Annotated in this window: 90 protein-coding genes, 2 pseudogenes and 2 riboswitches (1 of these 94 cut by a window edge); of the genes and pseudogenes, 55 read left to right on the top strand and 37 right to left on the bottom strand. The window is 70.7% G+C overall.

All coding sequences use genetic code 11. The features are described from left to right. The first annotated feature begins 172 nt into the window (after window positions 1-172). Window positions 173-403, top strand: a complete 231-nt coding sequence (locus ACFP2T_RS34415; protein WP_377429236.1) for a hypothetical protein — start codon at window positions 173-175, stop codon at window positions 401-403. Between the two features lie 25 nt (window positions 404-428). On the opposite strand, the gene ACFP2T_RS34410 is transcribed toward ACFP2T_RS34415, so the two are convergent. Next, a complete protein-coding gene (locus ACFP2T_RS34410; RefSeq protein WP_377429235.1) occupies window positions 429-1,088 on the bottom strand; it encodes a nucleotidyl transferase AbiEii/AbiGii toxin family protein in 660 nt (219 codons plus the stop codon). Next, window positions 1,085-1,459 carry a hypothetical protein gene (locus tag ACFP2T_RS34405; protein ID WP_377429233.1) on the bottom strand — a complete coding sequence of 125 codons (375 nt, stop codon included), beginning with the start codon at window positions 1,457-1,459 and terminating at the stop codon, window positions 1,085-1,087. Before ACFP2T_RS34405 ends, ACFP2T_RS34410 begins: the two co-directional genes overlap by 4 nt. A gap of 294 nt (window positions 1,460-1,753) precedes the next feature. Here ACFP2T_RS34405 and ACFP2T_RS34400 point away from each other — a divergent pair, with 294 nt between their 5' ends. After that, window positions 1,754-2,572, top strand: coding sequence for a hypothetical protein (locus ACFP2T_RS34400; RefSeq protein WP_377429231.1), 819 nt, complete (start codon window positions 1,754-1,756; stop codon window positions 2,570-2,572). Between the two features lie 109 nt (window positions 2,573-2,681). Here the strand turns inward: ACFP2T_RS34400 and ACFP2T_RS34395 are convergent, their stop codons facing one another. Together ACFP2T_RS34395 and ACFP2T_RS34390 are read right to left on the bottom strand one after the other, a co-directional pair. Continuing rightward, a complete protein-coding gene (locus ACFP2T_RS34395; RefSeq protein ID WP_377429229.1) occupies window positions 2,682-3,656 on the bottom strand; it encodes a magnesium transporter CorA family protein in 975 nt (324 codons plus the stop codon). Then, window positions 3,653-3,898 carry a hypothetical protein gene (locus tag ACFP2T_RS34390; protein WP_377429227.1) on the bottom strand — a complete coding sequence of 82 codons (246 nt, stop codon included), beginning with the start codon at window positions 3,896-3,898 and terminating at the stop codon, window positions 3,653-3,655. The genes ACFP2T_RS34395 and ACFP2T_RS34390 overlap by 4 nt, the downstream gene beginning before the upstream one ends. Before the next feature lie 261 nt (window positions 3,899-4,159). Here ACFP2T_RS34390 and fdh point away from each other — a divergent pair, with 261 nt between their 5' ends. From fdh to ACFP2T_RS34355, 7 genes are all read left to right on the top strand, one after another. Further along, entirely contained in the window at window positions 4,160-7,453 is a 3,294-nt protein-coding gene (gene fdh / locus ACFP2T_RS34385; RefSeq protein ID WP_377429226.1) for a formate dehydrogenase, read from the top strand. A 2-nt stretch (window positions 7,454-7,455) separates the two neighbouring features. Next, complete coding sequence (locus tag ACFP2T_RS34380) at window positions 7,456-8,502, top strand: 4Fe-4S dicluster domain-containing protein (protein WP_377429224.1); 1,047 nt, start codon at window positions 7,456-7,458, stop codon at window positions 8,500-8,502. Between the two features lie 151 nt (window positions 8,503-8,653). Then, complete coding sequence (nrfD, locus tag ACFP2T_RS34375) at window positions 8,654-9,751, top strand: NrfD/PsrC family molybdoenzyme membrane anchor subunit (RefSeq protein WP_377429222.1); 1,098 nt, start codon at window positions 8,654-8,656, stop codon at window positions 9,749-9,751. 45 nt (window positions 9,752-9,796) lie between these two features. Continuing rightward, a complete protein-coding gene (locus tag ACFP2T_RS34370; RefSeq protein ID WP_377429220.1) occupies window positions 9,797-11,086 on the top strand; it encodes an L-lactate MFS transporter in 1,290 nt (429 codons plus the stop codon). Window positions 11,087-11,619: 533 nt separating this feature from the next. Continuing rightward, a complete protein-coding gene (mmsA, locus tag ACFP2T_RS34365) occupies window positions 11,620-13,167 on the top strand; it encodes a multiple monosaccharide ABC transporter ATP-binding protein (RefSeq protein WP_377429218.1) in 1,548 nt (515 codons plus the stop codon). Further along, window positions 13,164-14,462: a multiple monosaccharide ABC transporter permease gene (mmsB, locus tag ACFP2T_RS34360; protein ID WP_377429217.1), complete on the top strand. Its 1,299-nt coding sequence runs from the start codon at window positions 13,164-13,166 to the stop codon at window positions 14,460-14,462. Before mmsA ends, mmsB begins: the two co-directional genes overlap by 4 nt. Before the next feature lie 65 nt (window positions 14,463-14,527). Beyond that, the gene (locus ACFP2T_RS34355; RefSeq protein ID WP_377429215.1) at window positions 14,528-15,628 is read left to right on the top strand and encodes a substrate-binding domain-containing protein; all 1,101 of its coding nucleotides are present in this window, start codon (window positions 14,528-14,530) and stop codon (window positions 15,626-15,628) included. Window positions 15,629-15,699: 71 nt separating this feature from the next. Here ACFP2T_RS34355 and selD read toward each other — a convergent pair whose 3' ends face one another. Further along, window positions 15,700-16,719, bottom strand: a complete 1,020-nt coding sequence (selD, locus tag ACFP2T_RS34350; protein ID WP_377429213.1) for a selenide, water dikinase SelD — start codon at window positions 16,717-16,719, stop codon at window positions 15,700-15,702. Window positions 16,720-16,876: 157 nt separating this feature from the next. Here selD and selA point away from each other — a divergent pair, with 157 nt between their 5' ends. After that, a complete protein-coding gene (selA, locus tag ACFP2T_RS34345) occupies window positions 16,877-18,214 on the top strand; it encodes an L-seryl-tRNA(Sec) selenium transferase (protein ID WP_377429259.1) in 1,338 nt (445 codons plus the stop codon). Between the two features lie 3 nt (window positions 18,215-18,217). Continuing rightward, a complete protein-coding gene (gene selB / locus ACFP2T_RS34340) occupies window positions 18,218-19,990 on the top strand; it encodes a selenocysteine-specific translation elongation factor (protein WP_377429211.1) in 1,773 nt (590 codons plus the stop codon). A gap of 570 nt (window positions 19,991-20,560) precedes the next feature. Here selB and ACFP2T_RS34335 read toward each other — a convergent pair. Further along, window positions 20,561-21,427, bottom strand: a complete 867-nt coding sequence (locus tag ACFP2T_RS34335) for an NPCBM/NEW2 domain-containing protein (RefSeq protein WP_377429209.1) — start codon at window positions 21,425-21,427, stop codon at window positions 20,561-20,563. Window positions 21,428-21,764: 337 nt separating this feature from the next. Here ACFP2T_RS34335 and ACFP2T_RS34330 point away from each other — a divergent pair. The 6 genes and pseudogenes from ACFP2T_RS34330 to ACFP2T_RS34305 all read left to right on the top strand — a co-directional run. Beyond that, window positions 21,765-22,108, top strand: a pseudogene (locus tag ACFP2T_RS34330) (P-loop NTPase family protein); the annotation flags it as partial. Window positions 22,109-22,455: 347 nt separating this feature from the next. Continuing rightward, window positions 22,456-22,764: a hypothetical protein gene (locus tag ACFP2T_RS34325; protein ID WP_377429207.1), complete on the top strand. Its 309-nt coding sequence runs from the start codon at window positions 22,456-22,458 to the stop codon at window positions 22,762-22,764. A 104-nt stretch (window positions 22,765-22,868) separates the two neighbouring features. Beyond that, window positions 22,869-25,082, top strand: a complete 2,214-nt coding sequence (gene katG / locus ACFP2T_RS34320; RefSeq protein WP_377429205.1) for a catalase/peroxidase HPI — start codon at window positions 22,869-22,871, stop codon at window positions 25,080-25,082. 181 nt (window positions 25,083-25,263) lie between these two features. Continuing rightward, the gene (locus ACFP2T_RS34315; protein ID WP_377429203.1) at window positions 25,264-27,123 is read left to right on the top strand and encodes a tetratricopeptide repeat protein; all 1,860 of its coding nucleotides are present in this window, start codon (window positions 25,264-25,266) and stop codon (window positions 27,121-27,123) included. Further along, window positions 27,123-28,607 (top strand): sigma-70 family RNA polymerase sigma factor, encoded by a 1,485-nt coding sequence (locus ACFP2T_RS34310; RefSeq protein ID WP_377429257.1) that lies wholly within the window; start codon window positions 27,123-27,125, stop codon window positions 28,605-28,607. The genes ACFP2T_RS34315 and ACFP2T_RS34310 overlap by 1 nt, the downstream gene beginning before the upstream one ends. Before the next feature lie 146 nt (window positions 28,608-28,753). After that, on the top strand, window positions 28,754-29,533 hold the full coding sequence (locus ACFP2T_RS34305; RefSeq protein ID WP_377429201.1) for an SDR family NAD(P)-dependent oxidoreductase: 780 nt from the start codon (window positions 28,754-28,756) through the stop codon (window positions 29,531-29,533). Between the two features lie 235 nt (window positions 29,534-29,768). On the opposite strand, the gene ACFP2T_RS34300 is transcribed toward ACFP2T_RS34305, so the two are convergent. Together ACFP2T_RS34300 and ACFP2T_RS34295 are read right to left on the bottom strand one after the other, a co-directional pair. Continuing rightward, window positions 29,769-32,039: an ATP-binding cassette domain-containing protein gene (locus ACFP2T_RS34300; protein WP_377429199.1), complete on the bottom strand. Its 2,271-nt coding sequence runs from the start codon at window positions 32,037-32,039 to the stop codon at window positions 29,769-29,771. 72 nt (window positions 32,040-32,111) lie between these two features. Further along, the gene (locus tag ACFP2T_RS34295; RefSeq protein ID WP_377429197.1) at window positions 32,112-32,540 is read right to left on the bottom strand and encodes a hypothetical protein; all 429 of its coding nucleotides are present in this window, start codon (window positions 32,538-32,540) and stop codon (window positions 32,112-32,114) included. Window positions 32,541-32,624: 84 nt separating this feature from the next. Here ACFP2T_RS34295 and ACFP2T_RS34290 point away from each other — a divergent pair, with 84 nt between their 5' ends. Together ACFP2T_RS34290 and ACFP2T_RS34285 are read left to right on the top strand one after the other, a co-directional pair. Beyond that, window positions 32,625-32,828, top strand: a complete 204-nt coding sequence (locus ACFP2T_RS34290) for a hypothetical protein (protein WP_192769804.1) — start codon at window positions 32,625-32,627, stop codon at window positions 32,826-32,828. An 80-nt stretch (window positions 32,829-32,908) separates the two neighbouring features. Next, window positions 32,909-34,243, top strand: coding sequence for an exo-beta-N-acetylmuramidase NamZ family protein (locus tag ACFP2T_RS34285; RefSeq protein WP_377429195.1), 1,335 nt, complete (start codon window positions 32,909-32,911; stop codon window positions 34,241-34,243). 10 nt (window positions 34,244-34,253) lie between these two features. On the opposite strand, the gene ACFP2T_RS34280 is transcribed toward ACFP2T_RS34285, so the two are convergent. Continuing rightward, complete coding sequence (locus ACFP2T_RS34280; protein ID WP_377429193.1) at window positions 34,254-35,384, bottom strand: SRPBCC domain-containing protein; 1,131 nt, start codon at window positions 35,382-35,384, stop codon at window positions 34,254-34,256. A 278-nt stretch (window positions 35,385-35,662) separates the two neighbouring features. On the opposite strand from ACFP2T_RS34280, the gene ACFP2T_RS34275 reads away from it, so the two are divergent. Beyond that, entirely contained in the window at window positions 35,663-36,937 is a 1,275-nt protein-coding gene (locus tag ACFP2T_RS34275) for a hemolysin family protein (protein WP_377429191.1), read from the top strand. Between the two features lie 176 nt (window positions 36,938-37,113). Beyond that, window positions 37,114-37,293, top strand: a complete 180-nt coding sequence (locus ACFP2T_RS34270; protein WP_377429189.1) for a hypothetical protein — start codon at window positions 37,114-37,116, stop codon at window positions 37,291-37,293. 17 nt (window positions 37,294-37,310) lie between these two features. Here ACFP2T_RS34270 and ACFP2T_RS34265 read toward each other — a convergent pair whose 3' ends face one another. Beyond that, window positions 37,311-37,964, bottom strand: a complete 654-nt coding sequence (locus tag ACFP2T_RS34265; protein ID WP_377429187.1) for a DNA glycosylase family protein — start codon at window positions 37,962-37,964, stop codon at window positions 37,311-37,313. Between the two features lie 211 nt (window positions 37,965-38,175). Here ACFP2T_RS34265 and ACFP2T_RS34260 point away from each other — a divergent pair, with 211 nt between their 5' ends. Next, window positions 38,176-38,409 (top strand): hypothetical protein, encoded by a 234-nt coding sequence (locus ACFP2T_RS34260; RefSeq protein ID WP_377429185.1) that lies wholly within the window; start codon window positions 38,176-38,178, stop codon window positions 38,407-38,409. 26 nt (window positions 38,410-38,435) lie between these two features. On the opposite strand, the gene ACFP2T_RS34255 is transcribed toward ACFP2T_RS34260, so the two are convergent. Both ACFP2T_RS34255 and ACFP2T_RS34250 read right to left on the bottom strand, forming a co-directional pair. Then, window positions 38,436-38,993 carry a hypothetical protein gene (locus ACFP2T_RS34255; RefSeq protein WP_377429183.1) on the bottom strand — a complete coding sequence of 186 codons (558 nt, stop codon included), beginning with the start codon at window positions 38,991-38,993 and terminating at the stop codon, window positions 38,436-38,438. Then, window positions 38,990-39,199: a phosphatidylethanolamine-binding protein gene (locus ACFP2T_RS34250; protein WP_377429181.1), complete on the bottom strand. Its 210-nt coding sequence runs from the start codon at window positions 39,197-39,199 to the stop codon at window positions 38,990-38,992. The genes ACFP2T_RS34255 and ACFP2T_RS34250 overlap by 4 nt, the downstream gene beginning before the upstream one ends. Window positions 39,200-39,467: 268 nt before the next feature. On the opposite strand from ACFP2T_RS34250, the gene ACFP2T_RS34245 reads away from it, so the two are divergent. Then, entirely contained in the window at window positions 39,468-40,694 is a 1,227-nt protein-coding gene (locus ACFP2T_RS34245; protein WP_377429179.1) for an XdhC family protein, read from the top strand. Window positions 40,695-40,737: 43 nt separating this feature from the next. Here ACFP2T_RS34245 and ACFP2T_RS34240 read toward each other — a convergent pair whose 3' ends face one another. Both ACFP2T_RS34240 and ACFP2T_RS34235 read right to left on the bottom strand, forming a co-directional pair. Further along, the gene (locus ACFP2T_RS34240; protein WP_377429177.1) at window positions 40,738-41,376 is read right to left on the bottom strand and encodes a hypothetical protein; all 639 of its coding nucleotides are present in this window, start codon (window positions 41,374-41,376) and stop codon (window positions 40,738-40,740) included. Beyond that, complete coding sequence (locus ACFP2T_RS34235) at window positions 41,373-42,779, bottom strand: selenium-binding family protein (RefSeq protein WP_377429175.1); 1,407 nt, start codon at window positions 42,777-42,779, stop codon at window positions 41,373-41,375. The genes ACFP2T_RS34240 and ACFP2T_RS34235 overlap by 4 nt, the downstream gene beginning before the upstream one ends. Before the next feature lie 192 nt (window positions 42,780-42,971). Here ACFP2T_RS34235 and ACFP2T_RS34230 point away from each other — a divergent pair, with 192 nt between their 5' ends. Both ACFP2T_RS34230 and ACFP2T_RS34225 read left to right on the top strand, forming a co-directional pair. Further along, window positions 42,972-44,090: a golvesin C-terminal-like domain-containing protein gene (locus ACFP2T_RS34230; protein WP_377429173.1), complete on the top strand. Its 1,119-nt coding sequence runs from the start codon at window positions 42,972-42,974 to the stop codon at window positions 44,088-44,090. Window positions 44,091-44,228: 138 nt separating this feature from the next. Beyond that, window positions 44,229-44,621: a DUF2267 domain-containing protein gene (locus ACFP2T_RS34225; RefSeq protein ID WP_377429171.1), complete on the top strand. Its 393-nt coding sequence runs from the start codon at window positions 44,229-44,231 to the stop codon at window positions 44,619-44,621. Window positions 44,622-44,638: 17 nt separating this feature from the next. Here the strand turns inward: ACFP2T_RS34225 and ACFP2T_RS34220 are convergent, their stop codons facing one another. After that, window positions 44,639-44,812, bottom strand: a complete 174-nt coding sequence (locus ACFP2T_RS34220) for a hypothetical protein (protein WP_377429169.1) — start codon at window positions 44,810-44,812, stop codon at window positions 44,639-44,641. A gap of 290 nt (window positions 44,813-45,102) precedes the next feature. On the opposite strand from ACFP2T_RS34220, the gene ACFP2T_RS34215 reads away from it, so the two are divergent. The 13 genes from ACFP2T_RS34215 to ACFP2T_RS34155 all read left to right on the top strand — a co-directional run bounded on the left by ACFP2T_RS34215 (window position 45,103) and on the right by ACFP2T_RS34155 (window position 54,934). After that, window positions 45,103-45,753, top strand: coding sequence for a CDP-alcohol phosphatidyltransferase family protein (locus tag ACFP2T_RS34215; RefSeq protein WP_377429167.1), 651 nt, complete (start codon window positions 45,103-45,105; stop codon window positions 45,751-45,753). Beyond that, a complete protein-coding gene (locus tag ACFP2T_RS34210; RefSeq protein WP_377429165.1) occupies window positions 45,750-46,658 on the top strand; it encodes a DUF881 domain-containing protein in 909 nt (302 codons plus the stop codon). Before ACFP2T_RS34215 ends, ACFP2T_RS34210 begins: the two co-directional genes overlap by 4 nt. Further along, complete coding sequence (locus ACFP2T_RS34205; protein WP_196202618.1) at window positions 46,655-46,987, top strand: small basic family protein; 333 nt, start codon at window positions 46,655-46,657, stop codon at window positions 46,985-46,987. The genes ACFP2T_RS34210 and ACFP2T_RS34205 overlap by 4 nt, the downstream gene beginning before the upstream one ends. Window positions 46,988-46,997: 10 nt before the next feature. After that, window positions 46,998-48,047, top strand: a complete 1,050-nt coding sequence (locus ACFP2T_RS34200) for a DUF881 domain-containing protein (protein ID WP_377429163.1) — start codon at window positions 46,998-47,000, stop codon at window positions 48,045-48,047. A gap of 68 nt (window positions 48,048-48,115) precedes the next feature. Further along, window positions 48,116-48,496, top strand: coding sequence for a glycine cleavage system protein GcvH (gcvH, locus tag ACFP2T_RS34195; RefSeq protein WP_377429161.1), 381 nt, complete (start codon window positions 48,116-48,118; stop codon window positions 48,494-48,496). A gap of 214 nt (window positions 48,497-48,710) precedes the next feature. Further along, window positions 48,711-49,163, top strand: coding sequence for an oxoglutarate dehydrogenase inhibitor Odhl (gene odhI / locus ACFP2T_RS34190; RefSeq protein WP_377429159.1), 453 nt, complete (start codon window positions 48,711-48,713; stop codon window positions 49,161-49,163). After that, window positions 49,160-49,933 (top strand): transcriptional regulator FtsR, encoded by a 774-nt coding sequence (gene ftsR / locus ACFP2T_RS34185; RefSeq protein WP_377429157.1) that lies wholly within the window; start codon window positions 49,160-49,162, stop codon window positions 49,931-49,933. Before odhI ends, ftsR begins: the two co-directional genes overlap by 4 nt. A gap of 295 nt (window positions 49,934-50,228) precedes the next feature. Beyond that, the gene (locus ACFP2T_RS34180; RefSeq protein ID WP_196202622.1) at window positions 50,229-50,693 is read left to right on the top strand and encodes a bifunctional nuclease family protein; all 465 of its coding nucleotides are present in this window, start codon (window positions 50,229-50,231) and stop codon (window positions 50,691-50,693) included. Between the two features lie 202 nt (window positions 50,694-50,895). Then, the gene (locus tag ACFP2T_RS34175) at window positions 50,896-51,537 is read left to right on the top strand and encodes a MerR family transcriptional regulator (protein ID WP_377429155.1); all 642 of its coding nucleotides are present in this window, start codon (window positions 50,896-50,898) and stop codon (window positions 51,535-51,537) included. Between the two features lie 193 nt (window positions 51,538-51,730). Next, window positions 51,731-52,351 carry a SanA/YdcF family protein gene (locus tag ACFP2T_RS34170; protein ID WP_377429153.1) on the top strand — a complete coding sequence of 207 codons (621 nt, stop codon included), beginning with the start codon at window positions 51,731-51,733 and terminating at the stop codon, window positions 52,349-52,351. A gap of 251 nt (window positions 52,352-52,602) precedes the next feature. Beyond that, a complete protein-coding gene (locus ACFP2T_RS34165; protein WP_377429151.1) occupies window positions 52,603-53,052 on the top strand; it encodes a group I truncated hemoglobin in 450 nt (149 codons plus the stop codon). A gap of 2 nt (window positions 53,053-53,054) precedes the next feature. Continuing rightward, complete coding sequence (locus ACFP2T_RS34160; protein WP_377429149.1) at window positions 53,055-54,230, top strand: globin domain-containing protein; 1,176 nt, start codon at window positions 53,055-53,057, stop codon at window positions 54,228-54,230. Further along, window positions 54,227-54,934 carry a DivIVA domain-containing protein gene (locus tag ACFP2T_RS34155; protein WP_377429147.1) on the top strand — a complete coding sequence of 236 codons (708 nt, stop codon included), beginning with the start codon at window positions 54,227-54,229 and terminating at the stop codon, window positions 54,932-54,934. The genes ACFP2T_RS34160 and ACFP2T_RS34155 overlap by 4 nt, the downstream gene beginning before the upstream one ends. A gap of 86 nt (window positions 54,935-55,020) precedes the next feature. Here the strand turns inward: ACFP2T_RS34155 and mgrA are convergent, their stop codons facing one another. Beyond that, window positions 55,021-56,016: an L-glyceraldehyde 3-phosphate reductase gene (mgrA, locus tag ACFP2T_RS34150; protein WP_377429146.1), complete on the bottom strand. Its 996-nt coding sequence runs from the start codon at window positions 56,014-56,016 to the stop codon at window positions 55,021-55,023. Window positions 56,017-56,269: 253 nt separating this feature from the next. On the opposite strand from mgrA, the gene ACFP2T_RS34145 reads away from it, so the two are divergent. Continuing rightward, window positions 56,270-56,908, top strand: coding sequence for a carbonic anhydrase (locus ACFP2T_RS34145; RefSeq protein WP_377429144.1), 639 nt, complete (start codon window positions 56,270-56,272; stop codon window positions 56,906-56,908). 9 nt (window positions 56,909-56,917) lie between these two features. Here ACFP2T_RS34145 and ACFP2T_RS34140 read toward each other — a convergent pair whose 3' ends face one another. Further along, window positions 56,918-58,300, bottom strand: a complete 1,383-nt coding sequence (locus ACFP2T_RS34140; RefSeq protein ID WP_377429143.1) for a caspase family protein — start codon at window positions 58,298-58,300, stop codon at window positions 56,918-56,920. Window positions 58,301-58,388: 88 nt separating this feature from the next. Here ACFP2T_RS34140 and ACFP2T_RS34135 point away from each other — a divergent pair, with 88 nt between their 5' ends. Together ACFP2T_RS34135 and ACFP2T_RS34130 are read left to right on the top strand one after the other, a co-directional pair. Beyond that, on the top strand, window positions 58,389-58,754 hold the full coding sequence (locus tag ACFP2T_RS34135) for an effector-associated constant component EACC1 (RefSeq protein WP_377429141.1): 366 nt from the start codon (window positions 58,389-58,391) through the stop codon (window positions 58,752-58,754). Window positions 58,755-58,779: 25 nt separating this feature from the next. Beyond that, window positions 58,780-59,955 carry a hypothetical protein gene (locus ACFP2T_RS34130; RefSeq protein WP_377429139.1) on the top strand — a complete coding sequence of 392 codons (1,176 nt, stop codon included), beginning with the start codon at window positions 58,780-58,782 and terminating at the stop codon, window positions 59,953-59,955. Between the two features lie 38 nt (window positions 59,956-59,993). On the opposite strand, the gene ACFP2T_RS34125 is transcribed toward ACFP2T_RS34130, so the two are convergent. From ACFP2T_RS34125 to ACFP2T_RS34105, 5 genes are read right to left on the bottom strand one after another with little or no spacing between them, the layout of a single operon-like run. Continuing rightward, window positions 59,994-60,962, bottom strand: coding sequence for an ABC transporter ATP-binding protein (locus ACFP2T_RS34125; RefSeq protein ID WP_377429137.1), 969 nt, complete (start codon window positions 60,960-60,962; stop codon window positions 59,994-59,996). Further along, a complete protein-coding gene (locus tag ACFP2T_RS34120) occupies window positions 60,931-62,088 on the bottom strand; it encodes an ABC transporter ATP-binding protein (RefSeq protein ID WP_377429136.1) in 1,158 nt (385 codons plus the stop codon). Before ACFP2T_RS34120 ends, ACFP2T_RS34125 begins: the two co-directional genes overlap by 32 nt. Beyond that, window positions 62,085-63,017: an ABC transporter permease gene (locus ACFP2T_RS34115; protein ID WP_377429134.1), complete on the bottom strand. Its 933-nt coding sequence runs from the start codon at window positions 63,015-63,017 to the stop codon at window positions 62,085-62,087. Before ACFP2T_RS34115 ends, ACFP2T_RS34120 begins: the two co-directional genes overlap by 4 nt. Window position 63,018: 1 nt before the next feature. Beyond that, entirely contained in the window at window positions 63,019-64,002 is a 984-nt protein-coding gene (locus ACFP2T_RS34110) for an ABC transporter permease (RefSeq protein ID WP_377429132.1), read from the bottom strand. 7 nt (window positions 64,003-64,009) lie between these two features. Beyond that, window positions 64,010-65,686, bottom strand: a complete 1,677-nt coding sequence (locus tag ACFP2T_RS34105) for an ABC transporter substrate-binding protein (protein WP_377429130.1) — start codon at window positions 65,684-65,686, stop codon at window positions 64,010-64,012. Between the two features lie 331 nt (window positions 65,687-66,017). Continuing rightward, window positions 66,018-66,117: riboswitch (glycine riboswitch) on the top strand. An 80-nt stretch (window positions 66,118-66,197) separates the two neighbouring features. On the opposite strand from ACFP2T_RS34105, the gene gcvP reads away from it, so the two are divergent. Continuing rightward, window positions 66,198-69,089, top strand: coding sequence for an aminomethyl-transferring glycine dehydrogenase (gene gcvP / locus ACFP2T_RS34100; protein ID WP_377429128.1), 2,892 nt, complete (start codon window positions 66,198-66,200; stop codon window positions 69,087-69,089). 60 nt (window positions 69,090-69,149) lie between these two features. On the opposite strand, the gene ACFP2T_RS34095 is transcribed toward gcvP, so the two are convergent. Continuing rightward, window positions 69,150-69,350: a DUF5999 family protein gene (locus ACFP2T_RS34095; protein WP_192769774.1), complete on the bottom strand. Its 201-nt coding sequence runs from the start codon at window positions 69,348-69,350 to the stop codon at window positions 69,150-69,152. A 123-nt stretch (window positions 69,351-69,473) separates the two neighbouring features. Here ACFP2T_RS34095 and ACFP2T_RS34090 point away from each other — a divergent pair, with 123 nt between their 5' ends. Next, window positions 69,474-70,682, top strand: a complete 1,209-nt coding sequence (locus ACFP2T_RS34090; RefSeq protein WP_377429125.1) for a chorismate-binding protein — start codon at window positions 69,474-69,476, stop codon at window positions 70,680-70,682. A gap of 56 nt (window positions 70,683-70,738) precedes the next feature. Here the strand turns inward: ACFP2T_RS34090 and ACFP2T_RS34085 are convergent, their stop codons facing one another. Then, a complete protein-coding gene (locus tag ACFP2T_RS34085; protein WP_377429123.1) occupies window positions 70,739-71,980 on the bottom strand; it encodes a hypothetical protein in 1,242 nt (413 codons plus the stop codon). Window positions 71,981-72,076: 96 nt separating this feature from the next. Beyond that, window positions 72,077-74,992 (bottom strand): DEAD/DEAH box helicase, encoded by a 2,916-nt coding sequence (locus ACFP2T_RS34080; RefSeq protein ID WP_377429121.1) that lies wholly within the window; start codon window positions 74,990-74,992, stop codon window positions 72,077-72,079. A 156-nt stretch (window positions 74,993-75,148) separates the two neighbouring features. On the opposite strand from ACFP2T_RS34080, the gene ACFP2T_RS34075 reads away from it, so the two are divergent. The 4 genes from ACFP2T_RS34075 (at window position 75,149) to ACFP2T_RS34060 (ending at window position 80,305) form a co-directional block, all read left to right on the top strand. Then, window positions 75,149-75,943 (top strand): TetR/AcrR family transcriptional regulator, encoded by a 795-nt coding sequence (locus tag ACFP2T_RS34075; RefSeq protein ID WP_377429255.1) that lies wholly within the window; start codon window positions 75,149-75,151, stop codon window positions 75,941-75,943. A 46-nt stretch (window positions 75,944-75,989) separates the two neighbouring features. Next, on the top strand, window positions 75,990-76,493 hold the full coding sequence (gene def, locus ACFP2T_RS34070) for a peptide deformylase (RefSeq protein ID WP_377429119.1): 504 nt from the start codon (window positions 75,990-75,992) through the stop codon (window positions 76,491-76,493). Window positions 76,494-76,681: 188 nt separating this feature from the next. Further along, window positions 76,682-77,461 (top strand): endonuclease/exonuclease/phosphatase family protein, encoded by a 780-nt coding sequence (locus tag ACFP2T_RS34065; protein WP_377429117.1) that lies wholly within the window; start codon window positions 76,682-76,684, stop codon window positions 77,459-77,461. Between the two features lie 132 nt (window positions 77,462-77,593). Then, window positions 77,594-80,305, top strand: coding sequence for an Hsp70 family protein (locus ACFP2T_RS34060; protein WP_377429115.1), 2,712 nt, complete (start codon window positions 77,594-77,596; stop codon window positions 80,303-80,305). A 62-nt stretch (window positions 80,306-80,367) separates the two neighbouring features. On the opposite strand, the gene ACFP2T_RS34055 is transcribed toward ACFP2T_RS34060, so the two are convergent. Next, complete coding sequence (locus tag ACFP2T_RS34055; protein ID WP_377429113.1) at window positions 80,368-80,907, bottom strand: DUF1062 domain-containing protein; 540 nt, start codon at window positions 80,905-80,907, stop codon at window positions 80,368-80,370. Between the two features lie 303 nt (window positions 80,908-81,210). After that, window positions 81,211-81,843, bottom strand: coding sequence for a class I SAM-dependent methyltransferase (locus tag ACFP2T_RS34050; protein WP_377429253.1), 633 nt, complete (start codon window positions 81,841-81,843; stop codon window positions 81,211-81,213). Window positions 81,844-81,943: 100 nt separating this feature from the next. Here ACFP2T_RS34050 and ACFP2T_RS34045 point away from each other — a divergent pair, with 100 nt between their 5' ends. Then, window positions 81,944-82,540: a helix-turn-helix domain-containing protein gene (locus tag ACFP2T_RS34045; RefSeq protein WP_377429111.1), complete on the top strand. Its 597-nt coding sequence runs from the start codon at window positions 81,944-81,946 to the stop codon at window positions 82,538-82,540. Between the two features lie 17 nt (window positions 82,541-82,557). Here the strand turns inward: ACFP2T_RS34045 and ACFP2T_RS34040 are convergent, their stop codons facing one another. From ACFP2T_RS34040 to ACFP2T_RS34025, 4 genes and pseudogenes are all read right to left on the bottom strand, one after another. Further along, window positions 82,558-83,283 (bottom strand): TIGR03089 family protein, encoded by a 726-nt coding sequence (locus ACFP2T_RS34040; protein WP_377429109.1) that lies wholly within the window; start codon window positions 83,281-83,283, stop codon window positions 82,558-82,560. 120 nt (window positions 83,284-83,403) lie between these two features. Further along, window positions 83,404-84,387, bottom strand: a pseudogene (locus tag ACFP2T_RS34035) (tyrosine-type recombinase/integrase); the annotation flags it as partial. A gap of 461 nt (window positions 84,388-84,848) precedes the next feature. Then, the gene (locus ACFP2T_RS34030; RefSeq protein WP_377429107.1) at window positions 84,849-85,259 is read right to left on the bottom strand and encodes a VOC family protein; all 411 of its coding nucleotides are present in this window, start codon (window positions 85,257-85,259) and stop codon (window positions 84,849-84,851) included. Window positions 85,260-85,264: 5 nt separating this feature from the next. Next, window positions 85,265-85,714: a helix-turn-helix transcriptional regulator gene (locus ACFP2T_RS34025; protein WP_377429105.1), complete on the bottom strand. Its 450-nt coding sequence runs from the start codon at window positions 85,712-85,714 to the stop codon at window positions 85,265-85,267. Between the two features lie 163 nt (window positions 85,715-85,877). Between ACFP2T_RS34025 and ACFP2T_RS34020 the strand changes: the two genes are divergently transcribed. Together ACFP2T_RS34020 and ACFP2T_RS34015 are read left to right on the top strand one after the other, a co-directional pair. Next, complete coding sequence (locus ACFP2T_RS34020; protein WP_377429103.1) at window positions 85,878-86,264, top strand: VOC family protein; 387 nt, start codon at window positions 85,878-85,880, stop codon at window positions 86,262-86,264. A 27-nt stretch (window positions 86,265-86,291) separates the two neighbouring features. After that, complete coding sequence (locus tag ACFP2T_RS34015) at window positions 86,292-86,855, top strand: PadR family transcriptional regulator (RefSeq protein ID WP_377429101.1); 564 nt, start codon at window positions 86,292-86,294, stop codon at window positions 86,853-86,855. 49 nt (window positions 86,856-86,904) lie between these two features. On the opposite strand, the gene ACFP2T_RS34010 is transcribed toward ACFP2T_RS34015, so the two are convergent. After that, entirely contained in the window at window positions 86,905-87,630 is a 726-nt protein-coding gene (locus ACFP2T_RS34010) for an SDR family oxidoreductase (protein WP_377429251.1), read from the bottom strand. A 264-nt stretch (window positions 87,631-87,894) separates the two neighbouring features. Here ACFP2T_RS34010 and ACFP2T_RS34005 point away from each other — a divergent pair, with 264 nt between their 5' ends. From ACFP2T_RS34005 to ACFP2T_RS33990, 4 genes are all read left to right on the top strand, one after another. Beyond that, window positions 87,895-88,611, top strand: coding sequence for a hypothetical protein (locus ACFP2T_RS34005; protein WP_377429099.1), 717 nt, complete (start codon window positions 87,895-87,897; stop codon window positions 88,609-88,611). 96 nt (window positions 88,612-88,707) lie between these two features. Then, a riboswitch (ZMP/ZTP riboswitch) is annotated at window positions 88,708-88,798 on the top strand. Between the two features lie 18 nt (window positions 88,799-88,816). Beyond that, a complete protein-coding gene (locus ACFP2T_RS34000) occupies window positions 88,817-90,271 on the top strand; it encodes a glycine hydroxymethyltransferase (protein ID WP_377429249.1) in 1,455 nt (484 codons plus the stop codon). Between the two features lie 228 nt (window positions 90,272-90,499). Next, on the top strand, window positions 90,500-91,024 hold the full coding sequence (locus tag ACFP2T_RS33995; protein ID WP_377429097.1) for a SigE family RNA polymerase sigma factor: 525 nt from the start codon (window positions 90,500-90,502) through the stop codon (window positions 91,022-91,024). Continuing rightward, window positions 91,021-92,328, top strand: coding sequence for a hypothetical protein (locus tag ACFP2T_RS33990; protein WP_377429095.1), 1,308 nt, complete (start codon window positions 91,021-91,023; stop codon window positions 92,326-92,328). The genes ACFP2T_RS33995 and ACFP2T_RS33990 overlap by 4 nt, the downstream gene beginning before the upstream one ends. A 140-nt stretch (window positions 92,329-92,468) precedes the next feature. Here ACFP2T_RS33990 and ACFP2T_RS33985 read toward each other — a convergent pair whose 3' ends face one another. The 3 genes from ACFP2T_RS33985 to ACFP2T_RS33975 all read right to left on the bottom strand — a co-directional run bounded on the left by ACFP2T_RS33985 (window position 92,469) and on the right by ACFP2T_RS33975 (window position 96,077). Further along, window positions 92,469-93,338: a siderophore-interacting protein gene (locus tag ACFP2T_RS33985; protein WP_377429093.1), complete on the bottom strand. Its 870-nt coding sequence runs from the start codon at window positions 93,336-93,338 to the stop codon at window positions 92,469-92,471. 181 nt (window positions 93,339-93,519) lie between these two features. Beyond that, the gene (gene cydB / locus ACFP2T_RS33980; protein ID WP_377429091.1) at window positions 93,520-94,515 is read right to left on the bottom strand and encodes a cytochrome d ubiquinol oxidase subunit II; all 996 of its coding nucleotides are present in this window, start codon (window positions 94,513-94,515) and stop codon (window positions 93,520-93,522) included. Between the two features lie 74 nt (window positions 94,516-94,589). Beyond that, window positions 94,590-96,077: a cytochrome ubiquinol oxidase subunit I gene (locus ACFP2T_RS33975; RefSeq protein WP_377429089.1), complete on the bottom strand. Its 1,488-nt coding sequence runs from the start codon at window positions 96,075-96,077 to the stop codon at window positions 94,590-94,592. A 168-nt stretch (window positions 96,078-96,245) separates the two neighbouring features. Between ACFP2T_RS33975 and ACFP2T_RS33970 the strand changes: the two genes are divergently transcribed. Further along, window positions 96,246-97,046 carry a lysophospholipid acyltransferase family protein gene (locus ACFP2T_RS33970; protein ID WP_377429087.1) on the top strand — a complete coding sequence of 267 codons (801 nt, stop codon included), beginning with the start codon at window positions 96,246-96,248 and terminating at the stop codon, window positions 97,044-97,046. 71 nt (window positions 97,047-97,117) lie between these two features. Here the strand turns inward: ACFP2T_RS33970 and ACFP2T_RS33965 are convergent, their stop codons facing one another. Both ACFP2T_RS33965 and ACFP2T_RS33960 read right to left on the bottom strand, forming a co-directional pair. Next, a complete protein-coding gene (locus tag ACFP2T_RS33965; RefSeq protein ID WP_377429086.1) occupies window positions 97,118-99,517 on the bottom strand; it encodes a poly(A) polymerase in 2,400 nt (799 codons plus the stop codon). A gap of 7 nt (window positions 99,518-99,524) precedes the next feature. Further along, window positions 99,525-99,807 carry the 3' end of an RNA ligase family protein gene (locus ACFP2T_RS33960; RefSeq protein ID WP_377429084.1) on the bottom strand. 1,787 nt of this gene lie beyond the right edge of the window, so only the last 283 of its 2,070 coding nucleotides appear in the window; its start codon lies off the right edge, out of view; it ends in the stop codon at window positions 99,525-99,527.

Genomic DNA, 99,807 nt, shown 5'->3' with positions numbered 1-99,807 from the left:
CGTACGCGAAGTGGGAGAACCAGGCCGCTGACCTGGTCGCCAACGCCTGGAACAACAGCTAAGACTGGAACAACAGCTAAGAAAAGAAGAACGTGCGACATCCGCTGGCCGGGTTCCCTCACCGGGATCCCGGCCAGCGGCGTGTCTGGACAAGGGTTGCGACACTGCCGAGATGGCAGATGATCCCACCTTCACCATCGCCCTACGCGGCTACGACATGAACGAGGTACGCGCGTTGCTGCGTCAGGGCGAGGCGGCCCTCGCCTCGGACAGTCCCGCCGAACGGGCGGCCGCCGCGGAGGCGCTCCGCCGTCCGACCATCACCGTGCGCCTTCGCGGTTACGACCGGACGCAGGTGGAAAACACTCTCGGCCTCCTGGTCGACCGGTTGGCACCCCGCTGAGCTGTGCTCCGGGTGGCGGCGGTCGTCAGCGGGGCCAGTCGGCGAGCTTGGCGCGGATCTGTCGTACCTGTTCGAGGTCGCGGCCGTACCGGGCGAACCGCTGGTCCGGTAGCCGGTCGAGGTACCGGCCCGCGGCGGTGACGTCCTCGGGCTCGATCGCCGGGTCGTACTCGGACGCGAGTCGGAGCAGGTCGTCGACGGAGTACCGGTCGAGTGCGGCGGCGACGTCGATGTAGTCCCGTACCTCGCGCCGGGTGACCAGGGCCGCGGTCTTGCTGGCCACCAGGTCCTGGACGTGCATGACCGGTCCGAGGTCCATCACGACCGGGCTCCGGTGCCGGTCCAGCCGGCCCAGGCTGAGCCGGAGCCGCCGGCCGCCCCGACTCACCAGGAAGTCCTTCATATCCAACTCGAAGCCGCTGAACAGCCCGGCGAGGTCGCTCGACGGGTCCTCGTCGGTGACGGTGAAGCCGGCCGCCTCCAGCGTGACCCGAACCTCCGCCTCCGCGCTGGCCGCCGCGCCGTCGACGTCGGCGAACAGGTCGACGTCCTCGGTGGGCCGGGACACCAGTCCGTGTGCCGCCCAGGCCACCCCGCCACCGAGTACGAATCCGTGCTTGTCGGCCACGGAGAGCGCGACCCGGGCGACCTGGCGGTAGAAGTCGTCGAGATGGGTGGTGCTCATGCCGCCCGACGGTCGCCTGACTGGTCGCCGTACTCGGTGATCAGGGACGGGTGCCGTCGCTCCCACGCCGCCCGTACGCCCCGGGGCAGGTTCAGCATCGACCAGACCCGACGGAGGATCCCGGCGTTGACGAACCGGCGCAGATCCTCCGAGCGGGTGGTCTCGCGCAGCACGTTCTCGTACATCCAGAGCAGCTGGTCCGGATCGTCGAGGTCGAAGGAGCGGTCGGGCCCCCACATCAGTCGCAGTGGCAGGGTCACTGTCCCGTGCGTCGGACCGACGAGTTCGGCGACGGTCGGGGTCACCACGGCAGGACGGCCCGGGCGGGCCAGGTTGGCCACGCCGGTTCCGGCCGCGGCGGCGTACTGCATGGGGTCAGGGTAGCCCCAACCCGGCGGGTGCGGATGATCCGTACCCGATTTCGATGGTCTGTCCGGACCTGTCGGCGGTCCGAACCGTCCCGGCGGGGGCCGCGACCGTGCCGGTGGCAGGGACCGTCGCCGGCCGGGCAAATCCGGAATGCCGGACCTGCTCCACCGGTTGTGTCTGTCGGTACGCCCGCGAGCTCAGCCCCCTGGACCGCGGGCGTACCGCTATGCGCCAGGTCGGCGAGAGACCCAGGGCATCGCAGTGCCTCCCCGGAATCCCAGATCGAAAGGGCAACCATGAATCCGATCTTCGGACGATGGCTCCCCGCCATCGCGGAGACCGCTGTCACACGATGGCTTCCCGCCATCGCAGCACATCCGGCCGTACGCCGGCTTCCCGCCGTCGCGGAAACCCCGGTCGCTCGTCGCACCGCACTGGCCGTCGCGGGACTCACCTGTGCGGCCGCGTGTTCGGCCGTCGCCGGACCTGCCGGCACGGTGGCCGCCGGAGGCGGCGACCAGGGTGCCCAGCCAGCCGCATACAGCCAGACGGTGCGGACCGACGAACCGCAGGACGGCTCGGCCCAGGACCAGTCGGCCCAGGACAAGCCGGCGGACGACGGGAAGTCCGACGACGGGAAGTCCGACGACGGAAACTCGGACGACAAGCCGTCCCGGGACAAGTTGGTCCCGCACGGCGTCCAGGGTTACCAGTCGCGGATCGACCTGGACGACGACCAGCGGGACAACGCCAGGGAGATCGTCCGGACGGCCCGGAAGCTGGACATGGGCCAGCGCGGCGCCGTGATCGGCGTGGCGACCGCCCTCCAGGAGTCGAAGCTGCGCAACCTCGGCCACCTGGGCGACTGGAACGACCACGACTCACTGGGCCTGTTCCAGCAGCGTCCGTCGTCGGGCTGGGGATCGCCGGATCAGATCACCGACCGCGACTACTCGGCCAGGGCGTTCTTCGACGGGCTGAAGCGGATCGACAACTGGCGTGACCTGCCGCTGACCGACGCCGCGCAGGCGGTGCAGGTGTCGGCGTACCCGTTCGCGTACGCCCAGTGGGAGGACCAGGCCGCGGACATCGTCCAGGACGTCTGGTCCCGGTAACCCGATAACCCGGTAACCCGACAACTCGATGACCCGTGCCGTGCTGCCGGGAGGCTGGCCACCCGCCGGTCTTCCCGGCAGTGGCGTCTCCGGCGTGAGCCGGCGAGCCTCAGATCCAGGTCTTCTTCCGGAACACCAGATACAGCGAGATCGCCAACCCGAACGTCACGACCAGCGAGATGATGAACTCCGCCGGGGTGTGCCGCCACGGGAACGCGAGATTCTGTCCGAAGAATCCGGTCACGGCCGTCGGGACGGCGATGATCGCGGCCCAGCCGGTGACCTTCTTGACGATCAGGTTGAGCTGGTTGTTCTGCAACATCAGGTTCGTTTCGAGCATGGTCGTGTTGAGATCGCGCAACGAGTCGCTCCACTCGATGACCCGCAGCACATGGTCGTACAGGTCCTGGTAGTAGGGCAGCATCTCGGGATCGACGGTGTGCATCGTCGGGCGCATCAGGGAGTTGACCACCTCCCGCATCGGCAGCGTGACCTGGCGAAGCCGGACAAGGTTGCGCCGGGCGGTGAAGATGCGTCGCTGAACCTCGTCGCGGTTCGTCGCGCCGCCCTTGAACATCACCCCCTGCACCTGCTCCAGCGTCGAGTCGAGCTGCTGTACGGCCGTGAAGTGCCCGTCGATCAGTGTGTCGAGCAGGCCGTAGAGCAGGAAGGCGACGCCATGCGGAGCGAGTTCGGCGCTCTCGTCCCAACGGGCCAGGACCTCGCGGATGTCGAACCGGTCGTTGTAACGCACCGTGACGAGTGCGCGGGGCTTGACGAACGCCGACACCTCGACGTCGGTCAGTCCGCCGGCCGCGTCCAGCCGCACCATGTACGTGTTCAGGAAGAGGTGGGTGTCGTACCGGTCGAGCTTGGCCCGCTGGGCCTGCTGGACGATGTCCTCCAGCGCAAGTTCGTGCATGCCGAGTTCCTCGGCGAGCAGTCTCAGGTCGTCCTCACTCGGTTGACAGATGTCCAGCCAGACGACCACGCGATCGTCCTCCGCCAGCCGTTCCTTGACCTCGTTGGCCGGGAAGTCCTGCGCGACCAGGCTGCCGTCGCGGTACATCCGGCTGCTGCTCACCGGGTACCCGCCCGGGTGCCGCCGACGGCCGGACCGCGACCGTACGATTCCCGGCCCGGGTCGGCCTCGGCCACGCCTGGCTCGGCCACCCCGGGCCGGACATCGTCGTCGGCCGTGATCACGTCGTCGGTCGCGATCGCCCACCAGCCGGTGCGGTCGTCCTCGCCGAGGAGGACCGGCAGCGACACGTCGGCCTCGTCGAGGCAGGGCAGGATGACGTCCACCGGAGTGCGGTCGGCCATGCGGCGTCATTGCCATTGAGACGAGGCTTAAACCGCCCGGCTGACGCTGGCGTAATCGGACACCACCGGCGAAGCCGCGGGTACGCGTCGGTCCGCGCGACGGGCGGCGGGCGAGGTGGTCGGCGGAGACCGGGTTCGGAAGATCTACCGGCGGCCCGCCCGTGAGCGCCGCCCGATTTCGGCGGTCCCATGCGGGGCCTGGCCAGCTGATCTACTCTCGGGTGGTCGGCTCACCGGCCGTGTTGTCAGGAGGTGCCGGGAATGGGAGTCCGCACCTGGATTGAGGGTTGGCCCGTATATCGGCAGCTCACCGGTACCGACCCGCTCGGCCGGGGAGCGGCGGCGAAGTCCGCCCGGTCCGACGCGCTCACCCCGCGTACCGACACCGCCGAGTCGATGGCCCGGTCGGTCTGCCCGTACTGCGCCGTCGGTTGCGGACAGCGGGTCTACGTCTCCGACGGCCGGGTGACCCAGATCGAGGGTGATCCGGACAGCCCGATCTCCCGCGGCCGGCTCTGTCCGAAGGGAGCGGCCAGCAAGACCCTGGTCACCAGCGAACTGCGCCAGCAGCGGGTGCTCTACCGCCGCCCGTACGGGACGGACTGGGAAGAGCTGGACCTGCCCACGGCGATGGACATGATCGCCGACCGGGTCCTCGCCGCCCGCGACGCGACCTGGGAGGACGTCGACGACGAGGGGCGTCCGCTGCACCGCACCCTGGGCATCGCCAGCCTGGGCGGGGCCACCCTGGACAACGAGGAGAACTACCTCATCAAGAAGTTGTTCACCGCGATGGGGGCGCTCCAGATCGAGAACCAGGCCCGGATTTGACACTCCGCCACCGTCCCCGGTCTGGGGACCAGCTTCGGTCGCGGTGGCGCGACGGCGTTCCAGCAGGATCTGATCAACAGTGACTGCGTCATCATCCAGGGCTCGAACATGGCCGAGGCCCACCCCGTCGGCTTCCAGTGGGTGATGGAGGCCAAGCGGCGGGGAGCCAGGGTCTACCACGTCGACCCGAGGTTTACCCGCACCAGCGCGCTGGCCGACACCTACCTGCCGATCCGGGCCGGTAGCGACATCGCGTTCCTCGGCGGCATCGTGCGGTACATCCTGGAGAACGAGCTGGACTTCCGGGAGTACGTCGTCGCCTACACCAACGCGGCGACCATCGTCAGTGAGGACTACCGCGACACCGAGGATCTCGACGGGCTCTTCTCGGGTTTCAATCCCGAGACGACCAGCTACGAGCAGACCAGTTGGCAGTACGCGGGGAACGAGGGCGACGGGGCGAACGACACCGCCACCGAGCGGGACAGCGCGGCGGGGCTGCGGCACGAGTCGCACGGCGCGCCGGTCACCGGCCACGTGCAGCGGGACGAGACGCTGCAACACCCGCGCTGTGTCTACCAGATTCTCAAGCGGCACTACGCCCGCTACACCCCGGAGATGGTCGAGCGGGTCTGCGGCATCCCGAAGGAGCGGCTCGAGGAGGTGGCCCGGGCCTGGGCCGCGAACTCCGGGCGGGACCGGACCACCATGCTGGTCTACTCGGTCGGCTGGACCCAGCACACCGTCGGGGTGCAGTACATCCGCACCGGGGCGATCATCCAGCTCCTGCTCGGCAACATGGGCCGCCCCGGCGGTGGAGTACTGGCCCTGCGCGGGCACGCCAGCATCCAGGGCTCGACCGACATCCCGACGCTGTTCAACCTGCTGCCCGGCTATCTGCCGATGCCGCAGCACGCGCAGCATCCGACCTTCGACAAGTGGGTCACCAGCATCCAGCACCCCGGCCAGAAGGGCTTCTGGGACAACGCCCGCGCGTACGCGGTGAACCTGCTCAAGGCGTACTGGGGCGCCGCTGCCACTGCCGACAACGACTTCTGCTACGACTACCTGCCCCGGATGACCGGCGACCACGGCACCTACCAGCAGGTGTTCAACATGATCGACGGCAAGATCAAGGGGTACTTCCTGCTCGGCCAGAACCCGGCGGTCGGCTCGGCGCACGGCCGCGCCCAGCGGCTGGGCATGGCCAACCTGGACTGGCTGGTGGTCCGGGACCTTTTCATGATCGAGAGCGCCACCTTCTGGAAGAACAGCCGGGAGGTGGAGACCGGCGAGATCGCGCCGGAACGCTGCCGTACCGAGGTCTTCTTCCTGCCGGCCGCCTCGCACGTGGAGAAGGAGGGCACCTTCACCCAGACCCAGCGCCTGTTGCAGTGGCGGGAGAAGGCCGTCGACGCCCCCGGCGACAGCCGCTCGGAGCTGTGGTTCTTCTACCACCTCGGCCGGATCATCCGGGAGAAGCTGACCGGCTCCACCCTGCCGCGCGACCGGGCCCTGCTCGACCTGGCCTGGGACTACCCCACGCACGGTCCGCACGCCGAGCCGAGCGCCACCGCCGTGCTTCAGGAGATCAACGGGTACGAGGTGGCTACCGGCCGCCCACTTGCCACGTTCACCGAGATGAAGGACGACGGCAGCACCTCCGGCGGCTGCTGGATCTACACCGGGGTCTTCGCCGACGGCGTCAACCAGGCTGCCCGGCGCAAGCCGGGCCGGGAGCAGAGCTGGGTGGCCCCGGAATGGGGCTGGGCCTGGCCGGCCAACCGGCGGCTGCTCTACAACCGGGCCTCGGCCGACCCCGAGGGCCGACCGTGGAGCGAGCGGAAACGGTACGTCTGGTGGGACGCCGAGCAGGGCCAGTGGACCGGACACGACGTACCCGACTTCGAGAAGACGAAGCCGCCGTCCTACCGGCCCGGCGAGGACGACGTCGGCGTCGCCGGGATCAGCGGCGACGATCCGTTCATCATGCAGGGCGACGGTAAGGGCTGGCTCTTCGCGCCGGTGGGGGTGCTCGACGGGCCGATGCCCACGCACTACGAACCGGCCGAGTCGCCGGTCCGCAACCCGCTCTACGGTCAGCAGGCCAATCCGACCCGGAAGGTCTACGAGCGGCCGGACAACCCGACCAACCCGAGCCCGCCGGAACAGCACGCGGACGTCTTCCCGTACGTCTTCACGGTCAGTCGGCTGACCGAGCACCACACCGCGGGCGCGATGAGCCGGACGGTGAAGTACCTGGCCGAACTGCAACCGGAGATGTTCGTGGAGGTCTCGCCCGAGCTGGCCGTCGAGCGGGGACTGACCCATCTGGGCTGGGCGCACCTGGTCACCAGCCGGGGAGTGATCGAGGCCCGGGTGCTGGTGACCGACCGGCTGACTCCGCTGCGGGTGGAGGGCCGGGTGATCCACCAGGTGTGGCTGCCGTACCACTTCGGTGCCGAGGGGCTGGTCCGGGGCGAGTCGGCCAACGACCTCTTCGGCGCCACGCTCGACCCCAACGTACTGATCCAGGAGAGCAAGGTCGGCACCTGCGACATCCGGGCCGGGCGGCGTCCGACCGGACCGGCCCTGCTCGACTATCTCGCCGACTACCGCCGCCGGGCCGGGCTGGACGGCCACTATCCATCGGTCGTCACCGCCCGGACCGACGACGGCTCGCCCGGCGGTGGCACCGACGACGGTACGGAGCGGGAGGCCTGAGCATGGTCGAGACGAACTCCCCGGGCGCCTCCGTGAACCCCGCCGAGCGGGCGGGCCATCTGGACCCGCCACCCCGGATGGGCTTCTTCACCGACACCAGCGTCTGCATCGGCTGCAAGGCCTGCGAGGTGGCCTGCAAGGAGTGGAACCTGGTGCCGGAGAGCGGGTTGGACCTGCTCGGCATGTCGTACGACAACACCGGGGCGCTGACCGCCAACTCGTGGCGGCACGTCGCCTTCGTCGAACAGCCCCGGCCGGTCGGCTGGCAGGCGTCGCCGCCGATGCTCGATACCCCGACCGGTCCGCCGATCAGTCCGGCCACCGCCGAGGCGGGCGCCGAAACCACCACCGATGTCGGCACCCGGCCCGGCCTGCCGCCGGCTCCGGACCCCGCCCCGGCTGGCCGGATGGCGGACGGGACGCAGTTCCTCGGCATGCCCGGCACCGAGTTGCCGGGCCGGGGCGACCGGGGCGAGCGGACCGATCTGCGCTGGCTGATGATGTCGGACGTCTGCAAGCACTGCACCCACGCCGCTTGCCTGGACGTCTGCCCGACCGGTTCGCTGTTCCGGACCGAGTTCGGCACCGTGGTGGTGCAGGAGGACATCTGCAACGGCTGCGGCTACTGCATACCCGCCTGCCCGTACGGGGTGATCGACCAGCGCAAGGACGACGGCCGGGCCTGGAAGTGCACGCTGTGTTACGACCGGATCGGGGCGGGCCGGACCCCGGCCTGCGCCCAGGCGTGTCCCACCGAGTCGATCCAGTACGGCGAGGTCGACGAGTTGCGGGCCCGGGCCAGGGCCCGGGTCGAGCGGCTGCACGTCGACGGTGTCCCCGAGGCGCGCCTCTACGGCCACGACCCCGGTGACGGCGTCGGCGGCGACGGCGCGTTCTTCCTGCTGCTCGACGAGCCGGAGGTGTACGGGCTGCCGCCGGACCCGGTGGTGACCACCCGGGACCTGCCCCGGATGTGGCGCCGGGCCGGACTGGCCGCGCTCACCATGGCGGCGGCCACGGTCGCCGCGTTCGTCGGTCGGCCATCGTGACCCGAGCGGAGCGGGGGCACCGGTCGGCGCGGCGTGTCGGGTCGTGGGGGCGACGAGCGGGGCGAGGAGCGGGCATGACCAGGTGGAGCGAGGGCACCGGGCGGCTCGGTGTGTCGGGTCGTGGCGACGACGAGCGGACCGAGGAGACGGCATGAGCGGCCTGGGCCGGGGAGGTTCCGGCGGACCACTGGGCGAGTACTTCCGGGAGTTCCGGGCCAACCCCGATCAGCCGAACGGTGGTGGGCGGCGTCGGGGGTCCGGGCGGGGCAACGGACCCGGGCCGGGAGTCGTCGGCGGGGAGCCCACGGCCGTGCCGCCGGCCGAGTTCGCCTCCTACTACGGCCGGCCGGTGGTGAAGGCACCGGTGTGGCGGCACGACATTCCGGCGTACCTGTTCACCGGAGGGCTCGCCGCCGGCACGGCGTTGCTGGCCGCCGGCGCCGATCTCACCGGCCGCCCGGCACTGCGCCGGGCGGGCCGACTCGGTGCGCTCGCCGCGGTCGGGGCCAGCACCTACTTCCTGGTCAACGACCTCGGCCGTCCGGCCCGGTTCCACCACATGCTGCGGGTGTTCAAGCCGACCTCGCCGATGTCGATGGGCACCTGGATCCTGGCCGCGTTCGGGCCGGCGGCCGGACTGGCGGCGGTGAGCGAGATCGCTCCGGCGCTACCCCGGAACGGCGGGCTCGGCGTGGCCCGTCGGCTGCTGCCGCCGGTCGGACGCGTCGCCGGCCTCGCCTCGGCGGTCGCGGCGCCGGCCCTGGCCACGTACACCGGGGTACTGCTCGCCGACACCGCGATGCCGGCCTGGCACGACGCGTACCCGGATCTGCCGTTCGTCTTCGCGGGCAGCGCGCTGGTCGCCGGGGCGGGGGCCGGGTTGGTCGCCGTCCCGACCGCGCAGGCCGGCCCGGCGGTCCGGCTCGCCGTGGCCGGTGCCGTGATCGAGAAGCTCGCCGAGCGTCGGATCGCCCGGATGGGGTTGACCGGCGAGCCGTACCGGGTCGGCCGGTCCGCCCGGTTGGTCCAGGCCGGGCAGCTGCTGCTCGCGGCCGGTACGGCCGGGGCGCTGCTCGGCCGGCGCAGCCGGGCGCTGTCCGCGCTCTCCGGAGCGGCCCTGTTGGCGTCCTCGGTGCTGACCCGGTTCGGGGTCTTCTCCGCCGGGGTGGCGTCCGCCAGGGACCCGAAGTACACGGTGCTGCCGCAGCGGGAGCGGCGGGAGAAACGGGGGGCCGGCGTCGGCCCGTAATCGCGGGCGGGCGCCGATCCATGAGCCGAGACGGGGGTCACGCTCATGGCAGGAGCAGGCAGGATCGGTCAGGGGGAGCGGAGACCGACCGCGGGCCGGTGGGGCCTGGTGGTGGCCGCCGTGCTGGTGCAGTTGGCCCTGGGCGCGGTGTACGCGTGGAGCGTCTTCAACAAGCCGCTCCAGGAGGCGTTCGGCTGGAGCAAGGCCGAGGCGGTGCTGCCGTTCGAGGTGGCGATCGGCACGATCTTCATCGGCAGCCTGATCGGGGGCCGGGTGCAGGACCGTCGCGGTCCCCGACCCGTCGCGCTCGGCGGCGGGGTGCTGTACGCGGTGGGCAACATCCTCGCCTCGCTGGTCTCCGACGGCGACCAGCTCTGGCTGCTGGTGCTCACCTACGGGGTACTCGGCGGGATCGGGCTCGGGGCGGCGTACATCACTCCGATCGCCATGCTCACCAAGTGGTTTCCGGATCGCCGTGGGTTGATCACGGGTATCGCGGTGGCCGGCTTCGGCTTCGGCGCCGTGATCACCGCCCCGGTGGCGAAGACCCTGCTGAACAACACCACCGACAAGCCCGACGTCTTCCTGCCGCTGGGCCTGGCGTACCTGGTCGCGGTGCTGCTCGGGGCGTCGTTCTTCCGTAATCCGCCGCCGGGGTACCAGGTGCCCGGTTTCGTTCCGGTGACCACCGGGCGGGCCCCGGCCGGGACCCGGGTCTACACCCTCGCCGAGGCGCTGCGGACCCCGCAGTGGTACCTGCTCACCGGGATCCTGGCGCTCAACGTCACCTGCGGGATCGCCTTCATCTCCCAGGCCGCCGATGCCGCCCAGGCGATCGCCGGGGTGAGTTCGGCCACTGCCGCGAGCCTGGTCGCCGTGCTCGGGTTGTTCAACGGCGCCGGGCGGCTCTGCTGGGCCTGGCTCTCCGACCAGACCGGCCGGATGGTGGCCTTCGGCGGGATGCTCGCGTTGCAGGCGGTCTGCTTCTTCATCCTGCCGCACGCGGCCGGGTTCGCCCTGTTCGCCGTCCTCGCCGCGTTGATCTACCTGGCCTACGGCGGCGGCTTCGGCACGATGCCGGCGACCGCGGCCGACTATTTCGGCACCCCGCACGCCGGTGCGGTCTACGGCGCGATGATCGTGGCGTGGAGCATCGGGGGCGTGGTCGGGCCGCTGCTGACCGCGACGTTGTTCGAGGCCAGCGGAAATTCGTACACCCTGCCGTTTACGGTACTCGCGGTGATCGCCCTGGTGGCGTTGGTGCTGCCGCCGATCACCCGGATGCCTTCGCGGCCCGGTACGCCACGGCCGGACGACGAGGTGACCGGCCCCTGACCGGCGGAGCGCCGCCGGGCGTCGGTGCCCCGTTCCGGGGCGGAACGGGGCCGCCGGACCGCCCGGTCAATCGCCGCCCGAGGGGCCGGGATAGCCTGTGACCTGCCGCTCGGCCGGCGACGGGGTGGGGAAGTGGCGGCCCGGAGCGGGGAAGCGGCATCCGGGGCAAGTCAGGGGGATCTGTCGCGCTACGGTGCGTTCCGCCTGAACGCTCTCTTTCTCGCCCGGACCTGGCGTGCGATGTCCACACCGCCCCGGCCCGCCGTACGGGCTAGCCCGTTCCGCGGCAGTATGTCAAGAGTCGGTCACGAAATCTTGCGAAACTTCCTCGTATTACAATAAGTTCCTCCAGGCAACAAACGCATGTCACCTGGTGACGACAGCCCGGAGGCAACAATGATGTTGATGACGCGGCGCGGCCGACCGAGGCCGGACGCGCATGGTTCCCTCTGGCGCCCCGACGACGGGCGGATGGCGGCTGCTGCCGCTCCGACCGGCTACGCCGTACGCGCCCGGACCGGGGAGCGTCGGCGATGAGCGACGCTCCGGTCATTCTGGAGATGCGCTCGATCACCAAGGAGTTTCCCGGGGTCAAGGCGCTCTCCGACGTCAACCTGGTGGTTCGCCGTGGGGAGATCCACGCGATCTGCGGCGAGAACGGGGCCGGGAAGTCGACCCTGATGAAGGTGCTCAGCGGGGTGTACCCGCACGGCACCTACTCCGGCGACATCGTCTACCAGGGTGCCGAGTCCCGGTTCTCCGACATCCGGGCCAGCGAGCAGGCCGGCATCGTGATCATCCACCAGGAACTCGCGCTGGTGCCCGGAATGTCCATCACCGAGAACATCTTCCTGGGCAACGAGCCACGCCGGCACGGCGCGATCGACTGGAAGGCCGCCAACCGGCAGGCGCTGGAGTTGATGGCCCGGGTCGGCCTGCGGGAGGACCCGGACACGCTGATCAAGGACATCGGCGTGGGCAAGCAGCAGCTCGTCGAGATCGCGAAGGCCTTCGCGAAGCACGTCAAGCTGCTCATTCTCGACGAGCCCACCGCCGCGCTGAACGAGGCCGACTCCCAGCACCTGCTGGACCTGCTCCGCGGGTTCAAGGAGCGGGGCATCACCTCGATCATGATTTCGCACAAGCTCAACGAGATCGCCCAGGTCGCCGACGCGATCACCATCCTGCGCGACGGCCACACCATCGAGACCCTCGACGTCAAGGCGCAGGGGGTCGACGAGGACCGCATCGTCCGCGGCATGGTCGGCCGGGAGCTGCACAGCCGGTTCCCCGACCACACGCCGAAGATCGGCGAGGTCTTCTTCGAGGTCCGCAACTGGACCGTCCGGCACCCGATCTCGGCCGACCGCATGGTGGTCAAGGGCTCGAACTTCACGGTGCGCCGTGGGGAGATCGTCGGATTCGCCGGGCTGATGGGAGCCGGCCGTACCGAGTTGGCGATGAGTGTCTTCGGCCGGTCGTACGGCGTCTACCAGTCCGGGCAGATCTTCAAGGACGGCCGGGAGATCGTGCTGAAGTCCGTGTCGGACGCCATCGACAACGGACTGGCGTACGTCAGCGAGGACCGCAAGTCGCTCGGGCTGAACCTGCTCGACGACATCAAGACCTCGGTGGTGGCCGCCAAGCTGTCGAAGGTGGCGACCCACGGCGTGGTCGACCAGGTCCGCGAGTACCGGGCGGCCGAGCAGTACCGGACCAGCCTGCGGGTCAAGGCGCCCACGGTCGACGAGGGGGTCACCAAGCTCTCGGGTGGCAACCAGCAGAAGGTCGTGCTGGCGAAGTGGATGTTCACCGATCCGGACCTGCTGATCCTCGACGAACCCACTCGGGGCATCGACGTGGGCGCCAAGTACGAGATCTACAACATCATCCAGCAGCTCGCCGACCAGGGTAAGGGCGTCATCGTGATCTCCTCGGAACTGCCCGAGCTGATCGGCCTGTGCGACCGCATCTACACGGTGTTCGAGGGAACCATCACCGGCAACATCGACCGGCGGGACGCCGACCCGGAACTCCTCATGAAGCAGATGACCTCAGCGAAGAAGGCGCAGACGCCGTGAGCAAGATCAAGGACCTCCAGAAGTCCCTGTTCGCGGGGACGACATCCAACGCCCGACAGTTCGGGATGATCTTCACGCTGGTGGCGATCGTCCTGCTGTTCCAGATCCTCACCAACGGCCTGACGCTCAACTCGAGCAACCTCATCTCGCTGGTGAGTCAGTACTCCTACATCCTCATCCTGGCGATCGGGATGCTGATGGTGATCGTCGCCGGTCACATCGACCTCTCGGTCGGCTCGATCGCCGCGTTCGTCGGCATCGTGGTCGCCCGGGTCATGCAGGACTGGAACGTGCCGTGGTTCGTGGCGATCCTGATCGGCCTCGGCGTCGGCGCCCTGATCGGCGCCTGGCAGGGCTTCTGGGTGGCGTACGTCGGCGTGCCGGCGTTCATCGTGACCCTGGCCGGGATGATGCTGTTCCGGGGCGGCAACCAGTACATCGGCAGCGCCGACACGATCCCGGTACCCGACGGGTTCAAGGTCATCGGCGCCGGCTTCCTGCCGGAGGTCGGACCGGACACCGGGTACAACAACCTCACCCTGCTGCTCGGCCTCCTGGTCTGCGTGGCCGTGGTGGTCCGGGAGTGGAAGGCCCGGAAGACCCGGCGCGAGATGGACGCCGAGGTGGCGCCGATGTGGATCTCGCTGATCCGGGTGGCCGTTCCGATCGCGGTGGTGCTGTACGCGACCCTGCGGTTCGCCGGCGGCCGGGTCGGTACCAGCTTCCCGATCTCCGGCATCATCCTCGGCGTACTCGTCGTGATCTACGCCTTCGTCACCCGCAACACCGCCGGCGGCCGGCACATCTACGCCGTCGGTGGCAACGCCCGGGCGGCGGAACTCTCCGGCGTCAAGCTCAAGCGGGTCAACTTCCTCGTGATCATGAATATGTCGGTCCTGGCGGCCCTGGCCGGCATGATCTTCGTCGCCCGTTCCGCCGCCTCCGGGCCGCAGGACGGACTCGGCTGGGAACTGGACGCCATCGCCGCGGTCTTCATCGGTGGCGCGGCCGTCTCCGGCGGCCTCGGCACGGTCAGCGGCTCCATCGTCGGTGGCCTGGTGATGGCCGTGCTCAACAACGGCCTCCAGTTGATGGGCGTCGGCTCGGACCGGGTGCAGATCATCAAGGGCCTGGTCCTGCTGCTGGCCGTCGCGTTCGACGTCTACAACAAGAACCGGGGGCGCTTCTCGATCATCGGATCGGTGAGCCGCCCGTTCCGCCGGGAGGCACCCGCCGAACCGGCGTCCACAGTCGCGTCGGGCCAGGAGCCCGCCAAGACTCCGGTGGCCGGCTGACGGCCACCGCCGACGGGGCGGAAAACCTCCGCCCCGCCTCACCTCCAAGAAGGGCACGTGCACAAATGCGCAAATATCTCGCCAGGGGTGTGGCGGTCGGCGCCATCGCCCTGTTGGCACTGACGGCCTGCTCCGAGCGATCCGACGGTGACGGGGCCGGCTCGACCGGGTCCGAGAAGGGCTTCGCCGCGAACTCGCTGATCGGCGTGGCGCTGCCGGCCAAGACCTCCGAGAACTGGGTCCTCGCCGGTGACCTCTTCACCAACGGGCTCAAGGAGGCCGGCTTCCAGTCCGACGTCCAGTACGCCGGCGCCACCAGCACGGTCGCCGACCAGCAGGCCCAGATCTCGGCCATGGTCACCAAGGGCGCCAAGGTCATCGTCATCGGCGCGACCGACGCCGCGCAGTTGACCACCCAGGTCGAGGCCGCCAAGAAGGAGGGCGCGTACGTCATCGCGTACGACCGCCTGATCAAGAACACCAAGGACCTCGACTACTACGTCGCGTACGACAACTTCAAGGTCGGCCAGCTCCAGGGCCAGGCGCTGCTGGAGGGCATGAAGGCGAAGAAGCCGAACGGCCCGTACAACATCGAGCTGTTCTCCGGTTCGTCGGACGACAACAACTCGGCGGTCTTCTTCGACGGCGCGATGGACGTGCTGAAGCCGGAGATCGACAAGGGCACCGTGGTGGTCGGCTCGGGCCAGAAGGACATCAAGCAGACCGCCACCGACGGCTGGAAGGCCGAGAACGCCCAGCGGCGGATGGACTCCCTGCTGACCTCGACCTACAGCAGCAAGACGCTGGACGGGGTGCTCTCGCCCAACGACACGCTGGCCCGCGCCATCATCACCTCGGTGAAGGGTGCCGGCAAGCCGGTCCCGGTCGTGACCGGGCAGGACTCCGAGGTCGAGTCGGTCAAGTCGATCGTCGCCGGTGAGCAGTACTCGACGATCAACAAGGACACCCGGAACCTGGTCAAGGAGACCATCGGGATGGTCAAGGACCTGCAGGCCGGTAACGACCCCAAGGTCAACGACACCGAGTCCTACAACAACGGGGTGAAGGTCGTCCCGTCGTACCTGCTGGAGCCGGTCATCGTGACCAAGGCGAACGTCGTCGAGGCGTACGCCAACGACCCGAAGCTGGCCCCGCTCACCAAGTAGCAGCGGTCAGGTCGGCGTCGCGCCGTACCAATCGGGCCCCCGGGATCGGACGATCCCGGGGGCCCCACGCGTTATCGGCCGCCGGTCACCACGAGGGTCACCCCGGCATCGCGGGCCGGCAGCAGCTCGCCGATCACCGGATGGCCGGGCAGCTCACCGGTGATCAGCAGGCCACCGGAGGTCTGCGCGTCGGCGAGCAGCAGCAGATCGTCCTCGGACACCCCGGAGACCTCGGCGTGGGGACGGACCCAGTCAAGGTTCCGCCGGGTCCCGCCGCTGACGAAACCCGCGGCCAGCGCCTCCCGGGCACCGTCCAGATACGGTACGGCCGCCGCGTCGACCCGGGCGGTCAGCCCGGACGCCCGGGCCAGCTTGTGCAGGTGGCCGAGCAGCCCGAAGCCGGTCACGTCGGTCGCACACCGCACCCCGGCCGCCACCGCGGCGATGGACGCCTCCCGATTCAGCTCGGTCATCGCCGCCACCGCCTGCGGAAACGTCTCACCGGTCTGCTTGTGCCGGCTGTTGAGCACCCCGATGCCCAGTGGTTTGGTCAGGGTCAGCGGCAGCCCTGCCCCACCGGCGTCGTTGCGCATCAGCCGCTCCGGGTCGGCGATCCCGGTGACCGCCATGCCGTACTTCGGCTCCGGGTCGTCCACGCTGTGCCCGCCCGCCACGTGACAGGCCGCCTCCCGGGCCACGTCCAGGCCGCCACGCAGCACCTCGGCGGCCAGCGTCAGCGGCAGCACCTCCCGGGGCCAGGAGAGCAGGTTCACCGCGACCACCGGGGTGCCGCCCATCGCGTACACGTCGGAGAGCGCGTTGGCGGCGGCGATGCGCCCCCAGTCGTACGGGTCGTCGACGACGGGGGTGAAGAAGTCGGCGGTCGCCACCACCGCCGTACCCGACTCCAACCGGACCACCGCCGCGTCGTCGCCGTCGTCGAGCCCGACGAGCAGTTCGCCGGGGCCGGCCGGCGCGGAGGTGCCGACCAGGCCAGCCACCACCTGCTCCAGTTCGCCGGGCGGGATCTTGCACGCGCAGCCGCCTCCGTGCGCGTACTGGGTGAGTCGGTACCGTTCCGTGGTCGTCACCGAACCACCATCGCACCTCCGGACGTCCGATCGCAGCCGTCGAATGTCGCCCCTTCGCTGTGCACATGATCACAAGGGCGGGAGGCGGGACTTCCCGGTACGACTGGAGATCGGGTGTGGTTAAGTGCCGGTGAAAGGGTTCAGGAACGGGGTGGAGATGAACGGGGCGGTCGACCCTCGGCGGCGCGTGCCACGCACCGACGCGCTGCTCGCCGACCCCCGGCTGGCCGCCGCCGAGGCCACCCTCGGGCGGGCCCGGCTCAAGGCCGTGGTGGGCAGCGCCCAGGACCGGGCCAGGCGGGGCGAGATCCCACCCGAGGACGTCCTCGCCGTCGCCCTGGCGGCGCTGCCGGAGACCGCCGCCGGCCTACGCCCGGTGCTCAACGCCACCGGAGTGGTGTTGCACACGAACCTCGGGCGCGCGCCACTGTCCGGTGCGGCGATCAGCGCGGTGGTGGCGGCGGCCGGGCACACCGACGTCGAACTCGACCTCCGGACCGGGCGGCGGGCCCGACGCGGCCGGACCGCGATGGCCGCACTCGCCGAGGCGGTGCCGGCGGCCGGGGCGGTGCACGTGGTCAACAACGGCGCCGCCGCCCTCGCCCTCGCCGCGACCGCGATCACCGCTGGTGGGACCGGTGCCGGTGGCGGCCGAGAGATCGTGGTCAGCCGGGGCGAACTGGTCGAGATCGGTGACGGATTCCGGCTGCCGGACCTGTTGGCCAGCACCGGCGCCCGGCTCCGCGAGGTCGGCACCACCAACCGCAGCACCCTCGCCGACTACGCGGCGGCGATCGGCCCGGAGACCGCCTTCGTACTCAAGGTGCACCCGTCCAACTTCGTCGTCCGGGGCTTCACCGCCGCCGTACCGGTCGAGGAACTGGCCACCCTCGGCGTACCGGTGGTGGTGGACATCGGCTCCGGCCTGCTGGCACCGGATCCGCTGCTGCCCGACGAGCCGGACGCGGCGTCGGCGCTGCGGGCCGGCGCGACGCTGGTCACCGCGAGCGGCGACAAGCTGCTCGGCGGTCCGCAGGCCGGTCTGCTGCTCGGCGACGCGGACCTCGTCGAGCGACTGCGCCGGCATCCGCTGGCTCGGGCGCTCCGGGTGGACAAGCTGACCCTGGCGGCGCTGGAGGCGACCCTGTCCGGTCCGGAGACCCCGACCTGGCGGGCCCTGCGGGCCACCCCCGGCGCGCTGCGGATCCGCACCGAACGGCTGCGCGACCACCTCGCGGCCGCCGGACTGAAGGCCGAGGTGCTGGCCGCCGACGCCGTCGTCGGTGGCGGCGGCGCACCGGAGGTCGCGCTGGAATCGTGGGCGCTCGCCCTCCCCGAGGAGTACGCCGAGCCGCTGCGCAACGGTGACCCGCCGATTCTCGGCCGGCTCGAACGAGGCCGGCTGCTCCTCGACCTGCGCTGCGTACCCGCCGAGCACGACGAGGCGGTACAGGCCGCCATCCTGCGGGTGCCCCGACCCTGGCGGGAGGACTGAGCCGTGCAGGTCATCGCGACCGCCGGACACGTCGACCACGGCAAGTCCACGCTCGTCCGGGCGCTGACCGGAATGGAACCGGACCGCTGGGCCGAGGAACGGCGCCGGGGCATGACCATCGACCTCGGCTTCGCCTGGACCACACTTCCGTCCGGGGCGGTCGTCGCGTTCGTCGACGTACCCGGACACGAACGCTTCGTACCCAACATGCTGGCCGGAGTCGGTCCCGCCCCCGCCGCGCTGTTCGTGGTCGCCGCCGACGAGGGCTGGATGCCGCAGTCGGCCGAGCACCTCGCCGCGCTCGACGCGCTCGGCGTCCGGCACGGCCTGCTGGTGGTGACCCGGTCCGACCTGGCGGATCCGGCCGCCGCGACCGAACTCGCCCAGGCGGAGATCGGGGCCAGCTCGCTGGGGTCGGTGGAGGCCGTCGCGGTCAGCGCGGTCACCGGCGCCGGCCTGCCCGAGCTGCGGGCCGCGTTGGACCGGCTCACGGCCCGGCTGCCGGTACCGGAGCCGGGTCTGCCGGTGCGACTGTGGGTGGACCGGGCGTTCAGCATCCGGGGCAGCGGCACCGTGGTCACCGGCACCCTCGGCGGCGGGGAACTGCGGACCGGCGACGAACTGGAGCTGACCGGCACCGGCGAGCGGGTCCGGATCCGGGGCCTACAGTCGCTGGGCGAGCCGACCGCACGGGTGGCCGGGGTGGCCCGGGTCGCGGTCAACCTGCGCGGCGTCTCCCTGGAACAGGTCGGGCGGGGTGACGCGCTGCTCACCCCGGGACGATTCCAGCAGACCGACCTCGTGGACGTCCGACTCGTCGGCGACCCGGTGGGCGAGCTGCCGGCGGAGGTCACCCTGCACGTCGGGTCGGCCGCGGTGACCGCCCGGGTACGTCCACTCGGCGTCGACACCGCGCGGCTACGGTTGGACCGGCCGCTGCCGCTGCGCATCGGCGACCGGGCGCTGCTCCGCGATCCCGGCCGACGGCACGTGGCCGGCGGGGTGACCGTGCTCGACGTCGTACCGCCCGCGCTGGACCGGCGGGGGGCGGCTTCGGCTCGGGCCGCTGTGCTGGCCGGGCTGGACGGTCGGCCCGACGAGCACGCCGAGCTGGCCCGTCGGGGGCTGATGCGTCGGGGTGAACTGGAACGGATGGGGGTCACGGTCGAGAGCGCGCCGGTGGCGGGGGACTGGTACGCCGACCCCGATCACTGGCTCGATCTGCGGCGACGGCTGGTCGAGGAGGTGACCCGGTGGGTGGAGGCGCATCCGCTGGAGTCGGGGGTGCCGGTCGACACCCTGCGACGGCTGCTGGACCTGCCGGACCGGGCGCTGGTCGAGGTGCTGGTCACCGCGCCGCTATCCGCCCAGAATGGCAGGATCGCCCGGGGCGGGACGACCGGCGCGCTGCCCGAGCAGGTCGCCCGTGCCGTGCGCCGGATCGGGGCGGAGCTGGCCGAGCGGCCGTTCGTCGCCCCGGAGGCGGCCCGGCTCGCCGAGTTCGGGCTCGGCCACCGGGAGATCGGTGCCGCCGTACGGGCCGGTGCGCTGCTCCGGCTGGCCGACAACGTCGTACTGCTGCCGGACGCTGTCGACCAGGCGGTACGGGTGCTGGCCGGGCTGCCCCAGCCGTTCACCCTGAGCACCGCCCGGCAGGCGCTCGGTACGACCCGTCGGGTCGCGGTGCCACTGCTGGAGTTGCTGGACCGGCGCGGCGCCACCCGACGGTTGCCGGACGACGCCCGGATCGTGCTGATCGGACCAGGGGACTCTTAATCCGCGGGTTCGGGGTGTACGTACTGGCCGCCGCTAGGGCGCTGGCCGCCGGCTAAGTCAGCGGGCACCGTCGTTTTGAGGCTCGGCCCGTCGGATGATGAAGGAGAGTTCTCCTCGATAGGTTGCGCCAAGCTTCGTCACAACGCCTTCGAGGGTTCCGGGACCCGTCTTGAACGGGCTGACCCAGTTCGACGGCAGAACCACGCGCTCGCCCACGGTGAGGGGTGGGTTACCTCGCCACCGGTACGCGTACCTGTCGACCTCCACGACCTGATCGCCATCGACCTTGTGGTACCGCTCGGAGTTGTCGAGTTTTCGCTGAAGACCCTTCAATCGAAGGCGTCGCTCAACGCCTCACCGACCCCGAAGCCGAACTGCTCAACACCCGGTTCAACCGCCCAGCCGACACCCGTCCTCAATCCTGATCAATGACCGACATCCTGGTCAGGATGCCGAGCCGCGACACCGTTCCACCCTGCGTGGCGACGATCTCGGTGGCAGATGATGATCCCGCGCGCCCTTCTGCTGGTGAGCGTTGATCTGTAGCCGGGACGGCGCGACGGGGCGCAGTCACGCCACTCTGGCATTACCAATGACCGCCTCGCCACGGGTTTCGGGATGAGGTGCATACGTCCAGATATGGAGCTTGTTTCCCCCGCTAACTTTTCTGTCGACGGCGAGCCCTTCTCCGGCTTTTAAGGTTCCCTCAAATAGAGGTTTTCCGTCTAGGTAAATTTTAATCACGGTAATGGTGCCTGACCGTGACTCGTCAGAAACTCCTACCATCGCCGCGAAGCGTGAATACTTCTTACCCAGGTTGAACTCCACGTCTGCTCTGTCCAGGCCCAGGGGGTTGCCTGGGGTGGAGTAAAGACTATCTGTATATTCAATCCCCGAAATACGTTTCGCCCCTCTGGTAAATTCGTTCTCGGCTACATCAATGTCCGCAAGTGGTTTCTCGATGCCGGTAAATGCAGCAGAGCCGGTGGAGGACGTCGCGCCGCCCTGCGGCGATCCGTTGGAGCTGATCGATGGATCTCCAGAGATCGATCCCGGCGACTCCAAGCGCGGAGCCCCAGATGAAGACTCAGAATCCGACGAGCCAGCGCGTTCGCCCAGTAAGCCAATAAGCAATCCCGTGGTTGTCGCGACGGCCAGCAATGAGAATATCATCGGACGACTCAAGTCTCCGACGCTGTAGTCACGAACGCCTCGCCAAATTGCAATACCTACGGCAATGCCGAAGAGAATTCCAGAAAGCTTGAGCCAGATGTCCTCAAGGGATGCCATGAGGGTGAGTGCAGTAATTGCGGTTGAGATAATCCCGAAGGCGTCAGCAATCCGAGCGCGTCGTCCACTGATCACCTGATCTTGGTGCTCGGCGCCCTCTGCCTGTGTGGTATCGCCATCGCGGGCGAGGCTTGAAGGAAGATTCACGGCAGCATTATGCACACGGAAGTGGGACTTCGCCAGACCCCGATATTTGGATCTTTACTACAAGATCGAGTACCGACCGGATTCGACGAGATCGCAGTGCCCACCGACGATGACGAGGCCGGGCTCTGCCTTGTCAAACAGAACTCTCCGTATGCCGACAGTTGGAGCTGCGCGGATTGGTCGAAGGCTCGCGGCGGGTGGCGCCGGAGCTCATGAACGATCTACATCCGATTGATCTCATGGCGGCGCAGCGACCGTCGAATACGTCTGGGACATGTGTGTGACATATTTGCCAAGCTCAACGCCGTCGCTCACACCCGCAGCGGTGAGTAAGCCGGAGCAGGCCTACCTGCGTTGCATCATGCTGCGCGAACGGGACCTGCCTGGCGGTATCGCGCCGGGCGCTGATCGCGCGGACGGTCCGGTTCGCCCTCGACCACGGCTTCCGCGTCTTGCTGGAGGGCATCCTGTACGCCGGCTGGTGCCGGGACATGCTGAGCGGTCTCCGATAAAACAGTCGTCAGGGCGAGTCGCTGTTCCGCTACCTCGACGTGTACTGCCCCGAGACGCTGCGCCGACACGCCGGGGTGCCCACAAGCCAGCGAGTTCACCCCGGCGGAGATGAGCAGCTGGTGCACGGCTCATGACGTGCTCGGGTGGCCCGACGAACTCGTCCTTCCCGTGCTGCGCCTCGAGGACGACGCCGCTCGTGTTGCACCTGAACCCGGCATGGCAACACCGACGTGGTGCTTTTGGGCGATGATATCCGGGTCGGGGCCGATATCGGTTGGCGGCCGTGCTCGCCGTGCGCGCCCCGTTGGTGCGGTCGTGGCCGGCTGTCGTTCCGTGCCCGAAGGAGGTGCCAGACGCATCTTGTAGCTCTGTGGTCCGAACACGAAGCGGGGATCGGCTCCCGATACTTGATTGGTTCCAGAAAAAGGGCGAGACTTCACGGCGTGCCAGGGACGTCGGACTTCGAGGGCACGCAGCGCGGGACTGCTCTGCGTGTGATGCGTCCTCGAGTAGCGGTGCTGTCAGCGGTGCACGACCAACCGCACACCAACGCAGGTTCGATCATCGGTGTCGTCCGTGAAGCTCGTGGTGGGGTTGCCCGCCAGTTCGTCCACGACCTGCTGCACGCGCTGGCCGCTGCATGTGTGGTGCGTTTCGAGCCGATGAACTCCGTGGCGCGCTGCGAAGCGCGGGGCGGGGACAACCACCACCATCTCGTCTGTCGATACCGCAGCGCCTTAGCCGATGTCGGCGGCCCGGTCGGCCACACCGCCTGCCGGTGCCCCACCTGTGTCACGGCAACCTCCGCCGTGCCCGACGGCTGAACGCAGACACACAACGCTCGACACAACAGACCCGCACAGTCTTGGACCGAAGCAACCGACGGCAAGAGTAATCGGTCGACAGACCGAGACAAGGAAGGAAAGACGTGTCTGACAAGAAAGACGCGACCGAGAGCGTCAGCGAGAGCGAAAACCCCGCGATCCCCGCGCCAACTGTCAAGGCGACCCGGCCCAGGACCAACCGGGACTGGTGGCCGAACCAGCTGGACCTCTCGGTTCTCCACCAGCACTCGCCCCGGTCCAACCCTATGGGCGAGGACTTCGACTATGCGGAAGAGTTCAAGAAGCTCGACGTCGAGGCGCTCAGGCGGGACCTCTTCGAGCTGATGACGACGTCGCAGGACTGGTGGCCGGCCGACTACGGCCACTACGGGCCGCTCTTCATTCGGATGAGTTGGCACGCCGCGGGCACGTACCGTATCGCCGACGGCCGGGGTGGTGGCGGCAGCGGTTCGCAGCGGTTCGCGCCGCTCAACAGCTGGCCGGACAACGCGAGCCTGGACAAGGCGCGCCGGCTGCTCTGGCCGATCAAGCAGAAGTACGGTCGCAAGATCTCGTGGGCGGACCTGCTCGTCTTCGCCGGCAACTGCGCGTACGAGTCGATGGGGTTCAAGACCTTCGGGTTCGGGTTCGGCCGTGAGGACATCTGGGAGCCCGAGGAGATCTTCTGGGGGCCGGAGGACACCTGGCTCGGTGACGAGCGCTACAGCGGCGAGCGGGAGCTTTCCGGCCCGCTCGGCGCCGTACAGATGGGCCTGATCTACGTGAACCCGGAGGGGCCGGCCGGCCACCCGGACGCGTTGGCGTCCGCCCGGGACATCCGGGATACCTTCGGCCGGATGGCGATGAACGACGAGGAGACGGTGGCGCTGATCGTCGGCGGCCACACGGTCGGCAAGGCACACGGCGCCGTCGATCCGCAGTACCTCGGCCCGGAGCCGGAGGGCGCCCCCGTCGAGCAGCAGGGTCTCGGCTGGAAGAACTCCTACGGCAGCGGCAAGGGTGCCGACACGCTCACCAGCGGGTTGGAAGGCGCGTGGACCAAGGACCCGATCAAGTGGGACAACGGCTACCTCGACAACCTGTTTGGGTACGACTGGGAGCTGACGCAGAGCCCCGCCGGCGCGAAGCAGTGGAAGCCGAAGGACGCCTCGGCCGACGGCACCGTGCCGGACGCCCATGATCCGTCGAAGCGGCACGCTCCGATGATGCTGACGTCGGACCTGGCGCTGAAGATCGACCCGATCTACGAGCCGATCGCGCGGCGCTTCTGGCAGAACCCGGACCAGCTCGCGGAGGCGTTCGCCAAGGCGTGGTTCAAGCTGTTGCACCGCGACATGGGACCGGTTTCGCGTTACCTCGGTCCGTGGGTTCCGGAGCAGCAGCTGTGGCAGGACCCGATCCCCGCGGTGGACCACGAGCTGGTCACTGACGAGGATATCGCCGCCCTCAAGGGCAAGGTCCTCGAGTCGGGGCTGTCCGTCTCCCAGTTGGTCAGCACGGCCTGGGCCTCGGCGGCCAGCTTCCGCGCCACCGACAAGCGTGGCGGTGCCAACGGGGCGCGTATCCGCCTCGCGCCGCAGAAGGACTGGGAGGTCAACAACCCGGCCGAGCTGGCCACCGTGCTGCAGACGCTCGAACGGGTCCAGCAGGACTTCAACGCCGCACAGTCCGGCGGCAAGAAGGTGTCGCTCGCCGACCTGATCGTCCTGGCCGGATGCGCAGCGGTCGAGCAGGCGGCCAGGAACGCCGGGCACGACATCACGGTCCCGTTCGCGCCGGGTCGTACGGACGCGTCGCAGGAGCAGACCGACGTGGAGACGTTCGACGTACTCGAACCGAGGGCCGACGGGTTCCGCAACTACCTGCGCGCCGGGGAGAAGCTGTCGCCGGAGACCCTGCTGCTGGACCGGGCGTTCATGTTGAACCTGAGCGCGCCCGAGATGACGGTGCTGATCGGCGGCCTGCGGGCGTTGAACGTCAACGCCGGGCAGTCCTCGCACGGCGTCTTCACCGACCGGCCCGGGACGTTGACGAACGACTTCTTCCTGAACCTGCTCGACGTGCGCACCGAGTGGAAGACGGCCGAGTCGGCGGAGAACGTGTACGAGGGGCGGGATCGCTCCACGGGCGAGGTCAAGTGGACCGCCACCGCCGTCGACCTTGTTTTCGGTTCGCACTCCCAGCTCCGGGCCAACTCGGAGGTTTACGCGACCTCCGACGCGAGCGAGAAGTTCGTGCGTGACTTCGTGGCCGCGTGGGACAAGGTCATGAACCTCGATCGGTTCGACCTGGCCTGATTCCGACGTCCGGGTCGGCCGCCCATCGGCCGACCCGGACCGGCTGCCGGCAGCCAGGTGCCGGACGATGTGTTCCACGAGGCGGTGATCGGCAGCCTCTTCGCGTTCTCCGTCGGAGGTGGCCTGCCCGGCGCGACGCTGGTCGCGTCGCGTCGTCGGCGTGATCGGTTATCGTCCGTCGGTGACCTCCGAGGAGATCGACGCCGGGTACGGGCGAGCGGACCACCTGTGCGAGCTTGGACGGTGGACCGATGCCGAACGGGCGCTCGGCATCGTGCTCGGGGCCGACCCGGATCACCCTCAGGCGCTGGCCCGGCTCACCGAGGTGCTGGAGAACCTGGACCGTCCGGAAGAGGCGGCCGAGGTGGCGGAACGGCTGATCGAGGCCCATCCCGAGGATCCGACCGGATACCTCGCGCTCGCCGAGGCGCTCGTCCGTCAGGACGAGCATGCCGAGGCCGAGCCCCATGTGCGTGCCGCCCTCGATCTCGACCCCAGCGCCCCGGTCGCCTGGCAGCAGCTTGCCGAGGTCCTGTCTTATCTGCCGGAGCGCGGGGACGAGGCGGTGGCGGCGGCACGCCGAGCCGTCACGCTGGCTCCGGAGGACGCCGACATGCACGCCACGCTGGGCGATGCACTGCTGACGGCCTTCGGTGACGGTCCGGCGGCGGAAGCGGGCTACCTGACCGCGCTCGCGCTGGCGCCCGAGGACGGCGGCATCCGGCTCCGGCTCGGCCTCGCCCGGTTGCAGATCGGCCGGCTGGACGACGCCCGGGACGACTTCGTCGAGGGGCTGCGCCGGGAAGCGAGCCTGCGCCACGTGAGCACAGTGGGCATGACACTCCGGCTGCTCGGCGTGCCGGACCGGTACGCCGAGCTGTACGCCTCGGTCTGTGCCGCCATGGGCGAGCCTGCCACGGTGGATCGCACCGATCCTGAGGTGATCGAGGACCAACTCGACATGGCCGTCTGCTGGTGGGACAACGGTGCGCGCGCCGCGGCGCTGGAGGTGCTGGAACTGCTGGTCGACGCGAATCCGTACTCCGTCGAGGGGTTGGCCACGCTCGCCGAGTACCGGTTCGAGTCGGGGCGGCTCGACGACGCCCAGGTTCTTGCCGAGCGGGCGCTCGCGGTCGACCCGGACGCGCCGGCGGCATTGTTCGTGCTCGGGCTGGTGTGCGAGGCGCGTGGCGACGGCGCCGGGGCGGCGGACTGGTTCGAGCGGCTCCGGGCGCTTCCGGTGGACGCGGAGGACCGCGACTGGATGATGGAGTCGTTGGTCAACCACGGCATGGCGGGCCGCCATCCGGAGATGATCCTCTGGTACGAAGAGACGGCCACCACCGGTGCGGCCGCAGCGCCGGAGCCGGTGGCAGCACCGGTGCCGCCGCCGCTTCCGACCGGTGCCCTGGTGCGTCCGGCCATCGACGGCGAACCGACCGGGCGACTCGCCGCGATCAAGGCCAAGTTGGAGGTGCTGAAGCGACTCGAGGCCGAGCACGGCTTCGGTGTCGTCGTCGAGGAACCGGCGACGCTGGAGCGCATCCCGGAGCTTCCGTACGGCGTGGTGGAGGTGTTCAGTCTCTTTCGCCGGGTGGAGGGCACCTGTCTCCGGATCGAGCAACCCGTCGAGATCAACAGTCGGACCGCCTGGATCACCCGGCGCCGCGACCCACATGATCCACTGGGAAACCCGCTGGCGATCGGGCGGGTACGCCGTCCCACCCGCTTCTCCGACGTGGAGTTCGAAGACGGAAGCCCGATCCTGCTGGACGTCGAGGACGGCCGGGTCTTCGCCGTCGAGCCGGACGACTACGTGTTCTTCTACGAGCACCCCGCCGAAGACGTCGAGATCGGGTACCTCGGCACCGACGCCGTCGCCTTCTGCGACGACTACCTGCTTGGCGAGATGTATCCGCAGTTCGTGAAGAACATCATCGGGGTCGACGTCGGCACCGAACGGATCCGCAAGGGCCCGCACAAGGGTGAACTCGCCGACACCTGGATGCGGCTGCTCGTCAGCGCCGGCCTCGCCTCGTGATGTCGGAAGAGACCTGTCCGAGCTGTGGTGGACCGCTGCCGTCGCGGCCCGGCAGAACTGGCCGGACGGCGGTGTACTGCTCGGCGTCCTGCCGGCAGCGGGCGTACCGGGTCCGCCAGGCGTCGACAGGTGGCGCCCCCGAGCTGATCGGCGACATCCAGCGGCGGGCCCGGGAGTTGTCGCCACGGCCGCCCGAGGCGTTCTACTCCGACGTCCGGGACCTGTCGGATTCGGTGGGCCGGCTACGCCGTATCGCCCGTACCGCCCTCGACGCGGCGCGAATCGGTGCGGCCGGCAGCGAGCCGCTGGGAAACTCGGAAATCGTCACGCCGGCCGCCGTGACGAAATCGGCCGACATACCGGCGCCGACGCCCTCGCCGACGGGTGCCCGTGACGAAACCCCCGATGAAACCCGTGACGGAACCCGTGACGAAATCAGGGACGGTTCGGGCGAGGACGGCACCGGATCGGCTGCCGACCTGGTCGACGCCGTCCGCGCGGGGGACGAATGGACCTTCGCCGGCCTGGTGGAGCCGCATCGGCGCGAGTTGCAGGTGCACTGCTACCGGATGGTCGGCTCGTACGACGACGCCGAGGACCTCGTGCAGGAGACCCTGCTCCGGGCCTGGCGTGGGCGGCAGGACTTCGCCGGACGGGCCAGCCTCCGGGCCTGGTTGTACCGGATCGCCACCAACACCTGCCTGGACTTCCTGCGCCGCCACTCCCGGCGCCCCCGACGGTACGAGCCGGTGCCGGGGATGGAGCACGGCAGCGCCGAACCGCCGGCCCGGGTCACCTGGCTACAGCCGTACCCGGACGACCTGTTGGCGGAGGTGCCGTCCGGCGCGGCCGGGCCGGACGCCGCGGCGGTGTCCCGGGAGACGGTCGAGTTGGTCTTCCTGGCCGCGATCCAGCATCTGCCGCCCCGGCAGCGGGCCGTGCTGATCCTCCGGGACGTGCTCGGGATGCCGGCCGGGGAGACGGCGGAACTGCTGGACCTGAGCGTCGCCTCGGTGAACAGCGCCCTCCAGCGGGCCCGGCCGACGCTGCGCGGCCACCTGCCCCGGCAGCGGTCGCAGTGGAGCCGGCCGGCGCGGCCGACCGCCGAGGAGGAGGCGATCCTGCGGCGCTATCTGGCGGTCGCCGAGCGGGCCGACGTGCCCGCCATGGCCGCGATGCTCAGCGAGGACGCCCGGTTGACGATGCCGCCGAATCCGTTCTGGTTCGTCGGGCGTCGGGCGATCATCGATTTCGTCGCACCGGCCTTCGACTCCACCGCGCCCGGCTACGCAGGACGCTGGAAGATGCTGCCGACCCGGGCGAACCGGCAGCCGGCCGCGGCGGGCTACCTGCAACGGCCGGGTACGACGGTGTACCGGGCGCAGATGCTCGACGTGCTGCGGATCGAGGGCGGCCGGATCGTGGAGATCACCACCTTCGAGCCACACCTGTTCCCGGCCTTCGGCCTTCCGCTCACCGTCTGAGTGGGAGGCGGGCTGGTGCGGCCGATGAGTTTTCCGGATCCGGTACGTCTCAACCGGCGATCATTTCGCGTCCGTAACTCCGCAGGTGACGGCTGATACCGGTCGCGGCGTGGACGCGGGCGACTCGACACGCTGGAGGAAGAACCATGTTGCTGGAGAAGAAGAACGCCGTCATCTACGGCGGCGGTGGCGGGATCGGCAGCGCGGTCGCGGCAGCCTTCGCCCGGGAGGGGGCCACTGTCTTCCTGACCGGACGGACCGGAGAGACGCTCGACCGCGTGGCCGGGGCGATCCGGCAGGTCGGCGGTGCGGCAGAGGTGGACGTGCTCGACGCGTTCGACGAGTCGGCGGTCGAGGAACACGCCCGGTCGGTGGTCGCCCGCGCGGGCCGGATCGACGTGTCGCTGAACCTCGTGCCCCGGGGTGACGTGCAGGGCATCCCTCTGGTGGAGATGACGACGGCCGACCTGACCCGGGCGGTCACGAACGGGATCAGCACGAACTTCATCACCGCGCGGGCGGCCGCGCGACAGATGATCGGGCAGGGATCGGGAGTCATCCTCGCGCTGAACAGCGGGTCCGCGCACGGCAGCCCGATGATGGGCAGCACCGGTCCCGCCGACGCGGCGATCGACACGTTCATCCGCAACCTCGCCATGGAGGTCGGGCCACATGGCGTACGCGCGCTGGGGCTCTGGACGGCCGGGATTCCCGAGACGCTGACCGTGGAGAAGCTCTCCGCCGTGAACAGCAACCTGGACGAGTCGGCCCTGGCGGGCATCCTGGCTGGGCTGGACCAGGCTCGGATGACGCGCCGGTCGCCCCGGCTGGCCGAGGTGGCGGAGACGATCGCCTTCCTCGCCTCTGACCGGGCGGCCGGCATCACCGGCACCTTCGTCAACGTCACCAGCATGTTCCCGAGTTAGGGCGGCCCGTGTCGTGGTCGCACCACGCCTGGCCGGTCTGACCGGGCAGTGGTGGGCTCGGGAGGCGACGCGCGGGCCGCGTCCTGGGGCGCGACCCGCGAGCGGGCCTGGCGGCGACGTCAGGAGATTTTCACGTCGCTGTAGAAGAAGTACGCCTGGGCCTGGTCGTTCGGCGCCGGCCGCGACCTGAGGCAGCGGCCGGCGCCGAGGACGGAGGTGAGGACGGAGGACGGGCTCAGGCCGGGACGGCGGCGCCGACGTCCCGGCGGACGTACTCGGCGGTGTAGGAGTTCGTCGCGTCGAGCAGTTGCACCGGGGTCCCCTCGAACAGGATCGTGCCGCCCTGGCTGCCGCCCTCCGGGCCGAGGTCGATGATCCAGTCGGCGTTCTTGACGACGTCGAGGTTGTGCTCGATGACGACCACCGAGTTACCGCTGCTGACCAGCCGTTCGATGATGTCGAGCAGGTGCTGGATGTCGGACATGTGCAGCCCGGTGGTCGGCTCGTCCATCACGTAGATGGTGCCGCCCTTGTGCAGTTCGGTGGCGAGCTTGATGCGCTGGCACTCCCCACCGCTCAGCGTGCTCAGCGGCTGGCCGAGCTGGAGGTAGCCCAGGCCGACGTCGTTGACCGCCTGGAGGATCGTTCGCAGCTTCTTCTCCGGAAAGAACTCCAGCGCATCGGCGGCCGGCATCCGGAGTACGTCGCTGATCGACTTCCCGCGCAGCTTGTGTTCGAGTACGTCGTCACTGAACCGGCGACCCTCGCACACCTCGCACGTCGAGCGGAGCCCGTCCATGAACGCCAGGTCGGTGTAGATGACGCCCAGCCCCTGGCAGTTCGGGCAGGCGCCCTTGGAGTTGAAGCTGAACAGCGCGGCGGGTACGCCGTTGGCCTTGGAGAACAGTTGCCGGATCGGGTCGAGCAGCCCGGTGTAGGTGGCGGGGCTGGACCGGATCGAGGCGCCGACGGCGGACTGGTCGATCACGATCGCCTCGGGATGCTGGCTGACGAAGACGTTGTTGATCAGAGTGCTCTTGCCCGAGCCGGCGACCCCGGTGACCACCACGAGTACGCCGGTCGGGATGTCCACGCTGACGTTCTTCAGGTTGTGCACGTCGGCGGCGACGACCTTCAGATGCCCGGTCGGCTCGCGGTAGGTGGTCTTCAGCGGGAGCCGGTGTTCCAGGTACCGCCCGGTGGGGGTGTCGGCCGTGCGGAGTTCGGCGACCGTGCCGCCGAAGAGGACCTGACCGCCGCCGGCCCCGCCCTTCGGGCCGATGTCGATCACATGGTCGGCGATCTCGATGACGTCCCGGTCGTGCTCGACCACCAGCACGGTGTTGCCCTTGTCGCGCAGCTTGACGAGCAGCCGGTTGAGCCGCTCGACGTCGCGGGCGTGCAGGCCGACGCTGGGCTCGTCGAAGATGTACATCATGTCGATGAGGCTGCTGCTCAGGTGCCGCACCATCTTGATCCGCTGGGACTCGCCGCCGGAGAGGGTGTCCGTCGGCCGGTTGAGACTGAGGTAGCCCAGGCCGATGTCCACCAGGTTGCCGACCCGGTCCAGCAGGCTCTCCACCACCGTCGCACCCTGCGGGTCCGTGAAGGTCCGCAGCACCGCGACGAGTTCGGTCGCCTCCATCGCACAGAGCTGCGCGATGTTGTAGCCGTCGATCTCACTGCCCAGCGCCGCCTGGCTGAGCCGGTCGCCCTTGCAGAGCGGGCAGGTCTGCTCGGTGACGTACCGGAGGAAGACCTTGCGGTTGCGTTCGGACATCTCGGCGGCGTCCTTGCGGATGTACAGCCGGGTGAACTTGTTGACGGCGCCCTCGTAGGTGGAGTTGATCGTTGTGCCCTGCCACTCCAGCGGGACCTTGCCGTCGCCGTACAGCAGGGTCTGCCACTCCTGTTCGGAGTAGTCGGCGAGCGGCTTGTCCAGGTCGAAGTGGCCGGAGGCGGCGTACATCTTCCAGTACCAGCCGGTCTTGGCGAAGTCCGGATGCAGCAGGGCACCGTCGTTCAGCGACTTCGAGCGGTCGATGAAGGTGTCGAGGTCGAGCTGGACGGACTTGCCGAGGCCCTCGCACTCCGGGCACATGCCCTGCGGGTCGTTGAAGGAGAAGGCGTTGGAGAAGCCGACGTGTGGCTTGCCGACCCGGGAGAAGAGCAGGCGGAGCAGGGTGTAGATGTCGGTGATGGTGCCGACGGTCGACCGGGAGCCGCCGCCGAGCCGCTTCTGGTCCACCACGATGGCCGCCGAGAGATTCTCGATCGTGTCGACGTCAGGTTGCCCGTACCGGGGCAGGAAGTTCCGGGCGAACGCGGTGAACGTCTCGTTGAGCTGACGCTGTGCCTCGGCCGCGATGGTGTCGAAGACGATGGAGGACTTGCCGGACCCGGAGACGCCGGTGAAAGCCACCAACTGGCGTTTCGGCACCCGCAGCGAGACGTTCCTGAGGTTGTTCTCCCTGGCCCCGGTGATGACGATATCGTCGGCCGCCACGCGTTCCCCCTATTTCCGTATGGTGTACGACAACGAGCACCGTACACCATACGGGCCGGGTACGACGCGAGGTCAGGGCAGCAGCCAGGCCAGCACCCAGAGCGGGATCGAGAGCAGGTTGAGGACCCCGAGGGCGCCGGTCGGGCGGCGGCGCAGCGCGATCGGGATGGTCACGATGTTGAGCAGCTCCAGTGGCATCGTGACCTCGTCACACACCGGCTGGCACCACTGGTGGGTCCGGTGCCCCGCCGCGAACAGCGTGACGGCGTCCGCCGCGAAGTACGTCGTCGCGACGTCCCGGACCAGGTGGTAGACCGCGAAGAGCAGCAGCCCGGACAACACCAGCCGGGCGGCGTGGCGCCACATTCGACCCGTGCCCGTGCCCGTGCCCGCGTCCGCGTCTGTGCCCGCGTCCGCGTCTGTGCCCGCGTCCGCGTCTGTGCCCGTGCCCGTGTCCGTGTCCGGCGGACGCTCCGTCTGGTGGTCGGGCGAATCCGTCACGGTGGCGACGGTAGCGGGGCGTCGCTACCGAGGCTGCCAGGCGTTTGGCGACCGGGCCGGCGGTGCCTCGCCTAACTTGGGGACATGGACCCTTCGGCCGTGTGGCAGGACAAGAACCACCGCTGGCGGATCGAGGCGATTCGAGCCCCTGACCTGCGGTTCGCCATCTACGCCACCAACGGCACGACCGAGTCGGCACCGCTGTGGCTGTACGGGATGCCGGCGCTGGCCCGCTGGCTGATGATCCAGAACATCGAGCTGGGCGACCTCGAAGAGGTGGAGCTGTAGTTTTCCTTCTTGACCTTCCAATGTGGCGTAGGTAACTTCCGAGACGACCCCCTTCCCGAATCCCCGCCCCGGAGGCCGCCGTGCAACGCAGAAGGTTCCTCGCCAGCACCGCCGCCGTGAGCGCCCTCGGCGCGACGGCCGGCACCCTGGGCAGCGGCCCGGCGAACGCCGCACCGGATATCGACGCAGCGGACGGCCGATCCGGGCACGGTGGACACGGCCGTGGCGTCGACACCGGTCTCGACGTACTCGTCGACTCCCGATTCGCCGCGCTGGCCGGGCAGAAGGTGGGGGTGCTCTCCAACCCGACCGGGGTCGACGCGAAGTACCGGCACCTGGTGGACCTGATGCACGCCTCCGGCAGGGTGCAGCTGACCGCCGCGTTCGGGCCCGAACACGGCTTCCGGGGTTCCGCCCAGGCCGGCGGCAGCGAGGGGACCGGGATCGACGCCCGGACCGGGATCACGGTCTACGACGCGTACGGCGCCTCGCAGGCGAAGTGGGCCGAACTGATCACCCAGGCCGGCGTCGACACCGTGGTCTTCGACATCCAGGACGTCGGCGCCCGCTTCTACACCTACATCTGGACCCTGTACGACTCGATGGTCGCCGCCGCCCGGCTCGGCAAGCGGTACGTCGTACTCGACCGGCCGAACCCGATCGGCGGCCGGGCGTACGGGCCGATGATGACCACGCCGTTCACCTCGGGAGTCGGCAAGAAGGAGATCGTCCAGCAGCACGGCATGACGGTCGGCGAGCTGGCCCGGTTCTACAACGGTGAGTTCCTGCCGGCCGAGGCGGGCCGGCCGGTGGAGCTGACCGTGATCAAGTGTCGGGGCTGGCGGCGAAGCGAGTTCGCCGCCGACACCGGCGTGCCGTGGGTGCTGCCCAGCCCGAACATGCCGACCCCGGACACCGCGCTGGTCTACCCCGGCACCTGCATGTTCGAGGGGGTCGCGTCGATCACCGAGGGGCGCGGCACCACCCGTCCCTTCGAGCTGGTCGGCGGACTGGCCGACGATTTCGACTACCACTGGGTGGACCGGCTCGCCGCCCGGGACCTGCCGGGGGTCGAGTTCCGGGAGGCGTACTTCTCGCCGACCGCCGCCGGGCAGAAGCCGGACCTGCTCAACAAGCTCTGTGCCGGCGTGGAGGTCAAGGTCGTCGATCCGGCCCGGTTCGATCCGGTCCGTACCGGGGTGGCGATGCTGGTGGAGGCGCGGAAGTATCCGGCGTTCGCCTGGCGCGCGGACACCTGGGACGCGGCCCGGCCGTACTGGATCGACAAGCTGAGCGGCTCCACCCGGCTCCGTACCATGATCGATGCCGGCGCGGACGTGGCCGACGTGGTGGGCGCCTGGTCGGCGGAGCTGGCGGCGTTCGACCGCCGGCGCCGCCCCTACCTGCTCTACTGACGGCGCCGGTTCACAGGCCCTCGCACGGCCGGTCCTGCACGACGCAACTGGTGGGTTGCTTCTGGGTGAGGGTCGCGTCGCGTACCACCTCGAACTGGATCGTCGCCGACCGGTCGGCCGGCAGCGCGGCGCCGGTGAAGGTCACCCGCTCGTCCTCCTGGACGAAGCTCGCCCCGCTGGCCGTCGACACCTCGGCGCCCGCGGGGAGGGTGATCACCACCGTCCAGCTCCTCGCCGCCGCGTTGCCGCCGTTGGTGACGACCACCTCGCCCCGGTAACCGAGGAGCCCGGTGCGCAGCGTGGTGTACCGGGCGGCGAGGTCCGGCTGTCCCGGGTTCGCCGGACGCGCGGGCGGGGTCGTCGGCGTCCGGCGCGGCGTCGGCCGGGTGGACCTGCTCGGTGGGGCCGTGGCGGGGCCGGTCGTCGGGCTGCCGGCGGCCGGGCCGGCCGTGCCCGGACCGGTGGTCGGTGCGGGGCTGCCGACGGTGGCCACCGGCCCGGCGGAGCCGGACTCGGTCCGGCCGCGAGCCAGGCCGGCCACCACGACCACGGCGCCGACGGCGAGGGCCAGCACGGCGAGCCCGATGCCGAGCTTCCGCCGGGAGCGGCGGTCCGGCGCCGCACCGGCCGGGACGGCCCCGATGACCGCGGTGGCTTCCGGGAGGTCGACCTCCCGGAAGGCCAGCCAATCCAGTACGGCGGGCAGCCGGGTGTCGAGAAGCTGCTGGTACGCCTGCTCGCGGCGGTCCAGATCGGTTGGCCGCCATGGGTCGTCGATCCCGCTGTCCAGGAACGGGTCCTCGATCCCCGTGTCCCGGAACGGGTCCTCGGCGTCGCCGTGGGTCACCGTCAGCCGGCACCCCTCCGCCGTCGGGGTCAGCTCGCACACCACCTGGGTCGGCTGGCCGTCCTCGAGCCAGCGCACCACGATCCGATGTGGCGGGTCGAGTTCGACCAGCTCGACGGTGATCAGCTCGTCCAACTCGGGCAGGTCCGCCGGGCGCAGCTCGAACCGGCTGATCGACGAGGGTCGAGGTTCGACCGATCCGAACCACTTCGGCAGCAGCTCACGGTCGGTCAGGGCCCGCCACACCCGCTCGGGCGGGTGGCGCAGGTCGACGGTGGTCCGGATTTCGGTCACCGCGAGACTGTACGACTATCCGGTCGGCCGCAGGGTATGGCCCCGGACGCCGAGCCGCCCGGCCCGGCGCAGCCCCTGCGATGGACCGGTCTCGTCCGGCCGCGCGGCGTCCCGTCAGTCCCGTTTCCGCCACCGCCACCGCCACCCCGTCGGTCCTGTTTCCGGCACCGGCACCGGCCCTCGTCGGTCCTGTTTCCGGCACCGGCACCGGCAAACCGGCCCCTGGCCGGAAGGGCTGGGGTTAAGTGGCTTGCAGGGCAGTGGAGGGAGACGGCCGGGTGGGCGGGTACGGCGTGCAGGTCGTGCTGGTGCTGCTCCTCATCCTGCTCAACGCGATCTTCGCCGGCAGCGAGATGGCACTGGTCTCGTTGCGGGAGGGGCAGCTGCGCCAGCTCGGCCGGAAAGGGCGGCGGGGTGCCACCCTGGTCCGGCTGGTCCGTGATCCGAACCGGTTCCTGGCGACCACGCAGTTGGGGATCACCCTGGCCGGCTTCCTGGCCTCGGCCGCCGCGGCGGTGTCCCTGGCCAAGCCACTGCTGGGTCCGCTGGGTTTCCTCGGCCGCGCCGCCGAGCCGGTGGCGGTGGTGCTGGTGACCGCGGTGTTGACCTTCGCCACGCTGGTGCTCGGCGAACTTGCCCCGAAACGGCTCGCCATGCAGCGGGCGGAGCGCTGGGGTCTGCTGGTGGCCCGGCCGCTGGACCTGTTCGCGATGGTGTCCCGGCCGGCGGTGTGGCTGCTGAGCCGTACCACCAACCTGGTCGTCCGGATGCTGGGCGGCGACCCGCGGGCCGCCCGGGAGGAGGTGGACCGCGACGAGCTGCGGGAACAGATGCTCACCCAACGCAACTTCTCGGCTCAGCAGCGCGAGATCGTCAGCGGCGCCTTCGAGATCGCCGACCGTACGCTCCGGGAGATCCTGGTGCCCAGGGGAGCGGTGACGAGCCTGCCGGCGGAGCTGCCGATCGAGGAGGGACTGCGCCGGTTGGCCGACGCGGGCCTGTCCCGGGCGCCGGTGACCGGCCCGGACGGACTGGACGACGTGGTCGGCGTGGTGCACGTCCGGGACCTGGTCGGCGGCGGGCCGCTGGTGGGGGACCGGGTCCGGCCGGTCTGCTTCCTGCCGGAGATGCTGCAGGTCTCCGACGCCCTGCGGCAGATGCGCGCACAGCGTCAGCGGCTGGCGCTGGTGGTGGACGAGCGGGGTGCGACCGATGGCCTGATCACCATGGAGGACCTGTTGGAGGAGGTCGTCGGCGAGCTGTACGACGAGACGGACCGGGACGTGCAGACCGTCGTCCGGGAGGACGACGGGGCGTTGCTGGTGCCGGGCTCGTTCCCCCTGCACGACCTGCCGGATGTCGGTGTCCGGCTCGACCTGCCGCGATCGGGTGACTACACCACGGTCGCCGGGCTGGTGCTGGCCCGGCTCGGCCACATCCCGACCGCCCCGGGCGAGACGTTGCGGCTTCCCGGGATGACCGCGGAGGTGGTCGAGGTCGCCGGGCGCGCGATCCGGCTGGTCCGGCTGCGACCGGAGCCCGCCGAACGCTGAGCACTGATCCGTCCACCGCCCGGGTCCGTCTACCCACCGTCCGGGTCCATCCACCGTCCGGGACCGTCCACCGTCCGGGGTTCATCCACCGTCCGAGCCGATCACGCGTTCACCCGGATCGGGGGTGTGGGGCCGATCCGCTGCCGGAACCCCGTGCCGTAATTAGGGTAATTTGCGTGAAAAACAAGGGACTGCGGACCCTGCTGTCGGTCGGCGCCGCACTCGCCGTCATCTACTTCGGCAGCAGTGGCGAGGAGGGGGGTGGCGTCACCAACGCGGTGCTGCTGCTCGCGGTCGCGGCGGGCCTCACCGTCTGGTACCTGACCAGGCCCAGCACCGGCAAACCGGTGAGCTGACCGGCGGCGGACCCGATTCAGCGGGCACCCGCCGCCCTGGTCAACTCGCCGATCGACTGCTGACCGAGGGAGACCCGTACCAGCGCCGAGACCAGGCGGGGAAAATCGCCGCCGCCGACCAGTCTGGCCAGCTTGTCCGGGGTGGACGGCAATCCGAGCCGTTGCGCGGCACCGGCCGCCCTCCGGTCGGCGTACGGTCGTACGTCGGGCCACACCGCCTGCGCCTCCCGGAGGAAGATGTCCGCTCCGGTCGGCCCGATGCCGGGAAAGCCGGTCAGCAGCCGGCGGAGCGCGGAGTGGTCGCCGCCGGCCTCGTGGTGCAGCCGGCGCAGATCGCCGTGCCAGCGATCCAGGCACAACCGGGCACCGTCCCCCAGCATCGTCGCGGTGCGCTCGTCGTAGCGCCGGTAGTGGCCCCGACCCAGCGCGTCCACCCGGTCCTGCCAACTCGACGACACGGTCCCCTGCGGCGTACGGCAGCCGGCGGCGAAGAGCTCCCGGGCGGCGGCGACCGCGACGCCGGCCCGGATCCGGGTGCTGAGCAGCGTCGTGAGCAGCAACAGCTGATAGAGCGGACCCGGCCGGTCGGCCAGTCGGATCCCCGCCTCCTCGGCGTACGTACGCCCCTGTCGTTCCAGCAGCACCCGTACCAGGGCGCGTTCACGGTTCATGTACCCCGGTTACCCGCGCTGTCCGGAGCCGCACCGGGCCGGGCGGACCGAATGGCGCCACCCGCACCGGGTAATCGGCAGCGGGTGCCCGAGCGGTACGTGGCACCGGTGGAAACACCGGTCACGCCCCGAACCGGGGCACCCGAACCGGTCGGGACGCCTCCGGCCGGTAAGTCGGAACGATTGGCACCACGGTGGGAAGGGGACGGCGATGACGAACGTGCAGCAGCCGGAGATGCGCCGAAACGAGCGGACTCCCCTCGTACAGGACAGCAAGGGCCCGCGCCCGGGTGACCCGTCACGGGTCCGGGGTGGTGACGGCCGGCGGATCCCGCCCGAACAGGTCTCCCCGTACGGCCCGGCGGCCCGGCCGGTGGCCGAGGATCCCGACGAGCGGGCGGCCGGGCGGAGCCGGGCACGTCCGGTGGCGGGCGGCACCGAGTAACGACCGGGCGCCGGTGAATCCGACCCTCAATCGGGGTGGATGCGGGCCCGGAACGGTAACCGCCGGTTCGGGCGCCGTGCCCGGCCCAGCTGGTCGAGGGTTGCCACGGCGGCCATCCCGTACGCGAGGTGCGGCACGACGTCGGAGAGCCAGTCCGTCCTGCTCCAGCGGCGCGGATCGGTGACCCGGAGGACGGTCAGCATGCCGTCCGACGTCAGCATGGCGCCGGCCCCGAGGATCCCGGCCGCCACCGGACCGGGTAGGCGGCGCAGGCCGACCGTGGTGAGAGCGGCAGCACACGCGACGCCGACTGCGTAGCCGAGTAGGGGCCCGAGGCCCGAGCGGCGGTTCGCCGCCCGGTCCTCGGGCCCCAGACCGATGTGCAGTGCGTCGGTCAGCCGCCGGACACTCTCCTCCGGCGTACTGCTGGCGGGGCGGGCCCGGACCGTCATGTCCAGGTAGGTGACCACGTTCAGTGCGACACTGCCCACCGCGCCCGCGATCGCACCGTCCACCAGGTCGGTGACCTGAGCACCCGCTGCGTCCCGCCGTGTCGACCCGGAGACGGCGGCCAGGCTGATCATTTCGGCTCTCCGGGGCCGCGTTCGCCCTTCGGGCCGAGTCCACGTTCGCCCCGGACGAAGCCGGGACGCCGCTGCTCCTCCTGGAGGTACCGGTTCGCCGCCTCGTCCGCCTCCTTGTCGTTGGCGCGGCCCGAGTTCTCGATGCGCTTGCGTAGCCGTGCACGCTCGACGTCGTACGCGTTGCTTCCCGGTCGTGGTCCTGGCATGAGGCTGCCCCCGTCCGTCGTGTCGGCGCCGTACCCGGCTGGTCTACCCGCCCGGGTCCGGCCCATTCGCCGAGCCCGGTTCGTCCGGCGGTGGATGATCGGGGTCCGCGTAATCTCGCAGTGCGGGGCAAGGGTCGGCCGAGGGTAGTGATCGGACATATGGGACGATCTTCGGATGGCGTGAGGATGGCGGCAACGGGGAGAAACCGCTGCGGGTGGGCCGGAGCCGGCCCACCCGGCACGAGGGAACGGGTGCGGGTGAACGGCCATGCGTGACGTGCTTGACGAGCTGGACCGCTGGTGGCGGGCCGGCGAGCCGGTCGGGATGGCGACCGTGGTCGCCACCTGGCGTTCCGCGCCCCGCCAGGCGGGCGCCACCATGCTGGTCGGGCCGGACGGCGCGGCGGTCGGCAGTGTCTCCGGCGGCTGCGTCGAGGGGGCCGTCTACGACCTGACCCGCCAGGTGACCGCTACCGGCGTGCCGGCACTACAGCGGTACGGCGTGACCGACGACGACGCGTTCGCGATCGGCCTCACCTGCGGCGGCGTTCTCGACGTCTTCGTCGAGCGGGTGGATCCGACCGGATTCGGCGAGTTCGCCGAGGTGGCGGCGGCGATCCGGGCGGGCACCCCGGTGGCGGTGGTGACCGTCGTGTCGGCAGGGCAGGCGGACCCGGCCGGTCGGCTCGGGCGCCGGCTGGTGGTCTGGCCGGACCGGACGGCCGGCTCGCTCGGCGGGGACCGGTTGGACGCGGCGGCGACGGACGACGCCCGGGGGCTGCTGGCCGCCGGCCGCACCGGAACGCTCCGCTACGGGTACGACGGACAGCGTCGCGGCGACGACCTGCTGCTCTTCGTCGCGGCCTACGCCGCCCCGCCCCGGATGATCGTCTTCGGTGCGATCGACTTCGCGGCGGCCGTGGCCCGGGTCGGCGCGTTCCTCGGCTACCGGGTGACGGTCTGCGACGCCCGGCCCGTCTTCGCCACCAGCCGCCGGCTGCCCGACGCGCACGAGGTGGTGGTCGACTGGCCACACCGCTATCTGCGGGCCGAGGCGGACGCCGGACGGGTGGACGGCCGGACCGTCGTCTGCGTGCTGACCCACGATCCGAAGTTCGACGTTCCGGTGCTCGAGGTGGCGTTGCGGCTGCCGGTCAGCTACGTCGGCGCGATGGGTTCGCGGCGGACGCACGCGGACCGGCTCGCCCGGCTCCGCGCGGCCGGGCTCTCCGAGGCGGAACTCGGCCGGCTCGCCTCGCCGCTCGGCCTCGATCTGGGGGCCCGGACCCCGGAGGAGACCGCGGTCAGCATCGCCGCCGAGATCGTCGCTGCCCGGTGGGGCGGCAGCGGGAACCGGCTCTCCACGCTGGCGGGCCGGATCCACCACGAGGTCCCGCTCCAGCACGGCGAGGACCCGATGCCGCCCCAGCACAGCGAGGACCCGATGCGGCGGAGCGAGGCTCCGGCGGTCGGTGGCGGTCCCGTTGCCGGTTGACGGCGGGACCGCCACCGGAACGGTCCCGCCGGCAACCGATTCGTCAGGCCGCGGCGACCAGGGTGAACAGCCCGGCGGTGACCAGCACCGCGGCCCAGAGCCGGTCGAGGTTGACCCAGGCCCGGCGGAGCACTCCGGTGCCCAGCACCTCGTACACCAGCACCGCGCAGCCGGCGGCCACCGCGAACATCGCCCCGGTGTGCACTCCCGCCGCCACCAGTCCGGACAGCGCACCGGCCGGCGCCGCGGCCAGGTGGGCGCCGTGCCCGGACCCGCCCGGGGGCGGGGCGGCCAGCAGCACCGGCAGCAGCATCAACCCGGCGCCGTGCGCGGAGGAGACCAGGAACGACCAGCCGGCCAACTGGGCCAGGGACAGCCGCATCCCCACCCACCGGAAGTGCCGCCGGGACAGCAGCCGCCAGAGCCCGAACCCGACGAGCAGCAGACCGGTCAGCAGCGCCACCACCGTGCTCGCCAGCACCGATCGGGTGGCGCTGACCAGGCTGGCCACCACGGCGACCGATGCCGCGTGTCCGGCCGCGATCGCCGGCAACGATCTCAGCAGGGCCGCCCGGCTGCCCTCCTGTAGTCCCCGGGCGACCGCGAACAGCCAACCCATGGCGGGGTTGAGCCCGTGGAACGCGCCGAGCGCGACCAGCCCGGTCAGCTGCTGCCAGGTCACCGGAAGCAGTACGAGTCGGAGGAGGCGTCCCCGCCCTGCAGCCGGGTCTGGTGCACCCGGAGGCCCCGGAAATCGTCCCCGTGCGGGAAGAACCGTGGGTCGACGGCTAGGCCGCCGGCATCCGGGTCGACATCCAGCTTGGCCTGCCAGGCGCCGACCCCGTCCGGATAGAACTGGTCGTCCCAGGCACCGTAGAGGGAGTTCGTCAGGTAGACCCGGCGACCGTCCCGGCTCACCTCGACCATCTGTGGCCCGCCGGCCAGCGGCAGGTCCGGTCGGGCCGGATGTGCCGCTCGGCCGACGATTCCGCCGAGTCGCACCGAGCCGGTCTGCACCGGGTGGAAGGGGTCGCCGACGTCGTACTGCCGCAGCTCGCCGGTGCCCCAGCAGGAGACGTACAGGAAGCGGTCGTCGACGGAGAGGTCGATGTCGGTGACCAGCGGAGGCACCGCGCCGAACGGCTTGAGCAGGTCGGGCAGGAGTTCCGGGTCCGCCGGCTCGGCCGGGATTTCGATCACCCGGGTGGCCGTCCACCGTTCGCCGTCGCGGTGCCACACCCAGATCGAGGCGGAGAGGTCCTCGACACTGATCACCACCCCGACGAAACCGTACGTCTTCGTCGGATCGTGCGCGGGCCGCAACTCCAGCGGCATCTGGTACGCGTCGCCCAGGTCGACGGTCTGCACGTGGCGCCGCTGGCGCAGGTCCCAGAAGTGCAGGGCGTGGCCGTACTTGCGGCCCAGCAGGAGTTCGCCGACGATGCCGTCCTCGATCATCGACGGGGTGCCCCACTCCGAGGTGACCATGACGTCGTGGTTCAGGTGCCACCAGGCGTCGTACGCGAGGAACTGTGGCCCCCGGTCGGCCTCCCAGGCACCGCGTACCTCGAAGGTGTCGTGGTCGAGTACGGCGATCCCGCCGGGGCCGTCCGCGCCGTGCGCCCCGCCCAGGGCGGAGACGTAGATCCCGTCCGGACCGCAGTGCACCGTGTGCGGGCGGGAGTAGCCCGCCCCGTCCGCGAGTTCCTTCGCTTCCAGGACCTTGACGATCCGCGGCCGGGTCGGGTCGGCCTTGGTGTCGAGTACGTGGATCCGGGACGAGCGCAGCCCCGGCACGATCAGGTAGCGGCGTTCGACGTGCGGATGCGGCGCGGTCGGGCAGAGCGCGCTGCTGCACGCGTTCCAGCCGAAGTGATGCAGTTCGTCACCGGTGTACGGCAGGTCGGTCCAGCCCACCACGGTGCCGTAGCCGGCGGAGTCGGGGTCGACGTCCACCACGGCGATCGCGTCGGGCCGGCGCGCCTCGCGGTCGAAGGCCGCGACGTAGGCGAGCTTCTCCGGCGGCGCGCCCACCGCGTCGCGGGGTGAGGCGTAGAAGGTGGGGTCCGGGGTCCATCTGGTCATGGTGTGCTCCTGTCCACGGTTCGCCCGGTCATCACGTCCCTTGCCTACTCAACCTATCGAGATAGTCAGATATAGCGGAAGGGTGTCGTTGTGGCCTCTAGCGGCACACGTCGATGGTCTGGTAAAAATTCCTTCAACATTGCTCGGCGCTATCAAGGAAACCTTCAACCCCCGTTTACTGGAGGTCCACCCGTGACCGGCAACCCCCTGTCCCGCCGCGATGTCGTACGCGGCGCAGTGTTCCTCGGCGTCGGTGCCGCCACCGGCGGCCTGTCGATCGCCGGCGCCCCACCGGCGCTGGCGGCGCCCGACGACTCGTCGGTGCTGGCCGTCCCCGTCCCGACCATCGCGAGCTGCGCCACCTGGGGAGCGCGGTCCCCAGGCTCGCTGAGCGTGATCTCCTCGTCGCCCGACAAGATCGTCATCCACCACACCGCCGGTGCGAACAGCACCACCTACACCCAGGCGGCCGCGTTCGCGATGGCCCGCAGCATCCAGAACTTCCACATGGACGGGAACGGCTGGTCCGACTCGGGGCAGCACTTCACGATCAGCCGTGGCGGATACATCATGGAAGGCCGGCACAACAGCCTGGCGCGGCTGCGCGCCGGCAGCGGGATGGTCGTCGGCGCGCACTGTCCCGGTCAGAACGACAAGGGCATCGGAATCGAGAACGAGGGCACCTACACCAGTGCCACCCCGCCCGCCGCCCTGTACGACAAGCTCGTGCAGTTCTGCGCGTACATCTGCGAGCAGTACGACATCGGCGCCTCCCGGATCTACGGGCACCGCGACTACATCGCCACCGCCTGCCCGGGGAACGTGCTCTACGGCATGCTGCCGCAGCTGCGTACCGACGTCGCCGAGGTGCTCGCGGGCGGCGGAACCACCCCGCCGCCCGCCTTCAGCACCATCATCGACAACACCACCAGCGGCCGGTTCACCGCGAGCGCCAACTGGCTCACCTCCAGCTACTCCGCCGAGCGTTACGGAGCCGACTACCGGTACGCCAACCCGGAGGCGATCAGTGACGTCGCCTACTACAAGGCGAACATTCCGGCGGAGGGCAGCTACCGGATCGACGCGTGGTATCCGGGCATCGCCGGGTACAACACCGCCACCCCGTACATCGTGGTGACCAAGAGCGGCAACCAGACCGTGGTCGTCGACCAGAGCACCGGCGGCGGTGCGTGGCGGTCGCTGGGCACCTTCACCCTGACCGCCGGCGACAAGAACGTGGTCGGGGTGAGCCGGTGGAGCGGTGCCACCGGGTACGTCGTCGCCGACGCGGTCCGGATCACCCGGGTCTGAGACCGACCGGTCCCGTCCGGGATCTGATCCGACCGGTCCCGTTCCGGACCGGACCGCCCGCGCATCATCGCCGCACCGGTGGGTAGACCGTGCCGGCGGTCGGTATTCGGCGGTCTGGTTCCGGACGGGGGTGGGGGAGTGCGGTACGACGAGTTTCTCGCCAAGGTACGGGAGCGCGGCGAGTACGCCGACGCGGCGGAGGCGGAACGGGTGACCCACCTGGTGCTCGGGATCCTGGCCCAGCGGTTGCATCCGGACGAGGCCGAGGACCTGGCCGCCCAGTTGCCGGGGCCGCTGGCAGCGACCCTGATCTCGGCCGGGCAGGGCGGAGCGGGCGGGTTCGGGGCGCGGGAGTTCCTGGGCCGGGTGGCGACCGGCGCCGGTGCGACGGCCCGCACCGCCGAGTGGGACGCGAGTGCGGTCCTGTGCACCGTGACCGAGGCGGTCTCCGGCGGGGAACTCAATGACGTGCTGACCCAGCTTCCGTCCGGGTACGCCCCGTTGTTCGGCCGGGCGGGTCTGAGCGGCTGACCGGGCCGTACCCGGGCTCACGCGTCCCGGCGCGGAATGCCCGCACCGGTCGACGCCACGAGCGCGTGGCGGCCACCAGCGTCCAGGATGCCCCGGCAGGTGACCCCACCTGCCGGGGCATCCTGCTTCCTCAAAAAGCCGTGCGAGCCGAGCGCCGGTGCCGCCGGACCACCGGCGCCGACAATCGTCATTCTAGCTTCCTAGGATGCCTTGCGGGACGTGCCCCACGTCACATCCTGCGCGACAACAAAACCACGAACGCACCGGGCACGGTCGGCCCGCCCGAATTTCGGCCGGATATAGTGGCACGGCAATTGAGCAGCAACGGAACTCGCGTCAGCGAAGGCCGAGCTGTGTCAGGCGCCGGCATCACCGGGGGTGCGGCATGCATTCCGGGGGAGGGGTCGGCCGGAAACGCGTACCGGTCCTGCGGACCCGTCCAGGCGGCGGGGCGCCGAACCGTGGCGTGGAGGGAGGTTCGGTGTCGCGTCGGCCGGCGCGGGCGAGTGATACCCAGCCAACCGGTGGCGCCGCCGCCGAGTCCGCCGGCACCACGGGGCGGATCCTCACCGTCCCCAATCTGATCAGCTTCACCCGACTGCTCGGGGTGCCGCTCTTCCTCTACCTGTTCCTGGTGACCCACGCGGACGTCGCCGCCCTCGTCGTGCTGGCGGTCGGCGGTCTGAGCGACTGGGTCGACGGGTACGTCGCCCGACGCCTGCGCCAGGTCAGCCGGCTCGGCGAGCTGCTCGACCCGGTCGCCGACCGGCTCTACATCCTGGCGACGCTGGTGGCGCTGACGGTCCGCGACGTGGTGCCGTGGCAGTTCACCGTCGCGTTGCTGGCCAGGGACGTCGTGATGACGGTCAACATCGCGGTACTCCGGCGGTACGGTTACCGCCCACCGCCCGTGCACTATCTCGGCAAGACGGCCACCTTCGTCCTGTTGGCGGCCTTCCCGACGCTGCTCCTCGCGGACGCGTCCGCCGGTGCGGCCACCGCCGCCGGGGCGATCGGGTGGAGCCTCGCCCTGTGGGGGCTGGCGCTCTACTGGCTGGCGGGTGCGCTGTACCTGATCCAGGCGGCCCGGTTGATCAGGGCGGCCCGATCTTCCCGGGCGGAGGTGGCATGACCGAGCCCGGCAAGCGGGCCTACGCGCCGGATTTCCTCACCGAGCTGTTCCGCAACCCCCTCGATCCCGGGTACGCCGACGCCGCCGAGCAGCGCCGACGGGCCGTTCCGCCCACGGGTTGGCGACGGTCGGCGCCTCGGACGGTGAGCGTGGTGACCCTGGTTCTGCTGGGCTTTCTGCTGGCGGTGGCCTATCGCCAGACGATGGCGGCGGAGCCGAGCCGGAGCGAGGCCCGGGCGGGCCTGGTGGCGCAGATCAAGCAGCGGGAGGCCGACAACGCGCGGTTGACGGCCGAGTCCGACCGGTTGCGGGACGAGGTCGCCCGGCAGCGGGACGCGGCGTTGTCCGGAAGCGTGGCCGCCAACCTGCGGAACCTGGAGGCGTCGACGGGTCTGGGTCGGGTCCGTGGTGACGGGGTCGTGGTCCGGGTCGCCGATGCGCCGACCAAGGCGGACGCGGTCACCGGGGCCGGCGGGACCAATCTCGGCCGGGTGCTGGACCGGGATCTGCAGGACGTCGCGAACGCGCTGTGGAGCGGTGGGGCGGAGGCGATCTCGATCAACGGGCAGCGGCTGACGGCCACCTCGACGATCCGGGCGGCCGGTGGCGCGATCCTGGTCGACTTCAAGCCGGTGATCGGCCCGTACGAGGTGTCCGCGATCGGTCCCCGGCAGTTGGAGCGGCGGTTCCGGGACAGCGCCGCGGCGCGGTTGTTGGACAGCGTCGCCGAGGAGCACGGGATGTCGTTCGACTTCCGGGGTGTGGACGATCTCACTCTGCCGGCGGCGACCGAACCGCAGTTGCGTTATGCCAAACCCTCGCCCAGGCCCACTCCGACGTCGTCGGGGTCCGGGTCGTCGGCGGGGTCGGGGGCGTCCCCCAGTCCGCTTGGAGGTGGCCGATGATCGCTGTGCTCGCGTTGTTCGCCGGGGTGCTCCTCGGCGTCTGGTTGGATCCGACGGTGCCCTCGGCGCTGTTGCCGTACCTGCCGATCGCCGTGGTCGCGGCGCTGGACGCGGTGTTCGGCGGGGTGCGGGCCAAGCTTGACGGCATCTTCGACGACAAGCAGTTCGTGATCTCGTTCATCTCGAACGTGCTGGTCGCGGGCATCATCGTCTATCTCGGTGACCAGTTGGGTGTGGGTGGGCAGTTGTCCACGGGTGTCGTGGTCGTGCTCGGCGTCAGGATCTTCGGCAACGTGGCGGCTATTCGCCGGCACCTGTTCCGGGCGTAGGTTCGTGGCGATGGCTGAGTCGGAGAAGGAGAACGGCGGGGGTCCGGGGGCGCCGGACGGTGCCGAGCGTGGGCCGGCGTCGGCGGGTACCCCGCTCGGTTCGGATGCCGGAGACGGACCGGAGGGTGGTCCGGAGGGTTTCCGGGCGGCGGCGGGTGACTCCGGTGCGGCCGATCCACCGGTCGTCGAGGGCGGCCGCCCTGGCGATGGCGGCGTGGGTAGCGGTTCGGCGGATTCCGGTGACGGTCCCACGGTGCCGCTGCCGTCGGAGCACGAGACGGTGCGGCTGCCGACCGACGACGAGACGGTGCGGCTGCCGTCGGAGCGGGCGGCGGCGCCGGTGGGGTCGCCGTTCCGTCGGGTTCTGCCGCGGCTGACCACGGCCAACGTGATGATCGCGGTGCTGCTGGCGCTGTTGGGTTTCAGCCTGGTGGTGCAGTTGAAGTCGAACTCGACCGACGCGTCGTTGGAGAGCGCCCGCCAGGAGGACCTGGTGCGGATCCTGTCGGATCTGGATGCGCAGGAGGAACGGGTCCAGCAGGACATCGCGGGGCTGGAGGAGAGCCAGCGGCAGTTGAATTCGGGTGCGCAGGGGCGTCAGGCCGCGTTGGACGAGGCGACCCGGAGGGCGGACGAGCTGGGCGTGCTGGCGGGGACGTTGGCGGCGCGGGGTCCCGGGTTGACGGTCAGCTTCATGCCGGTGACCAAGCCGATCGCGGCGTCCCGGGTGCTCGACGCGGTGCAGGAGCTGCGGGGTGCGGGCGCGGAGGCGATGCAGATCGCCGGGGGTGACGGCGCGACGGTACGGATCGTCGCATCGACGTACTTCCTCGACGCGAGCGGCGGAATCTCAGTAAGTGGACGCCGGCTGACGGGCCCCTACATGATCATGGTCATAGGTGATCCGAAGACGATGCAGACCGCGTTGAACATCCCGGGCGGGGTGGTGGCATCGGTCAGTGGCGACGGCGGTAACGTGGCGATCCAGGAACGGGAGGTGGTCGACGTGACGGCCCTCAGCCCGCCCAAGGATCTGCAACACGCGCGTCCGGTTTCCTGACCGGCGCGGCCGGGGCCGGCGACTGCCGGTCCCGGTGTTGATTGGTGCGACGGAGAAGGACGCGTCTGGTGATTCCTGAGGACCTGCGATACACCGCCGAGCACGAGTGGGTGGCGGGCGACGGCAGCGGACCGGTGCGGGTGGGCATCACCCATTTCGCGCAGGACGCGTTGGGTGACATCGTGTACGTCCAGCTTCCCGACGAGGGTGCGGCGGTGCAGGCCGGCGACTCGTTCGGTGAGGTGGAGTCGACCAAGAGTGTCTCCGAGATCTACGCCCCGGTGACCGGTACCGTGGTGGCGCGCAACGAGCAGCTCGCCGACACCCCTGAGGTGATCAACACCGACCCGTACGGTTCGGGTTGGCTGGTTCAGATCGCGCCGAGCGATCCGGCGGCGCTGGCCGAATTGCTGACCGCCGAGGCTTACCGGGACTTGACCGAGAGCTGATCGCGGTGACGCCAGCGCGGGGTTCTGTCCGCGCGTCTGGTTGCCCTGTATTTCGGCGCTGGCTAGGCTCGCCCAGTCGACCGAGAACCAATAGTTGCGCGTTGCGGAAATGCCTTCCCGGGCACGGGGGAGCCAGCCGCTGGGCCTCGACAACGCCCGGCGGCCAGACCCGTCAACCCCGACGCCGACCGAACAGATCCGTGAGGTGGTCCCAATGACGCGCCCAGACGACGAGTTTCCCCCACTCGACGTCACATCGACGCTCAACCTTGGTTCTCTCGACGAGATGTTGGAGGGGCCAGAGACCGACGTCGTTCCAAGCCGCATGTCGGGTTCGCTGCCTCCGGGCATGGCGCTTCTCGTGGTGCGACGTGGCCCGAATGCCGGTGCCCGGTTCCTCCTGGACCACGATGTGACCACGAGCGGTCGGCATCCCGACAGCGACATCTTCCTCGACGACGTCACCGTGTCGCGACGGCACGCTGAGTTCCACCGGGACAGTGGCACGTTCACCGTCCGCGACGTGGGCAGTTTGAACGGGACGTACGTCAATCGGGAGCGGGTCGAGGCGGCGACGCTGAGCAACGGCGACGAGGTGCAGGTCGGCAAGTTCCGACTGGTCTTCATCGCCGGTCCGCGTCCGGAGGAGGGGGCCATCCGGGGGTGAACGAGCGCGCGGCGGCGGCTGTTCCCGATCCGGGGGCGGTCGCTCGAGGCCAGCCCTTGATGAGTATCGGCGAGGTGCTGGCGCAGCTACGGGTGGAGTTTCCCGACACGACGATTTCCAAGCTGCGCTTTCTTGAGTCCGAGGGTCTGGTCGAGCCGCAACGCACGCCGGCGGGTTACCGCAAGTACAGCTGGGACGACGTGGCGCGGTTGCGGTTCGTCCTGACCGCGCAGCGGGATCAGTACCTGCCGTTGCGGGTGATCCGTGAGCAGCTCGCGGAGGCGGCTCAGGAGGGGCTGCCGGGCTCGGAGCGGCCGAGGCCGTCGCTGGTGGCGGTCGGGCCGGACGGTGAGGTGCCGGGCCGGGAGGTCGGTGCCGGTGTGCCGGGTGAGTCGGCGGAGTCCCGGCTGGGGCGGACCGAGTTGCTGTCCCGTAGTGGGATCGACGAGACGATGCTGACCGAGCTGGAGCGGATGGGTCTGGTGGTGTCCCAGCCGCCGGGGTGGTACGACGCGGATGCGCTGGTGATCACGCAGGCGGTCGCGGGTCTGGCCGCCTATGGTCTGGAGCCGCGCCATCTGCGTGGTTACCGGACGGCGGCGGACCGTGAGGTGGGGTTGTTCGCCCAGTTGGTGGCGCCGTTGGCGCGGCAGTCGGATCCGGCCGCCCGGGCCCGGGCGGCCGAGGCGGCGCGGGAGTTGGTGGGGCTGTCGCAGCGGTTGCACGCCGCGTTGGTCCGGGTCGGGTTGCGGGGGACGCTGGGGCGCTGACGGCGCTCCTGGACGGTGCCGTCGGTCGCGTGTGTGGCGGGACCGTCGGCACCCTTTGCCGGGGCGGGGCGTGTGTGCTCGCGCACTCGGCCAGCAGGAAAGATCTGTGTCGGCGGGCGTGGCGTAGGCTTCCCGGGGTAACCGGCTCGGGTGCGGCGGGTGCGGGCGGCGCGCGTGGGGCGGCGGTATCCCGGCCCGTGTACCGTGCAGGGAAGGGGAATGCCGGCTCCGGCGGCGGGTAGCATCGCCGCCGCAGGACGGTGGTGGGGACGACGACAGCGACACGGAGGCGGCGGTGCGCGAGCTGAGCGTGGTCGGGGTTCGGGTGGAACTGCCCACCAACCAGCCGATCGTTTTGCTCAGAGAGGTCGAGGGCGACCGTTACCTGCCGATCTGGATCGGTGCGGTCGAAGCCACCGCGATCGCCTACGAGCAGCAGGGGGTCAAACCGGCCCGTCCACTGACCCACGATCTGCTTCGGGACATTCTCGCCGCGTTGGAGGCGCCGTTGCGCGCGGTGGAGATTGTCGAGCTGAAGGAGAACGTCTTCTATGCCGATCTGCTGATCGGCGACGGTCTGCGGGTGTCGGCCCGGCCGAGTGATTCGATCGCCCTGGCGTTGCGGGTCGGTGCGCCGATCCGCTGTGCGGAGCAGGTGTTGTCCGAGGCGGGCATCATCATTCCGGACGAGCAGGAGGACGAGGTGGAGAAGTTCCGGGAGTTCCTGGAGCAGGTCCGCCCGGAGGACTTCGCCGGCTGAGCGCCGGTCCGCGCGGGGCCGGGGTGTTGTCGGGCCGCGGTGACTTCTGGTTCGTCCGGGTACGCGTGGGGTGATCGTCGAGGTGCGGCGTGTCGCGGCAAATCCTGCGAGGTAAGCCTTCAGCCGGGCTATAGGGTTGGGCCTGTCGAGGGGTGCACGTCCCGGAAACGACGTGTCACCGCACGGGCGGGGAGGTTGTCCGATGCATGAGCCACAGGACCCTGATCCGGGGACATCTGGTTACCGGCGCGGTGAGGACCAGCGTCACGTCGAAGGACATGGTCGGGTCGCGGAGGATCACCCGGTCGACGATTCCGCGATCGAGGACGGCGCGGTCGGTTACCGGGGTGTGACGGCGTGTTCGGCCGTCGGCATCAGCTATCGGCAGTTGGATTACTGGGCGCGTACGGCGCTGGTGGTGCCGAGTGTGCGGGACGCTTCGGGTTCGGGTACGCAGCGGCTCTACTCGTTCCGGGACCTGGTCGTGCTCAAGGTGGTGAAGCGGCTGCTCGACGCGGGGGTGTCGCTGCAGAACATCCGGCGGGCCATCGAGACGCTGCGGTCGCGCGGGGTGGCGGATCTGGCCGGTATCACGTTGATCTCGGACGGTACGACTGTCTACGAGTGTCGGTCTCCGGAGGAGGTCGTCGACCTGTTGCAGGGTGGGCAGGGCGTGTTCGGGATCGCCATCGGTGGTGCGTTCAAGGAGATCCAGGGGTCGCTGTCGCATCTGCCGGCCGAGCCGGCGGGGGAGCCGACGCCGGTTGGTACGTCCGCGGAGCCGGTGGCGGCGGATGCGGGTGACGAGTTGGCGGCCCGGCGGGCGCGTCGCCGGGCGGGCTGAGGCGGTTCGCGCTGTCGCCCGGGGAGCGCGGCGGCGGGGACCTGCTGCGGCCGGGCGTCCGAGCCGTCATGATCGTCGTCGCATAATGGGTGGTATGCCAGCTGGTCCGCCGGAGTCGTCCGGTCCCATCCCGATTGTCCGTCCCGGTGGCCGGCGCCGTTGGTGGCGTCGGCTGATTTTCGGGGTGTTGGCCGTGGCGCTCCTGCTGCCGGTTTCGGTGGTCGGCAGTGTGCTCTGGATTCGCCAGTCGGCGGAGGACCACGTCTACGATCTGGCCGGGGTGCCGGCGGCACCGGTCGCGCTGGTGCTGGGTGCCCAGGTGAATCCGGACGGCACGCCGTCGGCGTTTCTGGCGGCCCGGTTGGGGTTGGCCAAGGAGTTGCTGGATGCCGGCAAGGTGCGGGCGATCCTGGTGTCCGGGGACCACGGCCGGTGGGAGTACGACGAGCCGGGGGCGATGCGCCGCTGGTTGGTCGACCGGGGTGTGCCGGCCCGGCAGGTGGTCGAGGACCACGCGGGTTTCGACACCTACGACTCCTGTCTGCGGGCTCGTCGAATATTCGGTGTCGATCGGACCATTGTGGTCACGCAGAGCTTCCATATCGCGCGGGCAGTGACGGTGTGCCGGCGGGTCGGTCTGGACGCGGTGGGAGTCGGGGACGATTCGGTGCGCCGGTTCGAGCGGGCCTGGAACTGGGGTGGATTTCGGGAGAACTTCGCGGCGGTGAAGGCGGCGTACGACGTGTTGATTGGGCGCGACCCGGTGTTTCTCGGTCCGCCCGAGCCGGGCGTCCGGGATGCGCTGGCTGGGTGAATTGTCGGTGCGGCCCCTGTGATTTGCGGGATTCCGATCCCATGGGGATGATGACCGCCCGGTCGAACGGCATCGATGAATAGCGAATTGGCTGTGTACGGAAGACACCGTTTCGGGTCGGATGACACAGAACGGGTGGGCGCGGTAGTGTCCCCACGCAGTGCCGCTCGTCGGCGATCCGCCCCCCGGGTCGGCAACCTGTGCCACGCCCCTCAACGCCGCGCGACCCCTCTCGCGCTGGAAGGAAGACCGTGACGGAACCAGAAGACAGCGCCGTGTCATCTCCCTCGGCCGGCGCCAACACTCCCAGCAACGGAACGGCTGCCCGCCCCTCGCACTACGAGCGGATCGGCGGGGCGGAGTCGGTGAAGGCCGCGGTTGGGCTGTTCTACGACCGGGTGCTCGCCGACGCCGAGCTGGCCCCGTACTTCACCGCCATCAACATGGAGGAGCAGCGGCGGCATCTGGTGTTGATGCTGACGGTGGTGCTCGGCGGTCCGAACAACTACGCCGGCCGAGGTCTGGCCGAGGCGCACCAGCCGCTGGACATTCCGGACGAGCACTACGCCCGGGTCGGCGCGCATCTGATCGACACGCTGACCGAGCTCGGCGTGCCGGCGGACATTCTCGACGACGTGCGGGCAACCCTGGTTTCGGTCCGTGACCAGGTGGTGTCGAGCGGTACCTCGGCGGGCGTTTGACCGTGGACGTAGCCCGTCTCAAGCAGAGCTGGCACCTGGTCGCCGGGCACGGCGATCAGGTGCCGCTCTACTTCTACTCGACCCTTTTCCTCGCCCACCCCGAAGTCCGGCAGATGTTCCCGACGAACATGGCGGGTCAGCGGGACCGGTTGGTCACCGCGCTCGGGCATGTCGTCTCCAATGTGGACCAGGTGGACCAGCTGGTCGGGTTCCTCCAGTCGCTCGGCGCCGACCACCGCAAGTTCGCGGTCCGGGCGGAGCACTATCCGGCGGTCGGCGAGGCGTTGCTGGCCACCCTGGCGCACTTCCTCGGCGAGCACTGGACCGAGGACCTGGCCCAGGACTGGACAGCGGCGTACGGGCTGGTCGCGAAGGTGATGTCCGACGGTGCCGCGGCGGCCGAGAACGTCAGCCCGCCGTGGTGGGTCGGCGAGGTCGTCGCGCACGAACCCCGTACCTTCGACATCGCGGTGCTGACCCTGCGCCCGCAGTACCTGCTGCCGTTCGAGCCGGGCCAGTCGATCGGGGTGTCGAGTCCGGCGACCCGGGCCTGGCGGTACTACTCGCCGGCGAACGCTCCGCGCAGTGACGGCACGATCGAGTTGCATGTTCGGGCCGTTCCGGGAGGCGCGGTGAGTTCCCGGTTGGTCTACGGCACGAGTGTCGGGGACCAGCTGCATCTGGCGGCCCCGCTGGGGGAGCGGCTGACGTCCCGCCAGGTCGGGGCCGGCGACCTGTTGCTGCTCGCCGGTGGCACCGGTTGGGGGCCGTTGAAGGCGCTGGTGGAGCAGGTGGCGGCGGAGGGCGGTGGGCGGCGGGTCGACGTGTACGTCGGTGCCCGGTCGCGGACCGAGTTCTACGACGTCGACGCGATCGAGAAGTTGGTGGCGTCGTACCCATGGTTGCGAGTGACGTACGTGGTCAATGCCGACCCGTCGCGTCCCGGCGAGTTCGTATCGGTGGTCGACCGCGCGCTCGCCGACGGCGACTGGCGTGGCCGGCACGTTTTCGTCTGCGGTTCGGACCTGATGGTGTCGAGCGCGGTCAGCGGGCTGACCCAGGCCGGTTACCACACCGGGCAGCTGCACTACGAGGCGTTGGGCGGGCAGTGGTACTCGCCCGGACGGCGGGTCGGTGACGTGCAGGAGCAGAGGGCGGCAGATGGAGGTACGCAGTGAGCGCCAGCCCGATCAGCGAGTACAACCGCGCCACGGCGGTGACCGGTTCGGGGCAGCGGGTCCGGCTCACCGCCGACCGGGTCCGTCGGTGGGAGTTCGCGACGTCCGCGTTCACCCGTCGGGGCTACGACGACCGGGACGTCGACCGGTTCCGTCATCAGGTGGCCGACGAGTTCGACCTGTTGGCGACGCAGGTTGCCGACCTGCGGGCCGAGAACCAGCGGTTGCACGACCATGTGGAGCTGCATCGGCACGGGGTGTTGCCGAGTGCCAGCAGCCGGCCGCAGTTGCCGGGGGCGAAGGAGGTCAACCTGCTGTCGGCGGCGCAGCGGGAGGCGGAGCAGATCATCGCCCAGGCGCACGACTACGCCCGCCGGGTCGCCGAGTACGCCAGGGTGCAGTACGAGAACTATCTGCGGGCGGCCGCCGAGGACGCCCGCAACGAGGCGGAGAAGGCGGTACAGGACTACCGCGCGTCGGCCGGGTCGAACTTCGACGACACGGTCGCGACCCGGGAGGCGTTGAAGATTTTCGGCGAGATGATGATCTCGCACATGCAGGCGGCTGCCCGGCACCTGGACGACGGCAGTGAGCATCTGGCCCGGACCATGGACCGGATCGCCCGCGAGGCCGGCCCGGGGGTGGCCGGGCCGCAAAGTCCTGGCCGCCCGGCGTTGTCGCCCCGCCCGGAGGCTCAGCGCTGATCGAACCGGTTGGCCGGGACGGACGCCCGATCGGCGTTCCCGTCCCGGCCAGGTTCACGCGCACGCGCCCAGCTGGCTCCCGACGCTCAGGCGCCGGTCAGGTGGCCCTCGATCTCGGTGAGTTCGGCGTCGGTCAGTTCGAGGTTGTCCAGCGCCGCCACGTTCGCCTCGAGTTGGGCCACACTGCTCGCACCGATGATGAGGCTGGTCATCCGGTTGTCCCGCAGGGCCCAGGCCAGGGCCAGTTGGGCCAGCGACTGTCCCCGCCGGGCGGCGATCCCGTTCAGCGCGCGGACGGTCGTCATGGTCGTCTCGTCGAGGTCACTCTCGTCGAGGAAGACGCTGGTGCGGACCCGGGAGTCGGCCGGGATGCCGTCCAGGTAGCGGTCGGTCAGCAGGCCCTGGGCCAGCGGGCTGTACGCGATGCAGCCGGCGCCCGCCTGTTCCAGGGTGTCCAGCAGCCCGTCCCGCTCGATCCACCGGTTGATCATCGAGTACGACGGCTGGTGGATCAGCAGCGGCGTGCCGAGTTCGGCCAGGATCGCGGCGGCCCGCTCGGTCTGGACCGAGTCGTAGTTGGACAACCCGACGTACAGGGCCTTGCCGGCGCGGACGACGGCGTCCAGTGCCGTCATCGTCTCCTCCAGCGGCGTGTCCGGGTCGGGCCGGTGGTGGTAGAAGATGTCGACGTAGTCGAGTCCCATCCGGCGGAGCGACTGGTCCAGCGACGAGACGAGGTACTTCCGGGAACCCCACTCGCCGTAGGGGCCGGGCCACATGTGGTAGCCGGCCTTGGTGGAGATGATCATTTCGTCGCGGTAGGGCGCGAAGTCGGCGGCCAGCACCTGGCCGAAGTTCCGCTCGGCCGAACCGGGCGGCGGTCCGTAGTTGTTGGCCAGGTCGAAGTGCGTCACCCCGAGGTCGAACGCCCGGCGGCAGATCTGCCGCTGCTGCTGCCACGGGCGTTCCTCACCGAAGTTGTGCCAGAGGCCGAGCGAGATCGCGGGCAGCCGGAGGCCGCTGCGGCCGGCCCGGCGGTAGTTCATCGAGTCGTAGCGGTCGTCCGCGGCAACGTAGGTCACGCTGCCACCCTATTGATCCGCTCCGGCCGTGTCGCAACCGGCCGGGAGCTCGACCGACGCCGTAGCCTGCGGTGTGTACACCCGCCACGCGGTGCCGGCGGCACCGCGTGGTTTCGGTGTTCCGTCGCTCACGGTCGGGTTGGTTTCGGCTGACCGGCGGGGACGATCCGTGGTATCTGATCGTTACGCATCAGGTCGCCGAAGGCGTCGACCTTTGCTCACCAGCTGGGTTGGCACCGTCGAAAGGGACGTCATGGCATACCTGGAACACCGACCGGCCGGGCCGGCCGAGGCACTCGACGAGCTGCTGGCCGGCAACGAGCGGTTCGTCACCGGTACCCGGATCCATCCGCACCAGGATGCCGAGCACCGGTCGGTGGTGGCCGCCGCGCAACGGCCGTTCGCCGTCGTGTTCGGCTGTTCCGACTCCCGACTCGCCGCTGAGATCATCTTCGACCGGGGCCTGGGCGACCTGTTCGTGGTGCGGACCGCAGGGCACATCGTCGGTGCCGAGGTGACCGCCAGCATCGAGTACGGCGTCGTGGTTCTGGGCGCGCCGCTGGTCGTCGTCCTCGGCCACGACTCCTGCGGCGCCATCCAGGCCACCCACGCGGCGCTGAGCGGCACCCGGCTGCCCGGCCGTGGCCTGGGCGCCATCGTCGACCGGGTCGTCCCCAGCATCGAGGACGCGCACTCCCGCCAGATCACCGACGACGCGGGCGTTGCCGGCGTCCACATCCAACACACCATCGGCACGATCACGTCTCCGGGCACCGAACTCGCCGAGGCGGTGGCCGCCGGCCGGTGCGACGTCGTCGGGATGTTCTACCGGCTCGCCGACGGCCGGGTCACGGTCACGGTCTCCGGGACCGCCGCGCCCGCCGGCCACTAGCCTGCTCGGTCAAATGGCCGTCTCGGCGATTCTCCCATCCGATCCCCACATTGGGTTCCGGACCAGCGCGAGATTCCCGATGCTGTTGGTGCCCTGATGCGAGGGCGCCGGCATCCCGTGACTACGAAGTCGCCGAAGCAGATGCGGGTACAACTCGTTGACCTGGATCAGCCTGTCGCTGTCCGGGGTTCCCTCGGCCAGGACCTGCAACAGCGCGGCGGTGAACGACGAGTTTCGGGAGCCCTCCGCAGCGTGTGCGGGCCTGGTCGCGGACGTGGCGGTGAGCGTGTAGGCACCGGCGACGTCCAGTTGACCGCTGACCAGTCCGCCCCCCGCCATCCACTCGATCGCCCGGCCGGAAAAGCAGCAGTCGAGGATGACGAGCCGGTTCACCGCCGGGCTGTTGAGCATCGCCCGGCGGACCTGGTCGTATGGCAGCGAGGTGAAGATCTCGTGGCGACTGCGGGTGTTGTGCAGGACGAGGTGCAGGTTTCCGTCGCTCGGCACGACACCGTGCCCGGCGTAGTAGAAGACGAGGGTGTCGGTGGTTTCCTCGGCGATCTGAGCCAGGGCGCCGGCTATGGCCGGGCCCGGGTCGTGGAACGTGTGGACCCGTGCGGGGTCGAAGCCTCCGTGTTCAGGGTCGGCGAGCCGGGACGCGAGGTCCGTCAGGTTATTTCGCACCGACGGCAGCGGCGGGTAGTTGTCGTCCTCGAACTGCGCGGCGCCGAGCAGCACGACCGAGGACTCCGCCATGACGGGCAGGCGTCCGGCGCGCGGAGGACGGTCCGCCGCCGGCACCGACGGGCGTTGCGATGGCTGCGGGGGCGCCTCGCGCGGGCCGGCGGCGGTTGCGTCGCCAGCGGCCAGGCTCGCCTCCGCTACGGCGGCGGCTACCGATGTGGGTTCCGCCACGTTCGCGGCGCCGGTCCACCGCAGACCTGCCTCGACAGCTGCGTCATCCAGGATCCGTGTTGGCAGTTGCGCGTAGTGCCGTCGGAGATCCTTTTCCTGCGCCCGGCTCAGCACCTGAGTGCCGAACGCCTTCCGGAGGTCCTGGGTGAGCGCCCGGACCACGTCCAGCCTGAGGCGGTCCTGCCGCGCCGACTCGTCGCGCCACCACACCGGGTCGTGCATGGCCGTTCCGGCTGTCCGCTGCAGCTCGGCGTCGAGCGCCAACAGCCGCCGGTACACCGGCGCGTTGGGACCCTGGCGGGTTACGGCACGCTTCCAGAAGTCCCGCAACCAGGCGAGATGGGTGTGTAGGTCAGCGGGCGTCATGGCGGGATCGATCGCGTACTGCCGCAGGAGGTCATCGGGAAAGGGGCCTTGGGAGCCGCGAAGCGGAATGATGACCTCACGCGCGTAGCGGGCCGGGTCAACAGTCAGCATCTGCGGTCCAGGTATCCCAATAATCGACAACTCAGAATGGGCCGAGTGGTGCTAGCGGATCCGACGGGCACCGAAATAGGGTAGCTCGATGCTGCTCTCGGTTATGTCGGCCGACCGGATGGAAGCGTCGCGCGCGTTGGAGGACTGGTTGCGGCGCGAGCCTGACCTTCGCGGTGTGAGAATCCGGCCGGTGGTCACAAAGGCCAAGCCCGGCGAGATGGGCGCGGTGACAGACGCGCTCGAAGTGATCGCCAACCACGACGCGATCGTCACCGCCGTGGCCGCGACGATCGGTATCTGGCTGACGGCCAGGACCCGGGCCACCAGGATCCGAATCCGGCATGGGGAACGTGAGATCGAGATCGAGAGCAGTCGCATGAAGGATGCCCATCAGATCGCGGTCCAGATCGTGGAGCAGCTCGCGGTACCGAACGGCCGGGAGGAGTCCGAATGACGTCGCGCGCCTGTGGGATGGGCTGATGAACGCGACGCAGTGCCCGCACTGCAACCACCAGATCAATCGGAATCGTCTCTGGTACCAGTGTGTGGGTCGCGGCACGCCCGGACGTGGAGGTTGCCGCCGCGCGCCCGATCCGAGCCGCATGCGCGAGACCGGGTGGGCAGAGCCCAGCTATCCCTCGTTCCCGTGGCGCGGATGGGGGAGCTGGCCGCAACAAGCCGCCTGCCCTAACTGTGGCGGTGTCACCGGCGTTCGGGTCTGCCCGTACTGCCACACCCCGGTGACCTCTGGTTTCAGCACGGCGCCGACCCGCTCCATCACTCTCGTCGGAGAGGTGGCAAGCGGCAAGACGGTCTATCTGCAGGTGCTCATGCAGGAGTTGCTGAACAACGCACGGATCTGGTTCGACGTCGACGTCAGCCTCGGCGATGACGAGGCGCGGCAGCGACAGTTGACCGACGGGGTGGACCGATTGGTCCGAGAGGGCCAGCTCCTCTCGCAGACTGCGGCCGCGCGGGACGGCCGTCGCCAGCCCGTGGTCATCGAATGGCGACAAGCCTACAAAAAGGCTGGCATGTTGCGGCGGTACCGGGCCACACATCTGGCACTTTACGACACGGCAGGGGAGGACCTGCGGACCCGGGAAGACACTCAGGAGCTGCAGTATCTCGACGGCACGGACGCGATCATCCTGGTCCTCGATCCGTTTCTGATCGAGGAGGTCGCCAGGCAGGCGCACCTCCCCGTGCAAGGGATTATCCGTTCCGGCTCGAACGGGGCGATCATCACGAGAATCTCCGAATACCTGCGAGCCACCCGCGGGATCGCCGGAGATCGCGGGATTCCGCTCCCGGTCGCGGTCGTGGTGTCCAAGTTCGACGTGCTCTTCACGGCGTTGGGAATGGCACACCCGCTGCTGCGTCCACCACCACCTGTCGACGGCTACGACGAGACCGCTGGTCTGGCCACCCACGACGCGGTGCAGGCTCTCCTCCTTGACTGGGACGCAGGCGACATCGATGCGCGACTGCGCCACAACTTCGCCAACTTCCGATACTTCGCCGTCTCGGCGCTGGGCGCGCCGCCCCGCTATTCAGTGGGCCTCATCAGTGAGGACGGAATCCGTCCGTTCCGGGTCACCGAACCGCTGCTGTGGCTACTCGCCTCGTTCAACCTCATCCCACAGCGACAGTAAGCTTCCAGTCGGAATCGACGCGAGCGGTGCGGTGCTACTCAGGGCTGCCGCAGCCAGCACCGGGCCAGGTGTCCGGCGCCGACATCGAACTCCGGCACCGGGCTGCGGCAGACGTCCATCGCGGCGGGGCACCGGTCCCGGAACAGGCAGCCGGTGTCGGTGGTGGCGGGCTGCTGGCCGCCACGCAGTGCCCGCATGCCGCCGGGGGTCACCGTGCGTGAACCGCCGCCGGGGTCGGGTGCGGCCGAGGCCAGCAACTGGGTGTACGGGTGCGCCGGGCGCAGGATCACGTCGTCGCTGGGGCCGGACTCGACCACCTGACCCCGGTACAGCACCATGATCGACGAGGCGAAGTAGCGGGCGGTGGCCAGATCATGGGTCACGTACAGGACCGCCAGCTCCTCCTCCCGCTTGAGCCGGTCGATCAGGTTGAGGATCTCCAGTCGGATCGACACGTCGAGCATCGACACCGGCTCGTCGGCGAGCAGGATCCGGGGGCGGGGCGCGAGCGCGCGGGCGATGGCGACCCGCTGCCGCTGCCCGCCGGAGAGTTCGTGCGGCAGCCGGCGGGCCACCTGGTCGGCCGGGGTGAGGTTGACCCGGGTCAGCAGGTCGCGTACGGCGGTGCGGAGGTCGGCCGAGTCCCGGGCCACCCCGTGCAGGCGCAGCGGCCGGCGCAGGTGGTACTCCACCGTGTGCGAGGGGTTCAGCGACCCGAACGGGTCCTGGAACACCATCTGCACGTCCCGCCGGTAGCGGCGTACCGCCCGCCGGTCCGCCCGCACCGGCGTCCCGTCGAGCCGGATCTCCCCGCCGGTCGGTGACGTCAGCCGGACCAGCATCCGGGCGATCGTCGACTTGCCGCTGCCGCTCTCGCCGACCAGCGCCACCGTCTGCCCGGACCGCAGTTCGAAGGAGACGTCGTCGACCGCCCGCAGTGTCCGGCGTCGGCGCCCGTCCCGCAGCGGGAAGTGTTTACTCAGATGGCTGACGGTCAGCGTGGTCATCCGGCCCTACCTCTGGTTCGTGAACTGTCACCGCTCGTGCCGGCTCGGGGTCGAACCGTCCGGCCCGTAGTTCGGGCGGTGGGCCGTCGGGCCGTATCGCCGGGTCGTAGTGCAGGCAGGCGACCTGGCTGGTCGCCGTGCCGGTCTGCGCCGGCCGCAGGGCCGGGTCGATCCGGTGGCAGGCGTCGAAGACGTACGGGCAGCGGGCGGTGAACGGGCAGCCGGGCGGGGGCCGGGACAGGTCCGGCGGGATTCCCGGGATGCCGTGCAGGACCGTCCGGGGGCCCCGCAGGCTCGGGAACGAGCGCAGCAGCCCGACGGTGTACGGGTGGTGCGCGGCGGTGTGGATGTCGGCGGCGCGGCCGTACTCGACGATCCGGCCGCCGTACATGACGGCCAGCCGGTCACTGATCTCCAGCAGCAGCGACAGGTCGTGGGTGATGAACACGACCGCGAAGCCGAACCGGGCCCGCAGCCGGTCGATCTCCTCCAGGATGTCGCGTTGCACCACGACGTCGAGCGCGGTCGTCGGCTCGTCCATCACGATCACGTCCGGGCGCAGCGCCATCGCCATCGCGATCATCACCCGCTGGCGCATCCCGCCGGAGAGTTCGTGCGGGTACGACGAGAGCCGCTCCGGCCCGATGCCGACGAGGTCGAGCAGTTCCCGGCACCGGTCCTCGCGCTCGCGGCGGCCGAGTTCGGGACGGTGCGCGGTGAAGACGTCGGCGAGTTGCCGGCGTACCGACAGCACCGGGTTGAGGGCGTTCATCGCGCCCTGGAAGACCATCGCGACCCGGTTCCACCGGAACCGGCGCAGTTGCTCGCCGTGCAGCGTCGACAGGTCGACCGGGGGCCCGTCGTCGGGACGGAAGACGACCTCGCCCGCGAGGAGCCGGCCCGGCGGTTTGAGGAGCCGGGTCATCGCGTAGGCGAGGGTGGACTTGCCACAGCCGCTCTCCCCGGCGATGCCGAGCACCTCGCCCCGGGCCAGGTCGAAGCTGACGTCCCGGACGGCCTGTACCGGGGTGGTGCCGTCGTAGACGACGTTCAGGCCGCGTACCGACAGCACGGCGTCGGTGCCGCCGGCCGGCACGGGCGGCGCGGGCGCCCCCTCGACGGTCATCGGGTGTGCCCCGGTCCGGTCCGGCGGTTACGTCGGGCGACCCGCAGTCGGGGGTTGATCAGCTCGTCGAGACTGAAGTTGATCAGCGCGAGTCCGGCGCCGACCAGCGCGATGGCGAGCCCGGGTGGCACGAACCACCACCATGCGCCGAGGGAGAGGGCCTGCGAGTTCTGCGCGAAGTAGAGCATGGTGCCCCAGGAGCCGGCGCCGCCGAGGCCGAGGAAGGCGAGGGCGGCCTCGGTGAGGATGCCGCCGATGACCGCGAAGACGAACTGGGCGGCGATCAGCGGCAGCAGGTTGGGCAGGATCTCGAAGGTGATGATCCGCCAGCCGGGTTCGCCGCTGACCCGCGCCGCGTCGACGTAGTCGCGGGAGCGCAGCGACAGGGTCTGGGCCCGCAGCACCCGGGCGGAGCCGGCCCAGGCGGTGATCGAGACGATCAGCGCGATGGCGAGCGCTCCCCGGGTCTGCACGTAGTCGGTGATCAGCACCACCAGCGGCAGTCCGGGCAGTACCAGGAAGACGTTGCTGAACAGGGAGAGTCCCTCGTCGGTGTGGCCGCCGACGTATCCGCCGACGACGCCGACCCCCACCGAGACGACGGTGGCGAGGACGCCGACGACGAGTCCGACGATCATCGAGCCGCGGGTGGCGACGACCAGTTGCCGGAACACGTCCTGGCCGGTGTTGGTGGTGCCGAGCAGGTGGTCGGCCGACGGCCCGAGCAACCGGTCGTCGCTGACCAGGTTCGGGTCGCCGACCAGCAGCGGGCCGACGACGGCGACCAGGCCGAAGAACCCGACGATGCCCAGACCGGCCACGAGTTTGCGGGAGTGCAGCAGGCCACGCCAGCGGGGCCGGCTGGTCGGGACCACGACGCCGGGTACGACCTCGCCGGTGACGTCGCGCTGGGTCTCGATGGTCGCCATCTCAGCCGGCCTGCCGGGTCCGGGGGTCGATCAGCGCGTAGAGCAGGTCGACGACGAAGTTGGCGCCGAGCACGGCGAGGGAGATGACCAGGAAGATTCCCTGTAGCAGCGGGTAGTCGGCGTTGGCGACGGCGGCGACCAGGTTCATCCCGATACCGGGGTACGAGAAGACGATCTCGGTGGCGACGGAGCCGCTGACCACGAAGCCGAGGGTGATGGCGAACCCGGCGACGCTGGGCAGTACGGCGTTCCGGGCCGCGTACTGGATCATGATGCGTCGGGGGCGGAGCCCCTTGGCCTCGGCGGTCAGCACGTAGTCCTCGGCCATCGTCGAGACCATCATGTTCCGCATCCCGAGCAGCCAGCCGGCGACCGAGGCGACCACGATCGACGCGGCCGGCAGGATCCCGTGGTAGACGGCGCTGCGCAGGAACGGCCAGTTCAGGCCGATGGTGGTCTCGTAGCTGTAGCCGCTGTTGAGCGGGAACCAGCCGAGGATTCCGGCCAGGACGTAGAGCAGCACCAGGGCGAGCCAGAAGTACGGGATGGCGGCCAGGAAGGTGGTGGTCGGCACCAGCGCGTCGAGCCAGGTGCCGCGCCGCCAGCCGGCGAGCATGCCGAGGGTGATCCCGAGCAGCACGCTGAGCACGGTGGCCAGCCCGACCATCACCACCGTCCAGGGCAGGCTCTGGCTGAGCACCTTCGCCACCGGGGTCGGGTAGTAGCTGACCGACAGCCCGAACTCGCCGCGCAGCAGGTTGCCGAGGTAGCCGAGATACTGCTGCCACAGCGGGTCGTCGGAGACGCCGAACTGGAGTTCCAGGGCCCGGCGGGCCTCCGGCGACATCGGCGTCATGTTCTGGGTCTTGGCCAGGACGGCGTCGACCGGGTTGCCCTTGATCAGCCGGGGGATGAGGAAGTTGAGGGTGACCGCCGCCCAGACCGCGACCAGGTAGAACAGCGCCTTGCGCCGCAGGTAGCGCATCGGGCGCTCAGCCGGCCGGAAGCAGGTTCTTGGCCACGATGCCCATGTCCGGCCCGTTGTACGGAGTGGTCAGCGCGTAGTGGTTCTGCTCGGTCGGGAAGTTCGAGATGTTCTGGGTGCGGTACTCGATCAGCGAGGCGGACTGCTGGATCGGGATGTACGGCAGCTCCTCGACCAGCACGTCCTGGATCTTGAACAGTTCGGCCCTGAGCGCGTCCTTCTGGTCCGGTGGGGTGTTCTCCATCGCCAGCAGGGCGGCGTCGACGCTCGCGTTGCGGTACCGGCCGTAGTTGGAGCCGGCCTGCTGGCCCAGCGGGGCGGTGGTCTTGCTGGCGAACCCGCGGCTGTACCAGCTGTAGGCGGTGCCCTCGCTGTACAGATTGGTGATGATCATGTCGAAGTCGCCGGTCTGCTGGTCGGTGGAGAAGGCGGTGAAGGAGACCTCCTGGGTCTTCATCTCGATGCCGACCGACTTCAGCGCCTGGGTCATGATCTGCAGCGCGGAGATGTAGTCGTTGTAGCCCTGCACCACCTTGACGGTGAACGACAGCCGCCGGCCGGCTTTGGCGTAGACGCCGTCGGCGCCCTTGGCCCAGCCGTCCTGTTGCAGGGTCTGCTCCGCGCGGGCCGGGTCGAACTCCAGCTTCCGGTCCTTGTACTCCGGCTTGATGTAGTCGTCCCAGAGCGGCCGGGGCAGCTGCGCCGGGCTGGCCTCCTTGCCGTATCCGGAGAAGGCCAGCTTGATGATCTGGTCCCGGTCCAGGGCGAGGCTGACCGCCCTGCGGACCGCCACGCTGTTGAACGGCGCCTTGTCCAGGTTGGGGATCAGGTTGGTCAGGTAGAGCTGCGACTCGTTGAGGTACTTGTTGTGTTCCGGGTCCTTGCTGACGTACTGCCGGTCGATGTCGGCGATGAACGAGCCGGCCCAGTCGAGCTGGCCGGCGGCGAGCGCCGCGATCGCGCTGTCCGCGCTGGCGAACTGGTGGAACCGCAGACCCTTGATCTTCGGCTTGCCGGTCTCCCAGTAGTTCGGGTTCCGCTCGAAGACGTAGTTCTGCTGGCTGAACGACGCCACCGTGAACGCCCCGGTGCCGACCGGCTTCTCGTTGGTGAAGGCGGACGGGTCGGCGATGGTCGACCAGATGTGCTTGGGCACCATGTAGATCCGGCCGGCGATCAGGTTGAGCCGGGTGTAGACGCCCTGACTGAACTTGATCGAGACGTGCGTCGGGTCGCTGGCGACGGCCTCGACGATGGGCAGCCCGTTGTGGTTGATCTTCTGGTGGTCCCGGATCAGGTTGAAGGTGAACGCCACGTCCTCGGCGCTGAACGGCTTGCCGTCGCTCCACTTCACCCCCTCCCGGATGGTGAAGTTCAGCGTCCGGCCGTTGTCGGCGAACTCGTAGCCCGTGGCGAGTTGGGGCTGCACGTCGTCGGCCCGGGCGCCGTTGAAGTAGATCAGCGCCTCGTAGAGCACGCTCATGGTGCCGGCGACGCTGTTCTGGGAGAACGGGTTGAAGTTCGGCACGAAGCCCGCGTTCGCCCCCGAGAAGACGTTGATGATCTTGCCCTCGGCCGTGCCGGAGCCGCCGTCACCGTCGTCGCCGCAGCCGGCGGCACCGCCGACGACCAGCGCGGCGGTGGCCAGCGCGGCGAGCAGCCGGCGTGCGAGGGGGGATGTCATCGGTACCTCCCGGTCGGGATTTCGGGCGGATTTCGACACGGTGTCCGGGGAACGTGAGATCGATGACAACACCGAACCGGTTCAGAGTCAATAGACAGCGGACGATAGCTGTCCGGGTGACGATGAGCTGGTATTTCACGAGCTGGGCGATACCGGATCGCGCGGCTGACGGCAGCGTCCCGGCTTAACCGGTTCCGCCTGTGGGTCCCGAACGACCGCTGACCGCCGCGCCCGCCGTCGGGGTCCCCGATGCGGGACCGAGCGATGATCCATCCCGGCCCGACCGAAATTCGGACGAAACCCGATCGCTGGTACCGTTGCCACCGCCGACAACACTCGCGAGCGAGAGACCGCCAGGCAACGTCCGCAGGCGGCGCCGAAGGGGCAAATCCTCCCCGGAACCTCTCAGGCAAAAGGAGCCCGTGAGCAGGCGACTGTGGAGCGCTGTGCGACGTTGCGGAGCGTGACAGAGGGGGAGGTTGCAGCGTCGACCTCGCCCGGGAGTGCCCCCATGACCACACCGCAGTTCCCCGCCCGCGACATCGGGCAGTTCTCCGACCGGCACATCGGCCCCGACGCCGAAGCCGAACGCCGGATGCTGGAGACCGTCGGATACGACTCGATCGACGACCTGATGGACGCGGCGATCCCCGAGGCGATCCGCTGGACCGGCACCCTCGACCTGCCGCCCGCGGCCACCGAGGACGAGGTGATCGCCGAACTGCGGGCGCTCGCCGCCCGGAACACCGTCGCCGTCTCCATGATCGGGCTGGGGTACCACGGCACCCACACCCCGGCGGTGATCCGGCGCAACGTGCTGGAGAACCCGGCCTGGTACACCGCCTACACGCCGTACCAGCCGGAGATCAGCCAGGGCCGGCTCGAAGCACTGCTCAACTTCCAGACCATGGTCACCGACCTGACCGGGCTGGCCACCGCGAACGCCTCGATGCTCGACGAGGGCACCGCCGCGGCCGAGGCGATGACCCTGGCCCGCCGGGCCGGCAAGAGCAAGAGCCCGGTGTACGTGGTCGACGCCGACACCCTGCCGCAGACGATCGCGGTACTGGCCACCCGGGCCGAGCCGCTCGGGATCGAGGTCCGGGTCGTCGACCTCGACACCGAGCCGCTTCCGTCGGAGTTCTTCGGACTGCACCTGCAGTACCCGGGCGCCTCCGGGGCGGTACGCGACCACAGCGCGCTGGTCGAGGCCGCGCACGCCGCCGGGGCACTGGTCACCGTCGCCGCCGACCTGCTCGCGCTGACCCTGCTCCGGCCGCCGGGCGAGATCGGCGTCGACATCGCCGCCGGCACCACCCAGCGGTTCGGCGTACCGATGGGCTTCGGTGGGCCGCACGCCGGCTACCTGGCGGTCCGCTCCGGTCTGGAGCGGATGCTGCCCGGCCGCCTCGTCGGGGTGTCCCGGGACGCGGCCGGCGACCCCGCCTACCGGCTGGCACTACAGACCCGGGAACAGCACATCCGCCGGGAGCGGGCGACCAGCAACATCTGCACCGCCCAGGTCCTGCTCGCCGTGATGGCCGGGATGTACGCGGTCTACCACGGACCGGCCGGGCTGCGGGCGATCGCGCAGCGGGTACACCACCGGGCCGCGACCCTGGACCGGCTGCTCCGCGACCTGGACAGCCCGCAGATCACCGTCGTGCACCGGGCGTACTTCGACACCCTGCTGGTCCGGGTGCCCGGCCGGGCCGCGCGGGTGCTGGCCGACGCCGCCGAGCGGGGCATCAACCTGCGGCTGGTCGACGCCGACCACGTCGGGATCTCCTGCGACGAGACGACCACCCGGGAGCACCTGGAAACGGTGGCGGACGTGTTCGCCCGGCTCGCCGGAACCGCCTCGGGCGGGGTGCCGGACCGGGCCCGGTCCGAGGCCGAGGTGCCCTCCGCGCTGCCGGCCACGCTGGCCCGCACCAGCGACTTCCTGAGCCATCCGGTCTTCCGGACGCACCACTCCGAGACCGCCATGCTGCGCTACCTGCGCCGACTGGCGGACCTCGACTACGCCCTGGACCGGGGCATGATCCCGCTCGGCTCGTGCACCATGAAGCTGAACGCCACCACCGAGATGGAACCGGTCAGCTGGGCCGAGTTCGCCGACATCCACCCGTTCGCGCCGGCCGCCCAGACCGCCGGCTACGCCGAACTCGTCGCCTCGCTGGAACGCTGGCTGGCCGAGGTGACCGGGTACGACGCGGTCAGCGTCCAGCCGAACGCCGGCTCCCAGGGCGAACTCGCCGGCCTGCTGGCCATCCGCGCCTACCACCGCGAGCGCGGCGAGGAGCACCGGGACGTCTGCCTGATCCCGTCGTCGGCGCACGGCACCAACGCGGCCAGCGCGGTGATGGCCGGGATGCGGGTGGTGGTGGTCGGCTGCGACAGCGACGGTGACGTCGACCTGGCCGACCTCGACCGCAAGATCGAGGCGCACCGGGGCAGCCTCTCGGCGATCATGGTCACCTACCCGTCCACCCACGGGGTGTACGAGGGCGGCATCGCGGCGCTCTGCGCCAAGGTGCACGACGCCGGCGGACAGGTCTACGTCGACGGCGCCAACCTCAACGCGCTGCTCGGGTTCGCCAAGCCCGGCCGGTTCGGCGCGGACGTGTCGCACCTGAACCTGCACAAGACGTTCTGCATCCCGCACGGCGGCGGCGGCCCCGGGGTCGGGCCGGTCGCGGTACGGGCGCACCTGGCCCCGTACCTGCCCGGCGACCCGTTGGGCACCGACGGCCCGGCCCGGCCGGCGGTCTCGGCGGCCCGGTACGGCTCCGCCGGCATCCTGCCGATCCCGTGGGCCTACCTGCGGCTGATGGGCCCGGACGGGCTCACCCGGGCGACCGGGGTGGCCGTGCTGGCGGCCAACTACGTCGCGACCCGGCTACGCGGGCACTACCCGGTGCTGTACGCCGGCAACAAGGGCCTGGTCGCCCACGAGTGCATCCTCGACCTGCGTGACCTGACCAAGGCCACCGGAGTGAGCGTGAACGACGTCGCCAAGCGCCTGATCGACTACGGGTTCCACGCCCCGACGATGTCGTTCCCGGTCGCCGGCACCCTGATGGTGGAACCGACCGAGAGCGAGGACCTGGCCGAACTCGACCGGTTCTGCGAGGCGATGATCGCGATCCGGGCCGAGATCGACCGGGTCGGCGCAGGGGAGTGGCGCGACGGCGACAACCCGCTGGCGAACGCGCCGCACACCGCCGCGATGGTCAGCGGTGACGACTGGCCGCACCCGTACCCGCGTTCGGTGGCGGCATATCCGGGCGGGGTCGACCGGATCGGGAAATACTGGCCGCCGGTGCGTCGGATCGACGACGCGTACGGCGACCGCAACCTGGTGTGTGCCTGCCCGCCGCCGGAGGCGTTCGAGAACTAGGCGAGACGATTCGTCACCGGCCGCCGTTCGCGACAGCGGCCGGTGACGCTGAGCAACCGGTCAGCCGACGAGGGCGTGCCGGGCCGGGCCACGGTGCGGGGCTATCGTGCTGCCGTCGGGCAACAGTTCGCCGGTGTCCTCGAACAGGATGACGCCATTGCAGAGCAGGCTCCAGCCCTGTTCACGGAAGCAGGCGATCACGCGGGCGGCCTCACGGTCGGTCGCTTCAGCGGAGGGACAGGTCGGTCGGTGCTGGCACATCGGGTTTCTCCGGACTATGGGGTGCTGTGGCATGGTTCACATGACCAGTGACGGACGGTACCCCCTCACCCCCGGTGATGACGAGCGGGTATCCGTCTGCACCGGAAAGAATCCACTTTTCGGATGAGGCAGATCGAACCGTCCGTCGTGGAAGCGCTCCCAGTCAGACTGCCGGGAGCGCCGACCAACTGCGTACCCGGGCTCGTTGAACACGACCGGTTGCAGTACTGGGCCGGGGCGGCGGGCGACCCCGCCACGCTGCTCGAAGACTTCCTCGCCGGACACGGCCTGCCGGTACGCGACCTGTCCCGGCCCGGCAGCCACCCGGCCGACGCCCGGCCCGGCACGGTCTGCGGCGCGGCGCTGTTCGTCTCCGCAGCAGCCGGCGCCCGGATGGTCGGAATGCCGACCGGACCGGCGAGCCCGGCGCCGGACGTCCCCGACCTGGTGGCGGTCGTCTACCGGCACGGTCGGCCCGGCGAGGGCACCGCCGCGCTGCGGCCCGGTGCGGACGGCTGGTGGCTGGAGCCGTGGCGGGAGAGCTGGTCACCGCAGCGCCACGCCACCGCCGTCGAACTGGCCCGGCAGGCCATCGGCCGGGGAGACGTCTACCAGGTCAACGTCGTCGGGCACGGTGCCGCCCGGTACACCGGGAACCCGCTGCCCGGGTTGGCCCGACTGACCCGGCTGCCCGGAGCGCGTTACGGCGGGGTGCTCACCGGTCCCGGCTGGGCGATCGGGTGCGCCTCCCCGGAGACCCTGGTCGAGGTCATCGGTGGCCGGGTGTTCACCCGGCCGATCAAGGGCACCCGACCGGCCACCGGTCAGGGCCGCCGGGAACTGCTCGAATCCGCCAAGGAACGGGCCGAACACGTGATGATCGTCGACCTGGAGCGCAACGACCTGGCCCGGATCGCCCGGACCGGCTCGGTGCGGGTGGACGAGCTCTACGCGATCCGCCGCTGGTCGGACCTGTGGCAGGCCGAGTCCACGGTCTCCGCCACGCTCGCCGACGGGCAGGGCCTGGCCGACGTGCTCCGGGCGGTCTGCCCCGGCGGCTCGGTCACCGGCGCGCCGAAGCTCGCCGCGCTGGCCCAGATCGCCGCCCTGGAGCCGGTCGGCCGGGGCGCCAGCATGGGCGGGCTCGGCTGGATCGGCCCCGACCGGCTGGACCTGGGCCTGACCATCCGCACCGCGGCCGTGGACGCGGAACGGGTACACGTCTGGGCCGGCGGCGGAATCACCTGGGGCAGCGACCCCACGGCCGAGGTCGCCGAGGCCGCCGCCAAGGCCGGACCGGTCCGGGCCGCGCTGGCCGGCCGCTCCCGGTAACCCGCGACACCCGACGCCCGAGCCGCGCCGACCCACCCCCGGGACCGGATCCGGGATCAGCCGCCGAGCAGGTCGGCCAGCGCCTCGGCGGGATCGTTACGGGGCGCTCCGGCCGGCCACCACTCGCCGTCGGCGGCCTCCCGGTACGGGTACCAGCGCCCGTCCCGGCCGTACCGCAGCTGCGCCCGGCGGTCCGGGAACGTCCACCGGTTGCGCCAGACCTGCGGCTCCGGCAGGTCGTCACCGTCCCAACCCGCGTCGAGGCGTGCCCGCGCCCGGGCCAGACCCGACGCCGGTGGCCGCCACGACTCCTCCAGGACCGCCAGCCCGGCGTGGCCGCCGTACTCCCAGGCCCGCACCGCCCGGCCGAACTCCCGGGCCGGCTGGCCGCTGGCCCGACGCAACCGGGCCAGCGCCGGGCCGCTCGCCCCGGCGGCGGCGAGCCGGACCGCGTCCGACCGTTCCGGCAGCGGCGACGGGGGCCCACCCGGGGCGGTGAACCCGAGCAACGCGGCGGCCCGGTCGGCCGCGTTGTCGACCAGTGCCCGCAATCCCTCCGCCGGTACTCCCGGTGCGTCCGGCAGCTCCGGCCCGGGCCCGTCGGATCCGGGTGGGGGCGGCGGTTCCGGCAGCACCGGATCCGGCCCGGCGTACGCCTGCGCGGCCGGCACCCCGCCGATGCCGGTCGACGGGCCGGTCGACGGGCGGCCCGGCTCCGGGCGGGCGGTCCGGCGTCGGAGTTCGGCCAGGAGTTCCCGCCGACCCCGTCCCCGGATCAGCAGCAGCACGAACGGATCGGCGTCGAGCAGCCAGGCCACCTGGTAGCAGAGTGCGGTGGCGTGCGGGCAGGGATCGCCCCACTCGGGGCAGTCGCATTCCGGTTGCAGGTCACCCAGCCCCGGCAGCAGCCGGACGCCGACGTCGTCCGCGGCGGCCACCAGGTCACGCGGCATCTCCCCGTCGAGCAGCGCGGCGATGTGTCCGGCCTTCGCCTCGACCTGGTCCAGGAACCGGGTCCACTCGGCGTCACTCATCGGTTCGACGAAGACCCGGGGCCGGTAGAAGACGTCCTGGACCCCGTCGTGCACCTCGGCGGCGATCCGCCCCGGACTGACGGTGATCGAGCCGACCTGGCCGGCGGAGGCGGAACGGCGTCCCCTGCGCAGCAGCGTCTGGTCCAACGACGTGTCCTCCAGGGCGCGGATCCAGGCGTCACCCCACCAGGTGCGGGTCTGCCGGGCCCGCCGGCCGGCCGGGAACGCCGGAAAACCCCGGATCCGGTCACCACCGTCACTCATGCCGCCTCCTCGCCGCACTCGTCGTCGTCACGAGTCTGCCCACCGACCAGCCGACAGCCCGCCGATCGAGCCAGCCGATCCGCTCGCCGCGCCCACTCACGCCGGCCTGCGCAGCGCGACCAGGTCCGCCAGTTCGGCGTCGGACAGTTCGGTCAACGCCGCGTCGCCGCCGGCCAGCACCGCGTCGGCGAGTTCCCGCTTCGTGGCCAGCAGCGCGGCGATCCGGTCCTCGACCGTCCCCTCGGTCACCAGCCGGTGCACCTGCACCGGCCGGGTCTGCCCGATCCGGTACGCCCGGTCGGTGGCCTGCTCCTCGACGGCCGGGTTCCACCAGCGGTCGTAGTGCACCACGTGGTCGGCCCGGGTCAGGTTGAGCCCGGTACCGGCGGCCTTCAGCGACAGCAGGAAGACCGGCACGGCGCCGTCCTGGAACCGGCGTACCTGCTCGTCCCGGCGGGGCACCGGCGTGCCGCCGTGCAGCAGTTGGGTCGGCACGCCACGGTCGCCGAGGTGCCGCTCGATCAGCCGGGCCATCGCGACGTACTGGGTGAAGACCAGCATCGCGCCGTCGCCGGCGACGATCGTGTCGACCAGTTCGTCGAGGAGTTCGAGTTTCCCGGACCGGCCGGCCAGCCGGGGCCGCGCCTCCCGCAGGTAGTGGGCCGGATGGTTGCAGACCTGCTTCAACGAGGTCAGGAGCTTGAGGACCAGGCCACGCCGGGCCATCCCGGCACTGTCCCGGATCTGCGCCATCGTCTCCCGGACCACCGCCTCGTAGAGGCCCGCCTGCTCGCCGGTCAACCCGACCGGATGATCGGTCTCGGTCTTCGGCGGCAGCTCCGGCGCGATACCCGGATCCGACTTGCGGCGGCGCAGCAGGAACGGCGCGATCAGCCGGGCCAGTTCCCGGGCGGCCACCGGATCCCGGTCCGCCTCGATCCGGCTGGCCCACCGGGCCCGGAATCGGGCGAGCGGGCCGAGCAGGCCGGGGGTGGTCCAGTCCAGGACCGCCCACAGCTCGGCGAGGTTGTTCTCCACCGGGGTGCCGGTGAGGGCGACCCGGGCGGCGGCCGGGATCATCCGCAACGCCCGCGCCGTACCGGAGGCCCGGTTCTTCACGTGCTGTGCCTCGTCCGCCACGACCAGGCCCCACCGGACGGCACCGAGTCGGTCGGTGTCCAGCCGCATCGTCCCGTACGTCGTCAGCACGAACCCGCCGGCCACCTCGTCCAGGGTCCGCCGGCCGCCGTGGAAGCGCCGCACCGGCGTACCCGGTGCGAACCGCTCGATCTCCCGTTCCCAGTTGCCGAGCAGCGAGGCGGGGCAGACCACCAGGGTCGGGCCGGCGGTCGCCGGATCGGCCTGCCGGTGCAGGTGCAGCGCGATCAGTGTCACCGTCTTGCCCAGCCCCATGTCGTCGGCGAGGCAGCCACCGAGTCCGAGCGACGTCATCCGGGCCAGCCAGCGCAGCCCACGGAGCTGGTAGTCCCGCAGCACCGCGGTCAACCCCGCCGGGGGACCGATCCGGTCCGGGTCGGCGTACGTCCGGTCGGCATCCGGCGTCCGGCCGGAGCGCTCCCGGTCGGCACCGTCCGGTCCGGTCGGCTCCGGGTCGGCGATGCGCCGCCGCAGTCCGGCCAGCCAGCCGTCGGCGGCGACCTCGACGGGACGACCGTCGATCTCCGCCGTTCCGGTCAGCGCGGCGCCGAGCGCCTCGATCGCGGTGATCGGCGGCAGGGCCGGCTTACGGGCCCGGGCGGCCAGCTCCGGATCGACCAGCACCCACTGGTCCCGCAGCCGGACCACGGGCCGGTGCGCTTCGGCGAGTACGTCCAGTTCGGCGGCGGTGAGCGGCTGTCCGCCGAGGGCGAGCTGCCAGTCGAACCGGAGCAGTTCGCCGCCGCCGAAGAACGCCGCGACGTCCGACGGGGGAGCGTCGGTGGCGCCGAGCACCGCCCGCGCGGTCAGGCCGGAGGTCAGCTCACGCGGCCAGTGCACCTCGACGCCGATCGCGGCGAGCCGGCCCGACCCGTCGGTGAAGAGGTCGGTGACCTCCTCGTCGGTCAGCGGAAGCTCGTCGGGGACCGCGGCGTCCAGCAGGTGCCGCAGCGGTGGCCAGGCCCGGGCCGCCCGCCGTACCGCGAGAGTGGTGTCGATCCGGGTGCGCGGACCGAAGTCGGCGACGGTGCCACGCCACAGCGCGGCCGCGTCGACCACCAGCGCCGGGTCGACGAGGCTGTGCACCTGGAGCACCGCCCGCAGCCCGGGGCGGGTGAGGTCCCCGTCGACGGCTTCGAGGCGGATCGAGACGCGTACCCCGGAGTCGAGGCCGGCGGAGATCTCCTCCGCCCAGCCGCGTAGCCGTGGCACCTGCTGCGGGGCCGGCGCGGCGTACACGTCGGTGCCGGCGGCGTGCCGGGCGGCGGGGGACCGGGGCAGGGTGTCGGCGACCGCGTCGAGGAAACCCCGCAGCAGGGTGTGCGCGTCCGGCAGGGTCAGCGGGTCCGCCGGGTGCGGCCCGACCGGCACCGCGCGGGCCCGCGCCGGCATCGCCGCCGTCAGCTCCCGGATCCGGGCGACGTCCGCCGGGTCCAGCGGCCCGACCAGCCAGGCGTCGAAGCCGGCCGGTGACACGGTGGGCAGGATCCGGCGCCGCGCGACCAGGTGCAGCGCCACGACCGCGGCGGCGGCCCAGTAGGCCGCGGCCGGGTCGGTTGTCCGGCCCGGCGCCGCGCGGGCGTCGGCCAGCAGGACCGGCACCGCGTCGCCGACCGGCAGCCGGCGGGCCGGCACGGTCCGGGACCGCACCCCCGCCCCGTCCGGTACGACGACGGTCAGTTCCCCGGCCTGCCCCGGCCGGTCGGGCAGCGCGCCGCCGTCCGGTCGCCAGAACGCCATCGCACCGGTGCGGGGCGGATCGGCCGGTTCGAACACCACGGCACAACCGGCGAGACCGCCCGGCCACCGGTCCGGGTCAGCACCGTCGGCGTGCCGCACCGAAATCGGCTCCATGTCCGGTTCTCTTCTCTCCACCGCCGCCCGCTTCCACCACCGACCGCACCGTGGCCCTGCCCGGGGCACCCCAGACGAGCCCGTACATTGTACCGTATGCTGTACGGGAACCCCTCCGGAACGGAGATCGGCGACCGGGACGACAATCGAACGGACATGACAACCGAGCACACCGGAATCGGAGACCCCGCCCGCAGCCTGGCGCTGCTCTGGCGCCCCCGCGACCGCGCCAACCGACGCGGCCGGTCCGACCTGACCATCGACCGGATCATCCACGCCGCGATAGAGGTCGCCGACGCCGAAGGGCTCCCCGGACTCTCCATGCGCCGGATCGCCGAACGACTCGGCGTCGGCACCATGTCCCTCTACACCCACCTGCCCGGCAAGGCCGAACTCCTCGACCTGATGCTCGACACCGTCTACGCCGACGTCGCCACCCCGGACACCGCACCGGGCGGCTGGCGGGACCGGGTCGAACAGATCGCCCGGGACGCCTGGGCCCGCTACCACCGCCATCCGTGGATGCTCCAGATCGGCACCAGCCGTCCCGTCCTCGGCCCCAACGCGATGGCCAGATACGAACACGAACTACGGGCCGTCGACGGCATCGGACTCACCGACATCGAGATGGACTCCGTGGTCAACCTCGTCGCCGGACACGTCGCCAGCGCGGCCCGGCAGGCCCTCGACGCGAGCCAGGTCGAACAACGCACCGGTATGACCGACGCACAGTGGTGGTCCGCCCGCGCCCCACTGCTCGGCGCGCTCACCGAGGGCCGCCACTATCCGACCGCCGCCCGGGTCGGCGCGGCGGTCGGCGAGGCGTACGGGTCGGCGGTCAACCCCGTACAGGCCTTCGAATTCGGCCTGCACCGGCTGCTCGACGGCATCGAGGCACTGATCCACGGCCGCGGCGGCGACGGCGGGCCACGGCCCACCCCCGGCCCGTGACGCGCCGCCCGACACCGCCGGGAAACCACCCGATAAGGTTCCGCTCATGACGATGCGGCCCATCCGGATCATCGGGGACCCCGTACTGCGCACCCCCTGCGAGCCGGTCACCAGTTTCGACGCCGAACTACGCGCCCTGGTCACCGACCTGATGGACACCCTGCTCGGCGCGCCCGGCCGGGCCGGAGTCGCCGCACCCCAGATCGGCATCAGCGCCTCGGTGTTCGTCTACGACGCCGACGGACACCGAGGCCACATGATCAACCCCACCCTCGAACTCTCCGACGAACAACAGGACGACGACGAGGGCTGCCTGTCGATCCCCGGCCTGTACTTCCCGACCCCGCGCGCCATGCACGCCACCGCCCGGGGCGTCGACCAGCACGGCGAACCCCTGACCATCACCGGCAGCGGCTTCCTCGCCCGAGCACTCCAACACGAGACCGACCACCTCGCCGGACGCCTCTACGTCGACACGCTCCGTGGCGACACCCGGCGCCACGCGCTACGCGAGATCCGCGCCGGACGGTTCGCCACGCCCGAACGGTAACCGGCGAATTCCGGCCGGAGCGCGAGTCCGGCCGCCGCGAACCAGAACGTGAACCGCCCGGTCACAGGCCCCGGCGCCGCCGCAACCAGATGCCGACCACGCCCAGAAGCACGAACAGCAACCCGGAACAGAGCAGCGCTTTGAAGATCACCGGGAAACTGTCGCACATCCCGCCGTAAGGTGCAGAAGTGCGCCTGGCAACCTTCAACCTCCTGCACGGCCGATCCCCGCACGACGGCCTCGTCGACGAGACCCGGCTCAGCACCGCGGTCGCCAACCTCGACGCCGACGTCCTCGCCCTCCAGGAGGTCGACCGCGACCAGTCCCGCAGCAACCACCTCGACCTGACCAGCATCGCCGCCCAGGCAATGGACGCACCCGCCCACCGGTTCGCCGCGGCGGTCGTCGGCACCCCCGGCGAACAGTTCCGGCCACTGACCCACGACGACGACGGACACGGGGAACCGCTCTACGGCGTCGGCCTGATCAGCCGCTACCCGGTCCGCTCCTGGCAGGTCATCCGGCTCACCGCACTACCCGTACGCTCCCCGGTGATCGCCCCCGGACCCGGCGGCGGACTCGTCCTCTTCCGCGACGAACCCCGGGTCGTCCTCGCCGCCATCCTCGACACCCCGTACGGCCCGATCACCGCCGCCGCCACCCACCTCTCCTTCGTACCCGGCTGGAACATCCGGCAACTCCGCCAGGTCATCCGGGCCCTACGCACCCTGCCCGCGCCCCGGATCCTCCTCGGCGACCTGAACCTGCCCGCCGGACTCGCCACCATCGTCTCCGGCTGGCGATCCCTGGCCCGCCGCCCCACCTACCCGGCGAAACAGCCCCGGGTGCAACTCGACCACATCCTGGCCGACCCCCGGGGCGGCCACCCGCTCCCCGCCGTCACCGCCGTCCGCACCCCGGCCGCGACCATCTCCGACCACCGACCGCTCGTCGTCGACCTGGCCTGACCCCGCCAGCAGACCGCCCACACCGGGCCGGCACCCCCGGTCGGAAAGCCCACCACCCCCGACCACGGCACCGCCGACCGGGCAGTAGCATCCGCACGCGGCGCGGCGAACCCCGGCGCGCACCGTGCGGAGGTGACATCGGTGGACCAGCCGGCCCGGCTCGCGATCGACCTGGGTACCACCCACACCATCGCGGTGGTACGCCGGGACGACCACCAGCCGCCCCGGACACTTCTCTTCGACGGCTCACCACTGCTCTCCTCCGCCGGCTACGTCGCCCCCGACGGCACCGTGCACACCGGACGGGACGCCGAGCGGCTCGGCGCCACCGACCCGGAACGCTACGAACCACACCCGAAACGCCGCATCGACGACGGCAGCCTCCTGCTCGGCACCGACGAGGTACCGGTGGAACGCCTCCTCACCGCCACCCTCCGACGGGTAGCCGACGAAGCCCGCACCGCTGGCGTCGACCCCGCCGCCGCGACCGTCCTCACCTACCCGGCCGACTGGGGCCAACCCCGACGAACCCTGCTGCGCACCGCCGCCCAGAACGCCGGACTCGGCCCCGTACGACTCCTCGACGAACCCGTCGCCGCCGCCACCTACTGCATCGAACTGCTCCACCAGCGGCTACCCACCGGCGGCAGCCTCGGCATCTTCGACTTCGGCGGCGGCACCCTCGACGTGACCGTCGTCCGCCGCGACCCCGACGGCCTATGGGTACTCGCCACCGGCGGCCTCGACGACCTCGGCGGACTCGACATCGACGAGGCCCTCGTCGCCCACCTCGGACACCTCATCGCACTGCGCGACCCCGACCTCTGGCACCGGCTCAACCAGCCCGACACCCCGGCACGACGCCGCGACCGGCAGGCGTTCTGGACGGAGGTCCGCACCGCCAAGGAGATGCTGTCCCGGACCACCAGTGCCCCAGTACAGATCCCCGGACGCGACGACCCCGTACACCTCACCCGGGACGAACTCGACCGCGTCGCCGGCCCACTGATCGCCCGCGCCGTCGACGAAACCCGACGCGTACTGCAACGCGCCGGCGTCGACCCGGCCCACCTGACCGGCCTGCTCCTGGTCGGCGGATCCAGCCGACTACCCCTGGTCGCCAGCCGCCTGCACGCCCGGCTCGGCATCGCCCCCTCGGTACCCGAGCAACCCGAACTCCCCGTCGCGTACGGCGCGATCCGGCACCACGCACCCCCGACCGCGACACCACACGCCGGCCCACCCCGACCCGGGACCATTCCCGGACACCACCCGAACGCGTATTCCCCGGTGGTCGGCCCCGCCTGGTCCCCGAACCCACCGCCACCGCACCGGGCCGCCCCACCCCCCGCCCGACCGGGCACGGCGACACACCAGCCGACCCCGCCGACCTCCGGCGCCGGCCGCCGCCGACCGATCCGCCGGCTCCTGATCGTCACCACCGCGTTCATCGCGGTCGCCGGTTGCATCGGCACCGCGGTCGTCGGCGGAAAATGGCTGAAGAACACCATCGCCGCCGCCGGCAACCTCAACGGCATCTCCGTCGGCGCCGCCGACCCCGCCGGAGACCTCAAACAGGTCAACGGATACCCGAGTACCCGGACCGGCGCCGCCTCCGTCACCGTCGCCGGAGACCACGTCATATCCGCGGTCTCCGGCGACGGGGCGACCGAAGTCGTCTCGCTGCCCGGCAACGACGCCCCACCCCGCTGGACGACGACCGTCCAGATGGAACCGTCCGAACTCCGAATCACCGCCGTCGGCGACCTGATCATCCTGGACGGCAAACGCTCCATCACCAACTACGGCGACGACGTCCGCGCCGTAGTCTCCGCCACCAACGGTAAGCAGCTCTGGAAACGTGTCTGGTCCGACCGCACCGACATCGCCTACTACGGCACCGACGCCGTGGTGGAGATACGCAACGGCACCGACAAACACTCCATCGCCCGCATCGACCTCCGCACCGGCAAACAGGAATGGATCCGGACCGGCAGCCCCGACGTTCTCAGCACCGACGACCACCGCGCCGAACCGATGCGCCAGTGGCCCACCGCCGACACCACACCAGCCGCGACACTGCCGGCCGTCAACGGCGTCCTCGCCGACGCGGTCGTCGCCGCCACCACCCCGGTCATCGAACTCGACGCCAAGAACGGCCGTGGCACCCTGCTCGACCCCAGGACCGGAAAGGTACAGAGCAGCGGAAAACTCCCACTCGACGACGGCATCTGGGTCGCCTACGACAACCTCGTCATCGGCAAGACCGTCACCCGATCCTCCGGCGCCCAGCAGGTCCTCGCCGGCTACGCGGTACCCGGATTCCGGCAGCGCTGGCACATAGGCCTGGCCGCCGTCGAACGCATCGAACGTGTCAAGCCATGCGGACCCCACCTCGTCTGCGTCGCGATCATCGGACCCGACGCCAACCACACCCTCGCCGTTGACACCCGCACCGGGAAACCCGCCTGGCGGATCGCCGTCGACAACTCCGACGAGGACTGGTACGCCCACGGCGACACCATCCTCGGCGGCAAATCCACCTTCTTCGAGTCGATCGACGAACCCCGGGTGATCAACCAGTCGGACGGCAAGGCGCGACGGAAACTCCCCGAATACTCCACGGTGCTCGCCACCAACGGCGACCGGATGGTGTTGAGCAGCACCGACGGGCTACCCGTCAAGTGGCAACTCCACGTCGAAGAGACCGCCACCGACCAGGGCACCAACGTCGTCGCCGTCGGCGACAAGGCCCCCGAACAGGTGGGGGTCGCCGGTGACCTCGTTGGCGTCATCACCGGCGACCGGCGCACCCTGGCACTGCGGATCTCCGGACTGGGCTGACCACCCGGACAGGCCTGTCCCGCACGGGTCCGGGGGGATCGCGCGCCGCCGCTACAGCCCCGCTAGTCCCCGGCCAGCACGGTGAAGGTGAACCCGGCGCTCGTCCGACGGCGCAGCGGAATGTCGCACTTGACCCGGCGCAACACCTCGTTCCTGCTGAGACCGAGCCCCTGCGCGATGAGCCGATCCGGGCGCACCGGCACCGGATCCTCGAACACGACCTCCACCTTGACCGGCCACGCCTCGGCGCGCCATGCCGACGGGGTGTCCAGCCGCCAAGCCCCCTTCCAGTCCAAGCTGACGCGGTTGCGCCGGGCGAGCAGTGGATCCAACAGCCTGGACGCCACCTGCTCCGGATCGTTGGCGTGATAGCCCTCGAGCTCGGCCGGATCGAAGGATCTGACCGGCGCTCGCTCGTGCACGGTGAGCTTGCTCGTCCGATCGCAGGACACACAGCGGACCAGCAGCCACACGTCCAGCAGGTTGCCGTTGGCGTTGACGCGGAACCTGCCCTCGCCGGTGGTGGCCGACTCCGACCGGCAGTCCACGCACCGCAGCGACAGCAGAGGCAGCCTGGTCCGACGGACGACCCAGGGCAGCACGATATGAGGTTGTGAAGACATGATCTCTCTAGACCTGACACGAGGCCGATTGCGCGCGGCCTCAAACGCTGAATGACTGGGCGCACATGGGCAGCCCGGCAGAGCCGACCGGAAGGTCAGCTTGAAGGTGAGCGGAAGAAGGCGTCAGGCCTAGAGAGCGGGCGGGGTCACGCGGTTTGTCCTCTGTCCTCACGATGACGGGGCCGCAGGCAACCTACGGGAACGCGGCAGGAAGGCTCAACCGGTTATCGGCGGCGGTGATCTCCGTCGCCGCAGAGTCCCGGCGCGGACGAAGTGAGATGGTCAGGGGCGTCGTGTGGCGCGCACGACGACGTCGTGCAGCGGAATCGCCTGGCCCCCGGGCCCGGTGACCGTACGAAGGTGCTCTTCGGCGGTGCCGATCTCCCACCTGGTGCTGTCCAGGCCCGCAGTGATGTCCGCGAGGGTGACCGATGCCTCGGCGGGAGGATGGTGCCCGTGCCCGGTGGCTCCCGACGTGTGCAGGTGCCCGACGAGCAGCAGGGTGCCGCCGGGCGCCACCCATCCGGAAATGCGGTCGTAGAAGGCCAGCTGCGGCATCGCGGGGTGCGCATAGTGCGTCGTGACCAGATCGAACCGCATGCGCGGATCCCAGACGGTCAGGTCCGCCTCGACCCACCGCACGCGCTCGGACACCTCACTGTCCATCGCGCGCTCGGCGGCGCGGGCGAGGGCCTCGGGGGCGATGTCGGCTGCGGTGACCTGCCAGCCGCGGGAGGCGAGCCAGATCGCCTCGGCACCCGCGCCGCACCCGGCATCCAGCGCCGTGCCCGGAACCAGACCGCTGGTCTCGCGGCCGAGATACGGGTTTGGCACACCCCCGTCTGTGGTTCCAGGTCTGTCGCGGTGCGCCTGCTGCCAGTGCCGCTCCCAGTAGTCCTGGTCGAATTCGTGCATCACGCGACCTGCTCCTTCACCGTTTTTCGCGAGTCACCGCCGATCGTGACCGCAACGAAGCAGATCCGCAAAGATTCTTGCCGAATGGCAAAATTGGGGCATGGACGAGGAACTGGACCGCACGCTCGACGCGGTCGGGCCGAGGCTGAAGCACCTTCGGCTCCGCCGCGACATCACGCTCACCGCCCTCGCGGAGGAAACCGGCATCTCCGCCAGTACGCTGTCCAGGCTCGAAGCGGGCCTGCGTCGCCCCACGCTCGAGCAACTCCTCCCGCTCGCTCGCGCCTACGGCGTCACTCTCGACGAACTCGTCGACGCGCCACCAACCGGCGATCCCCGCATCAACCTGCGCCCCATCGCCATCAGCGACGGATCGACCATCCTGCCCCTGACCCGCAGGCCCGGAGGCATCCAGGCATACAAGTTCGTCCTCCCGACCGGGGCCGACGACCGCGAACCCGACCTACGCACCCACGAGGGCTACGACTGGGTCTACGTCCTCAACGGCACGCTGCGCCTGGTCCTCGGCGAGCACAATCTCATCCTCGAACCCGGGGAAGCCGCGGAGTTCGACACCCGCACCCCGCACTGGTTCGGGGCCACCAGCTCCGGTCCCGTCGAATTCCTCAGCCTCATCGGCAAACAGGGCGAACGTGCGCACGTCCGCGCGGCACCGAAACCAGGTCAGTCCAAGTAAGGGCCGACCGGCAGGTGTCACAGCGTCCGCGTGACCCGCTCCGCGGTGATCCGTTCGTCGAGCCTCGATCGGTCCAGGTTGGCGCACAGCACGAGCGAGGCACCGGCAAACAAGGGCGCGAGGAGCCAGATCAGCGGTTCCTCGCTGGCCGCCGTGTCGACCAGCACCCGGTCACCGGGGCCGATGCCCTGGGCCCACGCGACCTCGGCCGCGATCGCGCCGTACTGGGCGTAGGTGCTGCCGTCGACCGTCGCCGGGCTGTACACGTCGATCGGCGCGTCCGGAGGCGCTGCGCCCAGGTACGAGCGCACCGCGCGCGTGTAGTCCTGGTAGCCCTCTGGCACCTGCGCCGCCGGCGTGCCACCGGGCTCAAGACCGAGGACGAACTGAGACCGCCCCGACGGCACGTCGTCCAGCCAGTTGTCGACCCGCCGTCGTTCGACGAACGTCACGTCAAGCGGATCGCCGGCAGGAGTCAGTCCTGCGGTCGACCAGCCACGGAATGACACCTCCACCCCGGCGGCCCAGGCGCCCAGCAGTACGGCCGCCGTCTGCCAGTGCGGCGGAAGCAGGACGCCGGCCTGCCGTCCCGGACCGAGCCCACACCCGTCGGTCAGCAATGCTGCCGTCGCTGCCGTCCAAGCGCCCAACTCACCCGCCGTCAGCGCGATCCGTTCGCCCGTGGCATCGTCGTAGTAGGTGATCAACGTGTCCACGGCGGGATGCGCGAGGCTCTGTGTCATAACGGGCAACTCTAGCGATGACGCCTACCGGCGTCGCTACTGCGAGGCGGACACCTCGGGAAGCAGCCGGGCTGGCGGAACTCCGGCATCAGCTCGTTCCATCGCCGCCGCATCGGAGCCGACCAGCCGGCCCAACGACCGGTTCGTTCGGTTCGCCCGGACCGCCGCCCGCTGGGCGTCGGCGGTCACCTCGATGTAGTTCTGGCTCGTGCTCAAGCTCGCGTGCCCGAGCAACCGCATGATCTCCGAGGCGTTCGCACCGTCCTCCGCCAGCCGGGTCGCGAAGGTGTGCCGCAACGCGTGCAACCGCGCACCCCGGGGGACCCGGTCGGTGATGCCGGCCCGCCGATAGCAGGACTCCACCAGATACTGCAACCCACCCCGACGGAGCGGAGCGCCGTACCGGTCGACCAGCAACGCCGAATCCCGGCGTACGGTCCGGGCGCCGAACCGCCGCCGTCGGCTCTCCAGATAGCCGACCACCACCCGGTCCAACTCCGGCTCGACCGGAATCACCCGGGTCCGGCCACCCTTGCCCGCGACCTCGACCCGCCGCTCGCCCGGACGACCGCCCAGCGAATCGACCCGGAGGGCCAGCAACTCGGCGAGCCGAAGCCCGGCGCACAGCGCCAGGGCCAGTACCGCCAGGTCCCGCTCGGGCCAGGGATGCCGCTGTCGCGGGTCCTCCCGGGCCACCGCCGCCAGCAGTTGTTCCGGGGTCTGCTCACCGCGCAGCGGCTTCGGCGGGGGAGGCGGCACCACCGGCTTGTCCACCGCCGACATCGGGTTGCCGGGCACGATGCCGTCGGCGACCAGAAACGCGAAGAAGCTGTTCCAGGTCGACCAGGCTCGGGAGATCGACGCCGCCGCCCGGGGAGCAGCAAACCGGGCAAATGCCGCACGGAGCGATCGGGCCGTCAGAGCGTTGATCTCCAGCTCGGCGAGGGGGAGGGGAGTGGTCGGATCCTCGGCGATCAGTCCACCGAGGGCCAGCAGGTCCCGCCGGTACGCCGCCAGGGTGTGCGGGGAGGGCTTGCGGGTCGCCCGCGACGTCAGGAACTCGTCAATGAGGGATAGGAGCAGAAAGTTCCTTTCGTCCTGCATAAGCAACATTATGCATGATTTGGGGATTTAACGCGAGCGGTGGTCACGAACGGGCGCGAGCCCACCCAGCGGTCCGGCAGCCCGACCGACCTGCGGCGCACCGGCTCGGCACCGGTGCCGAGCCGGGGTAGGGAACGAGCACGACATGGTGTCCCATCCCGGCGGCAGGCGACGGCCGAACGGCCGGGACCTCGCATGCGCCAGTCTTGCTCTGTGTCTCTTCGTGGCACCACGCGTGTGCGGGCCGGGTCTCCGACGGCTCACCGCCGGCCGAGCCTGGCCTGGGTCGGCGGCCAACCGATCAACGGTCGGGGTTCGCGCCTCGGGGAGCACCGCCACCGAGGGCCCCTCACCGCCGCGTTGGGGGGCTCGCTCCGGTTTGATTTACATAATGTACATTATCGACTTGACGCATGGGACGAGTTCACCCAGGTGGGAGAACTCGTCGACAGCCTGACGGCTCAGCGTCGCTCCTGGATGCGGATCAGGTTGCCCGCGGGATCGCGGAAGGCGCAGTCGCGAACGCCGTACGGCTGGTCGGTCGGTTCCTGCACGACCTCGGCATTACTCGCCTGCACCCGCTCGAAGGCGCCGTCGAGGTCGGCCGTGGCCAGGAGGATGCCGGCATAGGTGCCCTTGGCCATCATCTCGACGATGGTGCGGCGCTCGTCGTCGGTGATGCCGGGATCGACTCCCGGCGGATGCAGGACGATGGACGTGCCGGGCTGGTCGGCGGGGCCGACCGTGATCCAGCGCATGCCTTCGTATCCGACGTCGCCGCGGACCTCGAAGCCGAGGGTGTCGCGGTAGAAGGCCAGGGCCGCTTCCGGGTCGTTGTGCGGGAGGAAGCTCGAGTAGATGGTGATGTTCATGGTGGTCAGGCTAGTTTCGGCTCGGTGACCCGCACTTCTCGATTCCTGATGGGTCTGGTCACCTGTTTCGCCAGGCACGCCGGCATCCCCGCCGTCGCGCGGGCCGTCTGGGTCCGGAAGGTGCTGGGCGGCACGCCGACCAGTTCGGTGAAGCGGGTGCTGAACGTGCCCAGCGACGAGCAGCCGACCGCGAAGCAGACCTCGGTGACGCTGAGGTCGCCACGACGCAGCAGCGCCATCGCGCGCTCGATGCGCCGGGTCATGAGATAGGAGTACGGCGATTCGCCGTAGGCGCGCCGGAACTCGCGGCTGAGGTGTCCCCCCGACATGTGCACGCCTCGGGCGAGCGCCTCGACGTCCAGCGGCTGGGCGTACTCCCGGTCGATCCGGTCGCGGACGCGGCGTAGCCGCGCGAGGTCGCGCAGCTGGTGCGCGGTGGCGGGACTGCTGGTCACCTGCGAAATCGTGCCATGCCGTGGCGGGGTTGCCTAGCGTCGACGTGGTGTTCCACGGGTTCTCCGGTCCTGCCGAGCCTCGGTGCCACTAGCCAAATTTGGCTAGCTGGATGGTACGCTGCGGGCGCAGGTAGCCAAATTTAGCTAGTGAGGAGACCGATCCATGTCGACGGTGACGCCGTACGTGATGGTGGACAGCGCGAATGCCTTCGGTGAGTTCATCAAGAGCGCCTTCGGCGCCGAGTTGTCCAACGTCGTCCCGCTGCCCACGGATCCCGAACGGGTGATACACGCCGAGGCGCGGATCGGCACCAGTGTGCTGTTCTTCGCCGACTCGGGACCCGACGGCGGCCGATGCCTGCGCTCACCCACCGAGCCGGTGCACATCCAACTGTGGACCACCGTGCCCGACGCCGAAGCGGCGTACCAGCGGGCGGTTGCCGCCGGCGCCAGGTCGGCCATGGAGGTCACGCCCCAGGACGACGGCAGTCGGATGGGTGGCTTCGTCGACCCGTTCGGCACACTGTGGTGGGTCAGCACCCCCGGCTGACGATCGGTTCGACAGACAGGGACGCACATGTCGGCGGTTCGACTTCTCGTGCTCGGCGCGGTGCGCCGGCGTGGCCGGGCACACGGCTACCAGGTGCGCGCCGACCTGGAGTCCTGGGGCGCGCACGAGTGGTCGAGCGCCACCTCGGGTTCCGTCTACCACGCGCTCAAGGCGATGACCGGACAGGGTCTGCTGCTGGTACACGAGACCACGCCGAGCGCGGCGGGCGGGCCGCCGCGGATGGAGTACGAGGTGACCGAGGCGGGCGAGCAGGCGTACTTCGCTATGTTGCGCGACGCGCTGTCCAGCCGTGATCCGCGGCTGGACCTGCTCGCCGCCGCGGTGGGTCTGATCGATGACCTCCCCCGGTCCCAGGCCGTCGACCTGCTCCGGCGGCGGGCCCAGGCGATGGACGAGTGGCGGGCGAGCATCGCCACGCATCTGCCGCCGGACACCGCTCTGGAGACCTGGGGGCCGGTCGGCGAGGTCATCGGGTTGTGGCTGCACACCGCCGAGAGCCGGGCGGAGTGGACCCATCGGCTGATCGGGCGGCTGGAGGACGGTGCGTACCGGATGGCCGACGAGAACTGAGACGGTCGTCCGGCGGGTGGTGCTCGGCCGGCGGTAGGCGACGTGGTCCCTACAAGCCGCCGGCCACCTTGAGCACGGTTCCGCTGGTGTACGAGGCGGCGTCGCCGAGTAGCCAGACGATCGCGGCGGCGACCTCGTCGGCCCGTCCGGGACGGCCGAGCGGGATGCGGCCGGCGGCCTGCTGGGCCCGGTCGGGTACGCCGGAGACGGCGTGGATCTCGGTGTCGATGATGCCGGGTGAGACTCCGTTGACCCGGATCCGGGGCGCCAGTTCCTTGGCGAGGCCGATGGTCAGGGTGTCGGTGGCGGCCTTGACGGCGGCGTAGTGCACGTATTCGCCGGGGCTGCCGAGGGTGGCCGCGACCGAGGAGACGTTGACGATGGCGCCGCCGTCGCCGAGCCGTCGGGCGGCCTGCTGGGCGCAGAGGACGTAGCCGACGAGGTTGACGTCGACGACCCGGCGCAGGTCGGTCAGGGTCAGGTCGACGAAGGGCCCGATCGGGCTGGTGACACCGGCGTTGTTCACCAGGCCGGTCAGCTCGCCCAGGTTCCCGGCCGCGTCGAACAGGTGGCCGACCTGGTCGGGGTCGGTGGTGTCGGCGCGTACCGCGATGCCCTGTCGTCCGGCGGCGTGGACGTCCCGGAGTACCGCCTCGGCGGCCTGGGCGTCGCGGCGGTAGCAGAATGCCACGTCGTGTCCGGCGGCGGCGAGTTGCCGGACTGTCGCGGCGCCGATTCCACGGCCGCCGCCGGTCACCACCGTTACCGGGGCCACTGTCATCTCCTCGTTCCTTCCCCGGGTTCTTGCCAGGGGTTTTGCGGTCCCACCAGGAGGCGATCCTGCCAGGTCGGGCGCTGGGCGGGTGGTCGGCTGCCTGTGGGGGCGCTCACAGCGGCCGACGTGGTGCGCCTCGGGGCGCGGGGCTCGTCGTCGGTTCCGAGGTTTCTGTTGATCTCGATCCGGTGTGTCCGTCTCGACGTTGTCGGGCCGGCCTGGTAGTAAGTCAGGAATCAAACAGGTGTACGGAAGAGGGATCTGATGGCTGCCGCGCGTACTGCCGACCAGGGGTTGTCCACCGAGGAGTTGCAGCACATCAGGGACGCGTTGGCGGGCGGCCGTAAGCCGAAGGTGGTGTTCACCGAGGCGGCGGGGCAGATTGCCGGCCAGCTCGGCCAGGTGGTCGAGCTGACCGATCCGGCGGTGTCCGAGGAGTGGGTGGTGGTCCGGTTCGGCCGGGACGAGTTGCCCTTCTCCCCCACCGATCTGGCTGTCGCGCCCCGTGGCGCGACGACGCGGCGGGTCGCGGCCAGGTCGGAGCCGGTGCCGGAGTCGGCGCCGGAGCCAGAATTCAAGATCGTCAGGGAGCCCGTTCCGGCCCCCCGCGAGGAGGCAGTAGTGACCGAAGTGGACACTCCCCCGGCTCCGTCGGTGGACGCCGAGGCCAAGCCGGCGCGTCGGCCGGCGAAGGCGGCGAAGCCGAAGGGACCGGCGGGGCTGACCGTCACCCTGACGTATGCCGAGGGTGAGTGGACGTTGGCGGCGACCCAGGGGACGAAGTCGCTGGCGAAGCCGTACGTGATCAAGCCGGCCGAGGCGTTGAAGATGGTGGGCCTGATCGATGTTCCGGGCGTGCACGAGGCGGTGGAGCAGATCATGTCGGTGGAGCGCCGGGAGGCCGAGCAGCAGGCCGAGAAGTTGCGGGCCGAGCTGGCCGAGATAGAGGCGCGGTTGGCCGAGCTGCGCGACGCGGGCTGACCCCGTTCCGGCGCGGGCCGCGTGCCGTCGGGTGCTGTCGGGCCCTGCGGTGCGCGGCGTGGCGGGTCGCGGGGTACGGGCCGGGTTGGTAGGCTCGCCCCGGACCGTGACTGGCGCGCTGGGATGGGGTCAACCATCGGGAAGCGGTCCCGTCGAGTGACGTGTGCCGAGCGCCTGGGCCGAATTCTCTTCCCGCCCAGGAGGTCTGGTGGCCAGTCAATTGTCCGAGCTCAGCACCGAGTCTGTCGCGTTCCGTTCGGCTCTGGACGTGGTGCGCTCGGTGGAGCCGCGGGTGGCCGACGCGATCGGCGCGGAACTCGCCGACCAGCGTGAGTCGCTGAAGTTGATCGCCTCGGAGAACTACGCCTCGCCGGCGGTGCTGCTGGCGATGGGTAACTGGTTCAGCGACAAGTACGCGGAGGGAACGGTCGGTCGGCGGTTCTACGCCGGTTGTCGCAACGTCGACACGGTGGAGTCGATCGCCGCCGAGCACGCGCGGGAGTTGTTCGGCGCGGCGCACGCGTACGTGCAGCCGCACTCGGGGATCGACGCGAACCTGGTCGCGTTCTGGGCCGTGCTGGCGGACCGGGTCGAGGTTCCGGCGTTGGCTCGGGCCGGGGTCCGGCAGGTCAACGATCTGACCGAGCAGGACTGGGCGGTGTTGCGGCGGGAACTCGGCGACCAGCGGATGCTGGGCATGTCGTTGGACGCGGGTGGGCATCTCACGCACGGCTTCCGGCCGAACATCTCCGGCAAGATGTTCGATCAGCGCAGCTACGGTACGGATCCGGTGACCGGCCTGCTCGACTACGACGAGGTGCGGCGGATCGCCCGGGAGTTCCGGCCGCTGATCCTGATGGCCGGCTACTCGGCGTACCCGAGGCGGGTGAACTTCCGGCTGATGCGGGAGATCGCCGACGAGGTGGGTGCGACGTTCATGGTTGACATGGCGCACTTCGCCGGCCTGGTGGCGGGGAAGGTGTTCACCGGTGACTTCGATCCGGTGCCGCACGCGCACATCGTGACCACGACCACGCACAAGTCGCTGCGTGGGCCGCGCGGCGGGATGGTGTTGTGTGGGCCGGAGTTGGCCGCGCAGGTGGATCGGGGCTGCCCGATGGTGCTCGGTGGACCGTTGCCGCATGTGATGGCGGCGAAGGCGGTCGCGTTGGCGGAGGCGCGGCGGCCGGACTTCCAGGCGTACGCGGGTCGGGTGGTGGAGAACGCGGCGGCGCTGGCGGAGGGGTTGTCGCGGCGGGGCGCGAGTCTGGTCACCGGTGGTACGGACAACCATCTCCTGCTCGTGGACGTGTCGGGGTACGGCCTGACGGGGCGGCAGGCGGAGGCGGCGCTGCTGGATGCGGGCATCGTGACGAACCGCAACTCGGTGCCCCGGGACCCGAACGGTGCCTGGTACACGTCGGGGGTCCGGCTCGGTACTCCGGCGCTGACCAGCCGGGGGCTCGGTGTCGCCGAAATGGACGAGGTGGCCGGGCTGGTCCACACGGTGCTGGCCGGTACCCGGCCGGAGGCCGGACCGGACGGTGTCGCGTCGAAGGCACGGTACCGGCTCGACCGGGCGGTGGCGGACCGGGTGGCGGGTCGGGCGGCAGATCTGCTCGCGAACCACCCGCTGTACCCGACGATCGATCTGGGCTGACGCCGGTCGGTCCTGGCGGTACGGCGAGCCGCGGCGGCGGCACGACAAGCGGGCTCGGTAGCACCATCGACCGGGCCCGCTCGTCGTCGTGGTGCCGGGGCTCACCGTCCTCCATGGCCCCGGAACAGTCCGACGCCCCCGGAACAGTTCGGCGGCCCGGGATCAGTCCGGCGGTAACCCGCATCGCCTCCGGCGGTGTCTTAGTGGGCGACGAGACCGGGAGGCGGGATGCGAGACTCGCGTGGCGCGGAGTTCGACGACTTCGTCCGGACGAGGTCGGTGACGCTGTTGCGGGTCGCCTACCTGCTGACGGGAGACCGACACGAGGCGGAAGACCTGCTCCAGGAGGTGTTGGAGCAGGTCTACGTGCACTGGCGTCGGGTCCGGACCGTGCCGGAGGCGTACGCCCGGCGTGCCCTGATCAACCGGGCGGCGAGCCGTTGGCGTCGACGGGCCCGGCGCCCGGAGCGGGCGCTGGGTGACCTCGACCCGTCCGCGCCGGACGGCACCGAGAACGTGCTGCTCCGGGAGTTGGTCGTCGCGGCGCTGCGGGCGCTGCCGCACCGGCAGCGGGCGGCGGTGGTGCTCCGCTTCCTGGAGGACCTGTCGGTTGCCGACGTCGCCGCCGCGCTCGACTGTTCCGAGGGTGCGGTGAAGAGCCATACGGCGCGGGGGTTGGCGCGGTTGCGTGCCGCACTGGCCGGGTCAGGTCTCGTTCTGCCCGTCTCCAACGATTCCGGGAGTTCACGATGACGATGAGTGACGGCGATGTGCGGGTCGTCCTGCAGCGCGCGACGGATCATCTGACCGGCCCGCCGGGCCTGCTCGACGAGGTACGCCAGGGTGGGCGGCGACGGGTCGTACGCCGCCGCAGCGTTCTCGCCGCCGGCCTGGCGGTGGCCGCGGCGGCGTCGGTGGGCGGGGTGTTGCGGCACTCCGGCGGCCGGGACCGGCTCGAGTTCGCCTCGCCGCTGTTCGACCAGCCGACCCGGGGCGACCTGGCCGGTAACGAGCTGCATCGGAGGCGGGTGCTGGAGGTGTGGCGGCGGCGCCTGGCCCGGGTCGACGGTGGGGTGGCCGGTGACCCGCACCTGGTGTGGGCCGGCACCACTCCGGCCGGCGCGGCCGCGTACGTCATCCAGCGCAGCGCCGAGAACCCGGTGGTGACGGAGCCGGCCGGTGACCGCCTGGTCGCGTTCGCGGCGTTCGTCAAGGCGCGCGAGGACCGGCTTGAGGTGATGACGGTGGAGGGGGTCACCGATGCCGGGATGGACGGCAATTCGCAGGCGGCGCTGCTCGGCGACGGTGACGACGTGCTGCTGGTGTTGGACGACGGACGGCCGGTGGAGTTCTCGCCGGAGCTGTGGTTCGCCGCCGACGGGAAGGTCCGGCGGACGTTCCGGCCGGTGGTGTTCCAGGACGGGGCCGCGCTGCTGGAGTTGCCGCCGCAGCGTGGGAAGGTCACGTTCGCGCTGTCCCGTACTCCGGTCAGCCAGCGCAATTCGCTGCACGTCAGCGGCACCTCGGAGATCCTGTTTCCGGATGGCCGGGATCGGCCGGAGCCGACCCGGCTCGTCCACACCCTGTCCGGGGCGGGCGTGGTGTGGGGGGACGATCCCGAGGCGGAGGTTCGGCGGTACGTCGACGAGTCGGGTGCGCTCGCCGAGTACCAGGACGCGGTCGGTTTGCACCGGGCGGGCAGCGGGCCGGTGCTGACGGTGTACGGCGTCAGCCCGGACGGCCGGCGTCTGCTGCTGGAGACGATCCAGTACGACGACTATCCGGCGCGGGCGGTGGTGCTGCTCGGGCCGGTCGGGTCGCCGCTGCGGGTGGTGGCCAGCCGGGTGGTCGACTGGAATGCGACGGTGCCGGTGTGGCTGCCGCTGCCGGACGGGCTCGGAACGCTGGTCGCCGCCGAGGGCGCGGCGTTCGGTTACCGCCTTCAGGGCGGGCCGTGGCAGGACGCCGGCCGGGATGCCGCGCTGCTGCCGGCCGGCGCGGTCGAGTTCCGGCTGACGTCTCGGAACGGGCTGGTCAGCACGGTTCCGCTCCGCTGACCGGCCCGTTGCGTTGACCGGCCCGTTCCGTTGGCGTCCGTCCCGTTGGCCGTCGGACGGTGTGCGATGTGCCGGGTTGTGGCTGCCGACATACCGGTCGGGGGTGTGTCGGCAGCGTGGGCACCCCGGACGGTGCGGCGTCAGCTGGGGCTGGTCTGGGCCGATGCGTCGGCGAGGCGTTCCCGCGCCTCGGTGAGGTCCTCTTCGGTCGGGGCGTCGTCCTGGGTCAGGGTGAGCCGCCAGTAGCCGGTGAAGTCGATCGACTGTCTGGGGAGCTGGCGGTCGTGCAGCAGGTGCCGGCGGAGGGTGCGTACGGTGCCGGATTCGCCGGCGAGCCAGACGAAGACGGAGCCGGGTGGGAAGTCCGCGCCGCGTACGGCGTCGATCAGCAGGGTGCTGTGTCCGGCCGGGATGTCGCCGCGGTGCAGCCAGCGCAGGGTGACGTCGCCCCGGGTGTCGAACCGCTGCTCCTCGGCCGGGTCGCGAACCTCGACGAAGGCGAGCACGCGGGCACCCTCCGGCAGTGCCTCGATGATGGTGCCGATCGCCGGAAGTGCCGCCTCGTCGCCGGCCAGCAGCATCCAGTCGGTGCTGCCGATCGGGATGGGGCGGGCGAACACCGGTGAGGGGCCGAACATCGCGAGGGTGTCGCCGGGGCTTGCGTGCAGCGCCCATCGGGTGGCCGGTCCGGCGTCGTCGTGCATGGCGAAGTCGATGTCGATCAGGGTGCCCTGTGGATGGTGGGCCCGGATGGTGTAGCTGCGGGTCCATGGTCGTTCGGGTTCGGGGATCGCGGTGAACGACTCGTACCAGCGGTAGAGGTCGGGTCCGGGTTCGGGCATCCGGGGCCGGGACTGGCCAGGTCGGGGAAAATAGAGTTTGACCTGTTGGTCGGGTCCGTCGAGGTGGAGATCGGCCAGGTCGTCGCCGGTGAAGGTGACCCGGGCCATGTGCGGCGTGATCCGCTGTACGTCGGCGACCCGGATGTACCGGATCGGTAGCTGCGCCATCGAGCCCTCCGAAGGGTGTGGGAGCGGGATAGGTGGTCATGCCCTCTGTGGGCCAACAGATTCAATTGTTTCATTGAATCGCCCGTTGAGACTTTGCATGATCGACTACCCGTGCGGTGTGTTCGGCGCCGTAGAAAGCTTCAAGCCGGGCGCCAACCGCCGGAGGACCGGGGCGCCGCCGTCAGCCCGGGATGTTGGCGACCCCGATCCGCTTCCGGAACACCCAGTAGGTCCAACCCTGGTAGGCGAGCACGAGCGGGGCGAAGACGACCGCCACCCAGGTCATGACCTTGAGGGAGTAGGCACCGGAGGCCGCGTTGGCCACGGTCAGCGTGCCGGCCGGATCGGTGGTGGAGGGCAGCACGTTCGGGAACAGGGCGGCGAACAGGGTCGCCACGGTCAGTCCGATCGCTGCGGCGGTGCCGACGAAGGCCCAGCCCTCCCGGCGTACCCGGGTGGCGGCCAGGGCGCCGACCAGCGCGACGGCGGCACCGGCGGCGAGCCCGACGGCGGCCGGAGTGTGCCGGATCGTCAGGGTGATCGCCAGGAAGGTGCCGGCGAGCAGTGCGGTAGCCAGTGCGCTACGGGCGGCGAGCCGGCCGGCGCGGTCCCGGACCTCGCCGGTGGTCTTCAGGGCGAGGAAGACGGCGCCGTGGGTGACGAAGAGCGCGGCGGTGGTCGCGCCACCGAGCAGGGCGTACGGGCTGAGCAGGTCGAGCAGGCCGCCCGCGTAGTCGTGGTCGGCGGCGAGCGGCACCCCGCGCAGAAGGTTGGCGACGACGATCCCCCACAGCACGGCGGGGAGCAGGGAGCCGAGGAAGATCGCAGCGTCCCAGCGGGCCTTCCAGGCGGCATCGGCGCGCTTGTGCCGGTACTCGAAGGCGACCCCGCGGAAGATCAGCGCGAGGAGGATCAGCAGGAGTGGCAGGTAGAAGCCGGAGAGGAGGGTGGCGTACCAGCCGGGAAAGGCGGCGAAGAGGCCACCGACGGCGGTGATCAGCCAGACCTCGTTGCCGTCCCAGACCGGGCCGATGGTGTTGATCAGAACGCGTCGTTCCCGATCGTCGCGGCCGAGTACGGGCAGCAGGATCCCGACGCCGAAGTCGAAGCCCTCCAGGATGAAGTAGCCGGTGAAGAGCGCGGCGATGAGCAGGAACCAGACGGTGGGCAGGTCCACGGTGGACTCTCCGGTCGGGTCGGTCGGTGGCGGGTGGTCGGTCGGGTCGGCGATCAGTTCGCGGACGTCGGTGGTCAGTAGGCGAACGCGAGCGGTCTGTTCTCGTCGTCGGTGCCCGGGTCGGGTTCCGGAGCCGGCTCGACGTCGGGCAGACCCGCCTTGGCGTAGCGCAGCAGCAGCCGGACCTCGACGACGGCCAGCGTGGCGTAGACGAGGGTGAAGGCGGTGAACGAGGTGAGTACCTCGGGCAGGGAGACGCTGCGGGACACACCGTCGCGGGTGAGCATCTCGCCGAAGACGACCCAGGGCTGCCGGCCCATCTCGGTGAAGATCCAGCCGAAGCAGTTGGCGGCCAGCGGCAGGACGGGCATGACCAGGCCGGCCCGGAACAGCCAGCGTGAGGTCGGGGTACGGCCTCGGCGTTGGGCCCAGAGCACCCAGAGCGCGACCGCGGCGGCGGCCAGCCCGAAGCCGATCATGAACCGGAAGCTCCAGTAGGTGACCGGGATGATCGGCGTGTAGCCGCCGGGGCCGTACTGGCTGACGTACTGGGCCTGGAGGTCGTTGATCCCGCGGACCTGGCCGTTCGGGTCGCCGGTACCGAGGATGGAGAGCAGGTAGGGGACCTTGATCGCGAACAGTTCGCGGCTGCCGTCGAGGCTGCCGACGGTGAGCACGGAGAACGAGGCGGGCGCCTCGGTGGTGTAGAGCGCTTCGGCGGCGGCCATTTTCATCGGCTGCACCTCCGTCATGATCTTGCCCTGCTGGTCGCCGCTGATCACGACGGCGACCGCGGCGGCGAGGGTGACCCACGCACCGAACCGCGCGGCGAACCGGAACGCCGCCCGGTCCTCCCCCGCCCTCGTGCTCTCCGGGCTCGTGCTCTCCGGGCTCGTGGTGTCCGGGCTCGTCTTCTTCTCGGCCGGGTCCTCGGCGGGGCGCCGGAGGTGCCAGAGCGCGATCGACACCATCAGTGCACCGGCGACCAGGAAACAGCCGGCGAGGGTGTGCGGGAAGGTGACCAGGGTGACCTTGTTGGTGAGTACCGCGACGATGTCGGTGAGTTCGGCCCGGCCGGTGTCGGGGTCGATCCGGTAGCCGACCGGGTTCTGCATCCACGAGTTCGCGGCCAGGATGAAGTACGCGCTCAGGGTCGAGCCGAGTGCGGCGGCCCAGATGGTGGCCAGGTGTACGCGCCGGGGCAACCGGTCCCAGCCGAAGATCCACAGCCCGAGGAAGGTGGATTCGAGGAAGAACGCGAGAAGGGCCTCGATCGCCAGCGGAGCGCCGAAGACGTCCCCGACGAACCGGGAGTAGTCGCTCCAGTTCATCCCGAACTGGAACTCCTGCACGATGCCGGTGACCACGCCCATCGCGAAGTTGATCAGAAACAGCTTGCCGTAGAACTTGGTCAACCGCAGGTAGCGCGGATCTCCGGTGCGGTGCCAGCGGGTCTGCAGGACGGCGACGAGCACCGAGAGCCCGATGGTCAGTGGCACGAAGAGGAAGTGGTAGACGGTGGTGACACCGAACTGCCATCGGGCGACGTCGAGCGCGTCCACGCGAACCCCCAGGTGTTTACTACGCGACGTAGTAAATACTACCTGCCGTCGTAGACGACGGCGCTGGGAGGTCGATCACGTTACGAGGCGTCGTTCCACTCTGACGGTGTCCGGAGTACGACGCCCCGCCGCACCGGACCACCCGCGACGTGCGACGATCAACCGCTGATGGACACCACCACCACCGCCACCGAGCCGTGGCGCGCCCCTCGCTTCTGGCTGTTCCTCCAGGTGGTCGCTCGGGGCGTCGTCGGACTGGTCGCCCGGCTCCGGGTCACCGGTGACGTGCCGGACGAACTGCGCCACGGGCCGCTGATCCTCGCGGCCAACCACATCAACCCGTTCGACCCGGTCGTGCTGACCGCCGCGTGCCGGGTACGCCGGATCGCGCCCCGGATCATGGCGACCGGCGGGGTGTTCCGGGCCCCGATCGTCGGCGCCGCCATGCGACACAGCGGGCACATCCGGGTCGACCGGCGTACCCCGACCGTCGGCCAGGCCCTCGAGCACGCGGCGGCGGCGGTCGCCCGGGGCTCCGTCGTCCTGGTGTACCCGGAGGGCCGGATGGGGCTCGACCCCGGCATGTGGCCCGAGCGGGGAAAGACCGGAACCGCCCGGCTCGCCTTCGCCAGCGGCGCCACGGTCGTACCGGTGGCGCAGTGGGGGGCGCACGAGATACTGCCGTACACCGCGCCCCGTGGACTGCTGCCGGCACTCGGCCGGGCACTGGTCCGACGCCCGGTGATCCGGGTGCACTTCGGCCCGCCGGTCGACCTCGGCGAAATCGATCCGCTCGGGCCGGGAGCCGCTGCGCGGGCCACCGAGGCGATTATCGAGGCGCTCACCGCCACGCTGGTGCCGCTGCGCCCCGACGAGCCGGACCTTCCCCGGTACGTCGACCCGACCCGACCCACCGAAACCCGACGCCAGCACCGACGGAGCCGCCCGAACGGCGCCGACGGCAACTGAACCCACCCGGACAACAGCGGCTCTGGAAGCACGGCGGCTCTGGGAGTATGGGGCTCTCGGAGCACGACGGCTCAGGGTGCGACCGGTGATCGGTCGCCGGGCACCCATTCGACACTGGCGCCCGGTAGCCCGGCCAGCCAGGCGTCGGCGACTTCGGCGATGCGGTGCGGATCCGGTGGCGCCTGACCGAGCCCGATCGCGTACCGGGTCACCCCGGATCCGTTCTCGTACGGCCGGGGCCAGGCGTGCGCGTCCGGTGCTCCGGCCCGCTCCAGATCGGTGAGCAGAGCGCGTATCCGACCCCGGACCCGGCCCAGCGTCACCGTGGATGCCTCGCCCCGGACCGCCCGTACGGTCAGCACCGCCCATGCCGCATGCCGCTGCCGCAGCGGTGGAGGCGCCAGCAGGTCCGGCCGGGAACCGGGCCTCGACCCGGCCGCCTCGACGCGTTCCCACCCGCTGTGGAACTCCCGGATCAGCAGGTCCCGTCCGCCGGTACCGACCTGCGCCGTGCAGGACCGGACCGGCGCGGTCGGCGTCAGGATCCGGATGGACGACGGAGTGTCGGTGTCCGGAGGGCCCGGCCGCAGCGTGACCGGTCGACGCCAGTCCCAGGTGGCCCATTCGGCGAAGAAGTGCCGGAGCAGGTCGGCCCGGGGCAGATCACCGGCGTCGCACACCGTTCGCGCCGCCAGCACCGTCCAGGCAAGGCCGGGCAACCCGCCGAACGGCGCGGAGTCCAGACCACGCGCCCACGCCCACGCCTTCACCTGCCGGACCAGCCCGAGAAAGGCGGAACGACGTGAGTCCACCGCGGCGAGCACCGCGTCCGCGTCGCTGACCGCACTCAGGGCGATCGCCGCGGCCTCTTCCAGTTCGGCCCGCCGGGCCACGGCGACACCCGCCGGGACGTCAGCGGTAGGCACGACGACCAGATCGACGTCGAGGTCCTCGACCAGTAACCGAAGCCCCGGCACGCGGGCACCGACCACCTGGCGTACTCCGGTCGCCGTCGGCAGCGCCACGCGCACCCGCGTCTCGACCGACGACAGGTCGACCTGTCCGGGCACCGCCAGAACCAGGTCCAGGTCGGCACCGGCCAGCGCAGAGCCGATACGTCGGGAGCCGACGACGTGTACCGCCACCTCCGGTAGCGCCGCCCTGAGCCGACGTACGACCCGGCGGGCGAGGACGATCCGGTGCCGCTCCCCTGCCGCCGGGAACCCGTTCCACCGCCCGGTCAGTCGTTCCGGCAGAAACGAGTTTGCGGGCTGGGTCGGACGCCGGACGAAGGACCGATCGGCATCGGTCGGATCCGGATGCTGGAGGATGCGCCCGTCTCCGCCGGTCGGGTCCTCTCCGACGGTGACCTCCACGACAACGCCGTAGTGGTCCGAGATGAACAGCCCGTCCGGAGTGGCCGGGGCGTCGCCCAGGATCGCCGTGCCCCCGGCCCGCAGTCTGGCACCCCGCAACAGCACCCGGTCCAGTCGGGCCGGGCTGCCGGAGAGCGTGGAGACGGCGGCCAGTGGATTGACCCGTGGATCGAACGTCGCCATGACGTCGTCGGGACCGCGCGCCTCGGACCAGGCGTCACGCAGGCCGGGGAGGACGGCCGGGCCGATCCCGCCGTCGTTGAAGTCGCCGAGCAGGATCACGTCACCGGCGATCCCGCCCAGCACCTTGGCGAGCCGGGCCAGTTCGGTCTCGCGCCGGGCGGCGCCGCGCTCGGCGTGGTCGCTGGTGAGATGCGTACCCGCCACCACGACCGGTCCGGCGGCGGTCTGCACCGTGATGGCCGCGACGGCCTTGTGCGGGCCGAGGACGTGCCGCCCCGCCTCCCGGACCGGCAGACGGCTGAGCAGCAGCAGGCCGGTGTCGTCGACGTCCCGGCCCGCCGGGTCGGTGCCGAGGGCGTAGGCGGAGCGGACCCAACCGGCCCGCAGCAGGAGGTCGAGCAGTCCCGCCTCGACCTCCTGCAGGGCGATGACGTCCGCGTCGGCCCGCTCCAGTGCCCGCAGCAGCAGCGGCCTTCGTCGGGCCGTGTCGATCCGATCGCCGTCGTAGCGGTCCCACAGGACGTTCCAGGTCAGTACGCGCAGCCGTACCGCCGCCGCCGGACCGGTCGTGGTGGCTGCCGGGATGACGGCGTCGTGCCAGCCGACGAGCGGATCCCACCGGAACGGCGTACCGGCGGTGAAGAACGGTGCGCGGAGACGGCGCGGATCCCGGACCCGGCCGGCCGACGACGAGTCGATCCGGTCCAGCCCTGTCGACCGGTCCCAGACCACCTCACCGTCCGCCTCGATGAACAGGACCCGGTGCCATGGGACGTCGCCGCCGGGTACGAACGCGGGCAGCGGCACGCGGGCGGGGCCGGGCCCCCGGACGGTCACCCCGAGCACGAAGCGGGCCGGATCGAACCGGGGATCCCAGCGGATCCGGTGGTAGATCTCCTCGCTGGTCCGCATCCTGCGGTCATCCCCTCACCGGAGGCGGCGGCGGCGCGCCGGACGGTGAACCGCTGGCAACCGACCACGTTCCGGCCTCGCGCGGCCGAACGTCGGCGAGGACGTCGCCAGCGTCGTCGACGGCCCAGTCCTGCGGGTCGACGGCCCAGGCTTCCAGGTCGTCGGACAGGGTCCCGGCGACGTCGGCGACGGTTCCCTCCGCTCCGATGTACCAGGTGCGGTGCGCCTCCCCCGGATACGGCGGCCAGAATCGACGGAGTTGGGCGGCGAGCACCTCCGACGGCACCGGA

The sequence above is a fragment of the Plantactinospora solaniradicis genome (assembly GCF_042658085.1).
In the GTDB taxonomy this organism is placed as follows: Bacteria; Actinomycetota; Actinomycetes; order Mycobacteriales; family Micromonosporaceae; genus Plantactinospora; species Plantactinospora solaniradicis.
The sequence above is the reverse complement of the archived record's forward strand: the minus strand, read 5'-3'. Positions and strand labels throughout refer to the sequence as shown.

Bases quoted from the DNA above. Each gene is read 5' to 3' on its own strand.
- ACFP2T_RS34380 (WP_377429224.1), top strand. From the start codon at position 7,456: ATGGTCGAGACGAACTCCCCGGGCGCCTCCGTGAACCCCGCCGAGCGG.
- ACFP2T_RS34130 (WP_377429139.1), top strand. From the start codon at position 58,780: ATGAACGCGACGCAGTGCCCGCACTGCAACCACCAGATCAATCGGAAT.
- ACFP2T_RS34085 (WP_377429123.1), bottom strand. From the start codon at position 71,980: ATGAGTGACGGTGGTGACCGGATCCGGGGTTTTCCGGCGTTCCCGGCC.
- ACFP2T_RS34110 (WP_377429132.1), bottom strand. From the start codon at position 64,002: ATGCGCTACCTGCGGCGCAAGGCGCTGTTCTACCTGGTCGCGGTCTGG.
- ACFP2T_RS34405 (WP_377429233.1), bottom strand. From the start codon at position 1,459: ATGCAGTACGCCGCCGCGGCCGGAACCGGCGTGGCCAACCTGGCCCGC.
- ACFP2T_RS34220 (WP_377429169.1), bottom strand. From the start codon at position 44,812: ATGACGATTGTCGGCGCCGGTGGTCCGGCGGCACCGGCGCTCGGCTCG.
- ACFP2T_RS34200 (WP_377429163.1), top strand. From the start codon at position 46,998: ATGGCTGAGTCGGAGAAGGAGAACGGCGGGGGTCCGGGGGCGCCGGAC.
- ACFP2T_RS34290 (WP_192769804.1), top strand. From the start codon at position 32,625: ATGGACCCTTCGGCCGTGTGGCAGGACAAGAACCACCGCTGGCGGATC.
- ACFP2T_RS34265 (WP_377429187.1), bottom strand. From the start codon at position 37,964: ATGAACCGTGAACGCGCCCTGGTACGGGTGCTGCTGGAACGACAGGGG.
- ACFP2T_RS34245 (WP_377429179.1), top strand. From the start codon at position 39,468: ATGCGTGACGTGCTTGACGAGCTGGACCGCTGGTGGCGGGCCGGCGAG.
- ACFP2T_RS34145 (WP_377429144.1), top strand. From the start codon at position 56,270: ATGGCATACCTGGAACACCGACCGGCCGGGCCGGCCGAGGCACTCGAC.
- ACFP2T_RS34305 (WP_377429201.1), top strand. From the start codon at position 28,754: ATGTTGCTGGAGAAGAAGAACGCCGTCATCTACGGCGGCGGTGGCGGG.
- ACFP2T_RS34140 (WP_377429143.1), bottom strand. From the start codon at position 58,300: ATGCTGACTGTTGACCCGGCCCGCTACGCGCGTGAGGTCATCATTCCG.
- ACFP2T_RS34210 (WP_377429165.1), top strand. From the start codon at position 45,750: ATGACCGAGCCCGGCAAGCGGGCCTACGCGCCGGATTTCCTCACCGAG.
- def (WP_377429119.1), top strand. From the start codon at position 75,990: ATGACGATGCGGCCCATCCGGATCATCGGGGACCCCGTACTGCGCACC.
- ACFP2T_RS34020 (WP_377429103.1), top strand. From the start codon at position 85,878: ATGTCGACGGTGACGCCGTACGTGATGGTGGACAGCGCGAATGCCTTC.
- ACFP2T_RS34175 (WP_377429155.1), top strand. From the start codon at position 50,896: ATGCATGAGCCACAGGACCCTGATCCGGGGACATCTGGTTACCGGCGC.
- selA (WP_377429259.1), top strand. From the start codon at position 16,877: ATGAACGGGGCGGTCGACCCTCGGCGGCGCGTGCCACGCACCGACGCG.
- ACFP2T_RS34250 (WP_377429181.1), bottom strand. From the start codon at position 39,199: ATGCCAGGACCACGACCGGGAAGCAACGCGTACGACGTCGAGCGTGCA.
- ACFP2T_RS34135 (WP_377429141.1), top strand. From the start codon at position 58,389: ATGCTGCTCTCGGTTATGTCGGCCGACCGGATGGAAGCGTCGCGCGCG.
- ACFP2T_RS34260 (WP_377429185.1), top strand. From the start codon at position 38,176: ATGACGAACGTGCAGCAGCCGGAGATGCGCCGAAACGAGCGGACTCCC.
- ACFP2T_RS34310 (WP_377429257.1), top strand. From the start codon at position 27,123: ATGTCGGAAGAGACCTGTCCGAGCTGTGGTGGACCGCTGCCGTCGCGG.
- gcvP (WP_377429128.1), top strand. From the start codon at position 66,198: ATGACCACACCGCAGTTCCCCGCCCGCGACATCGGGCAGTTCTCCGAC.
- ACFP2T_RS34235 (WP_377429175.1), bottom strand. From the start codon at position 42,779: ATGACCAGATGGACCCCGGACCCCACCTTCTACGCCTCACCCCGCGAC.
- ACFP2T_RS34255 (WP_377429183.1), bottom strand. From the start codon at position 38,993: ATGATCAGCCTGGCCGCCGTCTCCGGGTCGACACGGCGGGACGCAGCG.
- ACFP2T_RS34030 (WP_377429107.1), bottom strand. From the start codon at position 85,259: ATGAACATCACCATCTACTCGAGCTTCCTCCCGCACAACGACCCGGAA.
- ACFP2T_RS34120 (WP_377429136.1), bottom strand. From the start codon at position 62,088: ATGACCGTCGAGGGGGCGCCCGCGCCGCCCGTGCCGGCCGGCGGCACC.
- ACFP2T_RS34015 (WP_377429101.1), top strand. From the start codon at position 86,292: ATGTCGGCGGTTCGACTTCTCGTGCTCGGCGCGGTGCGCCGGCGTGGC.
- ACFP2T_RS34205 (WP_196202618.1), top strand. From the start codon at position 46,655: ATGATCGCTGTGCTCGCGTTGTTCGCCGGGGTGCTCCTCGGCGTCTGG.
- ACFP2T_RS34370 (WP_377429220.1), top strand. From the start codon at position 9,797: ATGGCAGGAGCAGGCAGGATCGGTCAGGGGGAGCGGAGACCGACCGCG.
- ACFP2T_RS34045 (WP_377429111.1), top strand. From the start codon at position 81,944: ATGGACGAGGAACTGGACCGCACGCTCGACGCGGTCGGGCCGAGGCTG.
- ACFP2T_RS34415 (WP_377429236.1), top strand. From the start codon at position 173: ATGGCAGATGATCCCACCTTCACCATCGCCCTACGCGGCTACGACATG.
- ACFP2T_RS33995 (WP_377429097.1), top strand. From the start codon at position 90,500: ATGCGAGACTCGCGTGGCGCGGAGTTCGACGACTTCGTCCGGACGAGG.
- ACFP2T_RS34115 (WP_377429134.1), bottom strand. From the start codon at position 63,017: ATGGCGACCATCGAGACCCAGCGCGACGTCACCGGCGAGGTCGTACCC.
- ACFP2T_RS34095 (WP_192769774.1), bottom strand. From the start codon at position 69,350: ATGTGCCAGCACCGACCGACCTGTCCCTCCGCTGAAGCGACCGACCGT.
- ACFP2T_RS33985 (WP_377429093.1), bottom strand. From the start codon at position 93,338: ATGGCGCAGCTACCGATCCGGTACATCCGGGTCGCCGACGTACAGCGG.
- ACFP2T_RS34080 (WP_377429121.1), bottom strand. From the start codon at position 74,992: ATGGAGCCGATTTCGGTGCGGCACGCCGACGGTGCTGACCCGGACCGG.
- ACFP2T_RS34355 (WP_377429215.1), top strand. From the start codon at position 14,528: ATGCGCAAATATCTCGCCAGGGGTGTGGCGGTCGGCGCCATCGCCCTG.
- ACFP2T_RS34125 (WP_377429137.1), bottom strand. From the start codon at position 60,962: ATGACCACGCTGACCGTCAGCCATCTGAGTAAACACTTCCCGCTGCGG.
- mmsA (WP_377429218.1), top strand. From the start codon at position 11,620: ATGAGCGACGCTCCGGTCATTCTGGAGATGCGCTCGATCACCAAGGAG.
- ACFP2T_RS34105 (WP_377429130.1), bottom strand. From the start codon at position 65,686: ATGACATCCCCCCTCGCACGCCGGCTGCTCGCCGCGCTGGCCACCGCC.
- ACFP2T_RS34075 (WP_377429255.1), top strand. From the start codon at position 75,149: ATGACAACCGAGCACACCGGAATCGGAGACCCCGCCCGCAGCCTGGCG.
- ACFP2T_RS33965 (WP_377429086.1), bottom strand. From the start codon at position 99,517: ATGCGGACCAGCGAGGAGATCTACCACCGGATCCGCTGGGATCCCCGG.
- ACFP2T_RS34400 (WP_377429231.1), top strand. From the start codon at position 1,754: ATGAATCCGATCTTCGGACGATGGCTCCCCGCCATCGCGGAGACCGCT.
- ACFP2T_RS34390 (WP_377429227.1), bottom strand. From the start codon at position 3,898: ATGGCCGACCGCACTCCGGTGGACGTCATCCTGCCCTGCCTCGACGAG.
- nrfD (WP_377429222.1), top strand. From the start codon at position 8,654: ATGAGCGGCCTGGGCCGGGGAGGTTCCGGCGGACCACTGGGCGAGTAC.
- ACFP2T_RS34410 (WP_377429235.1), bottom strand. From the start codon at position 1,088: ATGAGCACCACCCATCTCGACGACTTCTACCGCCAGGTCGCCCGGGTC.
- odhI (WP_377429159.1), top strand. From the start codon at position 48,711: ATGACGCGCCCAGACGACGAGTTTCCCCCACTCGACGTCACATCGACG.
- ACFP2T_RS34090 (WP_377429125.1), top strand. From the start codon at position 69,474: ATGAGGCAGATCGAACCGTCCGTCGTGGAAGCGCTCCCAGTCAGACTG.
- ACFP2T_RS34005 (WP_377429099.1), top strand. From the start codon at position 87,895: ATGGCTGCCGCGCGTACTGCCGACCAGGGGTTGTCCACCGAGGAGTTG.
- ACFP2T_RS34040 (WP_377429109.1), bottom strand. From the start codon at position 83,283: ATGACACAGAGCCTCGCGCATCCCGCCGTGGACACGTTGATCACCTAC.
- ACFP2T_RS33990 (WP_377429095.1), top strand. From the start codon at position 91,021: ATGACGATGAGTGACGGCGATGTGCGGGTCGTCCTGCAGCGCGCGACG.
- ACFP2T_RS33970 (WP_377429087.1), top strand. From the start codon at position 96,246: ATGGACACCACCACCACCGCCACCGAGCCGTGGCGCGCCCCTCGCTTC.
- ACFP2T_RS34050 (WP_377429253.1), bottom strand. From the start codon at position 81,843: ATGCACGAATTCGACCAGGACTACTGGGAGCGGCACTGGCAGCAGGCG.